The following is a 93,759-nucleotide window of genomic DNA, read 5'->3' as shown; positions in this document are numbered from 1 at the left end:
GGACCCCCACCCACCAGCCCCGACCCGACCACCAGCGCCGACGCGCCCGCCCGTCCCCAGCCAGAGCAGCTCCCCAAGCTGAACATCCCCACCCAGCCCGACCACCCCACCACCCCCCACGACAACGACGGCCACGACGACACCCCCTGGGACAAACCCACCTACGGACCGCCGCCCTTCTGACCACCTCGGTCCTCCTCAACCCAACGGAGCGGCCCCTCCCGCCGACGCTTCCCGAACGGATCGTCGCATCGGCGCAGGTAGCCTCCCCCGGTGAGCATCTCCCTCCGTCGCCTCGACCCCACCGGGGCCGACCGCGACGACCTGATTGCCTTCATGACTGGCAACGAGTTCCCCTTCCACGTCGTCCCACGACCCACTCGGGCGCAGGTGGAGGCATGGATCGAAGCAGGCGCCTACCGGGACGAGGACAACGACTCCTTCTGGGTCGAGCACGACGAGCTGGGACGGATCGGGTTCCTTCGCCTGGAGGACCTCTCCGACGATGCACCCCTTTTCGACCTCCGCCTCGCCCAGGACTTCCGAGGACGCGGGCTGGCCGTAGAGACCGTCAGGGCAGCCACCGACCACGTCTTCCGGACGATGCCGGAGGTCAACCGACTCGAGGGGCAGACCCGGGAGGACAACGTCGCGATGCGTCGGACGTTCCTGCGCTGCGGGTTCCTCAAGGAGTCGCACTACCGGGAGGGCTGGCCCGTCGAGGACGGCGAGCCGGTGGCGTCCGTCGCCTACGGCATCCTGCGCCGCGACTGGGAGACCGGCACCGTCACCCCGTTCGTCTGGGAGGACCTGACGTAGACCACCGCCCCTTTACCGACCCGCGCGCCCGTGCGACGGTGGAGGAATGGCTCCCGACGAGACCGCACCAGAGCCGATCCCGGGCGACGGGACCGGGCCGGAACCGGTCCAGGGCGACGAGGCCGAGGTCCTGCTCGACACCCTCGACCGCCACCGGGCCGCCCTCCGGCGCGCGTGCGAGGACCTCGACTACACCCGGCTCAACCAGCGCCTGCCTCCGTCGACGATGACGTTGGCCGGGCTGCTCAAGCACCTCGCCTACGTGGAGTCGAGCTTCTTCTCCGAGGACCTCCTCGGCGGGCCGCTCATCGAGCCCTTCGACGCCGTCGGCTGGTCCGCCGACGCCGACTGGGAGTGGCACTCCGCCGCCCAGGACACCCCCCCCCCCCCGCCAGCTGCTCGAGCTGTATGACGCCTCCGTCGCCCAGTCCCGCCGGATCACCGACGACCTCCTCGCCACGCCCGAGGGCCTGGACACCCTGGCGGTCCGCCCCACCTACCTGGGCGTCCCGGCGAAGCTCCGCTGGATCCTGGTGCACATGATCGAGGAGTACGCCCAGCACAACGGCCATGCGGACCTGCTCCGCGAGTCGATCGACGGCCGCACCCGCATGGACTGACCGTCGGCAGGGACGACCGCGGAGTCAGCCGACCCGGTCGTCGACCGGCACGTCCCCCTCCGAGTCCTTCGCGCAGTGGGCGCAGCAATAGAACCGCCCGTCCACCTCGGTCCCGTGCCCGATGACCTTGCACCCGCAGTGCTCGCACACCGGCGCCATCTTGTGCACCGCGCACTCGAAGCTGTCGAACACGTGCCGCTGACCGGCAGCGATCACCTCGAAGCTCTTGTCGTAGTCGTTGCCGCAGACCTCGCAGACCGCCATGGTCCTCCGTCCTCTCCCGGGCCGGTCGGGCCGGCCCGACACCTCGACCGTAGAAGCCACGGCCCGTCCCCGCCACCGCTCCTCCCTCACGTGCTCCACTCGTCGAAGACCAACCACGTCCTCGTCGCCCTCACCCCGGGCACCGCCTGGATCTGCTCGAGGACGACGTCCCGCAGCTCATGGTTGTCGTGCGCCCGCACCTCCACGAGCATGTCGAACTCCGCCCCGACGAGCGCCACCTTCTCCACGCCCGGCAGCTGCTCCAGCACCGCCAGCACCTCGCGCCACGACCCCTGCTCGATCGACACGGAGACGTAGGCCGACGTCATCAGCCCCAGCCGGACCGGGTCGACCCGCACCGTGAACCCGGTGATCACCCCGTCCCGCTGCAGCCGCTCCAGCCGGGCGTAGGCGTTGGCCCTAGAGATGTGCACCTGCTCGGCCAGGGCCCGCACCGACATCCGCCCGTCGGCCCGCAGCGCGGCCACGATCGCCCGGTCCGTGTCGTCCACGGGCGCCGCGCCGGCAGCCACGCGTCTCCCGGACCCGGACGTGGCCTGGATCACACTGGACGATCTGTCGTCGGTCATCCACACACTGTGCCAGACGTCTCGACTCGTCCCCAGGATGTCGATCCCTCTATGGCCGTGCGCGACGATAGACGTCACGATCGTCTTGCCGACACCACCCGTGAGGACTCAACGATGAGCGAGATCGACGACCTGCTCCCGTGCCGCGAGCCGGTCCGCTTCCTGTCGCCCGACGGGACCGAGGCCGAACCCACGCAGGAGATGACCGACCGGGGCTACGCCATACCTCCCGTGGAGGACCTGGTGAGGGTCTGGCGCGCGATGGTGGTCGGCCGCCGCTTCGACGCCCAGGCCACCGCGCTGACCAAGCAGGGGCGTCTGGCGGTCTACCCTTCCTCCCGCGGGCAGGACGCCTGCCAGGTCGCCCCGGTGCTGGCGCTGCAGGAGGACGACTGGTTCTTCCCCACCTACCGCGACTCGATGGCCCTGGTCACCCGCGGGATCGACCCGGTCGAGGTGCTCACCCTCCTGCGCGGCGACTGGCACTGCGGCTACGACCCGAAGGCCACCCGCACCGCCCCCCAGTGCACCCCTCTGGCCACCCAGGCCGTGCACGCCGCCGGCGCCGCGGACGGCCTGCGCCGCAGGGAGTCCGACGCGGTCGCCCTGTGCTTCATCGGCGACGGCGCCACGTCCGAGGGCGACTTCCACGAGGGGCTCAACTTCGCCGGCGTCTTCAACGCCCCGGTGGTCTACCTCGTCCAGAACAACAAGTACGCCATCTCGGTCCCGCTCTCCAAGCAGACCAAGGCACCCGCGCTGGCCTACAAGGGCATCGGGTATGGCGTGCGCGCCGAGCAGGTGGACGGGAACGACCCGGCCGCCGTGCTGGCCGTGACCCGGAAGGCCTACGAGCACGCCCGCTCCGGCAAGGGCCCCTTCCTCGTCGAGGCGCACACCTACCGGATGGAGGCGCACACCAACGCCGACGACGCCACCCGCTACCGCACCCCCGACGAGGTCGACGAGTGGACCGGGCAGGACCCGCTCGTGCGGCTCCAGGCCTACCTCGTCGCGCAGGGCGCCATCGACGACGCCCGCGTCGAGGAGGTCCGGCAGGAGGCCGAGGAGTTCGCCGCGGCCCTGCGCGACCGGATGAACGCCGACCCGCAGGTCGACCCCGCCGACCTGTTCGCCCACGTCTACGCCCGTCCCACGCCCCAGCTGCGCGAGCAGGCGGAGATGGTCGCGGCCGAGCGCGAGGCCAGCCGGCCCGAGACCGAGGAGGTGGCCCGATGAGCCGACCCACCACATACGCCCAGGCCCTCAACACGGCCCTGCGGGACGCGCTGACCGAGGACGAGAACGTCCTGGTGCTCGGCGAGGACGTCGGCCAGCTCGGCGGCGTCTTCCGCATCACCGACGGCCTGACCAGGGACTTCGGCGAGGACCGCTGCATCGACACCCCGCTGGCCGAGGCCGGGATCGCCGGCTTCGCCGTCGGCCTGGCCATGCAGGGCTTCCGGCCGGTCATCGAGATGCAGTTCGACGCGTTCGGCTACCCGGCGTTCGAGCAGGTCGTCTCGCACATCGCCAAGATGCGCAACCGCACCCGCGGGCGGCTGACCATGCCGATCGTCATCCGGGTCCCCTACGCCGGCGGCATCGGCGGGGTGGAGCACCACTGCGACTCCTCCGAGGGCTACTACGTCCACACGCCCGGCCTGCACGTCGTCACCCCGTCGACCCCGGCCGACGCCTACAGCCTGCTGCGCGAGTCGATCGCCTCCGACGACCCGGTCGTCTTCATGGAGCCCAAGTCGCTCTACTGGTCCAAGGCCGAGGTCGAGCTGCCCACCACCACCGAGCCGGTCGGCCGGGCCGCGGTGCGGCGCGAGGGCTCCGACGTCACGGTCGTCACCTACGGCCCGCAGGTGCCCAACGCCCTGCGCGCCGCCGAGGTCGCCGCGGCCGAGGAGGACTGGGACCTCGAGGTCGTCGACCTGCGCTCGCTCGTGCCGTTCGACGACGAGACCGTCATGACCTCTGTACGGAAGACCGGCCGGGCTGTCGTGCTCGCCGAGGCGCAGGCTTCGCCGGCATGGGCGCCGAGATCGCCGCCCGCATCCAGGAGCGCTGCTTCCACTCCCTCGCCGCGCCGGTGCTGCGGGTCAGCGGCCTCGACATCCCCTACCCGCCGCCGATCCTCGAGCACTCGCACCTGCCCGGCGTCGACCGCATCCTCGACACCGTCGCGCGGCTGCAGTGGGACGACGAGCCGGACCTGACGTATGCCGTGCCGGCCCGGGAGGTGTCTGCGTGAGCGGGTTCGTCTTCCGGCTGCCCGACCTGGGGGAGGGCCTGACCGAGGCCGAGGTCGTCGAGTGGCACGTCGCGGTCGGCGACGAGGTCTCCATCGACGAGGAGGTCGTCACGGTCGAGACTGCCAAGCGTCGGTGGACGTGCCCTGCCCCTACGCCGGCACGGTCGCCGAGCTGCACGCCGGGCCGGGCACGGTCCTGGCCGTCGGCGAGCCCCTGATCACCGTGGGCGACGTGTCGGCCGCGGCCGAGCCGGTGCCCGCGGCGGAGGAGCCTGCGCCTGCGCCGGCCGGGCCCGCTCCTGCGGGGGAGGACCACGCCGGGGAGCAGTACCGCTCCGAGGAGCGCGCCGGTGCGACCGTGCCCGCCGACGGCGATGACCCGGAGGATCAGCCGGAGCGGCCGCTGATCGGCTACGGCGCGGGCGACGCACCCGCCCGGCGCCGACGGGGCGGCCGCCGCCGGGCCGGCCGGGGAGCATCTGCCGACGATGCCGCCTCCGCGACTACACCCGACACGGCACCCGCCTCCGCTACCACGTCGTCCGCGCCGGACACCTCGTCCGACGGCCGGCGGGCCGTCCGCGTCATCTCGCCGCTCGTCCGCCGGCTGGCCACCGAGTGGGGCATCGACGTGCGCTCCGTGCAGCCCGGACCGACCGGCGTGGTCCGCCGCGCCGACCTCGAGGCCGCCCGGGCGGCCCGTTCGACTGCGACGGTGGAGCCGCCCACGACGGGCACGGCAGCAGCGCACACGGCCGCGGTGGAGACGGCCCCGGCCGACCGGAGGGGCCAGCGCGCGGACCAGCGCGTCCCGTTCCAGGGCGTGCACCGGATCATGGTCGACCGGCTGACCACCTCGCGCCGGGAGATCCCGGACGCCACGACCTGGGTCGACGTCGACGCCACCCGTCTGATGAAGCTCAAGGACGGCCTGCGCGAGGCCAGGCCCGACGCCCGCATCGGCGTGCTCCCCCTGCTGGCGCGCATCGTCGTCGCCGGGCTGGCGCGGCACCCCGAGCTCAACGCCTCCGTGGACGTCGAGGCCGGGGAGATCGTGCAGCACGGCCAGGTGAACCTGGGCTTCGCCGCGCAGTCGCCCCGCGGCCTGGTCGTCCCCGTCGTCCACGGTGCCGGCACCATGAGCACCGCCGAGCTGGCGTCCGCGCTGCGGGAGCTGACCGGTCTCGCCCGGGAGGGCAGGCTGTCACCGGCCCAGATGAGCGGCGGGACCTTCACCCTCAACAACTACGGCGTCTACGGCGTGGACGGCTCGACCCCGATCATCAACCACCCCGAGGCCGGCATGCTCGGCGTCGGGCGGATCGTCGAGAAGCCGTGGGCCCACAAGGGGCGGGTCAGGCTGCGTCAGGTCACCCAGCTGTCGTTCACGTTCGACCACCGGGTCTGCGACGGCGGGACCGCCGGCGGTTTCCTGCGCTACGTCGCCGACTGCGTCGAGCGGCCGGGCACCCTGCTGGCCGACCTGTGAACGAGCCCGATCCGGCCGCAGGAGCCTCGGGCGACCGGGACACGCGTCCGCCGACCGGCGAGGACCACCGGCGTCACCTCCTCCGCGCCGTCGAGCTGGCCAGGGAGGGGTCCTCCCGCGGCGACGGCGGGCCGTTCGGCGCGGTCGTCGTCCTCGACGGACGGGTCGTCGGCGAGGGCTGGAACCAGGTCGTGGCGACCGCCGACCCGACGGCCCACGCCGAGATCGTCGCCGTCCGTCGCGCCTGCGCCGAGCTGGGCGGCTTCCAGCTGGTCGGCGCGCACGTCTACGCCTCCTGCGAGCCGTGCCCGATGTGCCTCGGGGCGCTCTACTGGGCCCGGCCGGCGCAGATCCACCACGCCGCCACCCGCGACCACGCGGCCGAGGTCGGCTTCGACGACTCCTTCATCTACGACGAGCTGGCCCTCTCGCCCGACCGGCGCCGCCTGCCCGCGCGTCGGCACGACGTGCCGGAGGCGGTGCAGGTCATGCGTCGCTGGGCCGAGAACCCCGACCGCACGACCTACTGAGCCGGACGCCGCCCCGCGGGCCGCCCCCCGACCGGGTGCGACCGCATACCCCCTGCTCCTCCGGCGGGCACCCCGCCCGCCGCGCGCATAGTCTTCCCCCACCCTCCCGGGAAAGGTCTGCGCCGTGCTCGACTCCACCATCGCCAGGGTCAACGAGCTCCTCTGGAGCACCCCCATGGTCGTCCTCGTCCTCGCGGCGGGCGTCTGGTTCACCGTCCGCATGGTCGTGCCGCAGGTGCGGCGGCTGCCCGACATGGTCCGCTACCTCGTCGGCGGGGACGACTCGACCCAGGGTCTGTCGTCCTTCCAGTCGTTCGCGATGGCGCTCGGCGGACGGGTCGGCGTCGGCAACATCGCCGGCGTCGCGACCGCCATCCACTTCGGCGGGCCGGGTGCCCTCTTCTGGATGTGGGTCACCGCGTTCGTCGGCGCGGCGGTGGCGATCGCGGAGAGCTCGCTGGCGCAGGTCTACAAGGAGGAGGTCGGCGGGGAGTACCGCGGCGGGCCGGCGTTCTACATCGAGAAGGGCCTGGGATGGAGGTGGCTGGCGGTGCTGTATGCCGTCGCCGCGGTCTTCGCGCTGACCATCACCGGCCCCTCGATCCAGTCCTACAACATCGCGGTCTCGGTCGAGTCGGCCTTCTCCGTCCCGCCGTGGGTCACCGGGGTCGTGGTCACCGCGCTGTTCTGCCTCGTCGTCTTCGGCGGCATGCACCGGATCGGGCGGGTCGTCGGGCTCGTGGTGCCGATCATGGCGGCCGCCTACATCCTCCTCGGGATCGCCCTGCTCGTGCTCAACGCCGACGCGGTCCCGGAGATGTTCGGGCTGATCTTCCGCAGCGCCTTCGGCTCGGACGCGGCGTTCGGCGGGATCCTCGGCGCGGCGATCATGTGGGGCGTCAAGCGGGCGATCTACTCCTCCGAGGTCGGCACCGGGTCCGGCGCCCAGGCCGCGGCGGCCGCCGAGGTCTCGCACCCGGTGAAGCAGGGTCTGGCGCAGGGGTTCTCGGCGTACGTCGACACGCTGCTCATCTGCACGGTCACCGGGCTGATGATCCTGGTCACCGGCTCCTACAACGTCGAGGGGCCGGACGGGGAGATGGTCGCCGAGAACGTGCCCGGCCTGGTCCAGGGACCGGAGTACACCCAGGCCGCGATCGACGCCTCCTTCCCCGGCCTCGGCTCGGCGTTCATCGCGGTCGCGATGTTCTTCTTCGCGTTCACCACGCTGCTGTCGTTCGCGTTCTACGCCGACACCAACATCGCCTACCTGCTGCGCAGCAGCCGGCGCGAGCGGCTCGTCGTGAACCTTGCCTGGGTGCTGCTCGCCGGCTCGATCTTCCTCGGCTCGCTGCGCTCGGCCAGCTTCGCGTGGAACCTGGCCGACGTCGGCCTCGGCCTCTACACGTGGATCAACCTCGTCGCGCTCGTGCTCCTGAGCAGGCAGGCGACCGCGGTCGTGCGCGACTACGACCGGCAGCGCGCCGCAGGCCTCGACCCGGTGTTCGACCCCGAGGACGTCGGCATCACCAACGCGCCGGTGTGGAAGGAGATCGCCGCACGCAAGGCGGCCCGGGACCGCGAGCGCAGCGGGGTCGACGGCTGAGGCCGGTGAGCGCACGGCATACTCCCCGCATGCGCCCCCGCAACCAGATCGTCCAGGACGCCTTCCACGCCGCCGGGGTGGAGGCGGAGATCCGCCTGCTCGACGAGCACGCCCGGACCGCGACGCTGGCGGCCGAGCAGCTGGGCTGCCCGGTCGGCGCGATCGCCAACAGCCTGGTCTTCCTGGCCGACGGCGAGCCCCTGCTCGTCATGGCCAGCGGGGCCGCCCGGGTGGACACCGACGTCATCGCCGCGGCCGTCGGCGCGGGGACGGTGACGAAGGCCTCCGCCGACCAGGTGCGCGCCGCGACCGGCCAGGTCATCGGCGGCGTGGCGCCGGCCGGGCACCCCGCCCCGCTGCGCACGCTGGTGGACGAGGACCTGCGGGCCTTCGAGGAGGTCTGGGCCGCGGGCGGGACGCCGGACTCGATCGTCCCGCTGACCTTCGAGAACCTGCTGCGGGTGACCGGCGGCGAGGTCGTGCGGGTGCGCTGAGGCCGGGCCGGGTCTGTCGGGCCCGCTGGGTAGGGTCGCGGACGTGACGTTGATCGTGCACCGGGCGGCCGGGACGGGGGTGCTGGCCGACGGGCTGGCCGAGCTCCTGGGCAGTCCGCTCGAGGACCCGTTCGCCGAGGAGGTCGTCGCCGTGCCCGCGCGCGGGGTGGAGCGGTGGCTGGCGCAGCGGCTCTCGCACCGGCTGGGGTCGGGCCCGTCGGGGCACGACGGCGTGTGCGCCGGGGTGCGTTTCCTGACCCCGCACTCGCTCGTGACGATGGTGCTCGACGTCGGGCGCGACGACCCGTGGCGCCCCGGCCAGCTGGCGTGGGCGGTGCTGCGGGCGGTCGACGAGAGCCTCGGCCTGCCGTGGGCGGGCACGCTCGCCGACCACCTGGGGTATGCCGAGACCGGCACCGAGCGCGAGCTGCGCCAGGGCCGGAGGTATGCCGTCGCGCGCCGGCTCGCGGGGCTGTTCGCCGACTACGCGGCCCAGCGGCCGGCGGTGCTGACCGACTGGCGGGCCGGCGGGGACGGGGACGGCCTGGGCGGCCGGGTCGCCGACGACCTCGCCTGGCAGCCGCCGCTGTGGCGCCGGGTGCTGGAGGTGGTGGGGGCCGAGGCGCCGGACGAGCGGCACGCCCGGGTCGTCGCGGCGCTGCGGGAGGGCCGCCTCACCGACCTGGAGCTGCCGGGGCGACTGTCGCTGTTCGGCCACACCCGCATCTCCCGCAGCGAGGTCGAGGTGCTCGGCGCCCTCGCCGAGCACCGGGACGTCCACCTGTGGCTGCCCCAGGCCTCGCCCGTCGCCTGGGCGGAGCTGGCCCCCGTCGTGTCCGTCGGGCCGGTGCCCCGCGAGGACGACCGCTCCGGCGAGCTCGTCCAGCACCCGCTGCTGGCCAGCCTGGGCCGGGACGCCCGCGAGCTCCAGCGCACGCTGCCCTCGCCGGCGGGCGCGACGAGCTGGTGGGGTCCACCGCCGGCGGCGGGCCGGACAGCTCCCCCGGCGACCGTGGTGGCGCCGCGGCCCCCGACGGCCCGGCCACCCTGCTCGCGATGCTCCAGCACGACATCCGGGCCGACAGCCCCCCGGACGGGGCGACGCGGGAGGCCCGTCGGGTCCCGGCCACCGACCGCAGCGTGCAGGTCCACGCGTGCCACGGGCAGTCGCGCCAGGTGGAGGTGCTCCGCGACGTGCTCGCCGACCTCCTCCAGCGCGACCCGACCCTGGAGCCGCGGGACGTCCTCGTGATGGTCCCCGACATCGACGCCTACGCGCCGCTGGTCCACGCCGGCTTCGGCCTGGGCGAGATCGTCCGGGACGGGTCGGCCCGCACGCACCCGGCCCACGGGCTGCGGGTCCGCCTGGCCGACCGGGCCCCGGTGCACCTCAACCCCCTGCTACGGCTGGCCCTGCAGCTCGTGGAGCTGGCCGGCGGACGGGTCACCGCCGGGGAGGTGCTCGACCTGGCCCGCAGCGCGGCGGTGCGCCACCGGTTCGGCCTCGACGACGACGCCCTGGAGCGCATCGGCGACTGGGTCGGTGCGACCACCGTGCGGTGGGGCCTGGACGGGGAGCACCGGGCCGACTACCAGCTGACCAACGTCGTCCAGAACACCTGGCGGGCCGGCCTCGACCGCATCCTCGTGGGGGCGGCGGTCGACGGCGAGGACGTCGACCACGTCGGCCGCACCCTCGGGCTGGACGACCTGGACAGCGGCGACCTCGACCTCGCCGGCCGGCTCGCCGAGCTGGTCTCCCGGCTGGGCCGCACCCTGCGGGCGCTGCGCACCGCCGACACGGCCGAGCAGTGGCTGCGCGTCGTGGAGGAGGGGGTCCTCGACCTCGCCGACGTGCCCTTCCGGGACGCCTGGCAGGTGGCCCAGCTCGAGCGCGAGCTGCACCGCACCGCCGAGGCGGCCGGCCGGGTCGCGGGCGAGCACGGGGTCTCCCTCTCGCTGGCGGACGTGCACACCCTGCTGGCCGAGCAGACGGCGGGCCGGGCCACCCGGTCCAACTTCCGCACGGGCACGCTCACCGTCTGCACGATGGTGCCGATGCGCTCGGTGCCCCACCGGGTGGTCGCCCTCGTCGGCATGGACGACGGCCACTTCCCCCGGTCCACGACCTCCGACGGCGACGACGTCCTCGCCCGCCGTCCCGTCACCGGGGAGCGCGACCCCCGCAGCGAGGACCGCCAGCTGCTCCTCGACGCGCTGATGTCGGCCGGGGAGACGCTGGTGGTGACCTACACCGGTTTCGACGAGCACACCGGGCAGCGGCGCCCGCCGGCCGTCCCCCTGGGCGAGCTGGTCGACGCGCTCCGGGCGACCGCCACCGGCAAGGGCGTCGACCGCGTCGTCACCGAGCACCCCCTGCAGCCCTTCGACCTGCGCAACCTGGCCGGGACGGCACCTGACACCACCCCGCTGCTGCCCGGCGACGAGCCGTTCAGCTACGACCCCGCGGCCCTCGCCGGTGCCCGGGCCCTGCAGGACGAGCCCGCCGCACGCGTCCCGCTGGCCCGTCGCGCCTTCGCCCCCTCCCCCCGCGAGGACGTGCTGCTCGACGACCTCGTGCGCTTCTTCGACAACCCGGCCAAGGCCTTCCTGCGCTCCCGGATCGGGCTCTACGTGCCGGAGGTCCCCGAGCAGCGGGGCGAGGGCATCCCCGTCGAGCTCGACGGCCTGCAGCGGTGGGCCATCGGGGAGCGGATGCTCACCGCGGTCCTGGCCGGCCGCGACCCCGGCGCGACCTGCGAGGCCGAGCTCTGGCGCGGCGAGCTGCCGCCCGACGCGCTCGGCCACCGCACGATGGAGGACCTCACCAGCCAGGTGCAGGAGCTGTGCCAGGCGACCTGGCGGGCCGTCGGTCAGGGCGGCTGGGGCCAGGCGCTGCAGCGGGAGAGCCTCGACGTCGACATCGCCCTGCCGCTGCCCGGCGACCGGCGCCTGGTGGGCACCCTGGGCGGGCTGGTCGGCGGGTCGGCCCTGTCGGTCAGCTTCTCCTCGGTCAAGGCCAAGCACCGGCTGCACTCCTGGATCTCCGCGCTCGTCCTGGCCGCCGCCGGTCAGGAGCAGGCCCGGGGCCACCACCTGGGCCGCTACAGCTTCGGCAGGGTCAAGTCGGTGGGGCACGTCAGCCACGGCCCGGTCCCCCGGGAGCAGGCCGTCGAGCTCCTCGCCCGGCTCGTCGACCTGCGCGACCGCGGCCTGGACGCGGTGGTCCCGCTGCCGGTGGAGACCAGCCGCGCCTGGGCCGAGCAGTACCTCAAGAACCGCAGCGTCAAGGCCGCCGACGAACGGGCCTCGCAGCGCGGCTGGGAGACCCGCCAGGGCGGCTGGGGCATCCGCCAGGAGCAGCACGACACCTCCTGGCAGCACGTCCTCGGCGACGTGCTGCCCCTGGCCGCCGTCGTCGGCACCCCCCTCGACGACGAACGCTGGGTCCCGGAGGTCCCGCACCGGCTGGGCCAGCTGTCGCTGCGGCTGTGGGGCCCGGTCCTGGACCACGAGACGATGGGGAAGGGCTGAGCCGGTGGAGCACTTCGACATCACCGACCCGCTGCCGCAGGGCACCGTGCTGCTGGAGGCCAGCGCCGGGACCGGCAAGACGTGGACGATCGCCGCCCTCGTGGCCCGGTTCGTGGCCGAGGGCGAGGCCGACCTGCGCGACCTGCTCGTGGTCACCTTCAGCCGGGCCGCGAGCCAGGAGCTGCGGGCCCGGGTCCGCGAGCAGCTCGTGCTCGTCGAGCGCTGCCTGCGCGAACGGTCCTGCCCTCCGGGCGACGCCCTCGTCGCCCACCTCCTGGCCGCCGACGAGGAGACCGTGCGGGTCATGCACCGGCGGGTCCGGGCGGCGCTGACCGACTTCGACGCGGCCACGATCGCCACCGTCCACCAGTTCTGCCAGGAGGTGCTGCGCAGCCTGGGCGTGGCCGGCACCACCGACGCCTCGGCCACGCTCGTCGAGGACCTCGACGACCTGCTCGTCGACGTCGTCGACGACATCTACCTGCGCGGGTTCCGCAACGACCGCAAGGTTCTCTTCAACCGGTCCGCGGCCCTCCAGATCGCGCGGACGGCCGTGGACGACATCCACGCCGGTCTGCGGCCGGAGACCGCCGAGCCGCGGTCGGTGCCGGCCCGTCGGGCGGGCTTCGCCCGGGCGGTGCGCACCGAGTTCGACGTGCGCAAGCGCCGCCTGCAGGTCATGCACTACAACGACCTGCTCACCCAGCTGGCGGACGCGCTCGAGGACCCGGACTCCCTGGCCCGGGACCGGATGCGGGCGCGCTGGCAGGTCGTGCTCGTCGACGAGTTCCAGGACACCGACCCGGTGCAGTGGCAGGTGCTCGACCGGGCCTTCACCGGCCACTGCCGGGCGATGGTGCTCATCGGCGACCCGAAGCAGGCGATCTACGGCTTCCGGGGCGGCGACATCGCCACCTACCTCACGGCCGCCGAGGCCGCGGGCGAGCGCCGGACCCTCCCCCGCAACTACCGCTCCGACGCCGGCGTGGTGCGCGCCCTGGGCACGCTGCTCGAGGCGCCCAGCTGGGCGACCCGCAGATCGTCGTCCACCCGATCGAGGCGGCCATCGACGTCAGGCGCCTGGACGGGGCCCCCAGCGACGCCCCGGTGCGGCTGCGGCAGGTGCTGCTGGAGGAGCACCTCGGCGGCAGCGACCGCATCGGCCCGTTCCGCGAGCACGTCTTCCCCGACCTCGCCCGTGACGTGGCCGCTCTGCTCGGGTCGGACGCGACCTTCGACGGGCGCCCCGTGCGGGCCAGCGACGTGGCCGTGCTCGCGCACAAGGGCAGCGACCTCGTCCGGGCCCAGGACGCGTTGCGGGACCTGGGGATCCACGCGGTCAGCGCCGGCGGCATGTCCGTCCTGCAGACCCGGGCCGCCCACGAGTGGCTCACCCTGCTGGAGGCGATGGTCGCCCCGCACCGGTCGGTGCTGACCCGGGCCGCGGCCCTGACCGACCTGCTCGGGCACGACCCGGTCGCCGTCGACGAGGGGGGCGAGGAGCTCGACGACCTGCTCGCCCAGACCTGCCGCGACCTGGCCGCCGTCCACGCCAGGCAGGGGATCGCCGCCGTCCTGGAGCGGCTCGTGGCCGAGGGGCTGACCGCGCGGGTGCTCGCCCGGCCCGGCGGCGAACGGACCCTCACCGACGTCGAGCACGTGGCCGAGCTGCTGCACGAGGCCGGCCGGGAGGGCCAGCTGGGCCTGGTCGCCCTGCTGGAGTGGCTGCGTGCCCAGATGGCCGAGGACGCCCCGACGTCCACCAACGCCCGCACCCGCCGGCTCGACAGCGACGCCGCCGCCGTCCAGCTGCTCACCGTCCACGGCAGCAAGGGCCTGCAGTTCCCCGTCGTCTACCTGCCGGCGCTCGTCGACCGCAACGTGCCGGACACGCCGTCGATCCCGCTGTGCCACGAGGACCCGCCGGAACGGACCCGGTGGATCGACGTGGGCGGGGCGAGCGGGCCGCAGTGGAAGGACTCGGTCGCCCGCCACAAGGCCGAGGAGGCCGGCGAGTCTCTCCGGCTGCTCTACGTCGCCCTCACCCGGGCCCAGTCCCAGGTCGTGACCTGGTGGTCGCCCAGCGGCCGCAACACCAGCCCCTCCCCGCTCCACCGGATTCTCTTCGGCCGGGGTCCCGGCGAGGGGCCGGTGCCGGACACCGTCCCGGTGCCGGCGGAGGACTTCGCCACCGCGCGGCTGCAGGAGTGGGCCGCCCTGGGCGCGTTCGCCCTGGAGCGGGCCGACCACGCCGAGCACGTCCCGGCGGTGGCGACGGACCAGCCGCCCCCGCCCCGCCTGGCGACCTGGACCCGGCGGATCGACACGGACTGGCGGCGCACGTCATACACGGCCCTGTCCACCCCGCGCGACGCCCAGGGGCACGAGCTGACCGGCGGCGTCGGCAGCGAGCCTGAGCTCTCGCCTCGGGAGGACGAGCCGGACACCGTCGACCCCGTCGTGGAGCAGACGCCCTCGCTGCCGGGGCTGGAGGTCGTCCTGCCGGGGCAGGACGTGGCCTCGCCCATGGCCGACCTGCCCGTGGGGGCGACCTTCGGCTCGCTCGTCCACGGGGTGCTCGAGCACGCCGACCCGCAGGCGCCCGACCTGCGCGCCGAGCTGCTCGAGCACGTCCGGGAGCAGCTGGTGCAGTGGCCGGTCGAGCTCGACCCCGAGGAGCTGGCCGACGCCCTGGTCGACGTCTGCGACACGCCCCTCGGCCCGTTGGCGCAGGGCGTGACCCTGCGGCAGATCGGGCGGGCGGACCGGCTGTGCGAGCTCGACTTCGAGCTCCCGCTGGGCGGGGGCGACCTGCGCCGCGACCCGGTGGGGGACGTGGCGGAGGGCCCGACGCGGGGCGCGCGGCCCGGGTCGGCCACCGGTGCACGGCTCGGCGACCTCGTGCCCCTCCTGCGGGCGCACCTGCCGGCCGGCGACCCCGTCCGCGGCTGGGCCGACGTGCTCGACTCCTCCTCCGAGCTGGCCGAGCAGCCGCTGCGTGGCTACCTCACCGGCTCGGTGGACGTCGTGCTGCGCACGGGCGGGCGCTACCTGGTCGTCGACTACAAGACCAACTGGCTGGGCCGTCCTGAGGAGCCGCTGACCGCCGCCGACTACCGGCCGGAGAAGCTCGCCGAGGCGATGGGCCACTCCTCCTACCCGCTGCAGGCGCTGCTCTACGCCGTCGTCGCGCACCGCTTCCTGCGCTGGCGGCTGCCGGGCTACCGGCCCGAGCGGCACCTGGGCGGGGTCCTCTACCTCTACGTCCGGGGCATGTGCGGCCCGGACACCCCGGCCGTGGACGGCCACCCGTGCGGGGTCTTCTCCTGGCGGCCGCCGGTGGCGCTGGTCACCGGGGTGTCCGACCTGCTCGACGGACGCACCACCGAGGGGGCGGCATGACGATCCTCGAGGTGTTCGAGCCGGTCGAGCACGACCGCCGGCTGGCCGTCGACACCCCCGGCGCCCTCGGCGAGCTCAACCGGGCGGGGGTCCTCACCGCCGCCGACGTGCACCTCGCCCGGACCCTGGCCCGGGTCTGCGGCGAGCACGACGAGGAGGCCGTCCTCGCCGCCGCGGTCTCCACTCGGGCCGTGCGGTCCGGGTCGGTCGCGGTCGACCTCGCCGACCTCGCCACCACCGGCGCCGAGACCCTGCCCGGCCTGCCCTGGCCCTCCCCCGACGCCTGGACCGAGGCGGTGGCCGCCAGCGAGCTGGCCCGCTCCGGCGCCCTCGTGGTCGACCAGGGACTGGTCTACCTGCAGCGCTACCACCACCAGGAGGTCCAGGTCGTCGAGGACCTGCGGGCCCGGGCGGCGCTGCCGGCCCCGGCGGTCGACGAGCAGGTGCTCACCGCCGGGCTCACCCGGATCTTCCCCGGCGAGGGGTATGCCGAGCAGCGCGCCGCCGCCGAGGTGGTCGCCCGTTCCCGGACGAGCGTGATCACCGGCGGCCCCGGCACCGGCAAGACCACCACCGTCGCGGGGTGCTCGCCCTGCTGGCCGAGCAGGCCCACGCGGCCGGCGAACGGCCGCTGCGGATCGGGCTGGCCGCACCCACCGGCAAGGCCGCCGCCCGCGTCCGGGTCGCGGTCAACGGGGCGCTGGACGAGATCCTTCGCCGCACCCCCGACGACACCCGGCCGGTCGTCGAGCGGCTCCGGGAGGTCGAGCCGAGCACGCTGCACCGGCTGCTGGGCTGGCGCCCGGACAGCCGCTCCCGCTTCCGGCACCACCGGGGCAACCGGCTCCCCCACGACGTGGTCCTCGTCGACGAGGCCTCGATGGTGTCCCTGACCCACATGGCCCGGCTGCTGGAGGCGCTACGCCCGCAGGCCCGGCTCATCCTCGTCGGGGACGCCGACCAGCTGGTGTCCGTCGACGCCGGCGCCGTCCTGGCCGACCTCGTCGCCGGGGCCGAGGTCGCCGCCGACCCCCCGGTCGCCCTGGCCCGGCTGCGCACGGTGCACCGCTTCGGGGAGACGATCGGCGCCCTGGCCGAGGCGCTGCGGGTCGGGGACGCCGACGCCGTCGTCGCCGCCCTGTCGGCCGGGAGCGACGAGGTGCGCTGGGTTCGCGACGAGGACCCGGTGACCACCCTGCGGCCCCTGCTCACCCAGCAGGCCTACCGGGTGCTCACGGCCGCGCGGGACGGGGACGCCGAGGGCGCGCTCACCGCCCTCGGCGACCACCGGCTGCTCTGCGCGCACCGCACCGGGCCTCACGGCGTGCGCACCTGGAACCAGCTGACCGAGACCTGGCTCACCGAGGAGACCGGGCTGACCTTCTACGACCAGATGTACGTCGGCCGACCCCTGCTCGTCACCGCCAACGACTACGCCACCGGCGTGCTCAACGGCGACACCGGGGTCGTCGTCGCCTCGCGCACCCCCGACGGCACCCCCGTGCGGATGGCGGTCGTCGAGGGCGCCACCGGGTCCACGCGGTTCGCCCCCAGTCGGCTCGGCGACGTGGAGACGATGCACGCGATGACCATCCACAAGGCCCAGGGCAGCCAGGCCAGGGAGGTCACCGTCCTGCTGCCCGAGGCCGACTCGCCGCTGCTGACCCGCGAGCTGTTCTACACCGCCGTGACCCGGGCCGAGGAGACCGTCCGGGTCGTCGCCCCGGAGGAGGTCGTCCGGGCCGCGGTGGACCGGCGGGTCGTCCGGGCGAGCGGCCTGCGGCAGCGGCTGGCAGGATCCCCGACCTGATGGAGGCGACATGGGCACCGACCTGACCCTGATCCACATGGGTGACCTGCACGGTCACCTCGTCCCCCGCCCGCACCTGCGCAGCGACGGCACCGGCGGGACCGAGGGGGGTCTGGCCAGGATGGCCACGCTGGTCAACCGCGTCCGCACCGAGCGGCCGCACTCCCTGCTCGTCAACAGCGGCGACACGATCCAGGGCAGCGCGGAGGCCCTGTTCACCCGGGGGCAGGCGCTCGTGGACGTCGTCGACCGGCTGGGGGTCGACGTGTTCGCGCCGGGCAACTGGGACTACCTGTACGGCAAGGAGCGCTTCCTCGAGCTCTTCGGTCCGGGCACGGGGCTGCCGGGTGCAACCGGGATCGCGGCCGGGCAGCGCTGGGGCGCGCTCGCGTGCAACGTCTACCACGCGGGGACGCAGGACCTGCTGCTGCCGCCGACCGGGGTGGTGGCGGTGGGCGACCTGCGGGTGGGCTTCGTCGGCCTGTCCAGCGAACGGGCCATCAACGCGCTGGGGCCGTGGGTCACGGAGGGGATCGAGTTCACCGGCGACGCCGCCGAGGTGGCCGGCCACGTGGCCGACCTGCGGGAGCAGGGGGTGGACCTGGTGGTGCTGGTCTCCGAGTTCGGGCTAGCCAAGAACATCCTCATCGCCGAGGACGTCCCCGGCATCGACGTGGTCCTCTCCTCCGACATGCACGAGGAGACCCGGCAGGTCGTGCCGACCTCGACCGGTGCACTGGTCTCGGAGGTCGGGCAGGACGGCACCCGGGTCGGCGTGCTCGACCTGACGGTCGGGGACGACGGCGTCACCGCCTGGGACTACGCCCTGCACACCGTCGGCGAGGACCTCGAGCCGGACCCGGCCGTGGAGGAGCTGGTCGACCGGGTGCGTCGGCCGTTCCTGTCCGGCCCGGACTTCCGTCCGCACCGCAACCCGTTCAACGGCGCCGAGCTGAGGCGCCCGATCGACGAGGTCGTCGGCCGCACCGAGATCCCCCTGCACCGCAGCGGGTTCGTCCACGACCCGACGCCGGCGGTGGTCTCCGGGAGCTCGCACGACATGATCGCCGCGGCCATCCGCGAGCAGGCCGGGGCCGACGTGGGCCACCTGCGCGGGTTCCGCTACGGCACGCACGTGGCGCCGGGCCCGGTCCGGCTGGAGGACCTCTACCACTACCTGCCCGTGGGCGCCCAGGTCGGCGTCGGGCGGGTGACCGGCAGCCAGCTCGCGACGCTCCTCGAGAACTCCGCCGCGGGCGCGCTCGACCCCGACCCGTGGGCGTGGAAGGGCGGCTGGCTGCACGCGCTCGCCGGGGTCTCCTACGACCTGGACCCGGGGGCGCAGAAGGGCTCGCGCACGTCGGCGGTGACGGTCCGCCGGGCGGGCACGGACGGCCACCCGGACGGCACCCCGGAGCCGCTCGACCCGGAGGCGACCTACACGGTCGCCGGCTACTTCTACGAGGCCGCCGCCGGGAAGGTCGGCCCGCTCGAGGTGGCGGACGGGGAGGTGCGGGTGCTCCGCGGCGAGGGCGACGACGGCGGCGGGGGCGACGACGGCGGCGGGGGCGACGACGGCGGCGGAGGCATTCTCGACATCACCGAGGTCGTGGCGCGGCACCTGGCAGAGCACCCGGCCACGGCCAGCCCCGACGAGATCCGACCCGTCGGCCCCCTGCCGGGGCCCGTGCACGGCAACCCGGAGATCCAGCCGCTGCTGGGCGCCGACCGCTCTCGGCCGGACCGCTCCGAGGCCGACCTCCCCGACGCCGACCGCACCTGACCGCCCGGCCACCTCCACGAGGTGACCGGGCGGCGGGGCGTCCCCGCGTGTCCCGCGCGGGTCGCCGGGTCGGTGGTCCCGTCCGGAGCTATCCCGTGGCCAGCCCCTCCGCCGGGCTGACCCGGGCCGCCCGCCGGGCCGGCAGCACGCTGGCCAGCACCCCGGCCAGCAGCGCGACGCCGACGATGATCCCGACGCGGCCCCACGGCACGGCCAGCCGGACGCCGACGTCCTCCGGCAGGAGGGTCTGGACCCCGAGCGCGGCGTACCCGAGCCCGAGCCCCAGGCCGACGAGGGCGGCGACCAGCGCCAGCAGGACGCCCTCGACGAGCAGCATCGAGCGCATCTGGGCGCGGGTCAGCCCCAGGCCGCGCAGCAGGGCGTGCTCCCGGTGCCGCTCCAGCACCGACAGCGACAGCGTGTTGGCGATGCCCACGACCGCGATGAGCACGGCCACGCCGAGCAGGCCCGTGGTGACGAGCACGAGCACGTCGAGCACCTGGGTGACGGCGACCCGGTCGGCGGCCGACCCGGACATCTGCAGGCTGCTCCCGTCGGCCACGTCGGACACGGCGCCCATGGTGCCGGCCACGTCCACGTCGTCGGCCAGCCGGAGGAGCACCGTGCCCGGCGCGACCGCGTCCCCGCCCAGCGCCGCGAGGTCCTCGACGTGCACCGCGACGTCGTAGCCCATCGCGAACGGCACCACCTCCAGCTCGGCGCTGCCCCCGGCGCCGGTCACCCGCAGCCGGTCGCCGGGCTCGAGCCCGTGGATCGCGCGCATCCCGTCGGCCATGCCGACGGTGCCGGGCACGAGGGCGGCCAGCTGCTCGTCGCCCCGGACCACGTCCGCGTCACGGGCCGGGTCGATCCCGACCGCGGCGGTCCCGCCCCCCTCCTGCTCCCCGAGCACCAGGTATGCCGTGCCCGCCACCCTCGCGGTCGCCACCCCGTCGACCTCCTCGAGGCGGTCGGCCACGTCCGCCGGCACGGGCAGCGCGTCAAGCCCGTCCGTGCCGTCGGCGGACCCGGCGTACTCGGCACCCGCCGACAGCACGAGGTCCACCGAGTAGGACTCGTCGATCTCGCCCATCGCGGTGCGCTCCCCGGTGGCCGCACCGACCGAGGTCATCGTGATGAGGGTGACGCCGACGACGAGCGCGGCGCTGGTCGCGGCCGCCCGGCCCGGGTTGCGGACGGCGTTGTCGACCGCCAGCCGCCCCGGCACCCCGGCCGGACGGGCGGCGAGCCCGAGCAGGCGCACCGCGGCCGGCACGAGGACCACCGCGGCCACGAGGACGCCGGCGAAGGAGACCGCGCCGCCCAGGACGCCGGTGAGGACGTCCCGCGAGGTGGCGGCGTGCACCATGGCGGCCACGCCCGCGCCCACGAGCAGCACGGAGACCGCGATCCGGCCCCGGCTCACCCGCACCCGTCCGCTGGAGGGCCCGACCGGGCGCAGCGCCGCCAACGGGGAGACGCGGGTCGCCCGGGCCGCCGGCCACAGGCTGGCGAGCACGGTGACCAGCACCCCCACCAGCAGGGGGACGCCCACGACGACAGGGGTCAGGACCAGGCCGTCCGGCAGCGGCAGCCCGAGGTCGACCCGGCGGCCCAGGGCCAGCAGCCCCAGCCCGGCGAGCAGCCCGAGGCCCACCCCCAGGGCGGAGGAGACCAGCCCCAGGACCACGGCCTCGAGGACGACGAGCGAGCGGACCTGCCGCGTCGTGGCGCCCACGGCCCGCAGCAGGGCCAGCTCGGAGGTGCGCTGGGCCAGGGTGATGGTGAACGTGTTGGCGATGACGATGGCGGCCGTCAGCAGCGCCACGGCGCCGAAGCCGAGCAGGACGGCCCCGACGACGTCGGTGCCGCCGGTGAGCTTGGCGACCCGGTCGGCGGCGGCCTCCTCACCGGTCCGCAGCTCGGCCCCGGGCACCGCGGCCGTCAGCGCCTCCCGCGCCGCCGGCTCGTCGGCGCCCTCGACGAGGTCGACCATCACCGACCCGTAGGTCAGCTCCGGCTCGATGTGCCGCAGCGTCGCGTCATCGGCCGCGAACGCCGGCCCGAACGACAGCATCGGGTCGGTGTCGCCGAAGTCCACGGCACCGACGACCTCGACGGTGGTGACGTCGGGGGTCGTCGCGTCCTCCAGCGGCGGGCGGGCCAGCTCCAGAGTCTCCCCGACCGGGACGTCCTCGGCCAGCTCGGGGTTCACCACGACCTCGCCGGTGGCCCCGGGCATGCGCCCCTCCAGGAGGGTCACCCCCGTCACCGGGACCGGCGCGCCGACGGCCCACTCCTGCGGCGTCAGCGCACCGGTGACGACCGTCTCGCCCCGCACGGAGGCGACGTCGTCGAGAGCGGCGGCGGCGTCATACCCCGCGGTGGGGATCCCCTCCCCCTCGACGGTGAGGACGAGGTCGGCGTCGCGCACCCCCGCGGCGACCGCGTCCTCCATGCCGCGCTGGGCGGTGGTGAGCAGAGCCAGGCTCGCGGCGAGGAAGGCGACGCCGAGGACGATCGCCACGGCCGCCGAGAGCAGGCGTCGTCCGCGGGAGGCGAGGCCGGCGGTCCGCCAGGTGCCCATCACGCCTGCCCGAGGTCGCGCACGGCGGCCAGGACCGCGTCGACGGCCGGGTCGACGAGCTCGCCGGCCACCTGTCCGTCCGCGAGCAGCACCACGCGGTCGGCGACGGCGGCGGCGTTGGCGTCGTGGGTGACCATGGCCACGGTCTGGCCCCACTCGTCGACCGAGCGGCGCAGCAGGGCGAGCACCTCGCGCCGGTGGTGGAGTCCAGCGCCCCCGTGGGCTCGTCGGCGAAGATGACCTCGGGCCGGGTGACCAGCGCCCGGGCCAGCGCGACCCGCTGCTGCTGCCCGCCGGACAGCTCCCCGGGCCGGTGGGCCAGGCGGTCCCCGAGCCCCAGACCGTCGACGATCCGCCGTTCCCAGTCGGCGTCCGGGCGACGGCCGGCGAGGTCGAGCGGGAGGCGGATGTTCTGCCGGGCGGTGAGCGTGGGCAGGAGGTTGAACGCCTGGAAGACGAACCCCACCGCGCGCCGCCGCAGCGTGGTCAGCTGCCGGTCCGAGAGCGACGTCAGCTCGGTGTCGCCGAGGAAGACGCGGCCCGAGGTCGGCGTGTCCAGGCCGGCGAGCAGGTGCATGAGCGTGGACTTGCCCGAGCCGCTGGGCCCCATGATCGCGGTGAACCGCCCCGCCTCGATCCCGACGGACACCCCCTCCAGGGCGTGCACCGCGGTCTCGCCGCTGCCGTAGGTCTTCGTCAGGTCGAGGGTGCTGGCGGCCAGCGCCGCGCGGCGGTCCGAGGTCGTCCGGTCCGGGCTCGTCCCGGTCGTGGTGGTCGTCATGGTGGCGACGCTATGGACCCGGGGGTGCGGCGCGCGTCGGTCCGTGGGCCCGTCCTGGGGCGGCCCGGGTCAGACCGGGGTATGACGTGGCGCCGGCCCGACGCGCCCCGCCCGTCCGGGGACCTCGTCCACGGCCGCCCGCTAGCCTGCCCGGATGGAGGACCTGGTGGGGCGCTGGGCCGGGACGACGTTCCAGCAGGAGGCCGCCGCGTGGGCCGACGAGGTGCTCGCGGCCCGGGGCCTGGTGCGGTCCGGTCCGCTCGTGCCGGAGAAGATCCGGTTCTGGTCGGCCGTGCTCGTCGTGCCTCACGCAGGTAGCGCCGGCGACGGGGGCCGCGCCTGGCTCAAGGTCGGCAACCCGGGGCAGGCGTTCGAGGGCCGGCTGCTCCAGGCGCTGGGGCAGGTCGTGCCGGAGCGGGTCGTGGCCCCGTGGGCCGTCGACGAGGAGCGCGGGTGGTGGCTGCTGCCGGACGGCGGCCCCACCCTGGACGGGTCCCGGCCCCAGGACTGGGTCGACCTCGTCGGCGACGTGGCTGACCTGCAGCGGGCGTGCGCACCCCACCACGACCGGCTCGACATGATCCCGGCGCTGCCTGCGGAGGCGGCGGCCGGGTGGGTCGAGGCGACGGTGGACCGGCTCGCCCGGCTGCCTGTCGCGGACCCCCAGCACCTGGACCCGGCCCGCGCCCGGGCACTGGTCGGCCAGGGACCGGACGGCCACGACGGGCTGCGACGCCTCGACGAGCGCATGCAGGTCCTGGCCGGCACGGGCCTGCCGCAGACCCTCCAGCCCAACGACGCCCACCCGCGCAACGCCGTCGGCCCGTCGACGCCCGGCGGCCCGGCCCGGGTGTTCGACCTGGGCGACTCCGTCCGGTCCCACCCGTGGGCCGTGCTGCACACGACCGTCCGGCTGGCCGCCCGGGTGCCCCTGACCGACCCGTGGCCGGACACCCCGCTCACGCGCCGGATCGTGGACGCCTACCTCGAGCGGTGGCCCGAGGTCGACCTCGGGGGGCGGGCTGGGAGCGGCTCGTCGGGCGCGGGCGGCTGGTCGGGCGCCGGCGACCTTCCCGAGGTGCTCGAGGCGGTCGACCGGCTCGGCGCCGTGCACCGGGCGGCCTCGTGGCTGCGGCTGCTGGGCCCCGTCGACCCCGACCGGCTCGCGGTCCCCACGCCGAGGGTCGCGGACTGGCTGGAGCTGGCCCTGCGGTGAAGCCGGCCCGGGTCTCGGCCTGCCGGGTCGGCGCGACTCTCAGCCGGATCGTGACGAGACGCCCGACCGCAACCTGCGGAAACGCCGGAGCCGTCGTCAAGAACCGGCCGACAGTGGGCCGGCCAGCCTCCGGAGACGGTCCGGCCGACGACGGCGACCCACCCCCCATGTCGCCCCGGGCGACCCTCACTCCCGGCCGGCCAGCCCTGTCTCGTAGGCGGTGATGACCATCTGCACCCGGTCGCGCAGGTCCAGCTTGTGCAGGATCCGGCCGATGTGGGTCTTGACGGTCGCCTCGGCCAGGAACAGCTCGGCGGCGATCTCGCCGTTGGTCAGTCCGCGGCCGACGGCCCGCAGCACCTCCCGCTCCCGGTCGGTGAGCGGGGCCAGCCGGGCCTGGGCGGTCCGGCGCTCGGCCGCCCGGGCCCGCTCCACGTCCCCGTCGGGCAGCTGGGGGACGAACCGCTCGAGCATCCGGCGCGTCGTCGACGGCGCCATGGCGGCGTCGCCCTCGTGCACCGCGTGGATCGCCGCCAGCAGCTCGGCCGGCCCGGCGTCCTTGAGCAGGAAGCCCGCGGCCCCGGCCCGCAGCGCCGCGAAGACGTACTCGTCCAGGTCGAAGGTGGTCAGCACCAGCACCTTCGGGGCGTCGACCGCCTCGCGGATCCGGCGGGTGGCCTCGACCCCGTCCATGCGCGGCATGCGGACGTCCATGAGCACCACGTCCGGCCGGGTCGCGGCCACGCCCTCGACCCCGGCCAGCCCGTCGGCCGCCTCCCCCACGACGGTCATGTCCGGCTGGGCGTCCAGCACCATCCGGAAGCCGGCACGGACCAGCTCCTGGTCGTCGACGAGGAACAGCCGGACCGGCCCGCCCCCCGGGCCGGCGGGTCCGGTCCCCACGTGCTGGTCGGTCATCCGCGCCACCAGCCCTGTCCGGTCCGCCCGGGACCGTGGCCGCCGCCGTCGGAGGTCGGCCCCCCGGTCGGGATCGTGGCGACCACCTCCCAGCCCCCGCGCTGGCGTGGCCCGGCGTGGACCGTCCCGCCCAGCACCTCCACCCGCTCGGCCATCCCCCGCAGCCCGTTGCCGTCCGTCCCCTCGTCGTCCGGGACCACCAGTCCCCGGGGGTCCGTGCCGTCGCCGTCGGGCCGCAGGTCACCGCCGTCGTCGGTCACCCGCACGAGCAGCACCGCCGGCGTGCGCAGCAGGTCCACGTCGACCGTGGCCCCGGGCCCGGCGTGCTTCATGACGTTGGTCAGCCCCTCCTGGACCACGCGGTAGGCCGCGAGGTCGGCCTCGCGGGGCAGGTCGTCGACCTCGCCCCGCACCACGAGGTGGACCCGCACGCCGGAGTCCCGCACCCGCTGGACCAGCTCGTCGAGCGAGTCCAGGCCCTGGGTCGGTTCGAGCTCGAGCGCCGTCCCGTCCTCGCGCAGCACGCCGACGAGCCGGCGGGTGTCGGACAGCGACTCCCGGGCCGTGCCGGCCAGCGTCTCGAGGGTCTGGGCGGCTCTTTCGAGCGCCGCCCGGTCGGGCCCGATCGCCGGTGGCGCGGCGAGCGCCTGGCGCGCGGCGTAGAGCGCCCCGTCGGCCTGCACCACCACCACGGCCAGCGAGTGCGCGACGACGTCGTGCATCTCGCGGGCGATCGAGGCCCGCTCCGACTGGGCGGCCAGGCGGGCCCGCTGCTCCCGGTCCCGGGCCAGCGCCGCCCGCTGCCGCTCCAGCCGGGCGATGACCGCCTGCCGGCGCCGCACGACGTCGCCCAGGACCCAGGCCACGGCGACCACCATCCCGATGAGCGTCGCCTGGAAGCCGATGGTCACGAGGGACCGCGCCCCCGCGGCCGGGTTGTACTCGACCGCCCAGTCCAGCGCCGCGACCAGCGCACCGGCCAGGCCCAGGCCCAGCACGAGCAGCGACTCCCGCCGCGTCCCGTAGGCCGACGCCGCGTAGACCGCGACGAGCACCGCGACGTTGGCCGGGTGGGGCCCGTCGACGAGGACCACCTGCAGCAGGCACGCGGCCGCGACCCCCAGGGCCGAGGCCAGCGGGTGGGTGCGCCGCCACAGCAGGGGCAGCACCATGAGCAGGCCCAGCACGACCCACCCGAACCCCGCGACGGCGCTGGACACGAGCACCCACATGACCAGACCCCCGACGACGAGCAGGTCGGGCCACCAGGTCCGGACCCGCAGCCGGCCGCCGACGTCCCGCAGCTCCTGCCAGGCTCCCGCGCCGCCTCCGTCGTCTCCCTCACCCCAGCAGGGTAGGTCCGGACCGGGGGCGGGCACGTCATACCGCGGGCCCGGTCCGCCCGGGGCCGGGTGCGACCGGGGTATGAGGCGCGCCCGCACCTTCGTGCCGCGCCTCCCGACCTGCCGTCCTCGCCCTCGGCCTCAGCCGTCGACGACGTCCGGGGGCAGGTCGTCGGGGTCGGCGGCGCCGGGGATGAGGCTGACCACCTCGCCGTAGCGGGGGACGACGGCGTTCCAGTCCAGCTCCTCGGCGATCCGGCGGGCGAAGTGGTGGGCGACGTCCTTCTCGCCGTGCGTGACGAAGACCGTCTCGGGCTCCTCCCCCAGGGCACGCAGCCAGTCGAGCAGGTCCGAGGCGTCCCCGTGCACGGAGAACTCCTCGTCCCGCACGACCTCGGCCCGGATGCGGATGTAGTGCCCGTTGATCTTCACCGAGCGGGCACCCTCCTCGATGCTGCGCCCCCGGGTCCCGGCCGCCTGGTAGCCGGTGAGGATCACCGTGTTGCGCGCGTCCGGCAGCAGCCGGACCAGGTGGTGCAGCACCCGGCCGCCCTCGACCATCCCGCTGGAGGCGACGATGATCATCGGGTCGAATCGCTTGTTCAGCGCCCTCGACTCCTGGGAGGTGGCGGCCTCGATCAGCTCGGGCATCCCGGTGAAGTCGTCGACGTCGACGTCCTCGCGCAGCTCGCCGAGGGACTCGTCGCGGTAGACGTCGAGGGCCTTCAGCGCCATCGGCGAGTCGACGACCACCGGCACCTCGGGGATCCGACCGGACCGCATGAGGTCGACGAGCACCTTGAGCACCAGCTGCGTGCGGTCGACGGCGAAGGCCGGGATGACGACGAGCCCGCCCCGGGCCAGGGTGCGCCCGATGGCCTCGGCCATCGGCTGGTGCTCGACGTCGGGCTCCGGGTGCTCCCGGTCGCCGTACGTGGACTCGCACACGACGTAGTCGGCGGCGGGCGGGGTGCCGCGTGCCTTCAGGAGGGGGTGGTCGTGCCGGCCGAGGTCGCCGGAGAAGACCACGCTCGTGCCCTCGACCTCGAGGCGCACGCTGGCCGACCCCAGGATGTGTCCGGCCCGCACCCATCGCGCGACGAGTCCCTCGCCGAGGTCGACGTCCTCGTCGAACTCGACCGGCGGAACAGCGGCAGCGTCTCCTCGACGTCGTGCACGTCGTAGAGCGGCTTGGGGTCCTCGTGCTTGGACCAGCCGCCGCGCCGGGCGTCCTCGGCGGCCTCCTCCTGCAGCTTGCCCGCGTCCCGCAGGACGATCTCCGCCAGGCGCCGGGTGCCCTCGGTCGCCCAGACCGTGCCGCCGAAACCCTGCCGCACGAGGGCGGGCAGGTAGCCGACGTGGTCGTTGTGCGCGTGGGTCAGCACGACGTCGCTGACGGTGGCGGGGTCGACCGGGAACTCCTCCCAGTTGCGCAGCCGCCACTGCTTCTCCCCCTGGAAGACACCGGCGTCGACGAGCACCCTCCGCCCGGGGTCGCCCGCGGCGCCGCGGCCGATCGTCAGGAGGTACTTGGAGCCGGTCACCGTCCCGGCCGCCCCCAGGAAGGTCAGGGTCACACGTCGTTGTGCCATGCCCCGACCATCCCACAGGTGGCTCAGCCGGTGGGGCCGCCCTCGTCGTTCGAGGCGCATGCCCGGCAGCCGCAGGTCGGCCCCCTGCTCCATCTGCTTGGCCAGCGACAGCATCATCAGGCCGCCGAGCAGGTCGATGACGCCGATCCCGAGGATGAACCAGGTCAGCAGGCCGCCATCGCCGGAGGTCATCCGGAAGACACCGAGCACGGTGAGGATGGCGCCGATGCCCAGGTAGAGGTAGCCCCGCCGCCGCAGCGTCCGCGGGTTCTGCCGGGGGTCGGGTCGGGCCGGGGCGTCCTCGCCGTCCGTGGTGCCGTCGGCGTCGGACACCGCGGCCGGGTCCGCGGCCGACCCCGCACCGGCGGCGACGGTCGCGCCCGCGGGAGCGACGTCATACCCCGTGTCGTCGGGGTCGGCCCCGCCGGAGCCCCCCTCCGCCGCGATCCGGCGGGCCTCGGTGTGCCCCGCCTCGTCGTCGAAGAGGCCGTCGAAGGTGCGCCCGCGCTGCGGGTCGTAGGCCTCGTAGCCGGTCTCCTCGCCGACGATGCGGACCGCGTGGCGGGCCCGGTCGTGCAGGTCGTCGCGGCCGGTGTCGCCGCCGTAGGGGAAGGCGACCGAGGCCGACCGGTCGTAGAGCTCGACCTGCAGGCCGCTCTCGAGCCCGGTGAGCTCCCCGTAGACGTCGCCGCCGACCTCCTCGGCCACCCACGTCTCGACCGGCTCGGTGAGCTGCTCGCGCAGCCGGGCCTCGATCCGGCGGAAGGTCGCCACGCCCGCGTCCAGGTCGGCCTGGGTGCCCTCGGGCCCGTCCTGCTGGTCGGCCTCGACCACCTGCTCCCAGGTCTGGCCGGGCTGCCGGGGGTAGAGGAGGATGTCGTAGCTCATGCCCCCATCCTCTCAAGGAGGACGTCGTGACCCGATATCCCGCCCCGCTGCGCCCCGGGGACGTCGTCGGCGTGACCGCGCCGAGCAGCGGCGTGGGCCCCGCGCTGCGACCGCGCCTGGAGGTGGCCCTCGGCTCCCTGCGGGACGAGGGGTATGCCGTGCGCCTGGGCAGGTGCCTGGACGCCACCGGGGTGGTCTCCGCCCCGGCGGCGGACCGGGCGGCCGAGCTCGAGGCGATGCTCTGCGACCCGGAGGTGCGGGCCGTCGTGCCGCCGTGGGGCGGCGAGCTGGCGGTCGACCTGCTGCACCTCGTCGACTGGGACCGCGTCGCGGCGGCGGAGCCGACCTGGGTCGTCGGCTACTCGGACATCTCCACCGTCATCACGCCGCTGACCTTGCTGACGGGATGGGCCAGCGTGCACGGGGCCAACCTCATGGACACGCCGTTCCGGCAGCCCGACGGGCTGGTCACCTGGCAGCGCCTGTGCGCGTCCGCCCCAGGGGCAGAGGTCGAGCAGCGGTCGCCGGGCCGGTTCCAGGACGCCGTCCTCGTGGACTTCGCCGAGCACCCCGGTGCGGTCGAGCTGCCCCTGGACGCGCAGGGGACCTGGGAGCGGCTGGACTCCGACGAGCCGGTGCGGCTGACCGGTCGGCTCCTCGGCGGCTGTGTCGAGACGCTGACCAACCTCACGGGCACGCGCTACCTCGACGTCGGGTCCTGGGCGGACCGCCACGCCCCCGAGGGCGTGCTGGTCTACCTCGAGGCGGCCGGGGAGGACGCGCTGACGATCGGTCGGCACCTGCACGGCCTGCGGCTGGCGGGGTTCTTCGACCGGGCGGTCGGGGTGCTCGTGGGGCGGACGTCGGCACCCGACGCCGACGGCTACACCCAGCGGGAGGCCGTCCTCGACGCCCTCGGACCGCTCGGGCTGCCCCTGGTCGGCGGCGTCGAGTGCGGGCACGTGGCGCCGCGGATGCCCATGGTCAACGGGGCGCTCGCGACCGCGGAGTGGTCGCCCGGCCGGGGCGTGCTGACCCAGCGGTTCGTATGAGGACGGCCGTCACAGGAAGGGCTGCCGGAATGCCAGTCCACCCCCGACGTTGACCACCGGTATGAAGCGCATCGGCTTTCTCTCCTTCGGCCACTGGACCCCGCACCCGCAGTCGGCGACGCAGTCGGCCTCCGACGTGCTGCTGCAGTCGATCGACCTGGCGGTCGCGGCCGAGGAGGTGGGGGCCGACGGGGCGTACTTCCGGGTGCACCACTTCGCCCGTCAGCTGGCCTCGCCGTTCCCGCTGCTGGCCGCCGTGGGGGCCCGGACCGGACGGATCGAGATCGGCACCGGCGTGATCGACATGCGCTACGAGAACCCGCTCTACATGGCCGAGGACGCCGGCGCCGCCGACCTCATCGCCGGGGGCCGGCTGCAGCTGGGCATCAGCCGCGGGTCGCCCGAGCAGGTCGTCGAGGCTACCGCCAGTTCGACCACCACCCGCGCGAGGGGGAGACCGACGCGGACATGGCGCGACGGCATACCGCCCGGTTCCTCGAGGTGCTCTCCGGGGAGGGCTTCGCCGAGCCCAGCCCGCGCCCGATGTTCCCCAACCCGCCGGGCCTGCTGCGCATCGAGCCGCACTCGGAGGGGCTGCGGGAGCGGGTCTGGTGGGGCGCCGGGACCCGGGCGACCGCCGAGTGGGCCGCGGCGCAGGGGATGCACCTGATGAGCTCGACCCTGCTGACCGAGGACGGCGGCGTGCCCTTCCACGAGCTGCAGGCCGACCAGATCCGGCGGTTCCGCGACGCGTGGCAGGCGGCCGGGCACGACCGGGAGCCGCGGGTCTCGGTGTCCCGCAGCATCTTCCCGCTGGTGTCGGAGGAGGACCACGCCTACTTCGGTCTGGAGCGGCGCAGCACCGACCAGGTCGGGATGCTCGAGGGCGGCCGGGCGACGTTCGGGCGGACCTACGCCGCCGAGCCCGACGAGCTGGTGCGCCAGCTGGAGCAGGACACCGCGATCGCCGAGGCGGACACGCTGCTGCTCACCCTGCCCAACCAGCTGGGCGTGGACTACTGCGCCCACGTGCTGCGGACGGTCGTCGAGGAGGTCGCGCCGGCGCTGGGCTGGCGGTGAGGTGGTGCTGGCTCAGCACCCTGTCGCCGTGGCGAGCGCCTGACACACCTCGCGCATCCGGAGGTTCCCGAGCCGCCCCAGCCGGCTGGTGAGGACGCGGACGTCGACGTCGACCACGGCGTCGAGCTGCACCACGCTCGGTCTGACGACAGGGTCACCCTCTGCCGGATCGAGAACCACCTCGCTGGGCAGGCCTCGGCGCACCGTGCTGCAGGCGGCCACCATGGCCCGACGACGGCCCCGCACAGCCGCATCCCGACTGAGCACGACGACCGGCCGGCTCCCCTGGTCATCCAGATCGGCCCACCACAGCTCGCCCCGTCCAGGCAGGTCGGTGATCACGTGCGGGACGCCGCGTCCAGGAACGTCTCCAGGTCGCCCCACTCGTCCGTCGTCGGGACGGGCGTCCTGGCAAACGCCGCCTCGTAGGCGGCGTCCACCTCCGCCTCCCGGTGAGACCGGAGAAGCGACTCGAGCGCAGCCTCCACGACGGAGGCGTCCGTGGAACCGGGCGCCAGCGCCCGGGCCCGCGCAAGCAGGTCCTGGTCGACGGTCGTGCTGATCCTCACACGGGCCATGCCACGATTGTGCCACAGAGGTGGCACTACACCTCCAGCGCCCGCACCACCGGCACCCCGACGCGGTAGGGGATGTGCAGCCAGCTGGGTGCGTCGACGAGCGCCAGGTCGGCCCGCTGCCCCACGGCGATCCGACCGATGTCGGTGCGCCGCAACGCCTTCGCGGCCGTGACGGTGGCGGCGCGCAGCGCCTCGGCGGGCGTCATCCCCATCTCCCGGACGGCCAGCGCGATCATCAACGGCATCGAGGAGGAGTAGCAGGTGCCCGGGTTGCAGTCGGTGGCGATGGCGACCTGCACCCCGGCGTCGAGCAGCCGACGGGCGTCGGGGTAGGGCTGCCGGGTCGAGAACTCCACGCCCGGCAGCAGGGTCGCGACGGTGCCGCTGCCGGCGAGGGCCTCGACGTCCTCGTCGGTCAGGTAGGTGCAGTGGTCCACGCTCGCGGCGCCCAGCTCGACGGCCAGCTGCACCCCGGGGCCGTGGCCGAGCTGGTTGCCGTGCACGCGCAGCTCCAGCCCCGCGTCGCGCCCGGCCTCCAGCACCCGGCGCGACTCCTCCCCGTCGAAGGCGTGCGGGCTGGCGGGCTCGCAGAAGACGTCGATCCACCGGGCGTGGGGCGCGCAGGCGGTGAGCATCTCCCCGACGACCAGGTCCAGGTATGCCGCGCGATCGGCGGCCGACCCCCTCGCCTCGGGCGGGACGACGTGGGCGCCCAGGAAGGTCACCTCCTGGGTGACCTCCCGGGCCAGCCGGAGGGCCTTGACCTCGTCCTTGACCGTCAGCCCGTAGCCGCTCTTGACCTCGACCGTCGTCGTGCCCTGCGAGCGCATCTCCGAGACCCGCTGCTGCAGGAGCTCGCGCAGGCGGGGGCGGTCGGCGGCCCGGGTGGCCTCGACGGTGACCGCGATGCCGCCCCCGTCGTAGGGCGTCCCGGACATGCGGGCGGCGAACTCGGCGGACCGGTCGCCGTCGAAGACGAGGTGGCTGTGGCTGTCGACGAAGCCGGGCACGACGGCGCGGCCCTCGAGGCTGATCGACCAGTCGGCCGCCGGTGCCTGATCGGCCGGCCCGACCCACTCGACCGTGGGCGCGCTGTCCTCGCCGCCGCCGCTGAGGACGACGGCGGCGTCGCGGATGACGCCGAGCCCGGCGTGCAGCGGGTCGTCGACGGCGCCGTCGACCGTCCCGTCGTTGGTGACGAGCTCGCCGATGCCGGTGATGAGCATGGACACGATCAGACGTCCTTCCAGAGGGGGTCGATGGCCTCGGTGAGCAGGTGCCCGACGTCGCCGAGCCGGTGCCGCCCGTCCTGGACGACGACCCGGCCGTCGACGACGACCGTGTCCACGTCCGCCGCGGTCGCGGCGAGCAGGATCTGGGCGGGGTCGGAGCCGGCGGTGCGCACGGTGTCGTCGCGGACCGCGACGAGGTCGGCGCGGGCGCCCACCTCGATCCGGCCGGCGTCGGCCCAGCCGATGCTCTCGTGCGCGGTCGCCGCCGCGAGCAGCTGACCCGGCGTGAGCCGGCCCCGCTCGAGGCTGTCCAGCCGCTCGTGCATCTCCAGGGCCCGCGCCTCCTCGAGCAGGTCGACGACGGCGTGCTGGTCGGAGCCCAGCGACAGCCTGGCCCCGGAGCGGCGCAGCGCCCAGGCCGGCCCGATGCCGTCGGCGAGGTCGCGCTCGGTCGTGGGGCAGAAGCAGGCCCAGGCGCGGTGCTCCCCGAGCAGGCCGATGTCCTCGCCGGTCAGGTGGGTGGCGTGCACGGCGGTCAGGTCGGGGCCGAGCACGCCCTCCGCGGCCAGCAGCCCGGTCGGCGTCAGGCCGTGCGCGTCGAGACAGGCCTGGTTCTCGGCCGGCTGCTCGGACAGGTGGATGTGCAGAGGTCGTCCCCTGCCCGGCCCCGCGTGGGCCTCCGTGTCCCCGCCACCTCCCCGGTGGGCGAACGGCCGGCCGCCGAAGTTCGTCCGCACCGCCTCCGCGACGAGCGACAGCTGGTCCCTGGGCACGGCCCGGACGGAGTGGATCGCACCGCCGACCCGCAGGTGGGCGGGCCCGCCATCGGTGGCGTCCCGCAGGTCGGCCACCCGCAGCGCCCACGTCTGCGCGTCGCCGTCGCCGAACCGCAGCTGGGTGCCCTCCAGCGGTGCGTACCCCTCGCCCGAGAGCCCCCCGGCCAGGTAGCACGCGTCGAGCAGGGTCAGCCGGATGCCGGCGTCGGCGGCGGCCTGGACGAGGCCGTGGCCCATGGCGTTGGGGTCCATCGAGCGCCGCCCGCCCGTCCCGTGGTGCAGGTAGTGGAACTCACCCACGGCGCTGACCCCGGCGAGCGCCATCTCGGCGTAGACGGCCCGGGCCAGGGCCAGGTAACCGTCCGGGTCGAGGCGGTCGGCCACGGCATACATCCGCTGCCGCCACGTCCAGAAGGTGCCGCCGCGGTCGTGGGTGCGCCCCCGCAGCGCCCGGTGGAAGGCGTGGCTGTGCGCGTTCGCCAGCCCGGGCAGCACGACGCCGGGCAGCCGGTGGTCGCCGGGCTCGGGGGGCGTGCCGGTGGTGACGGCGGTGAACCGGCCGTCCTCGACCGTCACGCGCACGTCGTGGGCGGGGCCGTCGGGCAGGGAGGCGTATGCCGCCGCGTAGGTCGTGCTCATGCGTCGCCGTCCGCGCGCCGCGCGACCCCGGGGGCAGGCTCCCCGTCCGGGCCGCCACGGGTCAGGTCCCGGACGCAGGCGGTGAGCGCCTCGACCCCGGCGTGGCAGTCCTCACGCTCGGCGTGCTCGGCCGGGCTGTGCGAGACGCCCGTGGGGTTGCGGACGAAGAGCATGGCGCTGGGCACCCCGGCCGTCGCGAGGATGCCGGCGTCGTGGCCGGCCCCGGTGCCCAGGACGGGGACCGAGACCGGGACGTCCGTGCCGACTGCTCCGCGGAGCACCCCCCGGAGCCGGTCGGCGAGGTCGGTGTCGAACCGGGTCGTGGGCGTCCAGCTCTCCCGCGTCACCTCGGCCCCCAGCTCGCCCGCGCGGCCGGTCAGCTCCTCGACGAGGGCCCGGACCTGGTCCTCCTCCGGGCCGCGCGCGTCCAGCCAGCCGGTGACGTGCGAGGGGATGGCGTTGACCCCGCCCGGGGTGACGGCCACCTTGCCGACCGTGGCCACGCAGCCGCGCTGGGTGGCGACGTGGCGCGCCCCCAGGACGAGGTCGGCATACCCGAGCATGGCGTCACGGCGGTCCTCGAGGCGGGTGGTGCCGGCGTGGTTGGCCTCGCCGGGGAAGTCGAAGCGCCAGCGCCCGTGCGGCCAGATGTCGCTGGCGACGGCGACCGGCGCGCCGAGGTCGACGAGCGCGCGCCCCTGCTCGACGTGCAGCTCGACGAACGTGCCGACCCGCCGCAGGGTCTGCTCGTCCGGCCCGAGCTCGTCCGGGTCGCGGCCCGCGGCGCGGAGGGCCTCGGCGTAGGTGGTGCCGTCGGCGTCGGTGAGTCCGAGGGCCCGCTCGGGGGACAGCTGGCCGGTCAGGACGCGGGAGCCGGCGCAGGCGATGCCGAAGCGGGCGCCCTCCTCGTCGACGAAGTTGACGACCGCCAGGGGGACGTCGGGCATCACGCCCGCCGCGCGCAGGGCGTCGACGGTCGCCAGGGCCGAGACCACGCCGAGGGGCCCGTCGAAGGCCCCGCCGTCGGGCACCGAGTCCAGGTGGGAGCCGATCGCGACCCCGGGGCGTCCGGCGGCCACCGCGTCGTCGACGGTGCCGGGGCCGTCCCACCACCAGGCCCACTGGTTGCCGACGCGGTCGACGGTGAGGTCCAGGCCGCGGCGAGCGCACTCGGCGGCGAACCACTCGCGCAGGGTCAGGTCCTCGGCGGACCAGGCGAAGCGCCGGTAGCCGCCCGACGGCGCCCGCCCCACCGGCTCGAGCTCGGCCCACATGGCGTCGAAGGTCGTGGTGGTCACAGGGTCGACTGTAGGAGGCCCGTCACCTCCCGCGGCAGGGGGACGCGGGGTATGCCGTCTCGCATCCGGGACGGTCCGCTCACCCCGGCTCGACGGGACGACCCGGGCCGTCCGACCCCGGGGGCTCGACGAGACCGGCGCGCACCTCGGTGAGGGTCCGGCGCTGGCGTCCGGCCGCGTCGTGGTTGGCGTCGTCCAGCCAGGCCTCCATGGCCGCCCGGACCCGCGGCCATCCGCGGTCGGTGATCGCGAACCAGGTGGTGTCCCGGTTGCGCCCCTTGACCACCATCGCCTGGCGCCACGTGCCCTCCTCCTCGAAGCCCAGCCGGAGGGCCGCCCGGCGGGAGGGCGCGTTGAGGCTGTCGCACTTCCACTCGTAGCGGCGGTAGCCGAGGTCCTCGAAGGCGTGCCGGGCGAGCAGGAGCTGGACCTCGGTGGCCCCACGGGTCCGCTGCAGAACGGGGAGGTACATCACCGCACCCACCTCGATGCTCCCGACCTGCGGCTGCACCCGCAGGTAGCTGGCCCGGCCGAGAAAACGGCCCGAGGCGGGGTCGACCACGGCGTAGGCCACGCCGTCGTCCTGGGAGACCAGCCGGAGCGCCTCCGAGCGGTCCGCCGGGGGTTCCATGCTCAGGTAGGTCCACAGCCGTGGGTGGGCGCCCAGGTCCAGCAGCCCGTCGACGTGGTGCTCGGTCAGGGGCTCCAGCCGCACGTGCCGGCCACGCAGGACCTCGCCCCGGGGCCTTCGCGCCCCCGACCAGTCGACCTCGTCCCCGACCGGTTGTCCCCATCCGTCCACCGTCGTCACCCGTCCCACGATAGAGGGCCGGGCCCAGGACCTACCCTGCTGGCATGAGCGAGCAGCGGGCCCTGGAGGCGGTGGCCGCGAGCGGGCTGGCGCACGAGGTCACCCGGCACGGCCGGGTCGGCAGCCTGGAGGAGGCCGCGGCGCTGCGCGGCGTGCGGCCGCAGGACATCGTCAAGACGATGGTGGTCCGACGGGGCGAGGACGACCACCTGCTCGTCCTGGTGCCCGGCGACCGGCAGATCTCCTGGCCCAAGCTGCGGGCCCTGCTGGGGGTCAGCCGGCTCTCGATGCCGGACGCGAGGGGGCCAGGGCCGCGACCGGCTACGAGCGGGGCACCATCACCCCGTTCGGCTCCACGACCGCCTGGCCGGTCGTGGCGGACGCCACCCTGGCCGGGGAACCGGACCGCGTCGTGTCGATGGGCGCCGGGGCCCACGGCGTGGCGGTGTCGGTGAAGGCCGAGGCCGCCCTGATCCACCTGAGGGCGCAGGTCGCCGACGTCACCGAGCCGGTCGGCCGGACCCCCGGCTGACCGCTGGGCCCCGCGGACGTCGACCGGCCTCGCGCCCGAGCGACGACTTCAGGCCCCTGGAGGGGCCACGACCGGTCACGCCAGGTGGTGCGCCGGCCTCAACGCGAGGGGGTCCCGCAGGATCCCGCGGTGAGCACCCGCTGGGCGAGGCCGACGACGACGGCCGCGACGGCATACCCCGAGGCGGTGCCGACGGCCCCCTGGGCGAGCTGGGAGACCCCGAAGAGCGGCAGGCAGAACCCGGCGATCCCGCACATCCCGCCGAACGCCGCGCCGAACGACTGGCCGGGCCCGGGCAGGTAGGTCGCCAGCGCCAGCCCTGCTCCCACGCTCACGACGAGCACGACCCCCCAGGCGGCCGTCGGGGCCGCGACGAGCGTGAGCCAGCCGAAGAGGACCGCGGCGATCCCGACCGCCCAGGGGAGTCGGTGGCCGGCCCAGGTGTTGCGCAGCAGGTCGAGCGTCGTGGTCGGCGACGCGACGACGGGGACGGCCGGGGCCTGCGTCAGCGTCCGGATGCGCGCCAGGGCGGCGTCGTCCTGCGGGCTCGGGCGGGTGGGGGTGGTCATGCCTGGGGTCCTTCCGTCGGTGCGGACGATGATACCCCAGGGGGTATGCCGTGGCGAGGGGCCCCGACCGGACGAGCCCGCCGTCCGCCGCGCGAGGCCAGCACGACCCCGCTGATGACCAGCGCCCCCCCGATCAGCTGGACGGCGGTGGGCGGCTGACCCAGGAGCGCGGCGATGGCGACGGTGAACACGGCGACGAGGTTCATCGAGGTGCCCGCGACGCCGGCGGGGACGCGGCCGATCGCCAGGTTCCAGCACAGGTAGGAGCCGACCGAGGGGAAGACGACGATGAACAGGACAGCTCCCCACGCGGCCCGGTCCGGGGGCGCCGAGAACCCGGTGAGCAGCACGACCGGGGTCAGCACGATCGTCGTCAGCACGACCTGGACGGCGGTGGCAGCCAGCACCGGCAGGCCCAGCCGACGGCCGATGAGCGTGTAGGCCGTCCACACCGCCACCGCCCCGAGCATGAGCACGTCGCCGCTGTTGAAGGACAGCGTGGCCAGGCGTCCGAGGTCGCCGCGGGTGAGCACGAGGAGGACGCCGAGCAGCCCGAGCGCCACCCCGGTCCACGCCCGCCAGTCGGCGGTGGCCTGGCCCAGGAGGACGGCGGCCACGACGATCGCTGCCGGGGCGAGCGCGTTGACGATGGAGGCGTTGATCGCGCTCGTCCGCTCGAGCGCGGCGTAGAGCAGCAGCGCGTAGCCGCCGACCCCCAGCAGGCCGGCCAGCAGCAGGATGCGCCACCGGGACAGCAGCCGGCGCCAGTCGGGCCGGTCCACGACCTGGGCGAGGACCAGCAGCGGCACCGACGCGAGGGCCCACCGCCACCAGGTCAGCGAGACCGGGTCCAGGGTCTCGACCGCCCGTTCGGCCACGAGGTAGTTGCCCGCCCAGAACAACGTCGCGAGGACGAGGAGCAGGACGGCGGGCACGCGGTCAGGGTATGCCGCGGGGCGGGCGGGGGCGCTAAGGTCCGGGGATGAGCACGGTGTCGGGCACCACCGACGACGTCGTCGTCGCCGAGCCACGGGTGTCCACGGCGTGGACGGTCGCCCGGTGGTTCACGCTGGCCGCCTTCGTCGTGACCGTGGTCGCCCTCGTGCTGACGGGCACCCGGGAGGCCTCGTACGCGGACCTGCAGCGGAGCCTGGAGAGCGGCAGCGTCACCCACGTCCGCGTGGAGGGGGGCCTGGAGCAGTTCCCCGGTGCGGGCGACCAGGTCCAGGGGGTCACCACGGTCCGGCTGGTGTGGGAGCAGGGGTGGGAGACCCGGGCCGCCACCGTCCGGCAGGCCAGCTCGCAGTCGGAGCTGGATGCACAGGCCACCGGCGTCCCGCACAGCGGTGCCGTGGTCGGCCCCGTCGCCGACGAGCTGGCCCGCCACTTCCCCGACGTGGAGGTCACCTACGCGACCCGGACCGGGCCTGGACGTCGTGGGGCCCGTGGCGCATGAGCTCGGGCACGGTGGCCGTGCTGCCCGCCGTCGTCGGCGTGCTGTGGCTGCTCGTCCTGGCCGCGGGGCCGGAACCTCGCCACGCCACGCGGTTCGCCTGGTTCTGGCTCGCGCTCAGCCCGTTGGTGCTCCTGGCGGTCCCGGCCTACCTCGTGCTCGGCGCGCGCGGCGCCCAGGAGGGTCGACGCCGCCTCACCGGTGGCTGGGCCTTCCTCCTGACGCTCGTGCTGAACGGGGCGCAGGAGGCTGAGGGTCGAGACCTCGCCCCCCTGCAGCTCAGAAGAGCAGCAGCGCCAACGGGATCGTCAGGACGAGGCTGATCGCCACCCGTAGGAACCAGACGACGAGCAGCCGCGGGATCGACACCGGGATCTGGGTCCCGACCAGGCTGGGCACCATCGCCGAGAAGAAGATGATCTGGCTGACGCTGACCACCGCCACGACGAACTTCACCGACATCGCCGACTCCGTCACCAGCGCCGCCGGCAGGAACATCTCCGAGACGCCGAGCGCGGCCGCCTTGGCCACGAGCATCGGCTCGGGGATCTGCAGGGCCCAGGTGATCGGGTAGAAGAGGTAGCCCAGCCAGTCGAAGACCGGGGTGAACTCCGCGAGCACCAGCCCGAGCAGCCCGATCGACAGGATCGAGGGCAGGATCGCCATCGCCATGACGAAGCCGTCCTTGAGGTTGGTCAGGATCGTCCGGCCCACCCCGGGGTCGGCGGCCACGGTGGCGCGCGCCTCGCGCCAGGCGGCCGCGAACCGGTTGCCGGTGTGGTCCTGCTCCGGCCGCGGGTCGACCCCGGGGGCGTAGTCCTCCGGCTCCCGGGACAGCGGCGGGATCCGCACGGTGACCGCCGTGACGAGGAAGGTGATGAGCAGGGTCGACCAGAAGTAGAGCGTCCAGTGCTCCATGAGGTCCAGGGCGTTGGCCACGACGATCATGAAGGTCGCCGACACCGTGGAGAACCCGGTCGCGATGATCATCGCCTCGCGGCGGTGGTACTTACCCTCCAGGTAGACCCGGTTGGTGATGAGCAGCGCCAGGCTGTAGGAGCCGACGAAGCTGGCGACCGCGTCGATGGCCGACCGCCCGGGCGTACGGAACACCGGCCGCATGAAGGGCCGCACGAGCACCCCGATGAACTCCATCAGGCCGTAGCCCACGAGCATCGCGAGGAAGACCGCGCCGATCGGCACGAGCAGCCCGACCGGGATGACCAGGGCGTTGAGGAGGAACGGCCCCATGCCCTCGGCGAACAGCCACGCCGGGCCGATGCCGAAGACCAGCATGACCCCCACGACCAGTCCCACCACGCGGGCGAGGGAGAACACCAGCGTGGTCGTGTCGCGCCGCCAGGTGCGGGTGAGGAAGGGGTATGCCGCGCCCGCCGCGATGAGGGCGAGCGCGTAGTAGGGCAGCACGGCCGGGACGTTGGTGCGCAGCCAGGACACGATGTGGTCCAGGGGGATGGTGGATCGCTCCCCGATCGTGACCGGCACGAAGAACATGAGGATGCCGATCGCCGAGAGGACGAAGAACTTCCACATGGGTGCCCTGTCCGGGTCGACCGTGCCCGATCCCCCGGCCGCCCCACCGGCTGCCCCGGAGGGGTTCGGTCCCGGTCCTGCCCCTGGGGCTGCTGCGGTGCTCACCGGTCACCGCCCTCGCGCATCGGCACCCGCACGCCACGCTCCTGCGCGACCTGCTCAGCCTCGGCATACCCCGCGTCCACGTGGCGGATGACGCCCATGCCGGGGTCGTTGGTGAGCACCCGCTCCAGCTTCTGCCGGGCCAGGTCGGTGCCGTCGGCGACGGAGACCTGGCCGGCGTGCATGGAGCGGCCGATGCCGACGCCGCCGCCGTGGTGCAGGGAGACCCAGCTCGCGCCGGAGGCGGTGTTGACGAGGGCGTTGAGCAGCGGCCAGTCGGCGATCGCGTCGGAGCCGTCGGCCATCGCCTCGGTCTCGCGGTAGGGGCTGGCCACCGACCCGGCGTCGAGGTGGTCGCGGCCGATGACGATCGGTGCGGACACCTCGCCGGAGGCGACCATCTCGTTGAACCGGACGCCGGCCTTGTCCCGCTCGCCGTAGCCCAGCCAGCAGATCCGCGCCGGCAGGCCCTCGAAGGCGACCCGCTCGCGCGCCCCGCGGATCCACCGGTGCAGGTGGTCGTTGTCGGGGAAGAGGTCCAGCACGGCCTGGTCGGTGGCGTAGACGTCCTTCTCGTCGCCGGACAGCGCGGCCCAGCGGAAGGGGCCCTTGCCCTCGCAGAACAACGGCCGGATGTAGGCCGGCACGAAGCCGGGGAAGTCGAAGGCCCGCTCGAAGCCGCCCTGCCGGGCCTCGTCGCGGATGGAGTTGCCGTAGTCGAAGACCTCGGCCCCGGCGTCCAGAAAGCCGACCATCGCCTCGACGTGGTGGGCCATCGAGGCCTGGGCCCGGTCGGTGAACTCCTCCGGCTTCTTCTCGGCGTAGTCGTGCCAGTCGCCCAGGTCGATGCCCTCGGGCAGGTAGGACAGGGGGTCGTGCGCCGAGGTCTGGTCGGTGACGACGTCGATCTCGACGCCGCGGCGCAGCAGCTCGGGGAAGACCTCGGCCGCGTTGCCGACGACCCCCACGGACACGGCCTCCTTGTCGGCCTTGGCCCGGAGGACGCGCTCGACGGCCGCGTCCAGGCTGTCGGCGACCTCGTCGAGGTAGCGGCTGCGCACCCGGCGCCGCAGCCGGGCCTCGTCCACGTCGACGATGAGGCAGGTGCCGCCGTTGAGCGTGACGGCCAGCGGCTGGGCCCCGCCCATGCCCCCGCAGCCGCCGGTCAGAGTCAGGGTCCCGGCGAGGGTGCCGCCGAACCGCTTGGCGGCGACCGCGGCGAAGGTCTCGTAGGTGCCCTGCAGGATGCCCTGGGTGCCGATGTAGATCCACGACCCGGCGGTCATCTGCCCGTACATCGTCAGGCCGAGGTGCTCCAGCCGGCGGAACTCCGGCCAGTTCGCCCAGTCGGGCACGAGGTTGGAGTTGGCGATGAGCACCCGCGGCGCCCACTCGTGGGTCTGGAAGACGCCGACCGGCCGGCCGGACTGCACGAGCATCGTCTCGTCCTGCCGCAGGTCGGTCAGCGTCCGCACCATCGCGTCGAAGCTCCTCCAGTCCCGCGCGGCCCGGCCGGTGCCGCCGTAGACGACGAGGTCGTCGGGCCGCTCGGCCACCTCCGGGTCGAGGTTGTTCATCAGCATCCGCAGGGGGGCCTCGGTGGCCCAGCTGCGCGCGGTGAGCTGGGTGCCGCGGGGGGCGCGGACGGGACGGGCACCTTCCATGGTGGTCTCCTTCGACTTCGGTATGCCGTGGGGCCGGCCGCGCGTCGCGGTCGGGTGTCCGAGGACGTCCGTCCCATCAGACCGTCGGCGACGGTCCCCTGCCAAGCCTCCTCGCGCCGCATACGTCTCGCATCCCAGACGTGGTCACAAGACGACCGTTCGTGGTTGCCATGACGACCACGAACGGTCGCCGTGTCAGGGGGCACCGACCGCACAACCGGGCCCGCACGGCCGAGGGGGTCCGACCCAGCCACGGTGCCGCAGCGCGAGCGCCAGGTCGCGGGCCACCTCGCAGGGCGAGGTCACCATCTCCACGGGAGCGACCCGGAGCGTCACCTCACCCCTGCCGACCGCGCGGCGGTCACGTCGGCGATCCAGGTGGAACCGTTCCCCCGCGTGCCACAGACGCCCGTCGATCTCGACGTTGGTCCCGAACTCGCGGTTCTTCAGGTCGGTCCGCGATCCGTCGTCCTCGACGACCTGCCGCTCGAAGGCCGGCAGTCCGTGGGGCCGTCGGACCGTGGTCTCGAAGGTCGTCTCCGGCAGGCTCTCCGCGCCGTTCCCCACCTCGGCGAACGCCAGCCGCAGCTCCCGCCGGTGCTGGTGCCGTCGTCGACCGTCGAGCTCGCGACGCAACGCCGCGGCGTCGACCGCCCGTTCCTGGCACGCCCGGGCCGCGAGCGCCACCGCGTCGTCGACTGAGCACCCTGGCCGGTCGGCCATGTCCAGGACGGTCACCGGGAGGCGGGTCACGGGCAGTCCGTCGACGGTGACCGGCTCCAGCCGGCGACGGCGCACGACGACGAGGCCGTCGGCGGGTTCGGGATGCCTGTCCGTGGGCACCCCCACGGTGACCACGGCCGGTGGCGTCCGTTCCAGACGCCACAGGTAGCAGGCGGCCGAGAGGATGAGGACGCTGCCCCTGCCGCAGCGCAGCAGAGCGGCCCGCGCCCTGGAGGGCCAGTCGACGGTGCCGTTGTTCGTCAGGTAGACACCGGGGTGGATCGCCCGCCAACGGCCACGCTGCAGCCGCCACCGGACCTGGCCGGGCGGGAGACCGGCCTCGAGCGCTGCGCACGACTCACCACTCCCTGCTGCCGACGGGCCACACGGTCCAGGTCCATGCCGGGATGCTCGCGTACCCCCGCCGGCCGCGGCTGTCGTCGTCCACAGGCCGAGGGGGCTTCCGGGCCACCGCGACGATGCCGGGCCCGTCCGCCGTGAAGGGACTGCTCGGGAGACAGGCCCTAGGACGACCGATCGTGGTCGTCAGGGCAACCACGATCGGTCGTCCTGTGGTTCAGCGATGGTGGCTGGGGTCCTACGGGGGTGCCCCGAGCTCAGCGCCGGGCGCCGGAGATGGACGGCCCCGACCTCAGCGCAGGGGGCCGGTGTGCTGCTCGGCGGCGGCGCGGACCCGGCCGTCCAGGACCAGGTCGACGGCGGCCTGGATCTCCGGGGAGAGGTGCCGGTCCGGCCCCGGGCCCTCCACCCCGGCCTCCCGCAGCAGCGCGACGACGGCACCGGTCGCCGGGGCGGGGGTCAGCGGGGCGCGCAGGTCCAGGGCGCGGGCCGCGGTGAGCACCTCGACGGCCAGCACGCGAGCCAGCCCGTCGACGGCGCGGCGCAGCTTGCGGGCGGCTCCCCACCCCATGCTCACGTGGTCCTCCTGCATGGCCGAGGAGGGGATGGAGTCCACGCTGGCCGGGGTCGCCAGCCGCTTGAGCTCGGAGACGATCGCGGCCTGGGTGTACTGCGCGATCATGTGCCCGCTGTCGGTGCCCGGGTCGTCGGCCAGGAACGGCGGCAGCCCGTGGTTGCGGGCGACGTCGAGGAAGCGGTCGGTCCGGCGCTCGCTGATGCTGGCCACGTCCGCCACGACGACCGCCAGGAAGTCGAGCACGTGCGCGACGGGGGCGCCGTGGAAGTTGCCGTTGGACTCCACCCGGCCGTCGAGCGTGACGACCGGGTTGTCGACGGCGGCGGCGAGCTCGCGGGAGCGACCAGCGCGGCGTGGTCGCAGGTGTCCCGCGCCGACCCGTGGACCTGGGGCGAGCAGCGCAGCGAGTAGGCGTCCTGCACCCGGGTGCAGGCCTCGGTGCGGTGGCTCTCCCGGATCCGGCTGCCGGCCATGAGCGCCCGCAGGTTGGCGGCCGAGGCGCCCTGCCCGGGGTGCGGCCGCAGCGCCTGGAGGTCCTCGGCGAAGACGTCGTCGGTGCCGAGCTGGCCCTCCACGCTCATCGCCGCGGCCACGTCGGCGGTCGCCAGCAGCGTGCCCAGGTCGTGCAGGCCCAGGACGAGCATGCCCAGCATCCCGTCGGTGCCGTTGATGAGCGCCAGGCCCTCCTTCTCGGCGAGCTCGACGGGCCGCAGGCCGGCGTCGGTGAGCGCCTCCGCGGCCGGGACCGGCTCCCCCAGGTGGTCCGGCGGCCAGCGGTCGGGGTCCCGGTCGGCCGGTCGCGGCCGTCCGACGCGCACCATCCCCTCGCCCATGACCGCGAGCGCGCAGTGGGCCAGCGGGGCCAGGTCGCCGGAGCAGCCGAGCGAGCCGTACTCGTGGACCACCGGGGTGATCCCCGCGTTGAGCAGGTCGGCGTAGGCCTGCGCGGTCTCCACCCGGACGCCGGTGCGGCCGGTCGCCAGGGTGGACAGGCGCAGCAGCATGAGGGCCCGGACGACCTCGCGCTCGACCTCCGGGCCGGAGCCGGCGGCGTGGCTGCGGACGAGGCTGCGCTGCAGCCGGGCCCGCTTCTCCGGCGGGATGCTGGTGGTGGCCAGGGCGCCGAACCCGGTGGAGATGCCGTAGTGCGGCTCGTCGTCGTCGGCCAGGTCGTCGATGATCCGGCGGGTCGCGGCGATCCCCTCCAGCGCCGCCTCGGACAGCCGGACCCCCGCCCCGTGGCGGGCGACGGCCACGACCTCCTCGGGGCTCAGCGGACCGACGTCGACGACGACCTCGGTGGGCAGGTCGGGCGCGGGTAGACGGCTCATGGCCCCATTCCACCGTGCGACCGGCACGGAGGACAGCGACCACGCACGGTCGGCGTCTCGGATGCGAGACGGGACGCACGACCACCTCGAGCCGTCCCCAGGACAGCCGTGGCGACGGAGGCGGCCCGTGGCTACAGCAGCCCGGCCCTCCGGGCCGCCCGGCGGGCGCGGGCCGGCACCACGACGACGAACCGCTCGAGGACGACCCTCGTGTCCTCGTCGACCCGCTGGCCGGCGGGCGCGTGCTCCTCGAAGAACCGGCGGTGCTCGGCCCGCCACCCTTCCAGCGACCCCTCCCCCTCGTGCCGGGCGTGCTCCTCGTCGACGTCGCCGAACCGGACCACCTCGACGTGGGTCGTCCGCAGCAGCGCGCGCGGCCGGCCGGCCCCGTCCAGCACGATCGACAGGGACCCCGGCTCGGGCACCTCCACGTCGACCTGGGTGCGGACCAGGGTGTCGCCCCCGTCGTCCCCCTGGGCACCGGGCTCGTACTCCCACAGCGCCGAGGCCGTCGCGGTCTTGCGCCCCTCGAGCACCAGGGCCAGCAGCCGGTCGGCCTCCTCCGGCGTGGAGCCGAACGACCACGCCGGCGGCGGCAGCATGTCCGCGGCGGTGGCGCCGATGTAGGACTCCGCAGGGTTGAGGCCGCCGCGCACCCGCGCGTCGGCCCAGAAGGCCTTGATCTCGGCGTCGTCCATGGCGCCCACCGTACGGCCCGCCGCGACCGCCGCCGCCATCCGCAGGCAACACCTGCGCCACCGCCCACGCCCACGCCCAACCCCCGCGCCCACGCCATACTGGCGCGGTGGCCAACGCACCCGCCGCCGGGCACGCGCTCGACGTGCTGACCTTCCTGGCCCGGCACGCGACCCCCCAGCCGGCGGCGGCGGTCGCCCGGGAGCTCGGCCTGCCCCGCTCCTCCACCTACCACCTGCTGGCCGCCCTCGTGGAGCGCGGCTTCGTCGTGCACCTGCCCGAGGAGCGGCGCTACGGGCTGGGCGTCGCCGCGTTCGAGCTGGGGTCGGCCTACACCCGGCACGCGCCGCTGCAGCGCCTGGCGCGCCCGGTGCTCACCCGCCTGGCCGACGCGACCGGCCACAACGCGCACCTGGGGGTGCTGCACGGGCGGGACGTGGTCTACGTCGTCGAGGAGCGGGTCGCCGGCCGCCCGTCGCTGGTCTCCGACGTCGCGTCCGGCTGCCCGCCTCGCTCACCGCGACCGGCCTGGCGATCCTCGCCGCGCTGCCCGCCGCCCAGGTGCGCGCGCTCTTCCCCGGGACCGACGCCTTCGTCCGGCGCACGGACGCCGGCCCGACCTCCCCCTCGACCCTGCGGCCGCTGCTGGCGCAGGCCCGGACCAGGGGGTATGCCGTGGAGGAGGGTTACGTGACGCGTGGCCTCGACTCGGTGGCGGCCCCGGTGACCGACCACACCGGCCACCCGGCCGCCGCCGTCGCCCTGACCGTGCCGACCGAGGAGCTGACCGATGAGCTCCGGGAGTCGCTGGCCGGTGCCGTGCGCCGCGCCGCCGACGAGATCTCCCGACGCTTGGGGCGCCGCAGCCGGTAACGTCCCCGCATGGACGTCCTCTGGGGTATCGGCGGCATGGCCGCCCTCGTCGCGCTCGGCCTGCTGCTCTCCTCCAACCGGCGGGCGGTCCGGTGGCGCACGGTCCTGTCGGCGCTGGGGCTGCAGGCGCTCTTCGGGGTGCTCGTCCTCTACTGGTCGGCCGGACGGGCCGTGCTGCAGGCGGTCACCGAGGCCGTGCAGGCGGTGATCAACTCGGCCAACGCGGGCATCAGCTTCCTCTTCGGCCCGGTGCTGCCCCAGGGCGAGGACGCCGGCGTCGTCTTCGCCTTCCAGGTGCTGCCGGTCATCATCTTCTTCGCCTCGCTGACCGCGGTGCTCTACCACTACAAGGTCCTGCAGTTCGTCGTGGAGAAGCTCGGCGCCGCCCTGGGCAAGGCGCTGGGCACCCGCAAGGCCGAGTCGGTCAACGCCGCAGCCAACATCTTCGTCGGGCAGACCGAGGCGCCGCTCGTCATCCGGCCCTACCTCAAGGGGCTGACCCGCTCGGGGCTGTTCGCGGTGATGGTCGGGGGCCTGTCCACGGTGGCGGGCTCGGTGCTCGTGGGCTATTCCCTGCTGGGCGCCCCGCTGGAGTACCTCATCGCCGCCTCGTTCATGGCCGCCCCCGGTGCGCTGATGATGGCCAAGCTGCTCGAGCCGGAGGACCCGGACGAGCCGCCGGAGGACGCGCCCGCGGGCTCCGCGGCCGGTGGCAGCCGGCAGGCCCGCCCCCGGATCAGGTCCCGGGACGGGGACGTCGTCACCACCCGCGGCGCGACGGCCGTCGCCCCGGAGGACACCCGGCGAAAGCAGGACGAGACCGACGAGGACGACGACCTCGACGACTCCATGGAGTACCGCAACGTCATCGACGCGGCCGCCTCCGGGGCGGCCGACGGCCTCAAGCTGGCGCTCAACATCGGCGCGATGCTGCTCGCCTTCATCTCGCTCATCGCCCTCGTCAACCTCATGCTCGGCACGGTCGGCGGCTGGTTCGGCAACCCCGAGCTGACCTTCGAGCAGATCCTGGGCTACGTCTTCGCCCCGCTCATGACGGTCATCGGCGTGCCCTGGGCCGAGGCGACCGGCGCCGGCAGCTTCGTGGGCCAGAAGGTGATCGTCAACGAGTTCGTCGCCTTCTCCAACTTCGCGCCCTCGATCGAGGAGTTCAGCCCCAAGACGGCCGCGATCATCACGTTCGCGCTGACCGGCTTCGCCAACCTCGGCTCCCTGGGCATCCTGCTCGGCGGGCTGGGCAGCCTGGTCAAGCACCGCCGGCGCGAGATCGCCACCCTGGGCCTGCGGGCGATCGCCGCCGCCACCCTGGCCAACCTCATGAGCGCGGCCATCGCCGGGATCCTCATCGGGTAGCGGCCTCCCCCCCGTCCGATAGGTAGATTGCGGCCCATGCCGCAGATGAACGCCGTCACCATCACCGGTCCCGGCGAGGCCGACGTCCTCGTCCCCGCGCAGGTCGACCGGCCGCAGCCCGGGCAGGGCGAGGTCCTCGTCGAGGTGGTCACCGCCGGGGTCAACCGGGCCGACGTCATGCAGCGCAAGGGGTTCTACCCGCCGCCGCCGGGGGCCTCCGAGCTGCCCGGGCTGGAGGTCAGCGGCCGGGTCGTCGAGCTCGGCCCCGGCTGCGAGGAGGCGGGCTGGAGCGTGGGCGACGAGGTCTGCGCGCTGCTGGCCGGAGGCGGGTATGCCGAGCACGTCGCCGTGCCCGTCGGCCAGCTGCTGCCCGTGCCGGCCGGCGTGCCGCTGGCCGACGCCGCGGCGCTGCCCGAGGTGGCCTGCACCGTGTGGAGCAACCTCGTGATGGAGGCCGGGCTGGGCGAGGGCGAGACCGTGCTGATCCACGGCGGCTCCAGCGGGATCGGCACGATGGCCATCCAGGTCGCCAAGGCCCTCGGCGCGACCGTGGCGGTCACCGCGTCGACGCAGGAGAAGCTCGCGGCCTGCCGCGAGCTGGGGGCGGACGTGCTGGTCAACTACCGCACGCAGGACTTCGTGGACGAGGTCAGGGAGGCGACCGACGGGCGGGGCGCGGACGTCATCCTCGACGTCGTGGGCGCCAAGTACCTCGAGCGCAACGTCGACCTCCTCGCCAAGGACGGGCGCCTCGTGGTCATCGGGCTGCAGGGCGGCCGGCGCGGCGAGCTGGACCTGGGGGCCCTGCTGGCCAAGCGGGCCCGCGTCATCGCGACCTCGCTGCGCTCGCGACCGGTCGAGGGCAAGGCGCAGATCGTGGCGGCCGTGCGCGAGCACGTCTGGCCGCTGGTCGAGCAGGGGCGGATCCGGACGGTCATCCAGTCCCGGCACCCCCTCGCCGAGGCCGCCCGGGCCCACGAGGAGATGGAGGCCTCGGCCCACGTCGGCAAGATCCTGCTCGAGGTCGCCCCCGGCTGAGGTGCCGTCAGCCCTCGAGGAGCCGGCCCTCCCGCCGCTCGCGGCCCTGGCCGGCGAGCAGCTCGAGGATGCCGCGGGTGTCCCGGTCGGCGTCGGTCAGCTTCTCGGGGGTGAACCACTGCGCCTTGCGGGCCTCGGTGGCCAGGGTCAGCTCGGGCCGGCGGTCCAGCCGGACCCGGAAGACGACGTCGATCCCCTGGTCGACGGCGTCGACGCGGATGAAGACAGGGTCGCCGGGGTCGATGTCCACGCCGACCTCCTCGGCCACCTCGCGCCGCACGGCGTCCTCGGGCTCCTCGCCCTTGCCGAGCAGGCCGCCCGGCAGGCTCCAGCCCTCCCGGTGCGGCTGCCACAGGAAGAGCACGTGGCCCTCGTGCTCCAGCACGCAGACCGCCCCGACGGTGTAGCTGGGCGCACCGACCCGTACGGCCGCCCGCTTCAGCGGCCCGGGCATGACCCGGAACCCGACCAGCGCCGCGGTCCCGGCCTTGCGCCGGAGCGTCCCCATGTCCATGGACGCCAGCCAACCACACCTCCGGCCGCCCGCGCCCGGACCGCCACGGCGCTGTCGTCACAGGTCGCGGGCCAGCGCCCTCCCGGCCGCCCGGCCGCTGAACAGGCAGCCGCCGAGGAAGGTGCCCTCCAGCGACCGGTAGCCGTGCACCCCGCCGCCGCCGAACCCGGCGACCTCGCCGGCGGCGTAGAGCCCGGGCACCGGGTCGCCCTGGGCGTCCAGGGCCCGCGAGTCCAGGTCGGTCTGGACGCCGCCGAGCGTCTTGCGGGTCAGCACCCGCAGCCGCAGCGCCACGAGCGGCCCGTGGTCGGGGTCGAGGAAGCGGTGCGGCGGGGCGGTGCGGACGAGCCGGTCCCCCCGCGAGCGCCGGGCGGCGCGCACGAGGGCGGTCTGCAGGTCCTTGCCGTAGTCGTTGTCCAGCTCCCGGTCGTGCGCCTCCAGCAGCGTGCGGAGCCGACCGCCGTCGACCAGCCCCTCCCCGTGCCCGTCGCCGTCCCCGACCAGCGCGTTCATCACCGCGGCCAGCTTCTCCGGGGTGTCCGCCTCGACGACGTCGGCGCCGTGGTCGACGAACGCCCGCAGCGGCCCGGGGACGTCGGTGGTGACCCGCCCCAGCACGCCCCGGACCGACCGCCCGGTCAGGTCGGGGTTCTGCTCGGACCCGGACAGGGCGTACTCCTTGCCCAGGATCGTCCGGGTGGCCACGAACCAGGAGTGGTCGTGCTCCCGCGCACCCTCGGCGGTCCGCAGGTGGGCGAGGGTGCCGAGGGTGTCGAACCCCGGGAAGTACGGCGCGGGCAGCCGTCGCCCCGACCCGTCCAGCCAGAGCGAGCTGGGCCCGGGCAGGATGCGGATGCCGTGCCCCGGCCACACGGGCGCGTGGTTGGCCAGGCCCTCGGTGTAGTGCCACATCCGGTCGCGGTTGACCAGCCTGGCCCCGGCGTCGGCGACGGGGTCGAGCATGGACCCGTCGACGTAGGCCGGGACCCCGGTGACCATGTCCTGCGGGGGCGTCCCCAGCCGGTCCGGCCAGAACCGGCGGACCAGGTCGGCGTTCGCCCCGATGCCCCCGCTGGTGACCACGACCGCCTGGGCGGACAGCTCGGCCTGCCCCACCACCTCGCGCGTGGACGGCATACCCCGCTCCACCCCGTCCTCGCGGAGCACGTCGCAGCGCACCCCGGTGACCGCCCCGTCGGTGAGCACCAGCCCGGTGACCCGGTGCCGTCCGTGCAGGGTGACCAGGCCCGCCTCGACGCCGGCCCGCACCTGGCGCTCGAAGGGCTCGACGATCGCCGGGCCCGTGCCCCAGACGATGTGGAACCGCGGCACCGAGTTGCCGTGGCCGGTCGCGGTGCCGTCGCCACGCTCGGCCCAGCCGACGACCGGGAAGAACCGGACCCCCCGCTCGCGCAGCCAGGCCCGCTTCTCCCCGGAGGCCCAGTCGACGTAGGCGCGGGCCCAGCGCTGCCCCCAGCCGTCCTCGCCGCCGGGCCCGAGCCGGTCGAACCCTGCCGTCCCCGTCCAGTCCTGCCAGGCCAGGTCGCGGGTGTCGGCGATGCCCATGCGCCGCTGCTCGGGGGTGTCGACGAGGAACAGCCCGCCGAAGCTCCACCAGGCCTGGCCGCCGAGGTGCCGGGTCGACTCCTGGTCCACCAGCGCGACCCTCCTCCCGGCGGCGACCAGCTCGGCGGTGGCGACCAGGCCGGCCAGCCCGGCCCCCACCACGACGACGTCGGCGTCCATGCGTCCTCCTCGACGGTCCGGCGAGCCCCCAAGGGCGCGCGCCCCCACGGTACCCATCGACCCACGGCTACGCTGACCCGTGCGATGAGCACCCGTGAGCGCATCACCCGTGGCATGGCCGCCGGTCTGTGGCGAGCCCTGGTCGTCATGCTGCTCACGCTCATGGCCGTCGTCGGCGGGGTCGCCACCACCCAGCTGTGGCCGGTGCACGTGGAGACGGAGTACTTCACCGCCGACGTGTCCGTCGAGCCCCGGCTGGACTCGACCATCCAGGTGCCCACCGTCGTCGGCGACGTGGTGATGAGCTTCGACGGACCGCTGCCGGCGCCCGGGCTCACCGGGCAGGTGCAGGTGCGCGACCGGGTCACCGACCTCATCCGCTCCGGCCGGCTGACCACCGAGAACCTCCAGCCCAGCCAGGAGGAGCTGCGCACGGCCATCGACACCGGCGTGCGGGAGGTCGCCTGGAAGTTCGCGGCCGGCGCCCTGGTCACCTCGCTGCTGGTGCTGCTCACGTATGCCGTGTCCCGCCCGCGCCACGCCGGTCACGTCGTCGCCGCCGCGGCGGGGGCCACCGCGCTGGCGCTGGCGCTGCCCGGCGCGTCCGCCTACCTGACCTACCGGACCGGGAAGGTCGCCGAGTTCCGGACCACCTCGGTCCTCTCCCTCGTGCAGACCAACGCCGGCATCCTCGACTCGCTCTCCAGCAAGGCCGACCAGGGCGCGGTCTACGTGACCAACCTGCTGGCGCTCTCGGACGCCCTGCGGCAGGAGTTCACCCCCGAGACGGTCGACCGGCCGGCCGCCGCCCGGTTCCTGCTGGTCAGCGACATCCACGGGATGGACCAGTACCCGCTGCTGCGGCAGATCGTGGCCACCGAGCGGATCGACGCGGTGATCGACACCGGCGACCTGGTCAACTTCGGCCAGGCGCGGGAGGGGGAGCTGACCGGGATCTACGAGGGCATCGAGTCGCTGGGCGTGCCCTACATCTTCGTCCGGGGCAACCACGACGCCGTGTCCGCCACCGACGAGGGGCTCCTGCGCCGGATGGCGCAGGTGCCCAACGTGGTGCTGCTGGAGCCCACGGACGGGGAGTACGTCCGGACCGACGTCCACGGCGTCTCGGTGTCGGGCTTCAACGACGTGCGCTTCTTCAACCAGCGGTCGGACGACTTCGCCGGGGAGCAGGCCGAGGCGGCGCAACAGTTCCGGGAGGCCACCGACGGGCTGGCGCCGACCGACCTCGTCGTCACCCACCAGCCCTACGCCGCGCAGCGGGTGGACGCCGGCGCGCTGACGCTCAACGGGCACATGCACGTCCCCGCGATCGACGGGCAGCACCTGCAGGTCGGGTCGCTGACCGGTGGCGGGCTGGTCAACCAGTTCCGGCTGCCGCCGCTGACCGAGCAGGCCCAGGAGGCCGCCGAGGAGGACCCGGAGACCGCCGGCGAGCTGCTGAGCCAGCCCTACAGCTTCGACATCCTCACCGTCGGGCAGGACTGCTCGGTGGTGAGCCTGGCGCGCTACAGCTACCGCAACCTGGTGTCCGGGCGGCCGCAGTTCGACGACGTGCGGCTCCTCAACGGGCGGACGCTGCAGCCGGACCCGCCGCAGGGGCGTTCCTGCGGGCCGGAGCTGGGCGTCGTGACCGGGCCGGTGGACGAGTTCGTCCCGGCCGAGGTCGAGCCGGTGGAGGTGACGGAGCCAGGGGACGACGACGCCGTCACGGCCGGTCCGGACGGGGTGGCGGTCACGGCTGGTCCGGACGGGGCGGGCGTCACGACCGGGCCGGACGACGACGCCACCACGAGCGAGCCCGAGGACGCGACGGCGCCGTAGCCGTCAGGCGCGGTCCTTCCCGAGCGGCCAGCGGTGCCGCACCTCGTGCCGCGGCGTCCTGTTCGGCCCCTCCCCGAGCCAGGAGGCGACCAGGACGAGCTCGTCGACGCTCCACGCCGGGGTCCGCAGCGTGTCCAGGGCCTGCAGCAGGTGGCCGGCCGCGTGCCGGCCGCCCACCGACCGGGCGAGCGTGACGTGCGGCGTGAACCGGGTGCCCTCGACGCGGGCGCGGCCCGGGAGAGGACCCTGCGGGTGCCGGCAGCCCAGTCGGCCAGGGTGCCCGGACGCTCCTCGTCGACCCCGGCCCACAGCACGCGGGCGGCACCCGGGTCGGGAAAGGCTCCGGCCCCGGAGAGGCGCACCTCGAGCGGCTGCTGCCGGGCGGCGAACTCCTCGCCCGCGGCGATCAGCTCCTCCTCCCGCCACGCGTCGAGGTCGGGCACGAACGCCAGGGTGAGGTGGAGGTGCTCGGCCCGGGTCCAGCGCCAGCGCCCCTCCGCCGCGAGCGCGTCGCGACGGGGCTGGAGGAACTCCTCGACGGCCTCGACGACCGGGGCGGGCGGGACGACGGCGACGAAGACACGCACCGATCCATGATGACGGACCTGGCGTCCGCGATCTCGCTCGACCGTTCGTGGCCCCCAGGAGGGCCGAAGGTCGTCACGCGAGCCCGGGCTCAGCCGTCCGCGCCGGCCTGCTCCAGCTGCTCGGCGACGACCCCGCGGAAGTGCTCGGCCGACTCGGCCCCCTGGACGACGGCGGTGTTGACGAGGAACGTCGGGGTCGAGCTGAGCCCCAGCGACCTGGCCTCGGCGGTGTCGGCGTCGACGGCCGCCGCGAGCTCGGGGTCGTCGAGCGCGGCCGTGAAGGCCTCGACGTCGGGCACGCCGACCTCCTCGGCCAACGCGATCAGGTCGTCCTGCGTCAGGGTCGCCTCCCCGCTGGTCGACCGGGCGAAGGCGGTCTCCTGGTAGGCCAGGCCGTGCTCGGCGCCCTGCTCCGCCGCGGCCCGCACGGCCACCGCCACGGCGTGCGACTCCTCGCCGAAGATGACGAAGTCGCGGAACTCGATCCGCAGCGTCCCGTCGTCGACGAGGTCCTGCAGCTGCGGCCGTGTCTCCAGCTCGAAGCGGGCGCAGTAGGGGCAGCGGTAGTCGGCGTACTCGATCATGACGACCGGCGCGTCCACGTCGCCCACGGCCAGCGGGTCGTCCGCGTCCCGCCGCTGCAGGCCCATCATCAGCTCGGCGACCTCCGGCGAGGGCCCGGTGGCTGCGGCGTCGTCCGGACCGGTGGCCGCGGCGTCGTCCGGACCGGCGGCCGGGGCGTCGTCCGCCGAGCCGTCCTGGTCGCTGGTCGTCGGCGGCGCGCTCACCGACGGGTCGCTGCCGGCGGCGTCGTCCGACCCGCCACCACCGATCGCCAGCCAGGCGATGAACGCGCTGACCAGGGCCACGACGATCACGGCGACCGCCCAGGCGATCGAGGCGGTCCGGCGGTCGCGGCCGGGGGCGCGGGAGAGATGGGCTCGCTCACCGCCCCAGCGTCGCACAGCGGCACCAGGCCACCGGCATCCGACCGGACCCCCGGCCGACCCCCACCGACCGGCACGGCGCGCCGCGGCGCGCCCCACGGCATACTCCGTGCATGAGGATCGTCGTCGCCCTCGGCGGGAACGCGCTGCTGCAACGGGGCCAGGTGCCGGACGCGGACGCGCAGGCGGAGAACATCCGCCGGGCCATGAGGGCACTGGCGCCGCTGACCGACGACCACGAGGTCGTCATCACCCACGGCAACGGCCCGCAGGTGGGCGTCCTGGCGATCGAGTCGGCCAACGACGCGCGGCTGACCCAGCCCTACCCGTTCGACGCGCTCGGGGCGATGACGCAGGGGCTGATCGGCTACTGGATCCTGCAGGCGATCGGCAACGAACGGCCCTACCGCCAGTTCGCCGCCGTGCTCAACCAGACCCTCGTCGACGCCGACGACCCGGCCTTCGCCGACCCGACCAAGTTCGTCGGCGAGGTCTACGACGAGGAGACGGCGCACGCGCTGGCGGAGAAGAACGGCTGGCAGGTCCGGCGCGACGGGGAGCACTGGCGCCGGGTCGTCCCCTCGCCGCGCCCGCGGGAGATCATCGAGACCCGGCTCATCGACCACCTGCTCGACGAGTCGATCATCGTCGTCTGCGCCGGCGGCGGGGGCGTGCCCGTGGTGCGCACGGGGACCGGCGACCTGCGCGGGGTCGAGGCGGTCATCGACAAGGACCTGTCGGCGGCCGTGCTGGCCCACCGGCTCAAGGCCGACCGCCTCGTCGTGCTCACCGACGTGCCGGCGGTGATGGAGGACTACGGCACCGACCACGCGCGGGAGGTCCGGCGGGCCACCCCCGCGCAGCTGCGGGCGATGGACCTGCCCGCGGGGTCGATGGGGCCCAAGGTGGAGGCGGTATGCCGTTTCGTCGAGGTCGGCGGTCGAGGCGTCGCCGCGGCGATCGGGAACCTCGAGGAGGCCCAGGAGCTGCTCGACGGCCGGGCCGGGACGTTCGTCACCGCCGAGGGGTAGGGCTCCTCGGGACGGGCCGGCTCAGCCCAGGTCGTCGGCCAGCGGACCGTCGAACCAGGACCCGAGCACCGGCGTCCACTCGCGCACGGCCACCTGCTCGACGAGCCCCTGCTGCTGGAAGGGGTCCTCGCGCATGAGCTCGACCAGCTCGGCGGCGCTGTCGCCGCGCACGAGGATGAGCGCGGCGTCGGCCGCCCCGTCGACCGGGGCGTAGGGGCCGGAGAGCAGCACCACCCCCTCGTCGGCCAGGGCGCCGAGGAACTCGCGGTGGGCCGAGCGGTGCTCGTCGCGTGCCGCGGCGTCGTCGGAGTAGGTGTAGTGGACGGCGAAGATGGCCATGGCCCGATCGTAGGGCCACACCTCAGCCCGGGGCCGCCTCCAGCGCCTGGTCGAGGTCGGCCCACAGGTCCTCGGGGTCCTCGACGCCGACCGAGAGCCGCAGCAGCGACTCCGGCACGCTGTCGACCTCGGCCGGGTGCCGGCGCCGCCGCTCGATCTGCGACTCGACGCCGCCGAGGCTGGTGGAGTGGGTCCACAGCCGGGTCGCCGCCGCCACCCGCTCGGCCGCCTCGGGGCCGCCGGCGACCTCGATCGAGACCATCGCCCCGAACCCGGGGTAGCGCACCGCCTCCACCACCGGGTGGTCCAGGAGCCGGTTGACGAGCAGCTCGGCCGTGGCGCCGGCCCGCTCGAGGCGCACGTGCAGCGTCCGGACGCCGCGCAGCACCAGCCAGGCCTCCATCGGGCCGGGGACCGCACCATGCAGGGAGCGGTGGGTATGCAGCCGCTCGGCCAGGTCCGCCCGTCCCGGTGCGGTCACGAGGGCGCCGAGCAGGGTGTCGGAGTGGCCGGCGAGGTACTTGGTCGCCGAGTGCATCACGACGTCGGCCCCCCAGCCCAGCGGCTGCTGGGCGACCGGAGTGGCGAAGGTGTTGTCGCACGCCACGACCGGGCGCGTGTCGCCATACCTCTGCCCGAGCCCGCGCAGCACCCCGCGCACGTCGGTGAGCTCCATCATCGGATTCGTCGGGGACTCGAGCAGGAGCAGGTCGGCCCCGTCGCAGGCCTCGACGATCCCGGTGGTGTCCTCCGCCTGGACGGTGCGGACGGTGAGCAGGCCGGCGGCGGCGCGCTCGGCCAGCTGGGCGGTCGTGCCGCTGTAGGCGTGCCGCGGGGCGACGACGACCCCGCCGACGGGGACGAGGGAGACCACCGCCGAGATCGCGGCCAGCCCGGAGGCGAAGGTCAGCGCCCGGCCGCCTTCGAGCGAGCCGAGGACCTCCTCGAGGGCCTCCCACGTCGGGTTGGACACCCGGGCGTAGTCGACCGGGCCGTCGGCGACGAACGTCGAGGTGAAGGTGACCGGGACGTTGACCGGGGCACCCGGGTCGCGCGGCGGGCGGCCGAGGGCGACGGCACGGGTCGAGGAGGCGAGCCGTCGGTGGTGGGCGTCGGGGGCGTGGCCCGGGCCGTCCGTGGGGTCGGGAGCGTTCATGCGGGGTCCTCCTGTCGGGCCTGCCGCTCACGATAGGCCGCCGCGGCCATCCGGTTGCCGCACGCCGTGCTGCAGAAGCGGCGGGACCGGTTGCGCGAGAGGTCCACGTGCACGGCCTCGCACCCCTCGGCCTCGCAGGTGCGCAGCCGGCCGAGCTCGCCGGCCCGGACGACGTCGACCATCGCCATCGCCGCCTCGACCGCCATCCGGGTGGCCAGCGGGGCGTCGTCGGGCACGGCGTGCAGGTGCCAGCCCCAGTCGTCGTGGTCGACCAGCTGCGGCAGCGCCCGCGCGTCGGCCAGCAGCCCGTTGACCAGCGGCACCAGCGCGTCCTCGTCGAGCTCCCACAGCCGGGCCAGCCGCGGCCGCAACGCCCGGACCTCGTCCAGCTCGACCCGCTCGCCGGTCAGCTCCCCCGACCACCCCTGGTCGCGTACGAACGTCTCGAGCTGCTCGTCGGTGGTCAGGGTGTCGGGCGGGCCCATCGTGTTCACCAGCGCCGCCGCGCTCTGCAGCGCGATCTCGGTGTCATGGGTGAACAGCATCTTGACTCCTGACGTTGCCCGTGCGTATCGTCATGACCATCACTCCTCGACACCCATGATGACAGACGAGAGGGGGTCACCCCGTGACCATCGACCACCGGCAGGCCGTGCCCGCCACCACCCGGACCCCTCTGCGCGTGCTCGTCCTGGGCCTGCTCGTGGCCGTGCTGTCCGCGGTGACCTTCGGCAGCTCCGGCGCCGTCGCCAAGAGCCTGCTCGTGGAGGGCTGGTCCCCCGGCGCCGCGGTGACGGCCCGCATCGTCCTGGGCGCGGTCATCCTCGCGGTCCCGGCGACGCTGTCCATGCGGGGGCACTGGCACCTGCTGCGCCGACCGGTGACCTGGGCGCACGTGACGACCTTCGGCGTCCTGGCGGTCGCCGGCGCCCAACTGTTCTACTTCCTCGCCGTCGAGCGGCTCTCCGTGGGCGTGGCGCTCATGCTGGAGTACCTCGGCCCGATCCTCGTCGTCGGCTGGCTCTGGCTGGTCCGCGGCCAGCGTCCCCGCCCGTTGACCGTCGGGGGGATCGGCGTGGCGATGCTGGGGCTCCTCCTCGTCCTCGACGTCCTCGGCGACGCGCAGCTCAGCGGGATCGGGGTCATGTGGGGCCTGTTCGCCGCGGTCGGCCTGGCCGCCTTCTTCGTCGTCGGCGCCGACGACGCCACCGGCCTGCCGCCGCTGGCGTTCGCCTGCCTGGGCCTGCTCGTCGGTGCCGCCACCCTCCTGCTCGCCGGCGCGGTCGGTCTGGTCCCGATGCGCTGGGACACCGTGGACGTCACCGTCTCGGGGTATGCCGTGGCCTGGTGGGTGCCGGTGCTGTGGCTGGGCCTGGTCGCCGCCGCGATCGCCTACCTCACCGGCGTCGTCGCGGCCCGCGCCCTGGGCGCCAAGGTCTCCTCCTTCGTCGGGCTCACCGAGGTGATGTTCGCCGTGCTCTGGGCCTGGGTCCTGCTGGCCGAGCTGCCGGCGGCCGTGCAGCTCCTCGGCGGCCTGCTCATCCTGGCCGGGGTGGTCCTGGTCAAGCTGGACGAGCGGCCGGACGACCGGGAGGGCGCCCACGAGCCGCTCGAGGTCGAGCCGATCCCGGACGTCGACGTGCCCGCTCCGCAGCTCTGACCTCCAGGCGGTCGAGGACTAGTCTGGAGGCAGCACGGTCGATGCCGAGGAGTCGGCGACGGGGCAGGAGGATGCGGTGAGCGCCTTCGTTCGCGCCCGCGCCGGGCTCCGGCTGCAGGAGGACGTGAAGGAGCTCATCGAGGAGGGCCGCCGGCCCGCCTGACCCTTCCCGAGGTCGCGGCCCTGCCGGCGCCGCGCCGTCAGCCGGTGGCGCGCCGGACGAAGTCGGTGATGCCCTCGGCCTCGGCCACCCGGGTCGCCGAGCCGACGTAGGGCATGTGCCCGGTCTCGAACCAGGCGTGCTCGATCCGGTCCAGCGCCTGCTGGGGCAGCCGCAGGTGGGCGACCGTGTCCTGGGCCGCGCCGAAGGGCGTGGCCAGGTCGTAGCAGCCGTACTCGACCCGCACGCGCAGGTGCGGGTTGGCGCGCATGACGCGCTCCAGCTTGTCGGTGACGCTGATCGGGCGGCCCTCGAACTCCTTGTAGGACCAGTGCTCGATGGCGTCGGAGAACACGGCGTAGGGCAGGTCGAGCTCGGAGCCCAGCTCGCCCCGCAGGTAGTGGTGGACCGCGGCGGCGTAGGGGCCCATGATGGCGTCGATCGAGGGGTCGGCGTCCATGTTCTCGGCGACGCCGGAGTGCAGCACCCCGGTGATCCGCCCGTCGATCCGGCCGACCGTGCGGCCCTCGTCCCGCAGCAGCTCGGTGCAGAAGCGCCAGTGCTCCGGCCGCAGGTCGCATCTCAGCAGGTAGTCCTGCGACAGGCCGGTCAGCCGGGAGAGGTCGGCGGCCAGCGAGGACCGCTCCTCCTCGGTGAGCCGGTTGCCCCGGGCCAGCGCCCAGCGGTAGTGCCCGGCGGAGAGCTCCTCGGCCTCGGCGACCACCTCGCCCAGCGACCGGTCGGGGTGCTTGCCGTGGACGTGCGCGACCGCCGCGTAGGTCGGCAGGTAGGACAGGCAGGCCTCGTCGTGGCGCAGGTAGCGGAAGTCCTGCGTGGTGAAGTCGAGCACGCTGGAGATGAGCACCAGGCCGTTGAGCTGCATCCCGAACCGGCTGAACAGGTGCTCGGCGACCGCGACGGCCCGGGTCGTGCCGTAGGACTCGCCGCAGAGGAACTTCGGGCTCATCCAGCGGTCCTCGCGGGTGCACCACAGCCGGATGAGCTCGGCGACCTGCTCCACGTCCTTGCCGAAGCCGTGGTAGTCCTTGGCCTTGCCGCCCTTGACCGCCCGCGACTGGCCGGTCGACATCGGGTCGATGAAGACCAGGTCGGTGGCGCGCAGCGGGGTCTGCGGGTTGTCGGCCAGGGCGTAGGGCGGCGGGGTCGGGGCGTCCACCTCGCCGGCGTCGACGATCCTCGGCCCGAGCACGCCCAGGTGCAGCCAGACCGAGCTCGAGCCGGGGCCGCCGTTGAAGACGAAGGTCACCGGCCGGTCGTTGCGGTCGGCGCCCTCGGGCAGGTCGAGGGTGTAGGCCGTCACCGCCAGCTCGGCGCGCGGCGTCCACCCCTGGAAGACGTCGTCCTTGACCTCCTCCTCGCGCAGCACGACCCGCCCGGTGCGCGCCGTGTAGCTCAGCTCGCCGTCGTCGGTCGTCAGCGTGTGGTGGGTCTCGACCAGCAGGTCGCGGGGCTCGGCGTCCTTCGTCTTGTCCTTCCCTGCCTCCCTGCCGGCCTCCCTGGCGGTGTCCTCGGTCTTCCCGTCGGCGGCCGGGGTCGTCGCGTCCTCGCTCATGGGCACCGACTGTATGCGGCGTGCCGACCGGGCGCGCACGGCATACCGTCGAGGGATGGAGTGGTTCGTCGCCGACGACGGATGGCTGGGGCGCGCGGTGCTCCAGCACGCGCTCGCCGCGCTCTACCTCGTCGCCTTCGTCGCCGCGGCCCGGCAGGGGCCGGCGCTGATCGGCTCGCGCGGCTGACGCCGGCACCGACCTTCCTGCGACGCGCGACCTTCGCGCAGGCGCCGAGTCTGTTCCACCGGTGGTGGTCCGACCGCCTCTTCCTCGCCATCGCCTGGACGGGCGCGGCACTGGCCCTGCTCACCCTCGTCGGCGTTACCGCCCGGCTGCCCCTGGCCGCCTCGATGGCGGTGTGGGCGGTGCTGTGGGCGCTCTACCTCTCGATCGTCAACGTCGGGCAGCTCTGGTGGTCCTTCGGCTGGGAGACGCTGCTGTGCGAGGTCGGCTTCCTGGCGATCTTCCTCGGCAACGCCGCCGTCGCGCCGCCCCTGCTCGTGCTGCTCCTGGTGCGCTGGCTGCTCTTCCGGCTCGAGTTCGGCGCCGGCCTGATCAAGCTGCGCGGCGACCGCTGCTGGCGCGACCTCACCTGCCTGCACCACCACCACGAGACCCAGCCGATGCCCGGGCCGCTGTCCTGGTTCTTCCACCACCTGCCGGGCCCCCTGCACAAGGTGGAGGTCGCCGCCAACCACGTCACCCAGCTGATCGTGCCGTTCGGGCTGTTCCTGCCGCAGCCGGTGGCGGGGGTCAGCGCCGGGATCATGCTCGTCACCCAGCTGTGGCTGGTGGCCAGCGGCAACTTCGCCTGGCTCAACTGGCTGGCGATCGTCCTGGCCGCCTCCGTCCTGCCGGACGCCGTCTGGGCCTGGCTCCTCCCCGGTCCCGTGCAGGACCGGCTCGTGCCCACGCAGGCCGGCGCGACGCCATACCCCTGGGTGGTCGCGGTGGTGCTGCTCACCGTGCTGGTAGCGGTGCTCAGCTGGCGGCCGGTGGTCAACCTGCTCTCGCCGGGCCAGGCGATGAACGCCTCCTTCGACCCGCTGCGGCTGGTCAACACCTACGGCGCGTTCGGCAGCGTGACGAAGGTGCGCCACGAGATCGTGCTCGAGGGCCTGGACAGCGGCGGGGTATGGCGCGAGTACGGCTTCCGGGGCAAGCCTGGGTTCCCGGGGCGCTGGCCGCGGCAGTACGCGCCCTACCACCTGCGCCTGGACTGGCTCATGTGGTTCGCCGCGCTGTCGCACCGCTACGCCTACCCGTGGCTCCCGCGGCTGCAGCGGCGGCTGCTCGAGGCCGACCCGCCGACGCTGCGGCTGCTTGCCCACGACCCGTTCGACGGGCGGCGGCCCGAGGCGGTCCGGGCGGTGCTCCACCGCTACCGCTACACGACCTGGGCCGAGCTGCGCGCGACGCGGGAGTGCTGGCACCGGCGGCCCGTGGGTCCGTTCGGGCCGGTCGTCACCCCGGACAGCGCCGAGCCGGACTGGTGGTGAGCGGCCGACCGGGCGCCGGCCACCGCCCGGAGGACCCCGGGCACGCGCCGTGATGGGATGGGACCCATGACCAACCCGCTCCTTGCCCCCTCGACCCTGCCGTTCCAGCTGCCCGACTACGCCACGATGACCGAGGCGCACGTCCGCGAGGCGCTCGAGGTCGGGATGACCGAGCAGCTGGCCGCCCTGCGCGCGATCGCCGAGGACACCGCGCCGCCGACCCTGGAGAACGTCGTGCACGCCTGGGAGCGCAGCGGCGCCACCCTGGACCGGACGTTGTCGGCCTTCTGGGTCGCCCGGTCGGCCGACACCACCCCCGAGCGCGACGCGATCATGGCCGAGTTCTCCCCACGCCTGGCCGCCCACCAGGACGCCATCCTCATGGACGCCGACCTCTACGCCCGGCTCACCGGCCTGCGGGACCGGATCGACGCCGGCGAGGTGGAGGCCGACGAGCAGGACCGGTTCTGGCTCACCGAGTCGCTGCGGGCCTACGAGCGCGGCGGCATCACCCTCGAGGCGGCCGACCAGGCCCGCCTGCGCGAGCTCAACGCCGAGCTCGCCGGGCTGACCACCCAGTTCGACCAGATCCTCGTCGAGGGCCGCAACGCCGCCGCGGTGCACGTCGTCGACGAGGAGCGGCTCCGAGGGCTCAGCGACGACGAGAAGGCCGGGCTGCGCGAGGCCGCGCAGGCCCGCAGCCTGGAGGGCTGGCTGGTCCCGATCGTCAACACCACGGGCCAGCCGCTGCTGTCCTCGATGGAGGACCGCGGGCTGCGCGAGGAGGTCTTCCGCGCCTCGGTCGACCGGGGGCTGGGCCGGGGCACGCAGGCCGACCACGACACCCGCGACGTGCTCGTGCGGATCGCCCGGCTGCGCGCCGAGCGGGCCACGCTGCTGGGCTACCCGCACCATGCGGCCTACGTCCACGAGACCAGTTGCGCCGGCGGCACCGACGCCGTCAACGAGATTCTCTCCCGGCTCGCCGCCGGGGCCGTGCCCCTCGCCGAGCAGGAGGCCAGCGCCCTACGGGCCCGGCTGGAGACCCTCGACCCCGGGGCCGACCTGGAGCCGTGGGACTGGCAGTTCCTGGCCGCCCGGGAGGCCGCCGAGTCGGCGCTGGACCCGGAGAAGCTGCGGCCCTACCTGGAGTTCGAGCGGGTGCTGCACGAGGGCGTCCTCGCCGCCGCGACCGCCCTCTACGGCATCACCTTCTCCGAGCGGCCCGAGCTCGTCGGCTACACCGACCAGGCGCGGGTCTTCGAGGTGCGGGAGGAGGACGGCAGCGTCCTCGGCGCCGTCGTGCTCGACCCCTACACCCGGCCCACGAAGAAGGGCGGGGCCTGGATGACCTCGATCGTCGACCAGAGCTCCCTGCTCGGCGACCGGCCGCTGGTCACCAACACCTGCAACGTGCCGCCGCCCGCGCCGGGCTCGCCGAGCCTGATGACCTGGGACAACGTCATCACGCTCTTCCACGAGTTCGGCCACGACCTGCACGGGCTGCTCTCCGACGTGCGCTACCCCTCGCGCTCGGGCACCTCGGTCCCGCGCGACTTCGTGGAGTTCCCCTCCCAGGTCAACGAGATCTGGGCCTTCCAGCCCTCGCTGATCCGCCGCTACGCCCGCCACCACGCCACCGGCGAGCCCCTGCCCGAGGAGTGGGTGGACGCGCTTGTCGCGCAGCGCCAGGAGACGGCATACCGGACCCTGGAGCTGCTCAAGGCGATGCTGCTCGACCAGGCCTGGCACCAGACCCCGCTGGCGGAGCTGCCCGCCGACGGCGCGGGCGTGGAGGAGTTCGAGGCCGCGGCGCTGGAGCGGGCCGGGGTGGCCTTCCCGCTCGTCCCGCCGCGCTACCGGTCGGCCTACTTCCACCACATCTTCGGCGGGGGCTACGCCGCCGGCTACTACTCCTACCTGTGGTCGGAGGTGATGGACGCCGACACGGTGGCCTGGTTCACCGCGCAGGGCACCGACGAGCAGCCCGGGGGTATGACGCGCGCCGCCGGCGAGCGCTTCCGTCGCGAGCTCCTCGGGCGGGGCGGGTCCATCGAGGCGATGGAGACCTACCGGCGCTTCCGGGGCGCCGAGCCGGACCTTCGCCACCTGCTCGCGCGCCTGGGCCTGGGCGACGAGCCCGCCGCGTGAGCCCGGGGACACGGGTTCACGGCCGGCCGGCCTCCTGACGGGGCGGGTCGCTCGTCGCTGAGGTCGGCTCGTCGCGACCTCCATCGGCGTGTACGGCGATGCAGGTCGCCGGCACCCGACCTCACCTGCCGCCTCCCCTCAGGGTCGGCGGAGGGCGGGCTCGTCACATGCCGCGCGGACGCTCCGGGGGGACGTTGCCGTGGCGGGCGATCGACTCGGACCGGTCGTGCTCGTCCTTGACCCGGACGGGCCCCTGCCCCTGGAGGCGGGTGGCCACGTGAACGACCCCGGCGATGAGCACGGCCGCGGCCAGGAGCAGGAGGAGACCGGTGTCGGTCACCAGGCCGGCCACGAACGCGGTGACCGCGACGAGTGCGTAGACCAGGCTGAGGACGACGACGGTGGACATGCCTCCATGGTCCCAGATCCGACCCCGGTCGTCAGGTGGAGGACGACCGGGGGCCAGGTCGGCCGGTGGTCTCCCGGGTCGGGTCGGCCGGTGACCCCTGCGTCCGTCAGCCGGTGATCTCCCGGGCCAGCGCGGCGGGCATGTAGTCGTAACGGACGAACTCCCGGGTGAAGCTGCCGGAGCCGTGGGAGACCGAGCGCAGGTCGATCGGGTAGCGGGACAGCTCGTGCTGGGGCACCTCGGCCCGGACCACCGTGTGGCCCTCGACGGGGGCCGGTTCGGTGCCCTGGACCTGGGCGCGGCGTCCGCGCAGGTCGGCCATCACCGGACCGACGAACTCGTCGGCCACGGTGATCTCCACGAGGTCGACCGGCTCCAGCAGGGAGACGGTGGAGCTGTTGGCCGCCTCGCGCAGGGCCTGGCCGGCCGCGTTCTGGAAGGCCATGTCCGAGGAGTCGACCGAGTGGGCCTTGCCGTCGACGAGGGTAACCCGCACGTCGACGCAGGGGTAGCCGGCGAGCACGCCCTCGGCGAGCTGGCTGCGCAGGCCCTTCTCCACCGAGGGGATGAACTGCCGGGGCACCGCGCCGCCGACGACCTTGTCGACGAACTCGAAGCCCGCACCCCGCTCGAGCGGCTCGATCTCCAGCTGGACGACGGCATACTGCCCGTGCCCGCCGGACTGCTTGACCAGGCGGCCCTGCACCGGGACGGGCCGCACGAAGGTCTCCCGCAGCGAGGTGCGCACCGGCTCGGTCTCGACCTCGACGTGGTGGCGCTCGGCGAGCAGCTGGAGGACCTCCTCCTGCTGGGCCGGGCCCAGGGTCCACAGCACGACCTGGTGGGTCTCGGGGTTGTGCTCCAGGCGCAGGGTGAGGTCCTCGCTGACCAGGCGCTGCAGCGCACCGGCCAGCTTGTCCTCGTCCTTGCTCTTCGCGGCCTTGATGGCCACGGGCAGCAGCGGCTCGGGCAGCAGCCAGGGCTCGACGAGCGCGGGCCGGTCGCCGGAGGAGAGCGTGTCGGACGTCTCGGCGGTGGACAGCTTGCTCACCAGCACCAGCTCGCCGGCGATCGCGGAGTCGCGGGCCTCGGCGCCCCCGGGGACCGGGGTCGTGATCTGGCCGACGCGCTCGTCGTCCTCGTCGTGGCCGGGGTGGCCGGGGACCTCGTGCCCGACGACCCACTCCAGGTGTCCGCTGACGTGCAGCCGGTCGCCGGAGCGCAGCGTCCCGGAGAAGATGCGGACCAGCGAGAGCCGACCCACGTAGGCGTCGGTCATCGTCCGGACCACCTGCGCGACGAGCGGTGCCTCCGGGTCGGCGGCGACCTCGAGGACGGTCTGGGCGTCGGGCGTGGTCACGGTCGGCACCCAGGCCTGGTCGGGCGAGGGGAAGGCCGCCACGACGAGGTCGAGCAGCCAGGGCACGCCGGTGCCGGTCGGCGGGTGGACCGGGACGATCGGGAAGAAGCGGGCCGTGGAGATGGCGGCCCGCAGGTCGGTGCGCAGCCCCTCCAGGTCCAGCTCCTCCCCGGAGAGGTAGCGGTCCAGGAGGGTCTCGTCCTCGGAGGTCTCGATGACCGTCTCGATGAGGGTGGCGCGCCGGTCGGCCACCGCGTCGGCCTCGTCCTCGGCGAGCTCGCGGGTGGACCCGTCGGCGTCGACGCGGACCTGGTCGAGCAGGTCGACGACCCCGGTCAGCTCCTGGCCCTCCAGCACGGGCAGCGCCAGCGGGACCGCGTCGCCCAGCAGGCGGCGGCACTCCTCGACGACCTGGTCGTAGTCGGCCCGGGCCAGCTCCAGCTGGGTGACGGCCACGAGGCGGGGGATCCGGGCGCCTCGCACTCGCGCCACAGCATGCGGGTGGCCTCGTCGATGCCGCTGCCGGCGGCCACGACGAAGACGACCGCGTCGGCGGCCCGCAGCCCCGCCCGCACGTCGCCGACGAAGTCGGGCCGGCCGGGGGTGTCGACGACGGTGACGACGGTGCCGGTGGCCTGGTGGACGGTGCTCGCCACGCCGAGGTCGGTCGAGGCCTCCTCGGCCTCCTTGACGTGGCCCAGCTGGCCGGTGGTCAACTGCTCCAGGAGGGCGCTCTTCCCGGTCCCCTGCGGTCCGACCAGGACCACGTTGCGCAGGTGGGCCGGAGAGGCGGGGGGCGTGAAGGAGGAGGCGCCGGTGCGGTTCATGGGGCCAAACCTACGCCGCGGGGGCGACGGACGGCACGAGGGGTATGCAGCTCCGGGGCGGCTCGCGAAGGGTTCCCGGTCGGGCCCCGACGGCGTTCCCTCAGGCGTCGGCGGCCTCGCGGGAGCGCTCGTCCTCGACCTCGCGGGCGGCCTCGCAGGAACGCTCGTCCTCGACCTCGCGGGCGGCGTCGCGCATCCGGTCGGTGAGCCGGGCGAGCTCGCGCAGGTCGTCCTCGTCCAGCCGGTCGAGGATGCGGGCCTTGACCCGGTGGACGGGCACCTCGAGCTCGGCGAGCATCTCCTCGGCCTCAGGGGTCAGGTGCAGGAGCACGCGACGCCGGTCCTGCGGGTCCTGCTCGCGGTCCAGCCAGCCCTTGGAGGCGATCCGGTCGACGATGCCGCTCATGGTGGGGGTGGACACGCCGAGGGCCTCGGCGAGCTGCTGCCCGGTGGACCCCGGGGCCGCCCGGAGCACGGCCAGGACCTGCAGCTGCCGCAGGGTGAGGTCGGCCGACGTGGAGACCGGCTCGACCCGCCGCATCGCGACGGCGTGCAGCTCGACCTCGGCGGCCGCGATCCGCTCGCAGAGGAGACGGCGCGCGTCGGTCCGGACCGGGGTCACGTCGGGTGCACCTCCTGACGGGGACGAGGGGGGGGTGTCCAACGTTTAGGGAGAGGCTAACCGTTGGCCGTAGGCTTGGCATCCTATGGCACGCCTCACACTGTTCAGCGTCCGCAACCGGGCCCTCATCGCCCTGACCACCCTCTTCGCCGTCCTGGCCGGGCTGTGGTCCACGGTGACGCTGCCGCGCGAGCTCTTCCCCTCCCTGCAGTTCCCCGTGCTGGCCATCACCACCGCCGTGCCGGGGTCCGGCAGCTCGGTCGTGGAGGAGCAGGTCACCGAGCCGCTGGAGATCGTCGCCCAGGGCCTGCAGAACGTCGTGGAGGTGACCTCCACCAGCACCGACGGCTTCTCCTCGGTGGTCGTCGAGCTGGACTACGGGACCGACCTGGGCGCCGCGCAGACCTCGCTCCAGCGGTCGGTGCTCTCCGCCTCCACCGGCCTGCCCGACGGCGCCGAACCGCAGATCTTCGCCGGCAACCTGGACGACTTCCCGATCATCCAGCTGGCCGCGTCCGGCGGGCCGGACAGCGACGCCCAGGACCTCATCGACCGGCTCGAACGGCTCGTCGTGCCCGAGATCGAGGACATCGACGGCGTCCGGGCGGTCACCCTCTCCGGCGTCTCGGACCGGATCGTCACCGTCGACCTGGACGAGGACGAGGCCGCCGAGGCGGGTGCCGACGTGGGCGCCGTGGCCCAGCTGCTGCAGACCAACGGCGTGGTCGTCCCGGGCGGGACGGTGCTCGACGGGGACCGGGAGCTGCCCGTCCAGGTGGGCTCCCGGCTGACCTCCGTCGAGCAGATCGAGGCCTTGCCGCTGCTGACGCAGGCCACCGTCGGGGCCCGGCAGGCCGCCGCCCAGCAGCGGGCCGCCGCCACCGAGGCCGAGGGGGCCGCGCAGGAGGCCCGCACCGCGGCCGACGAGGCGGCCGCCGCCGCCCAGGCCGACCCGACCGACCCGGCCCTGGCCCAGGAGGCCGCCGCCGCGGCCGCCGCGGCCGAGCAGGCGACCGCCGCCGCCGAGCAGGCCCGGGCGGGGGCCGACGAGGCCGGGGACGTGGAGGTGCCCACCCTCGGGGACGTCGCCGAGGTGACGCTGCAGACGCGGGAGGCGACCGCATACACCCGGACCAACGGCGAGCCCAGCGTGGGGCTGGCCATCACCAAGACCCCGGACGGCAACGCCGTCGACGTCTCCCGCGCCCTGGAGGACCTGCAGGAGGAGATCACCACCGCCCTCGACGGCGGCGAGCTGGTCACCGTCTTCGACGGGGCGCCGTTCATCGAGAAGTCCATCGAGGACCTGGCCACCGAGGGCCTGCTGGGCCTGGGCTTCGCGATCCTCGTCGTGCTCATCTTCCTGCTCTCGGTGCGGCTGACCCTGGTCACGGCCGTGTCGATCCCGCTGTCGCTGCTGCTGGCCCTCATCGGGCTCTCGGCCCTGGGCTACAGCCTCAACATCCTGACCCTGGGGGCGCTGACCATCTCCGTGGGCCGGGTCGTCGACGACTCGATCGTCGTCATCGAGAACATCAAGCGGCACATCGCCCGGGGGGACGAACGGCGCACCGCCGTCGTCGAGGCGACCCGCGAGGTGGCCGGCGCGATCACGTCGGCGACGATCGCCACGGTCGCGGTGTTCCTGCCCCTGGGCTTCGTCACCGGGCAGGTCGGCGAGCTCTTCCGACCGTTCGCGGTCACCGTGGCGCTGGCCATGCTCGCCTCGCTCCTCGTGGCGCTGACCATCGTCCCGGTCCTCGGCTTCTGGTTCCTCGGCGGCAAGGGCCGCCACGGTGGCCGGGCGCGTGCCGACCACGACGCCGACGACTCCCCCGACCGGCTGCAGAAGGCCTACCTGCCCGTCCTGCGCACGGCCCTGGCCCGCCCCTGGCTGACGCTCGGGCTGGCCGGCCTGCTGCTCGTCGCGACCGGGTGGACGGCCACCCAGCTCAAGACCGACTTCATCGGCAGCTCCGGCGAGAACACCCTGCAGGCCACCCTCACCCTGCCGACCGGCACCCAGCTGGAGGAGACCGACGAGGAGGCCGCCCGGGTCGAGCAGTGGCTGGCCGAGCAGGACGAGGTCGAGTCCTACCAGGTCGTCGCCGGCAGCCCCGGGGGCATCGAGGCCGTCTTCATGGGCAGCGGGGCCAACACCGCCACCTTCGCGCTGACCCTCGTCGAGGGCGTGGAGGGGGAGGCCTTCGGCGAGACGATGGCCGCCCGGTTCGAGGAGCAGCTGCCCGAGGGCGCCTCGCTCGTCACCGCCGCCGGCCAGCAGATGGGCACCTCCAACCTCGAGGTGGTCGTCCAGGCCCAGGACGAGGACGACCTGCGCGCCGCCGCCGACCAGGTGACCGAGGTGATGGCGCAGGTCGGCGCGGCCGACGTGACGAACAACCTCACCGACACGGTCCCCGCCCTCCGCGTGGAGGTCGACCGGGCCGCCGCCGCCGAGGTCGGCGTCGTGGAGTCACAGCTGGGGCAGCTCGTCCAGGCCGCCACCGACGGGGCCCGCGTGGGCCGGGTCGAGTTCGACGCGCAGCAGCTCGACGTGCTGCTGCGCCAGGGCGAGGCGGCCGACGTGGACGCCCTGGCGGACCTGGAGGTGGCCACCGACGAGGACGGCGAGGCGGTGCGGCTCGGCGACGTCGCCGAGCTGACCACGATCGAGGAGGCGGTCTCCATCACCCGCATCGACGGGCTCCGGGCCGCCACGGTCGAGGGCCGCCCCTCCGGCGACGACCTCGGCGCGACGACGGCCGAGCTGACCGCCGCCCTGGAGGACCTCGACGTGGCCGAGGGCGTCCAGGTCGAGGTCGGGGGCGTCAGCGCCGAGCAGGCGTCCGCGTTCCGCTCGCTGGGGCTGGCGCTGCTGGCCGCGATCGCGATCGTCTACCTCGTCATGGTGGCGACGTTCAACTCGCTGGTCCAGCCGCTGATCCTGCTGGTGTCCGTGCCGTTCGCGGCGACCGGGTCCGTCGCCCTGCTGCTCGTCACCGGCTTCCCGCTCGACGTGGCCTCGCTCATCGGCCTGCTCATGCTCATCGGCATCGTCGTGACCAACGCCATCGTGCTCATCGACCTGGTCAACCAGTACCGCGACCGGGGCATGGACCGGCACGAGGCGGTCGTCGAGGGCGCCCGGCACCGGCTGCGGCCGATCGTCATGACGGCCGCGGCCACGATCCTGGCGCTGACCCCGCTGGCCCTCGCGGTGACCGGCGGCGGGGCCTTCCTGTCCCAGCCGCTGGCCATGGTCGTCATCGGCGGTCTGATCAGCTCGACGCTGCTGACGCTGATCCTCGTGCCCGTGCTCTACGAGCTGGTCGAGCGCGGCGCGGCCCGCATCGGCGGGGAGCGCCACTCCCGGGGGCCGGAGGCGGCGGCCTGAGCCGGGCCGCCCCCGGCGGGCGGGGGTATGCGGTCAGGGCGCCGGTGAGCTGCCGGCCCTCCGGTCGTCGGCGTCACCCGTCTCCTCCTTCGGGATGATCGGCCCCTCGCCCGCGGGGACCCGCCCCTTGCGCACGACGAACCCCTCCTCCCGGAAGGCCATCACCAGCATCGGCACCATGGCGAAGACGAGGATGAAGACCGGCAGGCCCATCACCGTGATCACCTGCTGCAGCGAGGTGAGCGCCTCGTCGCCGCCGAGGACGATGAGGCTGGCCGCGACGGCGCCCTCGGACACGCCCCAGAACACCCGCTGACGGGTGGGGCCCCCCTCGGCCTCGCCGGAGCAGAGCATGTCCACGACGAGGGAGGCCGAGTCGGAGGAGGTGGCGAAGAAGAGCGCGACCACGACGATGGCGATGCCCGAGGTGAGGGTCGCCAGGGGGAAGTTCTCGAAGAAGGCGAACATCGCCAGCGGCACGCTCTCGGCGACCGCCGCCGACAGCTCGCCGCCGCTGCCGCCGATCCCGTCCAGCTCCATCGCCGACCAGCCGAAGACGACGAACCACACGAGGGTGAAGACCGAGGGGGCCACGAGGACGCCGCCGATGAACTCACGGATGGTGCGGCCGCGCGAGATGCGCGCCAGGAAGATGCCCATGAACGGCGACCAGGTCACCGTCCACGCCCAGTAGAAGACGGTCCAGCCGCCCTGCCAGCCCCAGCCGCCCTCCTTGGAGAACTCGGCCATGGCGTCGTTCCAGAAGGACAGGCGGACGACGTCCTGCAGGTAGTAGCCCAGGCTCTCGATCAGCTGCCGCAGCAGGAAGACCGTCTCCCCGGCGAAGAGCACGAAGATCATCAGGGCGACGGCGGTGAGGATGTTGAGGTTGGACAGCCGCTTCACGCCCTTGTCCAGGCCGGCGACGATGGAGGCGGTCGCCACGATCGTCAGGACCGTGATGATGACGACCCGCAGCCACACCGCGTCCTCCAGGCCGGTGAGGGAGCTCAGCCCGGCGCTGATCTGGGAGGTGCCCAGGCCCAGCGAGACCGCCAGGCCGAAGATGGTGCCGAGCACGGCGAAGACGTCGATGACCTTGCCCGGGGTGCCGTGGATCCGCTCCTTGAGCAGGGGGTAGAACGCCGAGGAGAAGCGCAGCGGCAGGCCCTTGCGGTAGACGAAGTAGCCGAACGCCAGCCCGGGGAGGGTGAAGATCGCCCACGTGTGGATGCTCAGGTGGTACAGCGAGATGCTCATCGCGCTGCGCGCGGCCTCGACCGAGTAGGGCTCGACGTCGGGGAACGGCGGGGCGGCGAAGTGCGACATCGGCTCGGCGACGCCCCAGAACATCAGGACGGTGCCGATGCCGCCGGCGAAGAGCATCGCGAACCAGGACAGGTTGCCGTAGGCCGGCCGGTCGTCGTCGGCGCCCAGGCGCAACGACCCGTAGCGGCTGAAGGCGACCCAGATGAGGAAGAGCACCCAGCTGGTCACCCCGAGGATGAAGAACCAGCCGAGGTGGGTCACCACCCAGTCACGCCCCTGGCCGAACACCTCCCCCAGCGGCCCGGGGAAGGCCAGCAGCAGGATGAGGATGGCGATCATCAGGCCGGCGGACCAGAAGAAGATCTGAGGGTTGGTCCGCAGGCCGAGCCTGCGTGCTAGTTCGTCCATGACCAGCAACCCTTGCGCAGGCCCGCCCGTCTGTCCACCCCTCCCCCGGTGCCGACGACGTGGGGAGGGCCGGCCGGGAAGACCTGCTCAGCCCGGGACCCGGTCCCACCCGTCGGGGCCGCCGGAGCCCGCGGCATACTCCTCCATCGGCACCTCGTCGGCGCGCCAGGCGTCGAGCACCGGCTCGACGATGCGCCACATCTGCTCGGCGTTGTCGCCGCGGATCGACAGCAGCGGGTTGCTGTCGAGGATCCCGGCCAGCACCTCGCCGTACGGCTTCATCCGGGGCTGCCCCAGGGGGGTGTGCAGCTGCTTCTGCGTCAGCTCGAAGGGGTCGCCCTCGGCGTTGACAGACATCTCGACGGTGACCGCGCCGGGGCGCAGCTCGAGGACGAGCTTGTCCGGCGCGCCGCAGTCGCGGAGCCCGTCCGGGACGTGGGCGGGGGCGCGGAAGGTCACGGTGATCTGCTTGTTGTCGTCCCCCAGGGCCTTGCCGCTGCGCAGCACGAACGGCACGCCCGCCCAGCGCTGGTTGCGCACCTGGACGATGAGCTGGGCGAGGGTCTCGGTGCCCCGGTCGGGGTCGACCCCCTCCTCGGAGGTGTAGTCGGGCACCTGCCGACCGTCGATGGTCCCGGCGGTGTAGCGCGCCCGGCGCGAGGCCGTCAGCGGGTCCTCGCCCCACAGGGTGGTGGCCCGCAGCACCTGGGCCTTCAGGGAGCGGATCTCGTCGGGGTCCATGCTCGCCGGGGACTCCATGGCGAACATGGCCAGCACCTGCAGCAGGTGGGACTGGGTCATGTCGATCAGGGCCCCGGCCTTGTCGTAGTAACCTGCGCGGCCCTCGAGGGCGAGCGACTCGTCGTAGCAGATGTCGACCCGCTCGATGTGCTCGGCGCTCCACAGCGGCTGGAAGATGCGGTTGGCGAAGCGCAGCCCGAGGAGGTTGAGCACGGTGTTGACGCCGAGGAAGTGGTCGATGCGGAAGATCCGGTCCTCGGGCACGACCTTGGTGGCCTGCTCGTTGAGCTGGACCGCGGTCTCCAGGTCGTGCCCGAACGGCTTCTCCATCGCCAGCCGGGTGCCCTCCGGCAGGTCGATCGCCGCGAGCAGCTCGCACACGCCGACGGTGACCTGCGGCGGGAGCGCAAAGTAGATGACGAGGCCGTCCTCCACGCCGTCGACCAGCGCGCGCAGCTGCTCGGGGTCCAGGGCGTCGGTCTGCTCGTAGCGGGCGGCGGCCACGATCCGCTCGACGACCTCCCCGTCCACCTCGGCCTCGGCCAGCGAGTCGCTCACCCGCCGCCTCCACCCGTCCTGGGTCATCTCCGAGCGGTCGGCGCCGAGGACGACGACGTGCCGCTCGGGCTCGATCCGCAGCAGCGAGCCCAGGCCGGGCAGGAGCAGCCGGCGGGTCAGGTCGCCGGAGGCGCCGAGGATGAGGAGGGTCGTGGGTGCGTCTGCCATGGCGCACAGTCTGGCATCGCGACGGGAAGGGCGCGCGCGGCGACCGATATCCTCGACGGTGGGATGCTCATCGTCATGGCCGGCCAGGGCCAGTTCTTCTGGGAGCGGCACGGCTTCGTCGTCGCCTACCTGTTCCTGTTCCTCGTCGGGATGCTGCGCGGGCAGGGCACCTACTGGCTCGCCCGGGTCGTGACCGAGCAGACCCTGCGCCGCACCCGGCCCACCGAGGGCTGGAAGGCCGGCGTGCACCGCTGGCTCAGCGGCGACCGCGTGGCCCGCGGGCGCAGCTCGATCCAGCGCTGGGGGCTGGTGACCATCCCGCTGGCCTACCTGACCGTCGGCTTCCAGACCCTCGTGCTGGCGGCCGCGGGGATGCTGCGCATCGCCTGGCCGGTGTTCACCCTGGTCCAGATCCCGGGGGCGCTGGCCTGGGCGGCGATCTACAGCACGATCGGGTTCGCGCTGTGGGGCGCGACGATCGCCGCGCTGGCCGGGGAGCCGCTGGCCCTGGCGGCCCTCCTCGCCACGGTGGTCGTCGTCGGCACGACGCTGGCGGTGCGGCGGCGTCGGCGCAACGGGGCGGCGGCCGCGGCGGCCAAACGAGGTGCGCCGCTGCCGTGACGCAGCGGTCGTCCTGCCCTCACCCCACCCAGGTCGGGGCGGCCCAGGCCAGCGAGTGGCCGGTCCGCTCCAGCAGCCCCTCGTCGGTGGACCAGACGTCGACCGACCCCTCCCGCTCGGCGGCCACGAGCAGCAGGTCGCCCTCGTGGCCGGGGACCCAGCCGATGAACCGCGGCCAGTGGCCCGTGACGACCTGCTGGCGCAGCTCGAGCAGCCCCTCGTCGTCGACCGCGTAGACCGAGACGGTGTCGGTGCCCCGGGTCGAGACGTAGACGTGCCGCCCGTCCGGCGACACCACGACGCCGCCGGTGGTCGTCTCCCCCGGGCCGGGGCCCTCGGGCGCGGTCGTGACGGTCTGCACGACCCGCCAGCCGACGCCCCCGGCGGCACCGGTGCCGTCCGCAGCGCCGCCGTCCTCCCGCCGGACCACGTGCACCGTCTGGTCCAGCTCGCCGACGACCCACAGCAGGTCGTCCCGGCCGGGTGCCAGGGCCAGGTGGCGCGGCCCGCTCCCGGCCGGCAGCACGACCTGCCCCACCTGCCGCAGCGCCCCGTCCTCGACCCGCAGCTCCGCGACCCGGTCGGCCCCCAGGTCGCACACGAGCAGCCGGTCCTGCCCCACGAAGACGGCCTGGTGGGCGTGCGAGGAGTCCTGCCGCTCGTGCGGCCCGTCACCCTCCAGCTGGAGCTCGTCGACCAGCTCCAGCTCCGCGCCCGCCGCGACCAGCCCCACGCTGCCGCTGACGTAGTTGCTCGCCACGAGCCACCGGCCGTCGGGCGAGAGCGCCAGGTGGGCCGGCCCCATCCCGCCGCTGTCCACCGACGAGACCACGCCCTCCTCGGGGTGCACCCGGACCACGGCCCCCCCGTCGGCCTCGCTGACGGCATACCCCTCCTCGGTGCCGGGGAGCCGCACGAGCCAGGAGGGCGCGGGCGGGCCCGGGAGGGCGACGGCGTCCCCGAACCCCGTGGTGGGGTCGTAGTCGACCCGTCCCCAGCCCGACCGGTCCTGCGGCTGGTCCTGCGTGTATCCACCCAGGTGGAGGGTCATCGCGGCTCCTTCTGCTCGGCTCGGGTCACCCCATCGTGGCAGGACGCCCGTGCCGGTGCACGAGCAGGGAGACGCCCAGCACGAGCAGGCCGGCGACCGACAGCCCGGCCCCGACGAGCGAGGGCGCGCGGTAGCCCCAGCCCCCCGCGATGACCAGGCCACCCACCCACGCGCCGAGGGCGTTGGCGAGGTTGAGCGAGGAGTGGTTCATGGCCGCGCCGAGGGTCCGCGCCGAGCCCGCGACGGCCATGAGCCGCAGCTGGAGCGCGACCACCCACGCCGAGCCGGACATGCCGACGACCGCGAGCGTCAGCAGCGCGGGGACCAGCCAGCGGGAGGTCTGCCAGAACGCCAGCAGGGAGACCGCCGAGCCCAGCCCCATGATGACCAGGGTGCGCAGCACCGACCAGTCGGACAGCCGCCCGCCGAGCCAGGTGCCCAGCAGCGACACCGCGCCGTGGACGAGGAGGAAGACCGGCACCCACCGCTGGTCCAGGCCGGTGACCTCGGTGACGGTGGGGGCGATGTAGGAGTACATCGCGAACATGCCGCCGAAGCCGATCGCCCCGACGAGCAGCGACAGCCAGAACTGCAGGTTGCCGAAGGCGCGAGCTCGGTGCGGAAGGACTGCTCCGGGCGCCCCGGGGTCCACGGGACCCACACCCGCACGAGGTATGCCGTGAGCGCGCCGAGCGCGGCGACCGCCCAGTAGGTGGCGCGCCAGCCGAGCTCCTGACCGGCCAGGGTGCCCAGCGGCACCCCGAGCACCATGGCGATCGGGATGCCGAGCATCACCGTGCCCACGGCGCGGCCGCCCTGACCCGGCGGGGCCAGCGTGACGGCGACGAGCGCGGCGAGGCCGAAGAAGCCCCCGTGCGGCAGGCCGGCGAGGAACCGGGCGACGATGAGCAGCTCGTAGGTCGGGGCCAGCGCGGTGAGCGCGTTGCCGACGGTGAAGACGAGCATGAGGACGACGAGCACGGCCCGCCGGGGCAGCCGGGCGGCGCCGAGCGCGATGAGCGGGGAGCCGACGACCACGCCGAGGGCGTAGGCGGAGATGGTGTGCCCGGCCATGGGGATGCTGACCCCGGCGCCCTCGGCGATCTGCGGGAGCAGCCCCATCGTGACGAACTCGGTGATGCCGATGCCGACGCCGCCGGTGACGAGCGCCAGGAAGGCCAGCGCCCGGGCACGGGCGTCGGGTGCGGGCACGGTCAAGGGACCCCTTCCGGGGGGAGCACGACGACGGGGACGTCCCGAGCGGGACGTCTCCAGGGTACGCGGCCCTCGGCGTCGTGCCGTGCGGTCTCAGCCCTCGACGGCCTCGGCGATGGCCACGAAGTTGGCCTTGCGGTGCCCGTCGTAGCGCTCGCCCAGCGAGTCGTCGCAGGTGATGAGAGCGATGCGGGCCACGTCGTCCTGGTCCCCCCAGACGTCGACGTTGGTCTGCAGGCCCTCCTTGGAGACCTGCGTGGTGTCCGTGATGACGAACTCGCGGACGTCGCCGTCGGCATACCCCACCTGCACGACGTCGCCCTCCTCGACCTCCCCCAGGTCGTAGAAGACGTCCGGCTCGTCGTGGTAGATCATGTGCGCCGCGACGACGGCGGTGCCGACCTGGCCGGGGACGACGCGGCCGGTGCCGGTGTACCAGATCATGTCCCCCTGGTCGGGGTTGATCGTGCCCTGGGCGGTCAGGCCCTCGGGCTTGATCGGTTCCTGGTCGAGACCGGCCTCGCCCAGACTCACCCACGCCGGTGCGTCCGGACCCTCGGCGCTGACCTGACCCGAGGCCCCCTCCAGCGCCCCCACCGCCTGCACCGTCAGCGTGCTCAGGCCGAGCGTGCTGACGAGCAGGGCGGTGGGGACGAGGAAGGAGGGACCTCGGGTCATGACGTCACCGTGGGGGTGTGCGGTCGTGCCGGCGGGTGCGGACGGGTCCGGCTCAGTGCTCGCCGGCCCGGCGACGCATCGCCCAGCCCGCGGCGCCGGCGCCACCCAGGAGGAGGGCGGCTCCGCCCATCAGGCCCATGTTCGGGCCGGACGGGGTGGCGGGGCCGTCGGTCTCGACGGGAGGACCGGTCGGCTTGTCCTTGTCCTTGTCCTTGTCGTCACCGTCGTCGGTGGGGTCCTCGGTCTCGGTCGGCTCGTCGGTCTCGTCGCCGTCGCCCGGGGTCACGCCGTTGTCGTCATCGTCGTCGTCGTCGTCCATGGCGTCGGCCTGGCAGACGATCGCGTGCGTCACGTTGCCAGGCGAGGCTCCGGGGAACTCGTCGCTGTACGCATAGTCACCGTAGCCGTCCCAGTTGAGCACCTGGTAGTCCTCGGCGACCTTGAGCACGACCGCGATCCACTCGTTGCCGTCCTCCAGGAGCTGGCCCCAGCCGTCGTCCTCGTAGATCCCGATGTCGGAGGCGTCGAACCCGCCCTCCTGGGTGGAGACGTGGCAGCTGACGTCCGTGTAGTTCTCGTTCTGGAAGTAGTCCTCCCAGAAGTCGGCCTGCGGCTGGCCTGGGATGGCGGATGCGCCGGCTGCTCCGGAGAAGAGGACGGCGGCGGCGCCTGCACCGGCGGCCAACCCTCGGAGGGTCCTGGTGCTCATGACGGTTCCTTTCCACGGCGACGCGTGGGCGGGCCCCACTCGTCCTGCTGCTGAATCCCTTCCGTCACACGAGTCACAAACGACACTCATGTAACTTCCGGCGCACAGGCACCATAGCGAGGAGGGTCGCGCTACGCACGTCCCGGGTCCGGCGTGTCGTCGCCGGAGGACCCCGGATCCTTCTCCGTCGGCTCGGGGTCGTCGTCGCCGGGACGCTCGGCCAGCTCCCGGACCCGGTGGGGCGCGCCGCCACGGGCCTGCACCAGGGCGACCAGGGCCACCCCGGTCTGCGGCACCGTCGTCTCCGCGGTGACGACCCGGGCGACGCCGTCCTCCACGACGAACATCAGCACGGCGTCGGGCTCCCGCTCGAGGAACACGTCGAGCGGGTGCTGCTCGGTGAGCTTGGTCTGGCGCACCTCCATCCCGTCCGCGATGCGGTCCTCCAGCTCGGGCGAGGACAGCGGCGGGGAGAACGCCACGTTGGTGCTCAGCTTGCTGGCCGTCCTCCGCTTGGCCTGCGACGACCCCTGCTTCTCGGCCGGCCTGTCCTTCGACCGTCGACCGCCGGCACGCCGCCCCGGGGACCGCCCGTTGCCGTGGCCTCGCTCCCCGTGCCGCCGAGCCTCCTTGTCCTGCTGCTTCTGCGCCTGGGCCAGCTGCTTCTCCCGGGGCGTGCTCCCCTCGGGCAGCGGGTCCGCCTGCCGGCGCACGGTGAACGTGCGCTGCGAGCCAAGGGTGTGGGCGAACTCCCGGGCGGCCGTCGAGTTGGTCTCGTCGTCGAAGGTCGCCGCGACCAGGGAGCCGATGCCGGCCAGCTCCATGTCCTCCACCGCGTACTCCGAGAGGATGTGGGTGCGCTCGACCCGCAGGCCGGACAGCCGCGCCTGCATGACCTCGGCCATCGACAGCGAGACCAGCAGGGTGGGCACCTTGAGCTTCTCCAGGACGGCGGCCGACTGCCGGGCCCAGATGGGTGCCCCGGCGAAGAGGACCCCGTGCGGCGTCGTCGTCGCCAGGCCCAGGCGCTCGGCCAGCCGGCCCACGCCCAGCCCGTAGACGGCCACGGTGATGACGATCGTCACGAAGACGAGCGGGACCAGGTCGGCCGCGGCGACGACCAGGGCGTCCAGCCGTTCGGCCTCCGCCTCCAGCCGGAGCACCTCGGTCGGGTCCAGGCCGCCCTCGCGGCTGGCGACCACGGCCTCCTCGGCGGCGTGCTCCAGCTCGAGGGCGAAGATGCTCGTCACCGCCGCGGCGACGATGCCCCGCGGCGCCATGAACGACAGCAGCGTGCGCTCCTCGCGGGTGGCCGAGGTGCCGGCCAGGCCGAGCCAGATCGAGGCCGGTCGCACGACGAGGATGAGGATCGTCACGAAGACCAGGGCGGTCGGCAGCACGCCCAGCACCTCGGCGGGCGTCAGCCGGCCGGCGAGCAGGACGAACAGGGTCCCGACGATGAGCACCTGCAGGTGCTCCTTGAACTCCCGGACGTGGTCCAGCCGGAGGTCGGGCCGGTTGGCCAGGAAGATGCCGAGCATCGTCACCGTGAGCAGCCCGCTCTCGGTCTGCACCTCGTTGGAGATGACGAGGGCGGCGACCGACGCGGCCAGGAACAGGGTGCCCTCGAGGAAGTCGGGGATCCAGTGCCGGCGAAGCGCCACCTCCAGCGCCACCCCCAGCACGACGGTGATGACGGTCGCGACGAGGATCGTGCGCCCCAGCGTCAGGAGCGCGGTCCCGACCGCCGGCTCCGGACCGCTGAGGATGACCGCCTGGAAGACGAGCACGGCCAGGATCGCCCCGATGGGGTCGACGATGATCCCCTCCCAGCGCAGCATCGAGGAGACCCGCCGGGTGGGGCGCAGCTGCCGGACGATCGGGGCGATGACGGTCGGGCCGGTGACCACGAGAAGGGCACCGATGAGCAGCGCCAGCTGCCAGCCCACGCCCACGACGACCCCCGCCGCCGTGATGAGCAGCCAGGCCAGCAGGACCGTCACCGTGCACAGCCGCAGGACCGCCTGGCTCAGTCCGCGCAGCTCGCGGAAGCGCAGCGACAACGACCCCTCGAAGAGGATGACGCCGACGGCGATGTTCACCCCGGCGAACAGCAGGTCGCGGCCCAGCACCGACTCGGGCGGGACGACCTGGCCGAGCGCGAAGCCGCCCACCAGCAGCAGCAGGATGGAGGGGACCTTCAGCTTGTAGGCGATCAGCTGGAAGGCCGAGGCCAGGCCGAGCACCAGGGCCAGGTAGGGGGCGACAGACACGGGTGCCAGTGTGCTGCATGGTCCCGCTGCGGCGCATCCGTCCGACGCGACCGGACCCGGCCCGCCGTCTCCCCGGGCTCAGCCGGCCGGGTCCTCGAGGTCGTCGAGGACCTCGAGCAGCCCGACGGACAGCAGGGTCGCGACCACCTGCGCCGTGGTGCCGAGCGTGTCCCCGTCCGGCGGCGGGCCGAACTCCTCGGCCAGCACCTCCGCCAGCTCCGCGACGCCCAGGCCGTCCCGGGCCCTGTCGCGCACGAGCGTCCCGAGCACCGACACCCGCCGGACCTGGCCGTCGAGCAGGACGAGCGACTCCCCGTCGCGGTGCAGCTCGTCGTGGGCGGGCACGGTCCGCACCACGGTGCGCGCGGACGGCATACCCTCCTGGGCCGGGCCGCTCACCACGGCGACCTCCGGGCGCAGATCTCGGCGGCGAGCGGCTCCAGCCCCTCGACCTCGGCGTAGGTCGCGCGCACCGCCCCGCCCGTGCGCACGAGCACGTCCGCGAGCCACCGGAGAGGCCCGTCGGTGCGCATGAACCCCGACGACTCGGGGGTCAGGGCGACGACGGCGTCGAGGGTGTCGAGCCGTTCGAGCCCGACCGGCCCCCGGTGCCCGGGGTCGCGCCGCAGGACCACGATCCCGGCGACCCAGGGGTCGGCGGCCGGCGCGCGCAGCCCGACCAGGCCGGGCGCCTGCTCGTCCTTGACCCCCGCCCAGTCCGGACGGCGCGTGGACAAGGGCTTGAGGTATGGCGTCACGCCCCCGTCGCGACGGATGCCGACCGTCTCGTCGCTGACGTAGGTGCGGACCGGCCCCAGGGTGCGGCACAGGGTCGTCTTGCCGGTGTTGCCCGGGGCGACGAAGACGGCCGTCGCCCCGGTGACCGGGTCGGCCAGGCCGGCGGCGTGCAGCATGAGCAGGTCGCCGGTGCGCGCGGTGATGACGGCGTGGGTGACCGCCTGGGTCAGGTGCTGCAGCAGCCGGCGGGGGTCGCCGTCGGCGACGGTGCCCCCGCCCCGGGTCCACGGCGGGGCCTGGTCGCCGGGGGCGAGGCGGTGGGCCCGGACGACGACGGGGTCGGTGCCGTCGTGCGGCGTGCGCTCCGGGCGGAGTGCGAGGTGCCAGCGTTCCCGCAGCTGTGCGGCCAGGTCGGCGGCGTCGTGCCCGGTGACGTGGAGGTCGACGTCCGTGCCCAGCGCGTGCAGGCCGACGACGTGCTCAGGTCGCTCGGGCACGACGTCCCGCTGCGCGACGTCCGGGCTGCCCTTCACGAGGCCCAGCGTAGGCGAGCGCCCGGGGCTACCCTCGCCGTGTGGACGTGCCCGCCGACCCCGACGAGGCGCTGGCGCACGCCGTGCAGGCGCTGTACGCGGTGCCCGCCGCCGAGTTCGTCGCGACCCGCACGGCCCTGGCCAGGGAGCTGCGCGGCGCCCGGCACCGGGACGCCGCCAAGGAGCTCACCGGGATGCGCAAGCCGAGCGTCTCGGCCGCGGCGGTCAACGCGCTCGTGCGCGCCGAGGACCCGGTCGTGGACCGTCTCGTCGAGCTGGGCGGCGCGATGCGGCAGGCCACCTCGGCCCTGGACGGCCGGGCGCTGGCCGCGCTGCGGACCGACCGGGACGAGCTGCTGCGCGACTGGGTGCGCGCGGCCGCGGAGCACGCCGGAGGGCCGTTGACGCCGTCGGTCGAGGCGGAGGTCCGGGACACCGCGGTGGCCGCCCTCGCCGACGCCGACGCGACCGAGGTGGTCACGAGCGGCTCCCTCACGCGCGCGCTGTCCTACAGCGGGTTCGGCGAGGTGGACCTGGCCGACGCGGTCGCCCGGACGAGCACCGGTGTGGTGCTGACGCGGATCGAGGGAGGCCGGGTCGACGGGGAGGTCGGCGAGGACGAGGCAGCGGAGCTCGAGGAGGACGTCGACGAGCCTGAGGAGGAGGACGAGCTCGAGGGTGACGGCGACGAGGACGACGAAGTGCAGGATGAGGAAGAGCTCGAGGACGAGGAGGACGACCACCTCGACGTCGACGACCTCGAGATGGAGCTGGACGAGGCCGAGAAGGTCGTGGCGGCCGCCCGCGCCGAGCGTCGCCGCCGGGTCCGGGCCGAGACCGACGCCGCCGACCGGGTCGAGGAGGCCGCCGCGGAGGTCGCCCGGGCCGAGGAGCTGGTCCGTTCGGCCCAGGAGCAGCTCAGCGCGACGCAGCAGGCCCTCAAGGAGGCGCAGACCCGGCTGACCGCCGCCCAGGACGACCGGGCCGACGCCGAGGAGACCCTGCGCGCGGCGAGGGACCGCCGCGACGAGGCGAGGGTCGCCCTCGAGGAGGCCGAGGACGCCTGAGGGGGACGAGACCCCCCGAACATCGGTGAGACACCGGATATTTGGGGGGTCTCACCGGTGTTTCAGGGGGCTCGACCGGGTCGGGACCCGGACGCGCGGCCGGCTGCCCTGTCGACCGCCCGCAGCAACCCCGGCTCAGCGGCCGGAGCGGTCGTCCACCAGCTGCACGAGCTTCCAGGCCAGCGGCAGGGCCGCGGCGGCCATCCCGGCCTTGATGAGGCCCGGCAGGATGAACGGGGTGATCCCGTAGGCCGCGACCGTCGACAGGTCGGTCAGTCCGAGGACGCCGGCCAGGTAGGGCACGCCCACGAGGAACGGGGTCACGGTCGCGGCGCAGAAGCCGACCATCGCCAGCAGCGGACGACGGTCCCAGGCCCGCTCGGCGCACCACCCGGCGACGGCCGCGGCCAGGACGAACCCGACGAGGTAGCCGAACGTCGGCGAGAGCACCATCGCCGGACCGCCGCGCCCCTCGGCGAACCAGGGCACCCCCGCCAGCCCCATGACCAGGTAGGTCGTCAGCGCGGCCGCACCGCGACGCATCCCCAGCGCGGCGCCGACGAGCATGACGGCCAGCGTCTGGCCGGTGATCGGCACCGGCCACATCGGCACGGTCATCTGGGCGAGCACCCCGACGCCGGCGGCCCCGGCCCCGACCAGGGCGACGTCCGTCAGGGTCGAGCTGCGCGGCAGCAGGCGGTCGGCGAGAACTCCGGCACCCGGGCGGGTGCTCACGGCGGCGGTCGTCACGAGGGTTCCTCCGAAGGCGGTGGCGGCGGGTCGGCCCGTGCGGACGGGGCCGGTCCGGCCCGGTCGGGCGCGGTCTGGCGGACAGACTGCCACAGGCCGCCCGTGACCCGCCGGTAGCCCACGGCACGCCGGTCGCGGGGGAGGCCGCGCACGGCATACCCTGGGAGGTGCATCGACGCCGGTCGCCCGCCAGGGTGGTCGGCGTCTCCCGTCCCAGCCCCCGACCCCGCGCCCGACCGGCGCCGAGGATGGACCCCCATGAAGATCGCCCTGCTGACCGCCGGTGGAGACTGCCCGGGCCTGAACGCCGTGATCCGGGGGGTCGTGCTCAAGGGCGACCGCATCTACGACCACGAGTTCGTCGGGGTCAAGGACGGCTTCCGCGGCCTGGTCGAGGACGACATCGTCCCGCTGCCCCGCCAGCGCGTGCGCGGCCTGTCCAAGGTCGGCGGCACGATCCTGGGGACCTCCCGCGTCAGCCCGCTCACCAACGGCGGCACCGCCCGGGTCAAGGAGGTCATGGACAAGCACGAGATCGACGCGCTCATCGCCATCGGCGGCGAGGGCACGCTCACCGTGGCGCGGATGTTCCACGACGACGGCATCAACGTCGTCGGCGTGCCCAAGACGATCGACAACGACCTGTCCGCCACCGACCGCACGTTCGGCTTCGACACCGCCGTGTCCGTGGCGACCGAGTCGATCGACCGGCTGCGCACCACCGGCGAGGCGCACAGCCGTTGCATGGTCGTGGAGGTCATGGGCCGGCACGTCGGCTGGATCGCGCTGCACGCCGGCATGGCCTCCGGCGCCCACGTCATCCTCATCCCCGAGGTCCCGGTCAGCCCCGAGCAGCTGTGCGAGTGGTCCAGCACGCCCACGACCGCGGCCGGGCGCCGACCGTCGTCGTCGCCGAGGGCTTCACCTTCGCGGGGCAGGCGCAGGTGGAGAGCGACCAGAGGGACAGCTTCGGGCGGCCGCTGCTCGGCGGCGTCGGCGACCAGGTCACCCGCCTCATCGAGGAGCGCACCGGGATCGAGACCCGCAACACCACGCTCGGCCACCTGCAGCGGGGGGGCGTGCCCAGCTCCTACGACCGGGTGCTGGCGACCCGGTTCGGCACTGCCGCGGTCGACGCGGTGAGCAACAAGCTGTGGGGCACGATGGTGGCCCTCCAGGGCATCGACATCGCCAACGTCAACCTCAGCGACGCCACCAGCCACCTCAAGACGGTCCCCCGCGACCAGTGGGACGAGGCCGCGATCCTCTTCGGGTGAGGGGTATGCCGTGCGCGCCCAGGGCGTGCGCCGCCGCGGTGCGGGGCGTGCGGCGCCCGGTGCGGCCGTAGGCTGGTCGGCATGAACCTGGTCGACGAGGGACGCGCGCTGCTGGACGACCTGGTGGCGCTGCGCCGCGCCCTGCACCGCGACCCAGAGGTCGGCCTGGACCTGCCCCGCACCCAGCAGCGGGTGCTCGAGGCGCTGGAGGGGCTGCCGCTGGAGATCACGACCGGGCAGGCCACGACCTCCGTCGTCGCGGTGCTGCGCGGCGCCCGGCCGGGGCCGACCGTGCTGCTGCGCGGCGACATGGACGGCCTGCCGGTCACCGAGAACACCGGTCTGGACTTCGCCTCGACCACCGGCACGATGCACGCCTGCGGCCACGACCTGCACACGGCCGGGCTCGTGGGCGCCGCCCGGCTGCTCAGCGCCCACCGCGACGAGCTCGCCGGGTCGGTGCTGTTCATGTTCCAGCCCGGCGAGGAGGGGTACGGCGGGGCCAAGGTCATGCTCGACGAGGGGCTGCTGGAGGCGAGCGGCGAGACGCCGGTGGCCGCCTACGCCATCCACGTCTCGCCCGGCCCGCGCGGCGTCTTCTGGCACCACTCCGGCCCCGTCATGGCCGGGTCGAACGTCCTGGAGATCACCGTCCACGGCCGGGGCGGCCACGGCTCCCAGCCGCACCGGGCGGCCGACCCGGTCGCCGCGCTCATGGCGGTCGGCACCGCCCTGCAGACGATGGTCACCCGGCGGTTCGACGTGCACGACCCGGTCGTGCTCTCGGTGACCCGGCTGCGCGCCGGCGAGGCGGTCAACGTCATCCCGGCCTCGGCCTCCCTGGGGGCGACGGTCCGCACCCTCTCCGACCGCAACGTCGACGCGGTCCGCGCCGAGGCGACCCGGGTGGCCGACGGCGTCGCGGCCGCCCACGGGTGCACCGCCGAGGTGTCCCTGCAGGTGCAGTACCCCGTCACCGTCAACGACCACGACGAGACCGCCTGGGTGGCCGGGCAGCTGGCCGACACGTTCGCGCCGGACCGCGTGGAGGAGCGGCCCTCCCCCCACATGGGCTCGGAGGACTTCAGCTTCGTCCTGGCGCAGGTCCCGGGCACCTTCTTCTTCCTCCAGTGCAGCCCGCCGGAGGTCGACCCGGCCACCGCGCCCTACAACCACTCCGCCGAGGTGCTCTTCGACGACTCCCTCCTGGGCGACCAGGCCGCGGCCCTGGCGACCCTGGCGCTGCACCGGCTGTCGCGCGAGGAGCAGGGATGACGCAGCCCGGCACGCTGCCGACCGCGGCCGACGTCGACGCGGCGGCCGGGCGGATCGCCGGCAAGGTCTCCCGCACCCCCCTGCAGCGCAGCGAGCGGCTCTCGGAGGCCACCGGCGCGGCCGTGTGGCTCAAGCGGGAGGACCTGCAGCCGGTCCGCTCCTACAAGGGGCGCGGCGCGGCCAACCTCATCGGGCAGCTGGACAGCGAGCAGATCTGGGCGGGGGTGGTGTGCGCCAGCGCCGGCAACCACGCCCAGGGCGTGGCGCACGCCTGCGCGACGCTGGGGGTCAGCGCCCGCATCTACCTGCCGGCCAACACCCCTCGGCAGAAGCGTGAGCGGGTCGCGGCCCTCGGCGGCGACTGGGTCGAGGTCGTCGTCGGCGGCCAGACCTACGACGAGGCCGCGGCGGCCGCGCTCGCCGACGTGGAGCGCACCGGGGCCACCCTCATCCCGGCCTTCGACCACCCGCACACGATCGCCGGCCAGGGCACGATCGCCCAGGAGCTCGTGGAGGACCTGCCCGCCGCCCCTGACGTGCTCGTCGTGCCGGTCGGCGGCGGCGGTCTGCTCGCCGGGTGCCTGACCTGGCTCTCCGAGCGCCACCCCGACGTCCGGGTCGTCGGCGTCGAGCCGGCCGGGGCGGCCAGCATGATCGCCGCCACCTGGGCGGGCGGCCCCACCACGCTGCCGGAGATCGACCGGTTCGTCGACGGCGCCGCCGTCGCCCGCGCCGGCGACTGGACCTACCGGGTCGTGGCACGGCATACCCCCGAGCTGGTGTCGGTCCCCGAGGGCGCGATCTGCACCGAGATGATCGCGCTCTACCAGACCGAGGGGATCATCGCCGAGCCCGCCGGGGCGCTGGCGGCCGCCGCGCTCGACCAGCTCGACCTGGCGCCCGGGCAGCAGGTGGTCGTCGTGGTCTCCGGGGGCAACAACGACCTGCTGCGCTACGGCGAGGTGATGGAGCGCTCGCTTATCCACGAGGGGCTCAAGCACTACTTCCTCGTCGACTTCCCGCAGGAGCCGGGGATGCTGCGGCAGTTCCTCGACGAGGTCCTCGGGCCGGACGACGACATCGCGCTGTTCGAGTACGTCAAGCGCAACAACCGGGAGACCGGCCCCGCGCTGGTGGGCATCGAGCTGGGGTCGCGGGCGGACCTCGCCCCCCTGCTGGAGCGGATGGCGGCCAGCTCGATGGACGTCGAGCCGATCCCGGCCGACAGTCCGCTGTTCCGCTTCATCCTGTGAGGGCCGGCCGGGCCCTCGTCGACCTCAGCCCGCTGCGGGTCGGCGACTACCGGCGGGTGTGGGCCAACGGCCTGCTCGCCGGGCTGGGCATCCAGGTGGCCACCGTCGCCGTGCTCTTCCAGGTCTGGGACCTGACCCGCAACCCGTTCTGGGTGGGGGCCATCGGCCTCGTGCAGGCGGTGCCGCTGATCCTCTTCGGGCTGGTCGGGGGGCCGCTGGCCGACGTGCTCGACCGGCGCCGGGTGGCGCTGTGGTCGACGGGAGGGCAGTCGCTGGCGGGACTGGCACTGGCCGGCCAGCTGGTCCTGGGGACCTATCCGCTGCCCGTGCTGCTCGGGCTGGTCGGGGTGCAGTCTGCGTTCAGCGCGATCGGGGCGCCGTCGCGGCGGACGTTCGTCGTCCGGCTGCTGCCGCGGACCCTGGTGCCGGCCGGCATCGCGCTGCTCATGCTGACCTTCCAGGCCTCGATGCTCGTCGGGCCGGCGTTGGGCGGGCTGATCCTCGGGGCCACGTCGGCCGGCGTGTGCTTCCTCTTCAACGGGGTCGCGCTGGGCGTGGCCTGGTGGGCGATTCGCGGGCTGCCGCCGCTGCCGCCCCGCCCGGCGCGAGAGCGGTCGGGGCCCGTGGCGGAGGAGGCCGCCGGGTCGCCCGCGGGCGGGGCGTCCGGGACCGGGGCCCCAGGGGACGCCGGGACACCTGAGCGGACGGCGGCGAGGGTGTGGCGGCGCACCCGCCGAGGGCTGGAGCTGCTGGCCGACGGGATCGGCACGGTGCGGCACGACCCGGTGCTGCGCGGGTCGTTCCTGCTCGACCTGGCCGCCACGCTGCTCGCCTTCCCGGTCGCACTCTTCCCGATGGTCAACCAGGAGCTCTTCGACGGGGACCCGCGCACGCTGGGGCTGTTCATGTCCGCGGTGGCCGTCGGCGGCATGTCGGCCGGCGCCACGTCGGGGCTGATCACCCGGGCCGACCGGCTGGGACGCATCCAGGTCGGCGCGGTCGCCGCCTGGGGCGTGGCCCTGCTGGGCTTCGGGGCCGCCGCCTGGACCGGTCAGGCCTGGCTCGTCCTGGGGTTCCTGGCCGTGGCCGGTGCCGCGGACACCGTCTCGGTGACCTCGCGGGCGGCCATGGTCCAGCTCGCCACGCCCGACGACCACCTCGGCCGGGTCTCGGCGGTCGAGCACGTCATCGGGCTGGCCGGGCCGGACGTCGGCAACGCCCGCGCCGGGGCCGTCGCCGGGCTGACCACCCCCGCCACCACGGCCGTCCTCGGCGCGGTGACCTGCCTGGCGGTCGCCGGCTGGGTGGCCGCCACCCACCGGGAGGTGGCGGCCTTCCGGGTCGGCGGCCGGTGACCCGGGGGCTTGCATCGGGCCACCCGGCGTCTCGGGCACCGCGCCGGCTCCCGGCCCGGCGTGTCGGGCACCGCGCCGGCAGCCGGCCCGGCGTGTCGTGCACAGTGCCGTGGCGTTGCGGCGTGTCGTGGGCTGGAGCGCGGATCCTGCAGCACGCGTCCCGCAACAACCGTCCTGCATCCGGTCCGGTCAGCCAGCCAACCGGCCGGCCAGTGAGGCCGCTGGCAGGCGACCCGGCCGCCGACGCTCGTCAGCCGCTGACGGCCACCGGCTCCTGGTCACCGGACCGGTCGGCCCGCCTGGTCTCCCCGGTCCGCCCGGCCGGCTCGACCTTGCGCGGCCACCAGAACGTCGGGCCCAGCACCCGGACGATCGCCGGCACGAGCACGGTCCGCACCACGAGCGTGTCCATGAGCACGCCGATGCAGATGACCACGCCGATCTGGGCCAGCACGACCAGCGGCAGGACGCCCAGCACCGCGAAGACCGCCGCGAGCAGGATGCCCGCGCTGGTGATGACGCCACCGGTGGCACCCAGCGCGCGCAGCACGCCCTCGCGGGTCCCGTGGACCTTGGCCTCCTCGAGCGTGCGCGTGATGAGGAAGATGTTGTAGTCCACGCCCAGCGCCACGAGGAAGAGGAACGCCAGCAGCGGCATGCTGGCGTCGATCGCGCTGAACCCGAAGATCCCGGTGAACAGCCACCACGAGACCCCCAGCGCGGCGGCGAAGGTGGCGACCACGCTTGTCACGAGGATGATCGGCGCCAGCACCGAGCGCAGCAGCCCCATGAGCGCACCGAGCACGAGCACGAGGATGAGGGGCATGACCACCCACCGGTCCCGGACGTTGCCGGCGCTCTCGTCGGCGGTGCTCGCGGCGCCACCGGTCACGTAGGTCCCGGTCTCAACCTCGAGCGCGGACCGGACGTCGGCGACCGTGGCCGCCGAGGCGTCGCTGCCCGGGTCGGCCTCGAGGACCACCTGGACCTGACCGATCCCCTCGACCGGCTCGACGGCCGTCGCCGAGGTGACGCCCTCGACGTCCCCGACCCGCTCGGCCAACTCCTCCACCACGGCGACCTCGTCGGTCCGGGTCACCACGAGCACCGGGTCGGACGTCCCGGCCGGGAACGACTCGGCCAGCCGCTCCGAGGCCGTGATGGCCTCCGGGGTCTCGAGGAACTGGTCCTCCGGCGGCAGTCCGCTGACGGTCTGGGTCAGGCCGAAGGCCATCGCCGCCAGCACGCCCAGCGTCGCCAGGATCGAGACACCCGGGGCCCGGGCGACCGTGTCGCCGATGCGGCGCCACAGGGAACGGGACTCGCTGAGCACCTGCTGGCCCTCGCGAGGCACCTGCGGCCAGAAGATCCACCGGCCGAAGACCACCAGGCACCCGGCAGCAGCACCAGGACCCCCAGCGCCGCGACGACGACACCGACGGCGGAGGCCAGCCCCAGCCCCCGCGTGCTGGGGAAGACCGACAGCAGCAGGCTGAGCACGCCGACGACCACCGTGCTGGCACTGGCGATGATCGCCTCCGAGGCGCGGCGCAGGGCCACGGCCATGGCCTCGTGCCGGTCGTGGTGGCGGCGCAGCTCGTCCCGGTAGCGGGAGATGAGCAGCAGCGCGTAGTTGGTGCCGGCACCGAAGACCAGCACCGACAGGATCCCGATCGTCGACTCGTCCCACGGCACCCCGGCCACGTCGAGCACCCGCGTCGCGACGGTGGCCGCGACCTGGTCGGCGACGCCCACGACGGTCAGCGGGACGATCCACAGGACGGGGCTGCGGTAGGTGACGATGAGCAGGAGCGCGACGACCGACGCGGTGACGGCCAGCAGGGTGATGTTGGCGCCGTCGAACACCGAGGCGAGGTCGGCCTGGATCGCCGCCGGCCCGGTGACCTGGGCGGTGACACCCTCGGGGACGGCCGCGTCGAGGTCGGCCCTCAGCCCGGTCACGACCTCCTGGGCGACGCTCGCCGAGGGCGCCTCCAGGGTCAGCACGCTCAGGGCGGCGGTGCCGTCCTCGGACGGGATGACGGGTATGCCGCCCTCCGTCACCCCGGGCGGGGGTCCCCCGGCACCTTCGCCCCCGGTGTCGGCCCCGGTGTCGGTCCCGGGCGGCGGCCCGGTCTGCTCACCCTCGGCCGCCCCCGCCGGAGGCCCGGACTCGCCGCCCTCACCCTCGGCGCCGCCGACGGGCGCGGCCGGCGCCCCCTCGCCGGTGTCGTAGGTCTCCCCCAGGGTCGTCATCACCTCGCCCAGCGCGGGCAGGTCGTCGGCGATCTGCCCGCCGTCCCGGGTGAAGAGCACGATGGCCGTGCTGCTGCCCTCGTCCGGCAGCTCGCCCAGCAGGGCCTGGCCCTCCGTGCTCTCGAAGCCGGCCGGCAGCGTCGCGAGAGGGTCGGGGCTGCGCTCGGCCTGACCCAGGCCGGCGATCATCCATCCGCCCAGCAGCAGGCCGACGAGGGCGATGATCCAGCTCCGTCGACCGGTGAGCACACGCACGAGGGCGTTCATGGGCAGGTCCTTCCGAGATGCCGTACGCTTGATGACCAAGCAACTGTCTAACTAAGTGAGCAATTTCATGAACGAGCTTAGCACCCCGGAGCCGGCTCGTCACACCCTTGTCCAACCTCGTGACGGTGGTCACACGTCGACCGGGGACGGCCTGGCGCACAGCCGGTGGGTCGGGTCCTGGGAGCGCAGCGAGACCCTCGACGCCCTGCGCAGCCTGCTGGACACCAGCCGCCGGGCCACCCCGGCGCTGGCCCGGCGGGCCGACCTGTCGCACACCGAGGCGGCCGTCCTGGAGCACATCATGGACGAGCGACCGGCCCCACCGAGCTCGCCCAACGCCTGGGCGTCACCTCGGCCGCGGCCAGCGGGATCGTCGACCGTCTGGTCGCCCGGGGCCACGTGGCCCGGCGGCCCCATCCCAGCGACCGCCGCCGCACGGTCGTCGTCGCGACCGACTCGGGCCGCGAGGAGATGCTCGGTCACCTGATGCCGATGTTCGTCGACCTGGCCAGGCTCGACCAGGAGCTGTCGCCGCAGGAGCGGGACGTGGTGCTGCGGTTCCTCACCGCCGCCGAGCGGGCCGTCTCACGTCTCCTGTGACCACGGCGCCGGATGAGGCCGGGCCGCGGCGGACCACGTAGGGTGGACCGATGAGCACCACCCCGTCCCGCCCCCGCACCGCCGCTGCGGTGACGGTCTCCAACCGCAGCTCCGACGGCACGCGTGAGGACACCTCCGGGCGCCTGCTCGTCGAGGCGCTGCGCGAGGCCGGGTTCGAGGTGGACGGACCCACGGTCGTCCCCGACGGGGTCGAGACGGTCGCGACGGTGCTCCGGGAGAAGGCCGCCGCCGGGCACCCGCTCATCGTCACCACCGGAGGCACCGGCATGGGGCCGCAGGACCTGACCCCCGAGGGCACCCGCCAGGTCATCACCCGGGAGAACCACGGGCTGGCCGAGCTCATCCGGCGCGAGGGAGCACGTCATACCTCCTTCGCCGCGGTGTCCCGGGGGGTCGTGGGGGTCATCGACTGGCCGCAGGAGCAGGGCCCGGGCGGCAGCCTGGTCGTCAACCTGCCGGGGCGCCCGTCCGCCGTGACCGAGGGGATGGAGGTCGTCGTCCCGCTCCTGGGGCACGTCCTGGACCAGATCAACGGGGGTGACCACTGATGACGGCCGGACCGCTCGTCGACCGCTACGGCCGGGTGCACCGCGACCTGCGGATCTCGGTGACCGACCGCTGCTCGCTGCGCTGCACCTACTGCATGCCCGAGCAGGGGGTCCCGTGGCTGCCGCGCGACACCATGCTCTCGACCGAGGAGATCGTCCGGCTGGCCGACGTCGCCGTGGGGATGGGGATCGAGGAGATCCGCCTCACCGGGGGCGAGCCGCTGCTGCGGCGCGACCTCGTCGACGTGGTGGCCGGCCTGGCCGCCCTCGACCCCGCGCCGGAGATCTCGATGACGACCAACGGCGTCGGCCTGGCCCGGATCGCCGAGGACCTGAAGGCCGCCGGCCTGACCCGGGTGAACGTCAGCATCGACACCCTCGACCGCGAGACCTTCATCGAGCTGGCCAAGCGCGACCGGCTGGCCGACACCATCGCCGGGATCGAGGCCTCGGCCGCGGCGGGCCTGCTGCCGGTCAAGCTCAACACCGTCCTCATGCGGGGGGTCAACGACGCGGAGGCGCCCGACCTGCTGGCGTTCGCGCTGGAGCACGGCTACCAGCTGCGCTTCATCGAGCAGATGCCCCTGGACGCCCAGCACCAGTGGGACCGCACCCAGATGATCACCGGCGAGGAGATCCTCACCAGGCTGCGCACGCGCTTCGAGCTGACGGCGATGCCCGACGAGACCCGCGGGAGCGCCCCGGCCGAGCTCTTCCTCGTGGACGGCGGCCCGGCCACCGTCGGCGTGATCGCCTCGGTGACGATGCCGTTCTGCGGCACCTGCGACCGGGTGCGGCTGACCGCGGACGGGATGATCCGCAACTGCCTGTTCGCCACCGGGGAGACCGACCTGCGCACGCCGCTGCGCGACGGCGCCTCGGCCGAGCAGCTGGGCGACCTGCTGCGCGAGTCGATCGGCGCCAAGCTGCCCGGGCACGGGATCAACGAGCCGGACTTCCTCCAGCCGCCGCGGCCGATGAGCCGGATCGGCGGCTGAGCTCCGCACCGCACGGGTGACAGGTGGCACGGGTGCTCCGACCCGCCGGCCGCTAGGGAAGCGCTGATCATTTCGCGGTGCCGGGGTGGCGTGCGGGGCTGGTGGGCGGTTGGCCGGGATGATGTTGGTGTGGTCGACGAGCAGCCCAGCTTCACCGATATCGAGTACGGAAACCGGCGGCGGGTCTCTCGCCGGGAGAAGTTCCTGGACATGATGGACCAGACGGTCCCGTGGGATCGGTGGGTCGCGGTGATCGAGCCGCACTACTACCAGGATCGGGCGGGTAAGCGGGGCCGTAAGCCGGTTCCGATCGAGACGATGCTGCGGATGTACCTGCTGCAGGTGTGGTTCTCCCTCTCGGATGAGGGGGGTGGAGGATGCGATCTACGACTCCTACGCGATGCGCCGTTTCATGGGCCTGGACTTCGCGCGTCAGCAGGTCCCCGATGCGACGACGCTGCTGCACTTCCG

The 93,759-nt window shown here is 74.4% G+C and carries 81 protein-coding genes and 12 pseudogenes; 46 read left to right on the top strand and 47 right to left on the bottom strand.

The window, feature by feature from the left end; genetic code table 11:
* The 4 genes from BJF81_RS17880 to BJF81_RS18910 form a co-directional block, all read left to right on the top strand.
* Positions 1-183: hypothetical protein (locus BJF81_RS17880; protein ID WP_446740531.1), on the top strand; the 183-nt coding region annotated here is incomplete at its 5' end.
* A gap of 90 nt (positions 184-273) precedes the next feature.
* Positions 274-819 (top strand): GNAT family N-acetyltransferase, encoded by a 546-nt coding sequence (locus BJF81_RS02510; protein WP_075957014.1) that lies wholly within the window; start codon positions 274-276, stop codon positions 817-819.
* Between the two features lie 46 nt (positions 820-865).
* The gene (locus BJF81_RS18915; RefSeq protein ID WP_237769972.1) at positions 866-1,231 is read left to right on the top strand and encodes a mycothiol transferase; all 366 of its coding nucleotides are present in this window, start codon (positions 866-868) and stop codon (positions 1,229-1,231) included.
* Positions 1,215-1,439 (top strand): mycothiol transferase, encoded by a 225-nt coding sequence (locus BJF81_RS18910; protein ID WP_342447050.1) that lies wholly within the window; start codon positions 1,215-1,217, stop codon positions 1,437-1,439. The genes BJF81_RS18915 and BJF81_RS18910 overlap by 17 nt, the downstream gene beginning before the upstream one ends.
* Before the next feature lie 24 nt (positions 1,440-1,463).
* On the opposite strand, the gene BJF81_RS02500 is transcribed toward BJF81_RS18910, so the two are convergent.
* Positions 1,464-1,703, bottom strand: coding sequence for a hypothetical protein (locus BJF81_RS02500; RefSeq protein ID WP_075957013.1), 240 nt, complete (start codon positions 1,701-1,703; stop codon positions 1,464-1,466).
* Between the two features lie 86 nt (positions 1,704-1,789).
* The gene (locus BJF81_RS02495) at positions 1,790-2,236 is read right to left on the bottom strand and encodes an Lrp/AsnC family transcriptional regulator (RefSeq protein WP_075957024.1); all 447 of its coding nucleotides are present in this window, start codon (positions 2,234-2,236) and stop codon (positions 1,790-1,792) included.
* 171 nt (positions 2,237-2,407) lie between these two features.
* Here BJF81_RS02495 and pdhA point away from each other — a divergent pair, with 171 nt between their 5' ends.
* The 14 genes and pseudogenes from pdhA (at position 2,408) to BJF81_RS02445 (ending at position 19,204) form a co-directional block, all read left to right on the top strand.
* Positions 2,408-3,532 (top strand): pyruvate dehydrogenase (acetyl-transferring) E1 component subunit alpha, encoded by a 1,125-nt coding sequence (pdhA, locus tag BJF81_RS02490; RefSeq protein ID WP_075957012.1) that lies wholly within the window; start codon positions 2,408-2,410, stop codon positions 3,530-3,532.
* Positions 3,529-4,556 (top strand): annotated as a pseudogene (locus BJF81_RS02485) (alpha-ketoacid dehydrogenase subunit beta). Before pdhA ends, BJF81_RS02485 begins: the two are co-directional and overlap by 4 nt.
* Positions 4,553-4,774: a biotin/lipoyl-containing protein gene (locus BJF81_RS20715; RefSeq protein WP_342447047.1), complete on the top strand. Its 222-nt coding sequence runs from the start codon at positions 4,553-4,555 to the stop codon at positions 4,772-4,774. The pseudogene BJF81_RS02485 and the gene BJF81_RS20715 overlap by 4 nt, the downstream one beginning before the upstream one ends.
* Positions 4,696-6,045, top strand: a complete 1,350-nt coding sequence (locus tag BJF81_RS02480) for a dihydrolipoamide acetyltransferase family protein (protein ID WP_342447046.1) — start codon at positions 4,696-4,698, stop codon at positions 6,043-6,045. The genes BJF81_RS20715 and BJF81_RS02480 overlap by 79 nt, the downstream gene beginning before the upstream one ends.
* Complete coding sequence (locus BJF81_RS20210) at positions 6,042-6,575, top strand: nucleoside deaminase (RefSeq protein ID WP_075957011.1); 534 nt, start codon at positions 6,042-6,044, stop codon at positions 6,573-6,575. The genes BJF81_RS02480 and BJF81_RS20210 overlap by 4 nt, the downstream gene beginning before the upstream one ends.
* A gap of 124 nt (positions 6,576-6,699) precedes the next feature.
* Entirely contained in the window at positions 6,700-8,181 is a 1,482-nt protein-coding gene (locus BJF81_RS02470) for an alanine/glycine:cation symporter family protein (RefSeq protein ID WP_237769971.1), read from the top strand.
* A gap of 29 nt (positions 8,182-8,210) precedes the next feature.
* On the top strand, positions 8,211-8,675 hold the full coding sequence (locus BJF81_RS02465; protein WP_075957010.1) for a YbaK/EbsC family protein: 465 nt from the start codon (positions 8,211-8,213) through the stop codon (positions 8,673-8,675).
* A 43-nt stretch (positions 8,676-8,718) separates the two neighbouring features.
* Positions 8,719-9,555: pseudogene (locus BJF81_RS20205) on the top strand (exodeoxyribonuclease V subunit gamma); the annotation flags it as partial.
* A 176-nt stretch (positions 9,556-9,731) separates the two neighbouring features.
* The gene (recC, locus tag BJF81_RS02460) at positions 9,732-12,209 is read left to right on the top strand and encodes an exodeoxyribonuclease V subunit gamma (RefSeq protein ID WP_202817403.1); all 2,478 of its coding nucleotides are present in this window, start codon (positions 9,732-9,734) and stop codon (positions 12,207-12,209) included.
* 4 nt (positions 12,210-12,213) lie between these two features.
* Positions 12,214-13,644, top strand: coding sequence for a UvrD-helicase domain-containing protein (locus BJF81_RS18900; RefSeq protein ID WP_237769970.1), 1,431 nt, complete (start codon positions 12,214-12,216; stop codon positions 13,642-13,644).
* Positions 13,563-15,611, top strand: coding sequence for a 3'-5' exonuclease (locus BJF81_RS18895; RefSeq protein ID WP_342447049.1), 2,049 nt, complete (start codon positions 13,563-13,565; stop codon positions 15,609-15,611). Before BJF81_RS18900 ends, BJF81_RS18895 begins: the two co-directional genes overlap by 82 nt.
* Positions 15,608-15,895, top strand: a pseudogene (locus BJF81_RS21310) (exodeoxyribonuclease V subunit alpha); the annotation flags it as partial. The gene BJF81_RS18895 and the pseudogene BJF81_RS21310, both read left to right, overlap by 4 nt.
* A gap of 299 nt (positions 15,896-16,194) precedes the next feature.
* Positions 16,195-17,421 carry an exodeoxyribonuclease V subunit alpha gene (gene recD, locus BJF81_RS02450; protein WP_237769969.1) on the top strand — a complete coding sequence of 409 codons (1,227 nt, stop codon included), beginning with the start codon at positions 16,195-16,197 and terminating at the stop codon, positions 17,419-17,421.
* A 10-nt stretch (positions 17,422-17,431) separates the two neighbouring features.
* The gene (locus BJF81_RS02445; protein WP_075957009.1) at positions 17,432-19,204 is read left to right on the top strand and encodes a bifunctional metallophosphatase/5'-nucleotidase; all 1,773 of its coding nucleotides are present in this window, start codon (positions 17,432-17,434) and stop codon (positions 19,202-19,204) included.
* Positions 19,205-19,292: 88 nt separating this feature from the next.
* Here the strand turns inward: BJF81_RS02445 and BJF81_RS02440 are convergent, their stop codons facing one another.
* Both BJF81_RS02440 and BJF81_RS02435 read right to left on the bottom strand, forming a co-directional pair.
* Positions 19,293-21,791 carry an FtsX-like permease family protein gene (locus BJF81_RS02440; RefSeq protein ID WP_075957008.1) on the bottom strand — a complete coding sequence of 833 codons (2,499 nt, stop codon included), beginning with the start codon at positions 21,789-21,791 and terminating at the stop codon, positions 19,293-19,295.
* Positions 21,791-22,572 (bottom strand): annotated as a pseudogene (locus tag BJF81_RS02435) (ABC transporter ATP-binding protein). Before BJF81_RS02435 ends, BJF81_RS02440 begins: the two are co-directional and overlap by 1 nt.
* A gap of 154 nt (positions 22,573-22,726) precedes the next feature.
* On the opposite strand from BJF81_RS02435, the gene BJF81_RS02430 reads away from it, so the two are divergent.
* Positions 22,727-23,788, top strand: coding sequence for a hypothetical protein (locus tag BJF81_RS02430; protein ID WP_075957007.1), 1,062 nt, complete (start codon positions 22,727-22,729; stop codon positions 23,786-23,788).
* 186 nt (positions 23,789-23,974) lie between these two features.
* Here BJF81_RS02430 and BJF81_RS02425 read toward each other — a convergent pair whose 3' ends face one another.
* From BJF81_RS02425 to BJF81_RS18465, 4 genes are read right to left on the bottom strand one after another with little or no spacing between them, the layout of a single operon-like run.
* Entirely contained in the window at positions 23,975-24,706 is a 732-nt protein-coding gene (locus tag BJF81_RS02425) for a response regulator transcription factor (RefSeq protein WP_075957022.1), read from the bottom strand.
* Positions 24,703-26,148 (bottom strand): sensor histidine kinase, encoded by a 1,446-nt coding sequence (locus BJF81_RS02420; protein ID WP_143780627.1) that lies wholly within the window; start codon positions 26,146-26,148, stop codon positions 24,703-24,705. Before BJF81_RS02420 ends, BJF81_RS02425 begins: the two co-directional genes overlap by 4 nt.
* 42 nt (positions 26,149-26,190) lie before the next feature.
* The gene (locus BJF81_RS18470; protein WP_202817402.1) at positions 26,191-27,105 is read right to left on the bottom strand and encodes an MBL fold metallo-hydrolase; all 915 of its coding nucleotides are present in this window, start codon (positions 27,103-27,105) and stop codon (positions 26,191-26,193) included.
* Positions 27,033-28,529, bottom strand: coding sequence for an MBL fold metallo-hydrolase (locus tag BJF81_RS18465; RefSeq protein WP_202817401.1), 1,497 nt, complete (start codon positions 28,527-28,529; stop codon positions 27,033-27,035). Before BJF81_RS18465 ends, BJF81_RS18470 begins: the two co-directional genes overlap by 73 nt.
* Positions 28,530-28,555: 26 nt before the next feature.
* Between BJF81_RS18465 and BJF81_RS02410 the strand changes: the two genes are divergently transcribed.
* The gene (locus BJF81_RS02410; RefSeq protein WP_075957005.1) at positions 28,556-29,581 is read left to right on the top strand and encodes a S66 family peptidase; all 1,026 of its coding nucleotides are present in this window, start codon (positions 28,556-28,558) and stop codon (positions 29,579-29,581) included.
* Positions 29,582-29,642: 61 nt separating this feature from the next.
* A pseudogene (locus tag BJF81_RS02405) lies at positions 29,643-30,661 on the top strand (LLM class flavin-dependent oxidoreductase).
* A 12-nt stretch (positions 30,662-30,673) separates the two neighbouring features.
* Here BJF81_RS02405 and BJF81_RS02400 read toward each other — a convergent pair.
* The 6 genes from BJF81_RS02400 to BJF81_RS02375 form a co-directional block, all read right to left on the bottom strand.
* Positions 30,674-31,003, bottom strand: coding sequence for a type II toxin-antitoxin system PemK/MazF family toxin (locus tag BJF81_RS02400; protein ID WP_237769968.1), 330 nt, complete (start codon positions 31,001-31,003; stop codon positions 30,674-30,676).
* Complete coding sequence (locus tag BJF81_RS02395; RefSeq protein WP_075957004.1) at positions 31,000-31,239, bottom strand: hypothetical protein; 240 nt, start codon at positions 31,237-31,239, stop codon at positions 31,000-31,002. The genes BJF81_RS02400 and BJF81_RS02395 overlap by 4 nt, the downstream gene beginning before the upstream one ends.
* 26 nt (positions 31,240-31,265) lie before the next feature.
* Positions 31,266-32,471 (bottom strand): imidazolonepropionase, encoded by a 1,206-nt coding sequence (hutI, locus tag BJF81_RS02390; RefSeq protein WP_075957003.1) that lies wholly within the window; start codon positions 32,469-32,471, stop codon positions 31,266-31,268.
* 2 nt (positions 32,472-32,473) lie between these two features.
* Positions 32,474-33,886 carry a formimidoylglutamate deiminase gene (locus BJF81_RS02385; protein WP_075957002.1) on the bottom strand — a complete coding sequence of 471 codons (1,413 nt, stop codon included), beginning with the start codon at positions 33,884-33,886 and terminating at the stop codon, positions 32,474-32,476.
* Positions 33,883-35,184 carry an allantoate amidohydrolase gene (locus BJF81_RS02380; protein ID WP_083663931.1) on the bottom strand — a complete coding sequence of 434 codons (1,302 nt, stop codon included), beginning with the start codon at positions 35,182-35,184 and terminating at the stop codon, positions 33,883-33,885. The genes BJF81_RS02385 and BJF81_RS02380 overlap by 4 nt, the downstream gene beginning before the upstream one ends.
* A gap of 79 nt (positions 35,185-35,263) precedes the next feature.
* Positions 35,264-35,995, bottom strand: a complete 732-nt coding sequence (locus BJF81_RS02375; RefSeq protein ID WP_075957001.1) for a GNAT family N-acetyltransferase — start codon at positions 35,993-35,995, stop codon at positions 35,264-35,266.
* Between the two features lie 44 nt (positions 35,996-36,039).
* Between BJF81_RS02375 and BJF81_RS02370 the strand changes: the two are divergent.
* Positions 36,040-36,527, top strand: a pseudogene (locus tag BJF81_RS02370) (aminoacyl-tRNA deacylase).
* A gap of 98 nt (positions 36,528-36,625) precedes the next feature.
* Here the strand turns inward: BJF81_RS02370 and BJF81_RS02365 are convergent.
* Together BJF81_RS02365 and BJF81_RS02360 are read right to left on the bottom strand one after the other, a co-directional pair.
* Positions 36,626-37,096 carry a hypothetical protein gene (locus BJF81_RS02365; protein WP_075957000.1) on the bottom strand — a complete coding sequence of 157 codons (471 nt, stop codon included), beginning with the start codon at positions 37,094-37,096 and terminating at the stop codon, positions 36,626-36,628.
* Positions 37,093-38,031: a DMT family transporter gene (locus BJF81_RS02360; RefSeq protein WP_075956999.1), complete on the bottom strand. Its 939-nt coding sequence runs from the start codon at positions 38,029-38,031 to the stop codon at positions 37,093-37,095. The genes BJF81_RS02365 and BJF81_RS02360 overlap by 4 nt, the downstream gene beginning before the upstream one ends.
* Before the next feature lie 47 nt (positions 38,032-38,078).
* Between BJF81_RS02360 and BJF81_RS02355 the strand changes: the two genes are divergently transcribed.
* Positions 38,079-38,552, top strand: a complete 474-nt coding sequence (locus BJF81_RS02355; RefSeq protein ID WP_075956998.1) for a hypothetical protein — start codon at positions 38,079-38,081, stop codon at positions 38,550-38,552.
* A complete protein-coding gene (locus BJF81_RS02350) occupies positions 38,549-38,872 on the top strand; it encodes a hypothetical protein (RefSeq protein ID WP_075956997.1) in 324 nt (107 codons plus the stop codon). Before BJF81_RS02355 ends, BJF81_RS02350 begins: the two co-directional genes overlap by 4 nt.
* Here the strand turns inward: BJF81_RS02350 and BJF81_RS02345 are convergent.
* The 5 genes and pseudogenes from BJF81_RS02345 to BJF81_RS02325 form a co-directional block, all read right to left on the bottom strand.
* The gene (locus tag BJF81_RS02345) at positions 38,829-40,103 is read right to left on the bottom strand and encodes a YjiH family protein (protein WP_075956996.1); all 1,275 of its coding nucleotides are present in this window, start codon (positions 40,101-40,103) and stop codon (positions 38,829-38,831) included. The two genes, BJF81_RS02350 and BJF81_RS02345, sit on opposite strands and share 44 nt — an antisense overlap.
* A gap of 101 nt (positions 40,104-40,204) precedes the next feature.
* Positions 40,205-41,869: a urocanate hydratase gene (gene hutU, locus BJF81_RS02340; RefSeq protein ID WP_075956995.1), complete on the bottom strand. Its 1,665-nt coding sequence runs from the start codon at positions 41,867-41,869 to the stop codon at positions 40,205-40,207.
* A gap of 195 nt (positions 41,870-42,064) precedes the next feature.
* The gene (locus tag BJF81_RS02335) at positions 42,065-42,727 is read right to left on the bottom strand and encodes a hypothetical protein (RefSeq protein WP_075956994.1); all 663 of its coding nucleotides are present in this window, start codon (positions 42,725-42,727) and stop codon (positions 42,065-42,067) included.
* Between the two features lie 517 nt (positions 42,728-43,244).
* Positions 43,245-44,860: pseudogene (hutH, locus tag BJF81_RS02330) on the bottom strand (histidine ammonia-lyase).
* 131 nt (positions 44,861-44,991) lie between these two features.
* Positions 44,992-45,558 carry an ASCH domain-containing protein gene (locus BJF81_RS02325; protein ID WP_075957020.1) on the bottom strand — a complete coding sequence of 189 codons (567 nt, stop codon included), beginning with the start codon at positions 45,556-45,558 and terminating at the stop codon, positions 44,992-44,994.
* Positions 45,559-45,665: 107 nt separating this feature from the next.
* On the opposite strand from BJF81_RS02325, the pseudogene BJF81_RS02320 reads away from it, so the two are divergent.
* The 3 genes and pseudogenes from BJF81_RS02320 to BJF81_RS02310 all read left to right on the top strand — a co-directional run bounded on the left by BJF81_RS02320 (position 45,666) and on the right by BJF81_RS02310 (position 48,838).
* Positions 45,666-46,429: pseudogene (locus tag BJF81_RS02320) on the top strand (IclR family transcriptional regulator).
* Positions 46,430-46,438: 9 nt separating this feature from the next.
* Positions 46,439-47,800, top strand: a complete 1,362-nt coding sequence (locus BJF81_RS02315) for a NupC/NupG family nucleoside CNT transporter (RefSeq protein ID WP_075956993.1) — start codon at positions 46,439-46,441, stop codon at positions 47,798-47,800.
* Between the two features lie 45 nt (positions 47,801-47,845).
* Complete coding sequence (locus BJF81_RS02310) at positions 47,846-48,838, top strand: NAD(P)H-quinone oxidoreductase (RefSeq protein ID WP_075957019.1); 993 nt, start codon at positions 47,846-47,848, stop codon at positions 48,836-48,838.
* Between the two features lie 7 nt (positions 48,839-48,845).
* Here BJF81_RS02310 and BJF81_RS02305 read toward each other — a convergent pair whose 3' ends face one another.
* Positions 48,846-49,352 (bottom strand): NUDIX domain-containing protein, encoded by a 507-nt coding sequence (locus tag BJF81_RS02305; RefSeq protein WP_083663930.1) that lies wholly within the window; start codon positions 49,350-49,352, stop codon positions 48,846-48,848.
* Positions 49,353-49,409: 57 nt separating this feature from the next.
* Entirely contained in the window at positions 49,410-51,098 is a 1,689-nt protein-coding gene (locus BJF81_RS02300) for an FAD-binding dehydrogenase (RefSeq protein ID WP_075956991.1), read from the bottom strand.
* A gap of 84 nt (positions 51,099-51,182) precedes the next feature.
* On the opposite strand from BJF81_RS02300, the gene BJF81_RS02295 reads away from it, so the two are divergent.
* Positions 51,183-52,940 (top strand): metallophosphoesterase family protein, encoded by a 1,758-nt coding sequence (locus BJF81_RS02295; protein WP_075956990.1) that lies wholly within the window; start codon positions 51,183-51,185, stop codon positions 52,938-52,940.
* A gap of 3 nt (positions 52,941-52,943) precedes the next feature.
* Here BJF81_RS02295 and BJF81_RS20710 read toward each other — a convergent pair whose 3' ends face one another.
* The 3 genes and pseudogenes from BJF81_RS20710 to BJF81_RS02285 all read right to left on the bottom strand — a co-directional run bounded on the left by BJF81_RS20710 (position 52,944) and on the right by BJF81_RS02285 (position 54,492).
* Complete coding sequence (locus BJF81_RS20710; RefSeq protein ID WP_187345489.1) at positions 52,944-53,117, bottom strand: hypothetical protein; 174 nt, start codon at positions 53,115-53,117, stop codon at positions 52,944-52,946.
* Positions 53,118-53,257: 140 nt separating this feature from the next.
* Positions 53,258-53,527, bottom strand: a pseudogene (locus BJF81_RS21305) (2'-5' RNA ligase family protein); the annotation flags it as partial.
* An 89-nt stretch (positions 53,528-53,616) separates the two neighbouring features.
* The gene (locus tag BJF81_RS02285; RefSeq protein WP_083663928.1) at positions 53,617-54,492 is read right to left on the bottom strand and encodes a DsbA family protein; all 876 of its coding nucleotides are present in this window, start codon (positions 54,490-54,492) and stop codon (positions 53,617-53,619) included.
* Positions 54,493-54,587: 95 nt separating this feature from the next.
* Here BJF81_RS02285 and arcC point away from each other — a divergent pair, with 95 nt between their 5' ends.
* Complete coding sequence (gene arcC, locus BJF81_RS02280) at positions 54,588-55,505, top strand: carbamate kinase (protein WP_075956989.1); 918 nt, start codon at positions 54,588-54,590, stop codon at positions 55,503-55,505.
* A 21-nt stretch (positions 55,506-55,526) separates the two neighbouring features.
* On the opposite strand, the gene BJF81_RS02275 is transcribed toward arcC, so the two are convergent.
* The 3 genes from BJF81_RS02275 to BJF81_RS02265 are packed head-to-tail and all read right to left on the bottom strand — an operon-like array spanning position 55,527 to position 57,545.
* Complete coding sequence (locus BJF81_RS02275) at positions 55,527-55,844, bottom strand: YciI family protein (protein ID WP_075957017.1); 318 nt, start codon at positions 55,842-55,844, stop codon at positions 55,527-55,529.
* A gap of 22 nt (positions 55,845-55,866) precedes the next feature.
* Positions 55,867-57,000: a trans-sulfuration enzyme family protein gene (locus BJF81_RS02270; protein WP_075956988.1), complete on the bottom strand. Its 1,134-nt coding sequence runs from the start codon at positions 56,998-57,000 to the stop codon at positions 55,867-55,869.
* A complete protein-coding gene (locus tag BJF81_RS02265) occupies positions 56,997-57,545 on the bottom strand; it encodes a CGNR zinc finger domain-containing protein (RefSeq protein ID WP_075956987.1) in 549 nt (182 codons plus the stop codon). The genes BJF81_RS02270 and BJF81_RS02265 overlap by 4 nt, the downstream gene beginning before the upstream one ends.
* Positions 57,546-57,628: 83 nt before the next feature.
* Here BJF81_RS02265 and BJF81_RS02260 point away from each other — a divergent pair, with 83 nt between their 5' ends.
* Entirely contained in the window at positions 57,629-58,660 is a 1,032-nt protein-coding gene (locus tag BJF81_RS02260; protein WP_083663927.1) for an EamA family transporter, read from the top strand.
* 200 nt (positions 58,661-58,860) lie between these two features.
* Here BJF81_RS02260 and BJF81_RS02255 read toward each other — a convergent pair whose 3' ends face one another.
* Positions 58,861-60,393, bottom strand: a complete 1,533-nt coding sequence (locus BJF81_RS02255) for a S10 family peptidase (protein WP_075956986.1) — start codon at positions 60,391-60,393, stop codon at positions 58,861-58,863.
* Here BJF81_RS02255 and BJF81_RS20705 point away from each other — a divergent pair.
* From BJF81_RS20705 to BJF81_RS02245, 3 genes are all read left to right on the top strand, one after another.
* The gene (locus BJF81_RS20705; RefSeq protein ID WP_342447045.1) at positions 60,392-60,580 is read left to right on the top strand and encodes a hypothetical protein; all 189 of its coding nucleotides are present in this window, start codon (positions 60,392-60,394) and stop codon (positions 60,578-60,580) included. The two genes, BJF81_RS02255 and BJF81_RS20705, sit on opposite strands and share 2 nt — an antisense overlap.
* A 164-nt stretch (positions 60,581-60,744) precedes the next feature.
* Complete coding sequence (locus BJF81_RS02250) at positions 60,745-61,893, top strand: lipase maturation factor family protein (protein WP_342447048.1); 1,149 nt, start codon at positions 60,745-60,747, stop codon at positions 61,891-61,893.
* Positions 61,894-61,959: 66 nt separating this feature from the next.
* Complete coding sequence (locus tag BJF81_RS02245) at positions 61,960-64,044, top strand: M3 family metallopeptidase (RefSeq protein ID WP_075956985.1); 2,085 nt, start codon at positions 61,960-61,962, stop codon at positions 64,042-64,044.
* Positions 64,045-64,207: 163 nt separating this feature from the next.
* Here BJF81_RS02245 and BJF81_RS02240 read toward each other — a convergent pair whose 3' ends face one another.
* The 4 genes from BJF81_RS02240 to BJF81_RS02230 form a co-directional block, all read right to left on the bottom strand.
* Positions 64,208-64,453, bottom strand: coding sequence for a hypothetical protein (locus BJF81_RS02240; protein ID WP_075956984.1), 246 nt, complete (start codon positions 64,451-64,453; stop codon positions 64,208-64,210).
* A gap of 106 nt (positions 64,454-64,559) precedes the next feature.
* Entirely contained in the window at positions 64,560-65,732 is a 1,173-nt protein-coding gene (locus BJF81_RS18885; RefSeq protein WP_237769973.1) for an EF-Tu/IF-2/RF-3 family GTPase, read from the bottom strand.
* Positions 65,733-66,148: 416 nt separating this feature from the next.
* A complete protein-coding gene (locus BJF81_RS18880; RefSeq protein WP_237769967.1) occupies positions 66,149-66,640 on the bottom strand; it encodes a GTP-binding protein in 492 nt (163 codons plus the stop codon).
* 100 nt (positions 66,641-66,740) lie between these two features.
* Complete coding sequence (locus tag BJF81_RS02230; RefSeq protein ID WP_075956983.1) at positions 66,741-67,262, bottom strand: MarR family winged helix-turn-helix transcriptional regulator; 522 nt, start codon at positions 67,260-67,262, stop codon at positions 66,741-66,743.
* 85 nt (positions 67,263-67,347) lie between these two features.
* Between BJF81_RS02230 and BJF81_RS02225 the strand changes: the two genes are divergently transcribed.
* On the top strand, positions 67,348-70,659 hold the full coding sequence (locus BJF81_RS02225) for an efflux RND transporter permease subunit (RefSeq protein WP_075956982.1): 3,312 nt from the start codon (positions 67,348-67,350) through the stop codon (positions 70,657-70,659).
* A 33-nt stretch (positions 70,660-70,692) separates the two neighbouring features.
* Here BJF81_RS02225 and BJF81_RS02220 read toward each other — a convergent pair whose 3' ends face one another.
* The gene (locus BJF81_RS02220) at positions 70,693-72,336 is read right to left on the bottom strand and encodes a BCCT family transporter (RefSeq protein WP_083663926.1); all 1,644 of its coding nucleotides are present in this window, start codon (positions 72,334-72,336) and stop codon (positions 70,693-70,695) included.
* An 87-nt stretch (positions 72,337-72,423) separates the two neighbouring features.
* On the bottom strand, positions 72,424-73,803 hold the full coding sequence (locus tag BJF81_RS02215; RefSeq protein ID WP_075956981.1) for a glucose-6-phosphate dehydrogenase: 1,380 nt from the start codon (positions 73,801-73,803) through the stop codon (positions 72,424-72,426).
* 63 nt (positions 73,804-73,866) lie between these two features.
* On the opposite strand from BJF81_RS02215, the gene BJF81_RS02210 reads away from it, so the two are divergent.
* Positions 73,867-74,424, top strand: a complete 558-nt coding sequence (locus tag BJF81_RS02210; RefSeq protein WP_083663925.1) for a DedA family protein — start codon at positions 73,867-73,869, stop codon at positions 74,422-74,424.
* A 19-nt stretch (positions 74,425-74,443) separates the two neighbouring features.
* On the opposite strand, the gene BJF81_RS02205 is transcribed toward BJF81_RS02210, so the two are convergent.
* The 8 genes from BJF81_RS02205 to BJF81_RS02175 form a co-directional block, all read right to left on the bottom strand.
* Positions 74,444-75,475: a lactonase family protein gene (locus BJF81_RS02205; protein ID WP_075956980.1), complete on the bottom strand. Its 1,032-nt coding sequence runs from the start codon at positions 75,473-75,475 to the stop codon at positions 74,444-74,446.
* Between the two features lie 25 nt (positions 75,476-75,500).
* Positions 75,501-75,857, bottom strand: coding sequence for a hypothetical protein (locus BJF81_RS18875; RefSeq protein WP_237769966.1), 357 nt, complete (start codon positions 75,855-75,857; stop codon positions 75,501-75,503).
* A complete protein-coding gene (locus tag BJF81_RS02200; protein WP_237769965.1) occupies positions 75,785-76,687 on the bottom strand; it encodes an MFS transporter in 903 nt (300 codons plus the stop codon). The genes BJF81_RS18875 and BJF81_RS02200 overlap by 73 nt, the downstream gene beginning before the upstream one ends.
* Before the next feature lie 96 nt (positions 76,688-76,783).
* Positions 76,784-77,368, bottom strand: a complete 585-nt coding sequence (locus BJF81_RS02195) for a class F sortase (protein WP_075956979.1) — start codon at positions 77,366-77,368, stop codon at positions 76,784-76,786.
* A 52-nt stretch (positions 77,369-77,420) separates the two neighbouring features.
* Positions 77,421-78,077: a hypothetical protein gene (locus BJF81_RS02190; protein ID WP_075956978.1), complete on the bottom strand. Its 657-nt coding sequence runs from the start codon at positions 78,075-78,077 to the stop codon at positions 77,421-77,423.
* A gap of 131 nt (positions 78,078-78,208) precedes the next feature.
* The gene (locus tag BJF81_RS02185) at positions 78,209-80,350 is read right to left on the bottom strand and encodes a cation:proton antiporter (protein ID WP_083663924.1); all 2,142 of its coding nucleotides are present in this window, start codon (positions 80,348-80,350) and stop codon (positions 78,209-78,211) included.
* A 78-nt stretch (positions 80,351-80,428) separates the two neighbouring features.
* Complete coding sequence (locus BJF81_RS02180; protein WP_143780626.1) at positions 80,429-80,749, bottom strand: hypothetical protein; 321 nt, start codon at positions 80,747-80,749, stop codon at positions 80,429-80,431.
* Positions 80,746-81,621 carry a hypothetical protein gene (locus BJF81_RS02175; protein WP_075956976.1) on the bottom strand — a complete coding sequence of 292 codons (876 nt, stop codon included), beginning with the start codon at positions 81,619-81,621 and terminating at the stop codon, positions 80,746-80,748. Before BJF81_RS02175 ends, BJF81_RS02180 begins: the two co-directional genes overlap by 4 nt.
* A 41-nt stretch (positions 81,622-81,662) precedes the next feature.
* On the opposite strand from BJF81_RS02175, the gene BJF81_RS02170 reads away from it, so the two are divergent.
* Entirely contained in the window at positions 81,663-82,688 is a 1,026-nt protein-coding gene (locus BJF81_RS02170) for a hypothetical protein (protein WP_143780625.1), read from the top strand.
* 135 nt (positions 82,689-82,823) lie between these two features.
* Here BJF81_RS02170 and BJF81_RS02165 read toward each other — a convergent pair whose 3' ends face one another.
* The gene (locus tag BJF81_RS02165; RefSeq protein ID WP_075956974.1) at positions 82,824-83,438 is read right to left on the bottom strand and encodes a biotin transporter BioY; all 615 of its coding nucleotides are present in this window, start codon (positions 83,436-83,438) and stop codon (positions 82,824-82,826) included.
* A 258-nt stretch (positions 83,439-83,696) separates the two neighbouring features.
* Here BJF81_RS02165 and BJF81_RS02160 point away from each other — a divergent pair.
* From BJF81_RS02160 to BJF81_RS02145, 4 genes and pseudogenes are all read left to right on the top strand, one after another.
* Positions 83,697-84,715 (top strand): annotated as a pseudogene (locus tag BJF81_RS02160) (6-phosphofructokinase).
* A gap of 81 nt (positions 84,716-84,796) precedes the next feature.
* Positions 84,797-85,990 (top strand): M20 metallopeptidase family protein, encoded by a 1,194-nt coding sequence (locus tag BJF81_RS02155; protein ID WP_075956973.1) that lies wholly within the window; start codon positions 84,797-84,799, stop codon positions 85,988-85,990.
* Positions 85,987-87,243, top strand: coding sequence for a threonine ammonia-lyase IlvA (ilvA, locus tag BJF81_RS02150; RefSeq protein ID WP_075956972.1), 1,257 nt, complete (start codon positions 85,987-85,989; stop codon positions 87,241-87,243). The genes BJF81_RS02155 and ilvA overlap by 4 nt, the downstream gene beginning before the upstream one ends.
* Complete coding sequence (locus BJF81_RS02145) at positions 87,240-88,598, top strand: MFS transporter (protein WP_075956971.1); 1,359 nt, start codon at positions 87,240-87,242, stop codon at positions 88,596-88,598. Before ilvA ends, BJF81_RS02145 begins: the two co-directional genes overlap by 4 nt.
* A 250-nt stretch (positions 88,599-88,848) precedes the next feature.
* Here the strand turns inward: BJF81_RS02145 and BJF81_RS18870 are convergent, their stop codons facing one another.
* Positions 88,849-89,931, bottom strand: a complete 1,083-nt coding sequence (locus tag BJF81_RS18870) for an MMPL family transporter (RefSeq protein ID WP_237769964.1) — start codon at positions 89,929-89,931, stop codon at positions 88,849-88,851.
* Positions 89,817-91,121, bottom strand: coding sequence for an MMPL family transporter (locus tag BJF81_RS18865; RefSeq protein WP_237769963.1), 1,305 nt, complete (start codon positions 91,119-91,121; stop codon positions 89,817-89,819). The genes BJF81_RS18870 and BJF81_RS18865 overlap by 115 nt, the downstream gene beginning before the upstream one ends.
* 165 nt (positions 91,122-91,286) lie before the next feature.
* On the opposite strand from BJF81_RS18865, the pseudogene BJF81_RS21300 reads away from it, so the two are divergent.
* The 6 genes and pseudogenes from BJF81_RS21300 to BJF81_RS02120 all read left to right on the top strand — a co-directional run.
* Positions 91,287-91,502: pseudogene (locus tag BJF81_RS21300) on the top strand (hypothetical protein); the annotation flags it as partial.
* A gap of 90 nt (positions 91,503-91,592) precedes the next feature.
* Positions 91,593-91,721 carry a hypothetical protein gene (locus tag BJF81_RS20195; RefSeq protein WP_269087297.1) on the top strand — a complete coding sequence of 43 codons (129 nt, stop codon included), beginning with the start codon at positions 91,593-91,595 and terminating at the stop codon, positions 91,719-91,721.
* Between the two features lie 50 nt (positions 91,722-91,771).
* On the top strand, positions 91,772-92,290 hold the full coding sequence (locus BJF81_RS02130; protein WP_075956969.1) for a MogA/MoaB family molybdenum cofactor biosynthesis protein: 519 nt from the start codon (positions 91,772-91,774) through the stop codon (positions 92,288-92,290).
* Positions 92,290-93,288: a GTP 3',8-cyclase MoaA gene (moaA, locus tag BJF81_RS02125; RefSeq protein WP_075956968.1), complete on the top strand. Its 999-nt coding sequence runs from the start codon at positions 92,290-92,292 to the stop codon at positions 93,286-93,288. Before BJF81_RS02130 ends, moaA begins: the two co-directional genes overlap by 1 nt.
* Positions 93,289-93,498: 210 nt before the next feature.
* Positions 93,499-93,645, top strand: a pseudogene (locus BJF81_RS21295) (IS5/IS1182 family transposase); the annotation flags it as partial.
* 4 nt (positions 93,646-93,649) lie between these two features.
* Positions 93,650-93,759, top strand: a 110-nt coding sequence (locus tag BJF81_RS02120) for a transposase (protein ID WP_143780624.1), incomplete at its 3' end; no start/stop codon positions are given.

The sequence above is a fragment of the Ornithinimicrobium sp. CNJ-824 genome (genome assembly GCF_001942405.1).
In the GTDB taxonomy this organism is placed as follows: domain Bacteria; phylum Actinomycetota; class Actinomycetes; order Actinomycetales; family Dermatophilaceae; genus Ornithinicoccus; species Ornithinicoccus kibberensis.
Note: the sequence above shows the minus strand (reverse complement) of the source record. Positions and strands in the feature narration are given on the sequence as shown.

Excerpts from the sequence above, each read along its gene's own strand:
- BJF81_RS20705 (WP_342447045.1), top strand. The coding sequence starts at position 60,392 with ATGGGCACCGACTGTATGCGGCGTGCCGACCGGGCGCGCACGGCATAC.
- ilvA (WP_075956972.1), top strand. The coding sequence starts at position 85,987 with ATGACGCAGCCCGGCACGCTGCCGACCGCGGCCGACGTCGACGCGGCG.
- BJF81_RS02300 (WP_075956991.1), bottom strand. The coding sequence starts at position 51,098 with ATGGACGCCGACGTCGTCGTGGTGGGGGCCGGGCTGGCCGGCCTGGTC.
- BJF81_RS02310 (WP_075957019.1), top strand. The coding sequence starts at position 47,846 with ATGAACGCCGTCACCATCACCGGTCCCGGCGAGGCCGACGTCCTCGTC.
- BJF81_RS02250 (WP_342447048.1), top strand. The coding sequence starts at position 60,745 with ATGGCGGTGTGGGCGGTGCTGTGGGCGCTCTACCTCTCGATCGTCAAC.
- BJF81_RS02445 (WP_075957009.1), top strand. The coding sequence starts at position 17,432 with ATGGGCACCGACCTGACCCTGATCCACATGGGTGACCTGCACGGTCAC.
- BJF81_RS02265 (WP_075956987.1), bottom strand. The coding sequence starts at position 57,545 with ATGCTGTTCACCCATGACACCGAGATCGCGCTGCAGAGCGCGGCGGCG.
- BJF81_RS02190 (WP_075956978.1), bottom strand. The coding sequence starts at position 78,077 with ATGAGCACCAGGACCCTCCGAGGGTTGGCCGCCGGTGCAGGCGCCGCC.
- pdhA (WP_075957012.1), top strand. The coding sequence starts at position 2,408 with ATGAGCGAGATCGACGACCTGCTCCCGTGCCGCGAGCCGGTCCGCTTC.
- BJF81_RS02325 (WP_075957020.1), bottom strand. The coding sequence starts at position 45,558 with ATGGACGACGCCGAGATCAAGGCCTTCTGGGCCGACGCGCGGGTGCGC.
- BJF81_RS18895 (WP_342447049.1), top strand. The coding sequence starts at position 13,563 with ATGTCCGTCCTGCAGACCCGGGCCGCCCACGAGTGGCTCACCCTGCTG.
- BJF81_RS02295 (WP_075956990.1), top strand. The coding sequence starts at position 51,183 with ATGAGCACCCGTGAGCGCATCACCCGTGGCATGGCCGCCGGTCTGTGG.
- moaA (WP_075956968.1), top strand. The coding sequence starts at position 92,290 with ATGACGGCCGGACCGCTCGTCGACCGCTACGGCCGGGTGCACCGCGAC.
- arcC (WP_075956989.1), top strand. The coding sequence starts at position 54,588 with ATGAGGATCGTCGTCGCCCTCGGCGGGAACGCGCTGCTGCAACGGGGC.
- BJF81_RS02130 (WP_075956969.1), top strand. The coding sequence starts at position 91,772 with ATGAGCACCACCCCGTCCCGCCCCCGCACCGCCGCTGCGGTGACGGTC.
- BJF81_RS02240 (WP_075956984.1), bottom strand. The coding sequence starts at position 64,453 with ATGTCCACCGTCGTCGTCCTCAGCCTGGTCTACGCACTCGTCGCGGTC.
- BJF81_RS18865 (WP_237769963.1), bottom strand. The coding sequence starts at position 91,121 with ATGAACGCCCTCGTGCGTGTGCTCACCGGTCGACGGAGCTGGATCATC.
- BJF81_RS18880 (WP_237769967.1), bottom strand. The coding sequence starts at position 66,640 with ATGAACCGCACCGGCGCCTCCTCCTTCACGCCCCCCGCCTCTCCGGCC.
- BJF81_RS02220 (WP_083663926.1), bottom strand. The coding sequence starts at position 72,336 with ATGGACGAACTAGCACGCAGGCTCGGCCTGCGGACCAACCCTCAGATC.
- BJF81_RS02315 (WP_075956993.1), top strand. The coding sequence starts at position 46,439 with ATGGACGTCCTCTGGGGTATCGGCGGCATGGCCGCCCTCGTCGCGCTC.
- BJF81_RS02305 (WP_083663930.1), bottom strand. The coding sequence starts at position 49,352 with ATGGACATGGGGACGCTCCGGCGCAAGGCCGGGACCGCGGCGCTGGTC.
- BJF81_RS02385 (WP_075957002.1), bottom strand. The coding sequence starts at position 33,886 with ATGAGCACGACCTACGCGGCGGCATACGCCTCCCTGCCCGACGGCCCC.
- BJF81_RS02225 (WP_075956982.1), top strand. The coding sequence starts at position 67,348 with ATGGCACGCCTCACACTGTTCAGCGTCCGCAACCGGGCCCTCATCGCC.
- BJF81_RS02195 (WP_075956979.1), bottom strand. The coding sequence starts at position 77,368 with ATGACCCGAGGTCCCTCCTTCCTCGTCCCCACCGCCCTGCTCGTCAGC.
- BJF81_RS02425 (WP_075957022.1), bottom strand. The coding sequence starts at position 24,706 with ATGACCGACCAGCACGTGGGGACCGGACCCGCCGGCCCGGGGGGCGGG.
- BJF81_RS02430 (WP_075957007.1), top strand. The coding sequence starts at position 22,727 with ATGGAGGACCTGGTGGGGCGCTGGGCCGGGACGACGTTCCAGCAGGAG.
- recC (WP_202817403.1), top strand. The coding sequence starts at position 9,732 with ATGCTCCAGCACGACATCCGGGCCGACAGCCCCCCGGACGGGGCGACG.
- BJF81_RS02270 (WP_075956988.1), bottom strand. The coding sequence starts at position 57,000 with ATGAACGCTCCCGACCCCACGGACGGCCCGGGCCACGCCCCCGACGCC.
- BJF81_RS02350 (WP_075956997.1), top strand. The coding sequence starts at position 38,549 with ATGAGCTCGGGCACGGTGGCCGTGCTGCCCGCCGTCGTCGGCGTGCTG.
- hutU (WP_075956995.1), bottom strand. The coding sequence starts at position 41,869 with ATGGAAGGTGCCCGTCCCGTCCGCGCCCCCCGCGGCACCCAGCTCACC.
- BJF81_RS02345 (WP_075956996.1), bottom strand. The coding sequence starts at position 40,103 with ATGTGGAAGTTCTTCGTCCTCTCGGCGATCGGCATCCTCATGTTCTTC.
- BJF81_RS02215 (WP_075956981.1), bottom strand. The coding sequence starts at position 73,803 with ATGGCAGACGCACCCACGACCCTCCTCATCCTCGGCGCCTCCGGCGAC.
- BJF81_RS02395 (WP_075957004.1), bottom strand. The coding sequence starts at position 31,239 with ATGGCCCGTGTGAGGATCAGCACGACCGTCGACCAGGACCTGCTTGCG.
- BJF81_RS02500 (WP_075957013.1), bottom strand. The coding sequence starts at position 1,703 with ATGGCGGTCTGCGAGGTCTGCGGCAACGACTACGACAAGAGCTTCGAG.
- BJF81_RS18885 (WP_237769973.1), bottom strand. The coding sequence starts at position 65,732 with ATGACCGACGCCTACGTGGGTCGGCTCTCGCTGGTCCGCATCTTCTCC.
- BJF81_RS02355 (WP_075956998.1), top strand. The coding sequence starts at position 38,079 with ATGAGCACGGTGTCGGGCACCACCGACGACGTCGTCGTCGCCGAGCCA.
- BJF81_RS02155 (WP_075956973.1), top strand. The coding sequence starts at position 84,797 with ATGAACCTGGTCGACGAGGGACGCGCGCTGCTGGACGACCTGGTGGCG.
- BJF81_RS02210 (WP_083663925.1), top strand. The coding sequence starts at position 73,867 with ATGCTCATCGTCATGGCCGGCCAGGGCCAGTTCTTCTGGGAGCGGCAC.
- BJF81_RS02275 (WP_075957017.1), bottom strand. The coding sequence starts at position 55,844 with ATGGCCATCTTCGCCGTCCACTACACCTACTCCGACGACGCCGCGGCA.
- BJF81_RS18915 (WP_237769972.1), top strand. The coding sequence starts at position 866 with ATGGCTCCCGACGAGACCGCACCAGAGCCGATCCCGGGCGACGGGACC.
- BJF81_RS02245 (WP_075956985.1), top strand. The coding sequence starts at position 61,960 with ATGACCAACCCGCTCCTTGCCCCCTCGACCCTGCCGTTCCAGCTGCCC.
- BJF81_RS20195 (WP_269087297.1), top strand. The coding sequence starts at position 91,593 with ATGCTCGGTCACCTGATGCCGATGTTCGTCGACCTGGCCAGGCTCGAC.
- BJF81_RS02255 (WP_075956986.1), bottom strand. The coding sequence starts at position 60,393 with ATGAGCGAGGACGCGACGACCCCGGCCGCCGACGGGAAGACCGAGGAC.
- BJF81_RS02465 (WP_075957010.1), top strand. The coding sequence starts at position 8,211 with ATGCGCCCCCGCAACCAGATCGTCCAGGACGCCTTCCACGCCGCCGGG.
- BJF81_RS18875 (WP_237769966.1), bottom strand. The coding sequence starts at position 75,857 with ATGGGGCTGGGCTCGGCGGTCTCCCTGCTGGCGTTCTGGCAGACCTCC.
- BJF81_RS18465 (WP_202817401.1), bottom strand. The coding sequence starts at position 28,529 with ATGAGCTACGACATCCTCCTCTACCCCCGGCAGCCCGGCCAGACCTGG.
- BJF81_RS02440 (WP_075957008.1), bottom strand. The coding sequence starts at position 21,791 with ATGGGCACCTGGCGGACCGCCGGCCTCGCCTCCCGCGGACGACGCCTG.
- BJF81_RS02205 (WP_075956980.1), bottom strand. The coding sequence starts at position 75,475 with ATGACCCTCCACCTGGGTGGATACACGCAGGACCAGCCGCAGGACCGG.
- BJF81_RS02365 (WP_075957000.1), bottom strand. The coding sequence starts at position 37,096 with ATGACCACCCCCACCCGCCCGAGCCCGCAGGACGACGCCGCCCTGGCG.